We start from the raw sequence: 115343 nt of genomic DNA on the forward strand, positions 1-115343 counted from the left end.
CGTACGGCCGACGGGCCGCCCGCGTTCAGTCCGGGCGGGCAGACCGCTGACGGCGGGCTGACGGCTGACGGCGGGCTGACGGCGGGCGGAGGGCGGGTGGCGGGCGGACGGCGGCCGGACGTGGGCCCGGCCCGGCCGGGCCCACGACGTGGCGTCGTCGCCCGGAGGGCGGCCGGGCGGCGTTCGGTGCGTGCTCTCGTCGGGCTGCCCGGTGCCCTCGTAGGGCAGGCGTCACCCCGCGGGCCCGGCCTAGGCTCCGCCGACCGCCGTGAGCAGCGCCAACCGGGCGGCAGCGGACCGGGATTCCCGCTCGCACGCGTGCGGGTACGGCACCGGCTCCGGATGCGTGTCGCGGCCGTACCCGGCGAGGACCTCCGGCAGCCGGTGGCCCGACGCGGTCGCCGCGTCGACCAGGCCGCGCGCGACCGCGCGGGCCTCGTCGTGCAGGCCGTAGCGGGCCAGGCCCAGCGCGATCAGCGCGTTGTCGTGCGGCCACACCGAGCCGCGGTGGTACGACAGCGGGTGGTACGCCGGCTGCCCGGCCGCCAGCGTCCGCACGCCCCAGCCGGAGAAGAAGTCCGGCTCCAGCAGCCGCCGGCCGACCAGCTCGCCGTACTCCTTGTCCAGCAGCCCCGACCACAGCAGGTGCCCCGCGTCGGAGGCCAGCGCGTCCACGTGGTCGCCCCGCCCGTCCAGCGCGAGCGCCGGGAAGCCGTGGTCCGGCATCCAGAAGTCCCGCTGGAAACGGTCCCGGAGGTCGCCCGCCGCCTGCTGCAGCAGCGCCGCGTAGCCCGCGTCGCCCCACACCGTGCGCGCCAGCCACGCCGTGCGGCGCAGCGCGTCGTACGCGTAGCCCTGGGCGCCCGCGGCCGTCACCGGCCCCGTGGGACGACCGCCGTCGGCGGAGCAGATGGAGCCGGGGGAGTCCTTCCAGTTCTGGTTGGCGAGGCCGCCCCGGTCGGCGCGGTAGACGAGGTAGCCGCGCGAGGTGAGCCCGCCGTGGTCCAGCATCCAGCCGACCGCGGCCCGGGCGTGCGGCTCCAGCCGGCGGGCGAGGCCGGTGTCGCCGGTCTGCTCGACGTAGGCGCCGAGCAGCACCAGGAACAGCGGCGTGGCGTCCACCGAGCCGTAGTACCGGCCGTACGGCACCTGCCCGAAGTGGGCGAGTTCGCCCTGCCGGACCTCGTGCACGATCTTGCCCGGCTGGGCGACGGCGTGGGCGCCGGTCTCCGTGGCCTGCGCCGCGGCGAGCGCCAGGAGCGTGGCCGCAGCCGGCTGCGGGCGGTAGGGCAGCGCGAACAGGGAGGTGAGCAGCGCGTCGCGGCCCAGCAGGGTGAGGAACCAGGGCGCGCCGCCGGCCGGGACCCGCAGCTCCTCTCCGTCCGGTCCGGTCGCCGGGACCTGGAGCGCGGCGAGGTCGGACAGGCCCCGGGCGCAGGCTTCGGCGAGCTCCGGCCAGCCGGTCGGGAAGGCCACGCCCCGCACGAACTCCTCCTCGCCCGCGCGGATCCGCTCGCGCACGGCGGACGGCGAACGCGGCACCCACAGGGCCCGCTTCTCGCCGTGCGGCCGGGCGATGACGCGCAGGATGAGCTCGGCGGTGCCGTGCGGCTCCAGGTCGATCGCCCACACCAGGCGGCGTGCCCCGGTACCGGTCTCCTCCACGGCGTCCGGCGCGGGCTCGGACGTCACGGTCGTGCAGGACCGCCATGCGCCGCGCCGGTAGGTGAACTCCACGCCGCGGTCCAGCACTTGGCGGGTGCGGGTGGCGCCCGGCTTGGGGTAGGTGCGGTGGTCGGAGCGCAGCTCGAACTGGTCGGTGAAGTCCGCGTCGGCGGTGATCGCGAGGCGTACCGTCGTCGGCGCCGGCCGGTTGCTGGTCACGCGCAGCGACTCGGTGAACGAGCCGCCCGCGACCGCCTGTTCGCGGAACAGCGTGTACGCCGGCGGCTCCTGGCGCCCGCCGCGCGGCACCAGCACGCAGCGGGCGGTCTGCCCACCGGTCACGGGCGTCAGCGTCTCGGGCACCGCCCCGTCGACGGTGAGCTGCCACCGGCTCAGATGCCGCGCGTCACGCACGAACAGCCCGTCGGGCGAGCTGCCGTTGCGTACTCCGCTGATGTCGCCGCCGTCGCCCACGGCGGCGAACGTCCCGCCGTGCACGAGCAGATGATGCCGGTCCGTCATCCCCGGCCCCCTCCCTTGGCTGCTGTGGCGCTGATCCCGGACGCGTCGGGTCCGGGATGTTCCTGGTGGAGCAGGCGGGTCCGCCCGGACCCGGCCTCGTTGACCGGGCCGGGAGCGGGGTCCCCGCCCTGTTTCCGGCGGGGCCGCCGCAGGCCGGTCCGTCCTCGCCCCGGGGCCTGCCGGCGCGGGGGACACGGGTGCCGGGCGGCCGGGCGTGGCACCTGTGGACGGCACGGGCCGCGCGGGGGAACGGTGGACGCCCCCGTCCAGTTGTCATGGAGGACGCCGGCGGCCCTGACGTGCGTCGACTCCTCGGCGTCGGCGTCGGTGCCGTCGGGGACGGGGCGGCGGCCGGATCGTATCCAGTGCTCCTGGCGGTCGTCGTCGGGCCGGGGACGGGGCAGGGAGAAGAGGGAACGGTGGTGAGGGGATTCAAGGGCCCGGTTGCCTCGGGGAAGGAGTCGGGGCGTGCGATCCACTCAGGGCTCCCTGAAGACGTCTGGCCGACCTGTTCGGCAGTAGCTACCGTAGAGTTACGCCTATTTAACACGCAAAACCCAATATGTAATGCAAGGTTGGGAAACACAAGGGGGTGCGCATGAACGGATCCGGAACGAAGGTCAGGACCGGCAGATCGGGCGGCCAGGCGAGCGCCGGCGACCTGCTGGAACTGGTGCGCACCGGCCGCGCCACCACACGCGGCGCGCTCCAGCAGGTGACGGGGCTGTCCCGCGCCACCGTCGGCCAGCGCCTCGACCGGCTGTTCCGCGCGGGCTGGCTGCGCGAGGGCGCCGGGGGTCCGGTGGAGTCGCCGCTGGGCGGGCGCCCCTCGATCACGCTGGAGTTCGACGACGGGCACGCCGTCGTCCTCGCCGCCGACCTCGACACCCGGCACGCCCGCGCGGCCGTGCTGTCACTGGGCGGCGAACTGCTCGCGGAGCACTCCGGCGCGCTGGCCATCCAGGACGGCCCCGAGGTCGTCCTCGGCGAGCTCGGCCGCTGGTTCGCCGAGCTGCTGGGGAAGGCGGGCCGCGCCCCCGGCGAGGTGTGCGGCATCGGCCTCGCGGTGCCGGGCCCGGTCGACATCGACACCGGCCGCGTCGTGCAGCCGCCGATCATGCCCGGCTGGGACGGCTACGACATACGCGGCCGTCTGGCCAGGGCCTTCACGGAGCACACCGGCGCCGGGCCGGTGCCGGTGCTGGTGGACAACGACGCCAACCTCATGGCGTACGGCGAACAGCGCACCGGTCACCCGGACTGCTCGGCGTTCGTGCTGGTGAAGGTCTCCACCGGCATCGGCGCGGGGGTCGTCGTGGGCGGCACCGTCTACCGGGGCATCGACGGCGGCGCCGGGGACATCGGGCACATCCGCGTCCCCGAGGGGGCCGGGGCGCTGTGCCGGTGCGGCTCCTACGGCTGTCTGGCCGCCCTCGCGAGCGGTGGTGCCGTGGCGCGGCGGCTGGCCGAGGCCGGGGTGCCTGCGGCGTCCGGCTCGGACGTGCGGGACCTGCTGGCGTCCGGCCACCCGGAGGCGGTCGGGCTGGCCCGGGAGGCGGGGCGGCAGGTCGGGGACGTGCTGGCGACGGTCGTGACGCTGCTCAACCCCGGGGTGCTGATGATCGCGGGGGATTTGGCCGGAACACCGTTCGTGACGGGCGTGCGCGAGCTGCTGTACCAGCGGGCGCTGCCGCGCTCCACCGCCCATCTGGAGGTCGTCACCTCGCGGCTCGGGGAGCGGGCGGGCCTGGTGGGCGCCGGGGCGCTGGTCGTGGAGCATCTGTACGCGCCGGAGCGGGTGGAGGAGCGCCTGCTGGAACTCGGGGTGTGACGGGCGGGTTTCCGTCCCGCAACCGCGTCCGGATGGTGAAATTCCGGCGGCTGTGGCAGCGTGATTCTCGCCACCCTTGATAAGGGAGGCGCTCAGATGAGCGGATCTTGAGCGACTGCACTTCTCCAAGGGGTGGCACTCAGTGCCACCCCTTGATCGTTCATCGATCGAAATCATGCGTGCTGAGAGCCGCTCGTTTGAGCGTCAACTCCCGTCTACGGGGGTTGATGAGTTCAAGAAGTGAAAACATCCGTCGGCGACGGCTTGCCAAGCTTTGACTTTCGATCCGCTGGCGGCCGAGTGGTTACAGGCTCATGACGCGCAAGTGGACGTACCCACATGCCTTCGATCTGGGTACATTCCCCGACGTCAGGGCAGCCACCGCGTCCTCGAGGGAGTCGAGACCCGTGTCGGAAAACAAAGATCCCCACGTAACTCAGCCGGGCCAGAGCGTTGAGGGCGTGAAGTTCGTTTACGACTTCACCGAGGGCAACAAGGACCTCAAGGACCTCCTCGGCGGCAAGGGCGCCAACCTTGCCGAGATGACCAACCTCGGCTTTCCGGTCCCGCCCGGCTTCACCATCACCACCGAGGCCTGCAAGACCTACCTCGACAGTGGCGAGGAACCGGCGGCACTGCGTGACGAGGTGAGTGCGCACCTCGACGCCCTCGAAGCGAAGATGGGCAAGAAGCTCGGCCAGGCCGACAACCCTCTGCTGGTCTCCGTGCGCTCGGGCGCGAAGTTCTCCATGCCCGGCATGATGGACACCGTCCTCAACATCGGCCTCTCCGACAAGTCGGTGCAGGGCCTCGCCCGGCAGGCCGGCGACGACCGCTTCGCGTGGGACTCCTACCGCCGCCTCATCCAGATGTTCGGCAAGACCGTCCTCGGCGTCGACGGCGACCTCTTCGAGGAGGCGCTGGAGAAGGCCAAGGAGGCCAAGAAGGTCACGGTCGACACCGAACTGGAGGCGGCCGACCTCAAGAAGCTGGTCACCCGCTTCAAGAAGATCGTCAAGACCGAGACGGGCCGCGACTTCCCGCAGGACCCCCGTGAGCAGATGGACCTCGCCATCCGCGCGGTCTTCGACTCCTGGAACGGCGACCGCGCCAAGCTCTACCGCCGCCAGGAGCGCATCCCGCACGACCTCGGCACCGCCGTCAACGTGTGCTCCATGGTCTTCGGCAACCTCGGCCCGGACTCCGGCACCGGCGTCGCCTTCACCCGCGACCCCGCCTCCGGCCACCAGGGCGTCTACGGCGACTACCTCCAGAACGCCCAGGGCGAGGACGTCGTGGCGGGCATCCGCAACACCGTCCCGCTCGCCGATCTGGAGAAGATCGACAAGAGGTCGTACGACCAGCTCATGCAGATCATGGAGACCCTGGAGAACCACTACAAGGATCTCTGCGACATCGAGTTCACCATCGAGCGCGGCCAGCTCTGGATGCTCCAGACCCGCGTCGGCAAGCGCACGGCGGGCGCGGCCTTCCGCATCGCCACGCAGCTCGTGGACCAGGGCCTGATCGACGAGGCCGAGGCCCTCACCCGCGTCAACGGCGCCCAGCTCGCGCAGCTGATGTTCCCGCGCTTCGACGAGAACACCAAGGTCGCGCAGGTCGGCCGGGGCATCGCGGCGTCGCCGGGCGCGGCCGTCGGCAAGGCCGTCTTCGACTCGTACACGGCCGTCAAGTGGTCGCGTTCCGGCGAGAAGGTCATCCTGATCCGCCGCGAGACCAACCCCGACGACCTGGACGGCATGATCGCCGCCGAGGGCATCCTGACCTCGCGCGGCGGCAAGACCTCCCACGCGGCCGTCGTCGCGCGCGGCATGGGCAAGACCTGTGTCTGCGGCGCCGAGGAGCTGGAGGTCGACACCAAGCGCCGCCGCATGACCGTCCCCGGCGGGCACGTCGTCGAGGAGGGCGACGTCATCTCCATCGACGGCTCGTCGGGCAAGGTCTACCTGGGCGAGGTCCCGGTCGTGCCCTCCCCGGTCGTGGAGTACTTCGAGGGCCGGATGCACCCGGGTGCCGACGACGCCGACGAACTGGTCGAGGCGGTGCACCGGATGATGTCCTTCGCCGACCGCAAGCGCCGCCTGCGGGTGCGCGCCAACGCGGACAACGCCGAGGACGCGCTGCGAGCGCGGCGCTTCGGCGCCCAGGGCATCGGCCTGTGCCGCACGGAGCACATGTTCCTCGGCGACCGGCGTGAGCTGGTCGAGCGCCTGATCCTGGCGGACACGGAGGCCGAGCGCGAGGAGTCCCTGAAGGAACTGCTCCCCCTCCAGAAGCAGGACTTCGTCGAACTCTTCGAGGCGATGGACGGCCTCCCGGTGACGGTCCGGCTGCTGGACCCGCCGCTGCACGAGTTCCTGCCCGACATCACGGAGTTGTCCGTCCGGGTCGCGCTGGCCGAGTCCCGCCAGGAGCCGCACGAGAACGAACTGCGCCTGCTCCAGGCCGTCCACCGGCTCCACGAGCAGAACCCGATGCTGGGTCTGCGCGGCGTGCGCCTCGGCCTGGTCATCCCCGGCCTGTTCACCATGCAGGTACGGGCGATCGCCGAGGCCGCGGCCGAGCGCAAGGGGGCGAAGGGCGACCCGCGCGCGGAGATCATGATCCCGCTCGTCGGCACCGTCCAGGAGCTGGAGATCGTCCGCGACGAGGCCGACAAGGTCATCGCCGAGGTCCAGGAGGCCACGGGCACCGAGCTGAAGCTGTCGATCGGCACGATGATCGAGCTGCCGCGCGCCGCCCTGACGGCCGGCCAGATCGCCGAGGCCGCGGAGTTCTTCTCGTTCGGCACGAACGACCTCACCCAGACGGTGTGGGGCTTCAGCCGGGACGACGTGGAGGCGAGCTTCTTCACGGCGTACCTGGAGAAGGGCATCTTCGGCGTCAGCCCCTTCGAGACGATCGACAAGGACGGCGTGGGCTCCCTGGTGAAGTCGGCGGCGAAGGCGGGCCGCGAGACGCGTCCCGACCTGAAGCTCGGCGTCTGCGGCGAGCACGGCGGCGACCCGGAGTCGGTCCACTTCTTCCACGAGGTCGGCCTCGACTACGTCTCCTGCTCCCCGTTCCGCATCCCGGTCGCCCGCCTGGAGGCCGGCCGCGCGGCGGTCACGTCGAAGGGCAGCGACCACCGGTAGGCGCTGCCGCTCGGATCGACCTGGCCCGCCCGGCCCGGCACACCGCCAGGGCCCGGCCAGTCCGGCCCGCAGAACGCCGGAACCGCCGCCCGTCACCCTGACACCCTCACCGACGGGGCGGCGGGTTCCGGACCACGGAAAGGAGGACGGCACCCTGTGCGGGGGTGCCGTCCTCTCCGTCGTCGCGGACTGGAAGAATTCGGGCCGTCAGGACGACGCACACGGGGGAGCACACATGCCACTGGGCATACGCGGAAGCAGCATCAGGCCGTTGAGCAGCATGGGCGGCCACGCCGTCGACCCCTGGAGGTCGGCGCGGCGGACCCTCGCCGTCCTGCTCTTCGGGTGGTTCGCCGCGGCCGGTACCGCCGGAGTCTCCTACCTCGCCCTTCGCTGGGTGGCCGTTCCCATCGGTGTCGGGATCCTGCTCTGCCTGACGTTCGCCGTACTGCTGGCGCTCCTCCACCGGGCCGCGTGGATCGCGCTGCTGTCCCTGGTGCCCGCCGTGTTCATCCTGGTCGGTGCCGTGCAGTACGCGCCCGAGGCGGCGCTGGAGGCGCGGGGCGTGCGCGAGCGGGTGGTGATCGTGGCCGACAGCGCCGAGGTGACCGGCGGCAAGAACCACCGGTACACGCTGCGCACGTCCGACGGCGAGGAACTGGACGAGCGGCTCACCTACAAGGGGGATGCCTGGGCGCCCGAGGTGGGAGACCGGCTCGACGTCGTCCTCGACCCGGAGGGCGTCGTGCCGATGGAGAAGGCCGACGAGATCGACCCCGCCGGTCGGCTGAACAGCCTGATCGCCGGGGTCGTGGCCTGGACGCTCATGACGCTGCTCGCGGGCCGGCGGGGATACGTCCGTCGCCGGGCGGGCAAGGGGGAGTCGTTGCTGCTGTCGCTGTGACGGGGCGCGACCGGTGTCCAGAGATCAAGTTCGGCGGCGGCGACGTGGTGTCCTCGGCCACTGGACGACACCGGCCCGAGAGCCGGCGGCGGGATTCGAACCCGCGTTTCCCTCTTGGCAGGAGAAGTAGCCGCAACCTGCGCACCTGGACGCCGTCAGCGTAGTGGGCGGACGGCGTCCAGGCATCCGAATTGCCGGTCAGCCCTCCGCCCGACGCCTGCGCGTCGCCGTCATCAGGCCCGCCCCCGCCAACAGGACGACGACGCTGCCGGCCGCGAGGTACGGCGTCGCGCCGCTGCCGCCCGTCTCGGCCAGGTCCGTCCCCTCACCCGAGGACTCGGAGCCGCCCGTCGAGCCGGTCTCGTCCGCCGCGCCCCCGTCGTCCGCCGTGTCCTCGTCGTCGGCCGGGACGAAGTCCGCCGGAGGCTTGTCGCAGCCGATGCCGTCGGCGTCGCGGTCGAGGTGAGTGCCGTAGTGCTCGTCGCCCTCGCGGATGTTGGCGTAGCCGTTCTCGTACGCCTCGGCGCAGTTCTTGAACGGGTGGCTGCCCTCGTGCGCCGCGGCGACGGACGGCAGGGCGGCCAGGGCGAGCGCGGTGACGGCCACGGCGGCCGGTCTACGGATCATGTTCAGCTTCAGGTTCACGAAACCCCCCAGGTTTCCCGGTACTTCGTCATTCCGCCGAACCGACGCGCATGATCACAAATGCGCGGTCGGCGGGATGTGAGGTGCCGAAGGTATGGGGAACGCCGCTGCGGCTGCGGCGAGTTGGGGGGCCTGTGATGTGAACGTGACGTGACCGGGCGGTAGCTCTGTGTCGGTCTACACCTCGTGCCCGGGGTGCCGGGGCGGCGTCAGACGCCGGAATGCCGCTCCACCGGAGGACCGGGGTTCGGCGACTCCCGCGGAGCCGGTCGCGGGGTACCGTTCTGGTGCCGAAGCAGGACAGGAGTAAGCATGAACGCTCTGCCCGAAGACAACATCGGTAGGCGGATCGCACGCCTGCGTCGAGAACGACACCTCACCCAGCGGGCTCTGGCTGACCTTGCTGGGATTCCGTACAGCACCCTCACGAAGGTCGAGGTCGGGGTCAGGCCTCCCACCCCGTACGTCGTTGCCACGTGTGCCCGCGCCATGGGCGTCGAGGTGGCGACGATCGAAGGGCGGCCCTACGCGAGCGAACTGCGCGCCGACCAGCTCGACATACTCATCCGACCCATCCGTGAGGCTCTGGACGTCTACGACCTGGGCCCCGACCCCGACATCCGGCCACGACGCCTCGAAGTGCTGGCCGATGAGGCGGAAGCGCTGTGCGCGGCGGTCCGTGCCGGTGAGATCAAGCAGGCGGCCGGCACCGTTGCGGGCCTCATCGAGGAGGCGACGACCGCAGCGCACGCGGCCGGCACCACTGACGGCTGGCTGACGCTCGCTTCCCTCTACCGGACCGCTTACGACGTGGCGGCCAAGTTGGGTTACGGGGATCTCGCGCAGCTCTCCCTCGCCCGGATGGACTGGGCGGCACAGCGCGGCTCTGACGCCGTCCTCGGCGGCATGTACCAGTACATGCGTGCGCTCACGTACCTGCGGGAAGGCAAGTACCGCACTGGGCAACGTCTGGTCACCCTGGGACTGTCCACGATCCACCAGGCGGACGATTCGCGGCAACGGCAGGTCGTCACAGGACAGATGCACCTCGGTGGCGCCGTCATGGCCGGCCGGGCGCACAACGAACATGAGGCTTTCGAGCACCTCCGTGAGGCCGAGCGGATCGCCGCAGCGACAGGTGAGTCCGTCAAGGTGCACTGGCTCGCCTTCGGTCCCACGAACGTGCAGGCTCACCGTGTTTCTGTGCTGGCAGAACTCGACCAGTACGGCGAGGCGGTTGAGGCGACGGAGGGCCTGGTCATCCCGAACGACTGGCCGAAGTCCCGGGCCAGCCACCACTTCGCCGAGGTCGCTCGCGCGCAGATGTGGACCGGGAAGCTCGAGGCGTCCTTCCGGAGTCTGGTCCTTGCCCGGAAGGCAGCCCCGCAGCAGGCCAAGTACCACCCGACTGTGCGGGAGACGTACGCCGGTCTTGAAGCCGCTCACCGACGACTTCCGGAGAGTTTCCTGTCGTACGGCTCGTGGCTGGGATCCGGCCACGTGGCATAACGATCAGTAAAGCCTCGGCCCCAACCTTTCCGAATTCGGGGAAAGTTGGGGCCTTGTCGTGCGCCCACCATGTCGTCACTGGCCCTTTCGACATGGAGCCGACCATGACGATGCATCACTGCGCGACCCATGCGCGCGCCTGTCGACGCGTACATGCTGACGCCGTCTTTGATCTCCCGCCCCGCGTCCTGTCCGAGGACGATGTCCGGTCGGCACCACGCTCCGCCAAGAGGACGTGATGACGACGACAGCCGTACAGACGCCTCGCGCGGCCACGGGCCGTGCCGGGGACGTGATGAGCGAGTGCTTCAAGGTCACCCGCCGCCCCCGTGGGACAAAGCCCCCGGCCGACGACACGTACCGCGTCGCGGCCATGCGCCGGATCGCCGCCGCGCGGCTTCGGTACTGCGGCCTCGGCGCGATGGCCGACGACGTCACGCTGATCGTCTCCGAGTTGCTCACCAACGCGCTGATCCACAGCGGCGCCACGGAGGTCAGCCTGCGCATCACCGTCGATGGCGACACTCTGCGCATCGCGGTCCGCGACGGTATGCCGGGCAGGGCACAGCCCGGCACGGCGGACGCGGAGGCCGAGTCCGGTCGAGGGCTGACCCTCGTCGACGCGCTGGCCCGGGAAAACGGCGGTGCCTGGGGAACCAGCGACGCCGGTGCCGAGACCTGGTGCAGCCTCACCGTCCCGTGCGGGGAACAACAGTGAGCGCGTCGACCCTCGTGAGCGAGTGGGCTCCCGTCAACGAGGAGACCCTGACGACGCTGTTACTGGCGTTGCGGCGATGGGAGCCCTTCGACGGCTGCGCGCTGCTCGGGGACATCGGCGATGTGCTGGACGACGTCACGCCGAGCGAGGGCGAAGCCGAGGTACTCGCGGAGCGCCTGCGCGGCCGGTTGACGCACCTTGTCGATCTCGCGCTGAAGGCCCGGGCGGCCGAGGACGACGAAGCGAGCCATCTCATTCTGCGTGCTCGCACCGTCCTCAACGAGCACGCCCCGATGGACCACCGGCGAGCCGTAGGGCACCTGCGCCGGATGGCGTGGGCCGCCAATGAGCTGTTGGAACGACTGGGCGCCCTGCGGCGCCTGAAGGAGTACGCGTGATCCGGTTCCCCCCGCCCCTCACCTTCCCGAACGAACAGAGCCTGGTCCCTTTCGTCACCCTGCGCAGGGGCGAGGAAGCGGCGCCCGCGAATCTGCACATCCTGCGGCAGCGCGACGGTTCGCGCCTACGCCTGTTCTACGGCGACGAGGACCCCAGAGACCGGCCGGTGCGCGGCATCCTCTGGGCGCGGTGCGGCTTCAGCCGCGACGGGGACGGCATGCCGGCCGGTGAGCCGCTGTGGAAGTTCATGCACCCGTACCGGCAGATGGCGACGATGCTCGCCGGGCGCTGCCAGGTGTGCACGCGGCCCGCCCGGACACCCCTCGGGTACCTCTTCCTGACCGGCCCGAAGGACAGGCATCCGGCGCAGCCACTCCTGACCGGCCAGCCTCCCGTCTGCGTGCGGCACGTCCACACGACGGCGAAGCTGTGCCCGCACATGGCAGGCGACCCGGTCGTGTGCCTGGCCGACAGGGCCCCGCTGCACGGGGTGATCGGCAGTGTCTACGGCCGCGGCCCGGACGGCGCCGTCACGCCCGTCTCCGCACCTCCCGAACCGGTCACGTTCAACGACCCGCGCGCTCCGCTGCTCCTCGGCTCCCAGCTCGTACGACGGCTGTCGTCATTCCGCGTACTCGACCTGGACGGACTGCGGCAGCTCCTCGCCACCGGGCACGACGGTGCGACGCGGATCCCCGCTCCGCACGGGACGTGAGCCCGCAGCGGGCGACGTGCCGCCCATGACCTCCGCACACCCGTCCACCAACCCTGGAAGGGGCCTTGATGAGCGAGTTGCTCCGTGTGCTTGCCCCCGACGACGCGCCCGTCGCGTGAAACGGCCGTCCGGCGATCCCGCCCGCCACGCCACGCCACGGGATCGCCGGACGGCTCCCCGCCCTCACCATTTCTCCGAAGGATCGTCAGTGTCCCGGTTCACCGTCCTGGACGACACCCGTCGTCACCCCGACCTGGCCGAGCGGATCACCGCCCTCCTGCACACCGTGGCCCCTCTGGTGGAGGAGACGACCGGCCTCCCCCTCCCGCCGGAGGTCCGCTTCCGCCTGCTCACCCCGAGGGCCTGGCGGCGGGCCGAGATCGCGTACAAGCTGCGCGTCCTCACCCGGGACATCGCCGACCCCGGCCTGAGCGTGCCGCCCGAACACGTCTCGGCGGTGCGCCTCGCCCTCAAAGCCACCGGGTTCATTCCCGCCCTGGTCTGGCCGCTGGTCGTCGGGTCCACCGTGATCGCCGCCGACGGGCGCGACGAGACCCTCGTCATGCCCAGGGCGCTGCGGCACAGTGGCCTGCTGGCCCATGAACCGTCCCTGTGCCAGATGCTCAGCCACGAGCTGACCCACCATGCGCAGGACGCCGCCTGCGGCGACAGCACGGAGTGGAGGAGCTTCTTCCCCCAGTTGAGGAAGATCGATCCCGGCAGCATCCCGGCCGTCGTGGAAGGGCATGCCCGCTGGGCCGACCAGCAGGTCACGACAGCCCTGTACGGCGCACCGGTCGACCACGTGCGCCAGGCGCGGCGCTCGCCGCGTGCCCGCCTTCTCGTCCGCGCACCGGGCCTTCGCCGACTCGGCCCGAGCGGGGACGCCTACGCGCAGGGCACGCGCCTCATCGGCCACGCCGTCACCGTGCACGGCACCGATCTCGTCAACCGGGTCTGGAAAGACACCTCACTGCTGCCCACCAGGAGCGAGATCGCGGAGCCCGATGCGTGGATCGCCCGCATCGCATAGACCCCTGCCCGGTGGCCCGGTGGCCCGGTGGCCCGGTGGCCCGGTGGCCCGGTGGCCCGGTGGCCCGGTGGCCCGGTGGCCCGGCGAACCCGGCGGGCCGCCGGGCAGGCACCGGCCCCGGCGCGGGACGAGCACCCGGCTCGTGGTCCCCACGGCCAGGTCCCGCCCCGCCCCGCGCCGGGCCCGGCTCGTCGGCCGGCACGCAGAGGAGAACCCGGCCGGCGACGGGCGGGCCCGCGGGAGCCGCCCCGGCTCGACCTCTGCAGCGGGTCCGCCGACTTGTCCGCAACTACGACACACAGGAGACGCATGTTCGTCCACTCCGACCGCCTGCCCACGAGCACGGCGGTCCCGAAGGGCATCACCACTCCGATTCCGTGGGGCGTCCGGCGCATGGCGCCGTATCCGACGATGGCCCCCGCCCACGCCAGGGTCGAGCTGGACCCGGCCACTCAGACCGCCGTGTTCTTCAACGACGCCGACGAGGTGATGGAGATGCCCGGCCACGGCACCAGCACCGGTACCTCTCCGGCCACCGGAACCAGCCCTGACGGCAACGGGTCCACCCAGGACTCCGACCAAGGGAGCGACAGCGACCAGTGAATGACCCGCGTCCGGTATTGGTCGTCACCAGCCTGTACGACCCCACCGCCGACGTGGTGATCAGCGAGCTGCACGGCCGGGGTGTCCCGGTCGTGCGGTTCGACTCGGGTGACTTTCCCGCATCACTGTCGGTGGAGGCAGAGATCACCGAGGACGGCATCCAGGGGCGCATTGACACTCCGTCGCGCTCCGCCGACCTGCTCCGGGTTCGCTCGCTCTACTACCGCCGCCCGACAGGCTTCGCGTTCCCTCATCTCGCTGAGCAGGACGCACGGTTCGCCATCACCCAGGCACGATACGGCCTCGGGGGCGTGATCGCGTCGCTGCCCGGCTGCCTGTACGTGAACGGTGATCTACAAGCCTCTGCACAACCCCGTGTACCGAGTCGACGATGCCTCCTCCGTCGTCAGGATCGCCGAGGTGGCCGCCGAGGACATCGACTCCACAGTGGCCGGCACCGCCCACCTGTTCCAGAAGCGTGTGCCGAAGGCAGCGGACGTCCGCGTGACCGTCATCGGGCGCCGAACGTTCTGCGTCCGGATCGACTCCGGCCTCCTGGACTGGCGGACCGACTACAGCCGCCTGAGCTACACCCCCGTGAAGCCGCCCCCGGAGACCGAGTTGGCCCTTCATGCGTACATGGACCATTTCGGGCTTCTCTTCGGCGCTTTCGACTTCGCCCTGGAAGCGGGCGGGCAATGGTGGTTCCTGGAATGCAATCCCTCCGGCCAGTGGTACTGGCTGGAGGCCGAGACCGGTCTGCCGCTGTGTGCGGCCATGGCCGACCTCCTGGAAAGGAAGCCGTGAGCGACCACGAACAGCTCCACCGGCGGCTCATCGACAAAATGGCGGCCGGCGGCAGCCTGCGCACCGAGCCCTGGAAGCGCGCCGCCGGGGCAGTGCCCAGGCACGAGTTCCTCCGGGGTGGGTTCTTCCGCGCGGTACCCGGGGCGTCGCCTACCGCATGGGCCCCGGTCCTGGAGGGCGACGACGGATGGCTTCCGGGCTGCTACGCCGACGAATCGCTGGTGACCCAGATCGCGGGCACGATCAGGCCGACGGACATCCGGGGCGAGATCATGCGGGAGCCGACCAGTTCGAGCACGCTGCCCTCGCTCGTTCTGCGCATGGTCGAGGACCTGCGCGTGGAACCGGGGATGAACGTGCTGGAGATCGGCACCGGCACCGGCTACTCGACCGCGGTGCTCTGCGCACGCCTGGGCGACGACCACGTCACCTCGGTCGAGTACGACGAAGAGGTGGCACAGCGGGCCCGGGCAGCTCTTGGCCGACTCGGTGCCTTCCCCCGGCTGCTGACCGGTGACGGCCTCCTGGGCCATGACGGCGGCGCCCCGTACGACCGGATCATCGCCACCTGCGCCGTACGCACTGTGCCCGCGGCCTGGCTCGAACAGACCCGGCCCGCAGGACAGATCCTGACGACCGTCGGCGGCTGGCTCGGTGCGTCGGAGCTGGTGCGCCTGTCCGTCCATGAGGACGGCACGGCGTCCGGGCCGTTGCTGGGCGGACAGGTGAGCTTCATGCTTGCCCGGCCGCAACTGCCGCCCCCGCTCGGCCTGCTTCCGGACCTCGGCGCGGGCACGGAGCGCCGAGCCGTCGTCGGCGCCGACGTCCTGACCGACTGGACGGCCCGCTTCGTCACGCAGTTCGCCGTGCCGCGTGCGCAGCACGTGAACCTGCGACAGGGCCGGTACGACGAGGACGTGCTGATCGACGTCGAGACCGGCTCATGGGCCGCGCTCCGCGAAGAGGACGGCCGCTGGATCGTCCGGCAGGACGGTCCAGCGGCCGTCTGGGATGTCGTCGAGGAGCACCTCGGGCGCTGGCGTGCCGTCGGCGCACCGGGGGTGGAGAAGGCCACGGTGCGCGTCACCGCGGACGGGCAGAGCATCCACTGGTAGGACCGGCGGCCGGTCCCGCTCGTCGGCCTGTCCCGCGGCGGACGGACCGGGGGCGACCTCCGCCGTGCTCTCCGGCTCTCCGGCGACCCGGTGCGCCTCACGCGTGCCGGGTCGCCGGTGCGTCACCCCTCCGACGCGGTGAGCGGGCGCGTCAGGCCCGGAACGGGCCCTTCACCTCGTACGTGATGCCGCCGGACGACGAGCCCGTCGTGCCGCGCTGGCTGGAGAAGTACAGGCGTGTGCCGTCCGGGGAGAACGCCGGGCCCGTGATCTCCGAGGAGGACTGATTGTCGATGCGGAGGAACGGCGCCACCACGTCGTCCGGCGTGATCACACAGATCTCCATGTTGCCGCCGTCCTCCGCGACGAACAGGTCGCCCGAGGCGGAGCCCGTGACGTTGTCCACGCCGGTCAGCGGGGCCGTGCCGGACACCAGGGAGTCGTCGTAGGCGAGTTCCACGGTCTGGGCCGCCGCGTTGTACTGCCAGACCCGGCCGTCGCCCTTGGTGGTGAACCAGCAGGTGTCGTTCGCGTAGTAGCAGCCCTCGCCGCCGTTGAAGCGCTTGGCGCCGGAGACCTGGTTGCGGGTGGCGGTGGCGCCGGTCGGGTCGGGGACGCGCGCCCAGGTCACGGGGCCGCTCGTGCCGGTGCCCGCCACCATGACCTCCAGGGTGCCGGAGGACAGGTCGCCCCAGGTGGTCGGCCGGAAGCGGTAGAAGCAGCCGTCCGAGACGTCCTCCGTCATGTAGACGACGCGGCGCACCGGGTCGGCCGCCGCCGCCTCGTGCTTGAAGCGGCCCATCGCGTCGCGCCGGGTGGCCGCCTTCACGCCCCACGGGTCCGTCTCGTAGACGTAGCCGCGGTCGACCTCCTCGCAGGACAGCCAGGTGTTCCACGGGGTCTTGCCGCCCGCGCAGTTCTGCCGCGTGCCCGACAGGACGCGGTACGCCGCCGTGATCGTGCCGGTCGCGGAGAACTTCAGCGCGCTCGCGCCGCCGGACGGGTTGATCTCGGAGTTGGACACGTAGATCCAGCCGCTGCCGTCGGCGTAACAGGCGCCGCCGTCGGGCGCGTTGTGCCAGGTGTACGACGTGCCGCTGACCGTCCGGCCGGACCGGGCGACGACCCGGCTGGTGAAGCCGCTGGGGAGCCGGATGCCGTTGGCGTCGGGCGCGCCGAGCGGGCCGTACGGGCCGGCGCCGGGCTGGGCCGGCGCGGCGTACGCGGCGCCGCGCCACAGCGTCCCGCCGAGGGCGGCGGACGAGCCGCCGAGGACTGCTGCCCGCAGGAGGGTACGACGTTCCACTGCTGCTCCAAGGTGCCGTTACCGCCCCGCCGCCGGTCGGCGGCGGGGTCGTGCGCTGACGGACCCTAGGGGCGCGGGATGGACGTGTCATGTACGGGTCGTGACGGGTGTGTACGGCCGGGTGACGAGCCGTCCACCGCACCCCGGAGACGGGCGGCCGGTGTCCGGCCCTCGTAGGCTGGGACGCGCAACGCACGGTGCGCATGAGCGCGACCGCAGGTGAGGAGCCCGCCATGCCCGGCTGGACCGCGCACGACATCCCCGACCAGAGCGGCCGCGTCGCCGTCGTCACCGGCGCCAACGGCGGGCTCGGGTACGTCACGGCGCTGGAGCTGGCCCGCAAGGGCGCCACGGTCGTGCTGGCCTGCCGGAGCGAGACACGCGGGCGCGACGCGCTGGACCGCCTCGCCGCCGAAGTCCCCAGCGCTCGAGCCGAGTTGCGGCCGCTCGACCTCGGCGACCTGCGCTCCGTACGGGACTTCGCGAGTGGGCTGCCGTACGGGCGGGTCGACCTGCTCGTCAACAACGCCGGGGTGATGGCGCTGCCGTACGGCACGACGGCGGACGGCTTCGAGACGCAGTTCGGCGTCAACCACCTGGGCCACTTCGCCCTGACCGGGCTGCTGCTGCCCGCCCTGCTGGCCGCGCCCGGCGCCCGGGTCGTCACCGTGTCGAGCATGCTGCACGCGCTGGCCAACATCGACATCGGCGACCTCAACAGCGAACGCGCCTACCGGCCGTGGGTCGCCTACGCCCGGGCCAAGACCGCCAACCTGCTGTTCACGCACGAACTCGCCCGCCGGGCCGCGGCGCACGGCGTCGACCTGCTGGCCGCCGCCGCCCACCCCGGGTACGCGGCGACCGGACTGCAGACCGCCGGGCCCCGGGCGTCGGGACGCCGGCTCGCGGAGCGGCTCATGACCCTCGGCAACCGCGTCGTCGCCCAGTCGGCCGAGGCGGGCGCGGCGCCCGTGCTGTACGCGGCGACCGCGCCCGGGGTCCGCCCGGACTCCTTCACCGGCCCGTCGTTCGCCCTGTGGCGCGGGGCGCCCGCACCGTCCTGGCGGGCGCCCTGGACCCGGCACGACACGGCCGGGCGACGCCTGTGGACCGCGTCCGAGGAACTGACGGGCGTGACGTACGACGCCCTGGACGGCTGAGGGAAGGGCCGCACCGAGGACCCACCGGATGCCCGTGGCCGCGCCGACCGCACCGGTTCCCACCGGTCGCGGCCCGCGATTAGGAGGCCCGCACCTCGTACGTCGCCACCCGCACCCCGTCCTCGTCCAGGCACTGCCCGGTCTCCAGGTCGAAGCGCTGCTTCAGCAGGGGCGAGGCGACGAACGGGCGGCCCCGGTGGGTGCCGGTCAGGCCGCGGGACAGGACGGCCGCGCCGGTGAACGGGTCGCGGTTGTCGATCGCGTAGAGCTTGCCGGCCCGGTCGGCGAAGAGGGCCACCTGGCGGCCGTCGGGGAGCAGGGCGGCCACGCCGCGGCCCGGGATCAGCGTGCTCAGGTCGCAGACCGTGAACCAGTCGCCGGTCCCGTCCGCCGGTCGCAGCCGTACCTTCAGATCGGTCGTCTCGATAGCGAGGGTCATCGCTGGGCGCTTCCTTCCAGGGCGGATTCCGTGGATTCCTGGGATCGCATGCCGATGGTCAGCAGCGGCAGGTCGGGCTTGATCTGGTCGCGCTCGGGGACGAACGCGACGACCGGGTCGGGGGTGTCCGGCGCGTTCACGAAGGACACGAACCGGGCCAGCTTCTCGGGGTCGTTGATGGTCTCGGCCCACTCGTCGCGGTAGTGCGCGATGTGGGCCCGCATCAGGGACTCCAGCTCGTCGCAGATGCCGAGCGAGTCGTGCACGACCACGTCGCGCACGTGGTCCAGGCCGCCCGGGATGCGCTCCAGCCAGGCCGACGTGCGCTCCAGGCGGTCCGCGGTGCGGATGTAGAACATCAGGAACCGGTCGATGAGGCGGACCAGTTCGGCGTCGGAGAGGTCCTGCGCGAGGAGGTCCGCGTGGCGCGGGGTGGCGCCGCCGTTGCCGCCGACGTACAGGTTCCAGCCGTTGGCCGTGGCGATCACGCCGAAGTCCTTCGACTGGGCCTCCGCACACTCGCGCTGGCAGCCGGAGACCGCCGACTTCAGCTTGTGCGGGGACCTGAGCCCCCGGTAGCGCAGCTCCAGGTCGATCGCCATGCGGGCCGAGTCCTGGACGCCGTAGCGGCACCAGGTCTGCCCCACACAGGACTTCACCGTCCGCAGCGACTTGCCGTACGCGTGCCCGGACTCGAAGCCGGCGTCCACCAGCCGGGCCCAGATCAGCGGGAGCTGCTCCACCCGCGCGCCGAACATGTCGATGCGCTGACCGCCGGTGATCTTCGTGTAGAGCCCGAAGTCGCGGGCGATCTCGCCGATCACGATCAGCTTCTCCGGGGCGATCTCACCGCCGGGGATGCGCGGCACGACCGAGTACGAGCCGTTCTTCTGCAGGTTGGCCAGGAAGTGGTCGTTGGTGTCCTGCAGGGCGGCCTGCTCGCCGTCCAGGACGTAGCCGCTCGCGCCGATCGCCGGGGCGAGGGAGGCGATGATCGAGCCGACGGCCGGCTTGCAGACCTCGCAGCCGTCGCCGCCCCGGGCGTCCTCGCGGCCGTGCCGGTCCAGCAGCTCCTGGTAGGAGCCGATGCGCAGGGCGAGGACGATCTCGTACAACTCCTCGCGGGTCTGCGAGAAGCAGCCGCACAGGCCCTTGTCGACCTCGACGCCGCTCGCCTCCAGCTCCGCGGTGACGAGCTGGCCGAGCACCTTGACGCAGGAGCCGCAGCCCGTGCCGGCCTTGGTGCACTTCTTCACCTCGGGCACCGTGGTGCACTGGTGGTCGGTGACCGCGCCGCGGATCGTGCCCTTGCTGACGTTGTGGCAGGAGCAGACCACCGCGTCGTCCGGCAGCGCGGACGGGCCGAGCTGCGCCGGGGCACCGGCACCGGCCGGCAGCACCAGCGACTCCGGCGAGACCGGCGGGACCGAGCCGGTGAAGGCGCGCAGCGTGCCGTACGCCTCCGCGTCGCCGACCAGGATGCCGCCGAGCAGCGTGCCGTCCCGGCCGACGACCAGCTTCTTGTACAGGCCCGCGCGGGAGTCCGAGTAGACGACGTCCAGGCAGTCCTCGGTGGTGCCGTGCGCGTCGCCGAAGGACGCCACGTCCACGCCGAGCAGCTTCAGCTTGGTGGACATGTCCGCGCCGGTGAACGTCAGCCGGTCGGTGTCGTCGTCGGCGATGGCCGCCGCCGCCGTCTCGGCCTGCTCGTAGCCGGGGGCGACCAGCCCGTACACCCGGCCGTCGGCGGCCAGCGCGCACTCGCCGATCGCGAACACGTGCGGGTCCGAGACGGTGCGGCACTGCTCGTCCACCGCGATGCCGCCGCGCTCGCCGACCGTCAGACCGCAGTCGCGGGCCAGCTGGTCGCGGGGGCGGACGCCGGCGGAGAACACCACCAGGTCGGTGGCGAGTTCGGAGCCGTCGGACAGCTTCATGCCGGTGACCGAGCCGTCCTCGCCGACCACGATCTCCTGCGTGCCGACGCCGGTGTGGACCGACAGGCCCATGTCCTCGATGGTGCGCAGCAGCGCCGCGCCGCCGCCCTCGTCGACCTGCACGGGCATCAGCCGGGGCGCGAACTCCACGATGTGCGAGGTCAGTCCGAGGCCCTTGAGCGCGCCCGCCGCCTCCAGGCCGAGCAGTCCGCCGCCCACCACGGCGCCGGTCGTCGCCGTCCTGGCGTACTCCTCGATGGCCAGGAGGTCCTCGATGGTGCGGTAGACGAAGCAGCCGGTGGCGTCCTTGTTCGGGACGGGCGGCACGAACGGGTAGGAGCCGGTGGCCAGCACCAGGACGTCGTAGTCCACGGCGAACCCGGAGCGCGCCGTCACCTTCCTCGCCTCGCGGTCCACGGTCTCGGCCGGGTCGCCGACGCGCAGTTCGATGCCGTGGCCCTCGATGAACTCCCTGTCCGTCATCGACAGGTCCTCGGGCGTCTTGCCCGAGAAGTACGAGGTGAGCTGCACGCGGTCGTACGCCGGACGCGGCTCCTCGCACAGCACGACCACACGGTGGGTGGCGGTCAGGCCGCGCTCGGCGAGCGCTTCGAGGAAGCGCTGGCCGACCATGCCGTGGCCGACGAGCACGATCGTGGGGCGGGGCCGGGCGCCAAGAGCCGTCGTGGTCATCAGGAGCCTCCATCGTTGGTGAGCAGGTGGAGCAGTGGGGCGCCGTCCGCGGGGAGCGGCTCTGCTCCCTCCCAGGCGCGCGCGAGCGCGCCGACGGTGCCGAGTTCGCCGACGAGGACCCCGCCGACCAGGCGGTCGTCACGGACGACGACCTTGCGGTAGGTGCCGCGGGTGGCGTCGGCGAGCTGCACGACGTCGTCGCCGGGGCGGGGCTCCGTCTCGCCGAACGCGGCGAGGTCGAAGGCGGTCCCCCCGGCGAGCGTGAGCCGGGTCAGGGAACGGGTGCCGGTGTAGCGGGCGGTGCCGTCGCCGGCGAGCACCTCGGCCAGGGCGTCGGCCTGTTCCAGGGCCGGGGCGGCGAGCCCGTACACCGTGCCGGCGTGCTGGGCGCAGTCGCCGACGGCGTGGATGTGCGGGTCGGAGGTGCGCAGTTCGTCGTCCACGAGCACGCCCTTGTGGACGGCGAGGCCCGCGTCGCGGGCGAGGCCGGCGCGCGGGTGGACGCCGCAGGCCAGCACGACGAGATCGGCGTCGAGGGCGTAGCCGTCGGCCATCTCCACGGAGCGGACGGCGCCGCCGACGCAGCGCACGTCGCGCACCCGGCACTCGGTGTGGACCTCGACGCCGAGGTCCAGCAGGTGCCGGTGGACGAGCCGGGAGGCGTTCGGGTCGAGCTGGCGCTCCATGAGCCGCTCGGCCTGCTGGGCCAGCACGACCTGCGCGCCGCGCACGGCGAGGGCGCGGGCCGCGGAGACCCCGAGGAGTCCGCCGCCGATGACGACGGCGCGGACGCCGGGGCGGACGGCCTTCGACAGGCCGAGGCAGTCGTCCATGGTGCGGAACGCGTGCACGCCCTCGGGCAGTTCGTGGTCGTCGGTGAACAGCCCGCGCAGCGGCGGCAGCTTCGGGTTGGAGCCGGTGGCCAGCACGAGCTTGTCGTACGCGATCACCGAGCCGTCGGCGCAGCTCAGGGTCCGCGCCGCGCGGTCGATGCCGGTGACCCGGGCGCGGGTCAGCTCCGCGGGCGCGGGCAGCGCGATCACCTCGGGGCTGTACCGCCCGGCCAGCACCTCGGCGAGCAGCACCCGGTTGTACGGCCGGTGCTCCTCCTCGCCGATCAGCAGCGCGGGCGTGCCGAGCTCACCGAGCCGCCGGGCGAGCCGTACGCCCGCGAGCCCGGCGCCGATCACCACCACACGCGTATTCGAGGTCATGTCCAGGAGCGTGCGGTGCGGGTGTTACCCGGCGGCATCGCGACTGTTTCCCGCGCGGAACGCTGCCCTCAGTGGCGGCGGCGCGGGGGTGTGAGGGTTCGGCGGCGGGCTCCGGGCCCGTTGTGAGGCGCGGCCAGGCCGGGACGGTGGCCCGGGAGCCGGTCCGGGCGGGCGGGATCGTCCACGACCCGACCGGATAAGGTCGCGATCATGCCCGACATATCCCTGACCCTGGTCGTCGTCCTGTGTACAGCCGCGCTCGCGGCCGGGTGGATCGACGCCGTGGTGGGCGGCGGCGGGCTGCTGCTGTTGCCGGCGCTGCTGCTCGGGCTGCCCGCGAACACGCCGGCCGCGTACGCGCTCGGCACCAACAAGGCGGTCGCCATCGTCGGCACGACGGGCGCGGCGGTGACGTACGCCCGCAAGGCGCCGGTGGACGTGCGCACCGCCGTGCGGATCGGGCTGGCCGCCCTGGCCGGGTCGTCGGCGGGCGCCTTCTTCGCGGCCGGGATGAGCACCGACGTCCTCAAGCCGGTGATCATGGTGGTGCTGCTGGGTGTCGCCGCCTTCGTGATCCTCAAGCCCGCCTTCGGCACCGCGCCCGCCGCCGGCCCGGCCGGCCCCCGCCGCATCCTCGCCGCGATCGGCCTGGCGGGCCTCGGCATCGGCTTCTACGACGGCCTGGTCGGGCCGGGCACGGGAACGTTCCTGGTACTGGCGCTCACCGCGGTGCTGCACCTCGACCTCGTCGCCGCCTCCGCCACCGCCAAGATCGTCAACTGCTGCACCAACGCCGGGGCGCTGGCGACGTTCGCCTGGCAGGGCACCGTGCTGTGGCAGCTGGCCGCGCTGATGGCCGTCTTCAACCTGGCGGGCGGCACCCTGGGCGCCCACACCGCCCTGAAGCAGGGCAGCCGCTTCGTCCGCGTCGTCCTGCTGACGGTCGTCTTCGCCCTGGTGGCGAACCTGGCGTACGAGCAGTGGCTGGCCTAGTCGGGTCCGCGAAGTGGCGTCGTCGCCCGGAGGTCGGCCGGCCCCCCGGGGCCGGGTCGCGACCCCCCGGGGGTCCGGTCGCGCGACCGGACTGCCGGGGCGCCCGTCGCGCGACCGGACTGCCGGGGGCCGGTCGTGCGAGCGAGCTCCCGGGTCGCCCGGTCGTGCGACGGGCGCCCCCGGGCGGGAGCGGCCGTCGGGCTCAGCCGCCGATCAGGGACCGCCAGGTCTCCGGTCCGACGATGCCGTCCACGGTGAGGCCCTTGGCCTGCTGGAAGCCGCGCACCGCGGAGGCGGTGGCCGAGCCGAACACGCCGTCGGCGGCGAGGCTGTTGCCCTGGGAGTTGAGCTGGAGCTGCGCGGCGCGGACCGCGTCCCCGGAGGAGCCCTCCTTGACCGTGCTGATCAGCGCGGACCAGGTCCGGGGCCCGATGACGCCGTCCACGGCGAGGCCCTTGGCCTGCTGGAAGGCCCGGACCTTGGCGTCGGTGTCGGGCCCGAAGGCGCCGTCCGCGGCGAGGCGGTAACCGCGGCCGCTGAGCAGGTACTGGGCGGTCTTGACGTCCGTACCGCTCGCGCCCCTGGCGAGGGTCGGCCAGCTGCCGGTGGACGGCGGCGGGGTGGTGCTGTCGGAGATGTTCACCGGGCGGTACGGCTTGTACTCGCTGCCCGAGCTCAGGCCGTAGCTCAGCGTGCGGTGGGTGGTGCCGTAGGTGCCGCGCTGCTCGTAGGCCCAGTAGGAGCTGCGCGAGGAGTCCGTCCACTTCTCGAAGATGACGACGTGCCGGGTGGTGTTGCTGCCGTCGGCGTCGATGAGCAGGTCACCGGGCTGCAGGCTGCCCAGGCTGATCGGGGTGGTCAGGCTGCGGTCGCCCGCCAGGCCGACGGTGTTGGGGCCCGGCTTCCACAGGCCGAGCGTCATCGAGACGTAGCCCGAGCAGTCCTGCCGGTAGCCGTCGGACCACACCTTGGTCTGGCTGTACGGCACGGGGCCGCCGTTGTTGGCCGTGAGCCACGTCGCCGCGCGGCGCAGGACCTCGGCCCGGGTGACGGGCGCCGCGGCGGCGGTGGTGACCTGGTCCGGCCGGCTGACGGTCTGGGTCACGCCGGCGTTCTGGGTGGCGGGCGCGGCGGTCGCCGACTGGCCGACCAGCAGGCCGCCGAACCCGAGGGCCGCGGCCGAAGCCACGGCCACGGCGACGGTGGCCTTGCGTGTGGTGCGGGAGTGCCTGGACATCGGTCCTCCTGGTGGGGGGCTGGGAGTGGAGTCCTGACGGGCCCATCATGTCCTGGACATGACATTCCGTCGGGTGATCCGCCCACGACGGTTGCCGTACATCCTCGCCCTCCACCGAACCTTCATCGCGAGCCGGACCGAATCCGTGCCGGAAGCGGCAAATCCGCGAACGGTCTCGCGGCGCGGGGACGGTTCGGACGAAGGCCCCGGGGCTCAGCCGCCGCCCGGGCCCGTCAGGTGGGCGAAGACGACCACGTTGCCCTGGTAGCCGGTGCCGCGCGAGTAGCCGCCGCCGCAGGTGATGACCCGCAGCTCGGGGCGGTTCGCCGGGCCGTACACCTTCTCGTCCGGGAAGTTCCGCGCGGCGTACACCTCGACCGCGTCCACGGTGAACACGGCGACGCCGCCGTCGCGCCGGTCGACCTCGATCCTGCTGCCCTTCTTCAGGGCGCCGAGCCGGTAGAACACGGCGGGGCCGTCGGCGTTGTCGACGTGACCCGCGACGATCGCGGTGCCCGTCTCGCCGGGCGTCGTGCCGGCCTCGTACCAGCCGGCGAGGTTGCGCTGCTCGGCCGGCGGCACGTCGAGGCTGCCGGACGGGGTGAGGCCGAGGCCGGTCAGGGGGGCGTCCACCCGGATCGCGGGGATGCGGATGCGGTCGGGCGGGGAGGGCGGCAGCGCGGGCGCCGCGGGCCGCTCGCCGTCCTGCCCGGAGCGGGCCTGCGCGGGGGACGGCTGGGGCGGGGCGTGCGAGGCGGTGCCGTTGCTCAGCAGCCAGGCGCCGGAACAGAGGGCGACCGCGGTGACGGCCCCGGTGACCGTGTTGCCGAGCCTGCGCATGACGAACCTCTCTGGGCCTGGCGGCCCACACGGGGGAGCGGGGCCGGTGATGGGCGACGCACCCGGTCGGGCGCCGGACGGGACATCGGTGGGGGTCGGGCTTGCGGGCGGGCGCTGGACGGGGCGTTGGTGGGTGGGCCGGCTTGTGGCCGGGTGCCGGACCGGGGCGTTGGTGGGCGGGCCCGCTTGTGGCCGGGCGCCGCACGGGGGATCGGTGGGGGTCGGGCTTGTGGCCGGGTGCCGCACGGGGGGTTGGTGGGTGGGCCGGCTTGTGGCCGGGTGCCGGACCGGGGCGTTGGTGGGCGGGCCCGCTTGTGGCCGGGCGCCGCACGGGGGACCGGCGGGTGTCCCGTTCGCGGCAGGTGGCCGCACGGGGCATCGGCGGGTGTCCGGCTCCCGCCGGGCGCCGCACGGGATGCCAACGGCGTGCCGGACCCGCGGCCCTGCCCGTCACCGCGCGGACCGCCCCGTGCCCCCTCCGGGCCGCGAGGGGCGTCGGACCCGGAGGGGGAGGGGAGTTCGCGGTACCGGCGGACGGGCAGCGGAGGGTGCCCGTCAGATCCCGTCGCCTCTCGCCCGGCGATGCAGGAGCCAGGTACCGCCCGCGGCGGCGACGGCGAGAGCCGCCACGCCGGCCGCGGTCTGTACGGGATCGGGGCCCAGAGCGCCGCCGACCCCCGTCTTCACACTTCCGCGGGGATGCGTCTGCTGCCGGTGCGACGCCAGCGTGACCACCAGATCGCCGGTCACCCGCCGCCCGCCCTCCGCACAGGTCGCGACGATCTCGTACGTCCCCGGCTGCGCGCTCGGCGGCACCCGGAACTGCCCGAACGCGTCCCGCTCGTGGGCGCTCGGCGCCAGCGTGAAGGACCCGGCGCCCACCGCGGCCGCGTCGCCCTGCGCGGTGCCGCTGTCGCCGCACGCGTCGGTGTTCACCGTGACCTGGCCGCCCGGCACCGCCGAGGACGGGTACACGTCGAGGCCGCCGGCGCCGTACGCGGGCGCGGCGACGAGTCCCGCGGCGGCGACGGCGAGGGCGCCCCCGGTCAGCAGACGGGCGGTACGTCGCATCCGTGCTCCTCCGAGCTGTTCGGCGGGTCACGGCCCGCGACACCCCCATGTGCCGCTGCGTCGGTCGTGCCCCTGCCCTACCGAGGTAAGGGGCAGCGGGCCCGGCACGCTTCCTGAGGAGGCGTCAGAAATGTGGTGAACGGGTGTCGCGCCGCCGCCCGGGTGGCCCCGCGCCGCCCCCGTTTCGGCAGGTCACCGACGTGTGGCGGGCAACGCGGGGGAAAGATCCCGACGGGTTGCGCGGCGCGCGTGTGAACGGGTGACCGGGCCGCGTCCGCCGGGGCTTGACCTCAAGCAAGGTTGAGGTCGGAGGCTACTCGCATGAACTCAGCGGAACCCCTAGAGGTCACTCTCGTCATCGGCAGCAACCGTCACGGCCGCTTCGGCCCCGTCGTCGCCGACTGGCTCCTCGCCCATCTGCGCGACCACCCGGACCTGGTCCCGTCGGTCGTCGACGTCGCCGCGACGGACCTGCCCATGTCCCTGGCCCGCGGCCCCCGGGCGGCGACCGCGCTGGCGGACGTGACGCCGAAACTCGCCCGCGCGGACGCGTTCGTCGTCCTCACGCCCGAGTACAACCACTCCTTCCCCGCGGGCCTGAAGAACCTCATCGACTGGCACTACTCGGAGTGGCGCGCCAAGCCCGTCGCGCTGGCCTCCTACGGCGGGCTGTCCGGCGGCCTGCGCGCCGTCGAACACCTGCGGCAAATCTTCGCCGAACTCCACGCCGTCACGGTCCGCGACACCGTCTCCTTCCACAACGCGGGCGCGGCCTTCGACGACGAGGGTACGCTGAAGGACCCCTCGGGCCCGGACGCGGCGGCCAAGCTGATGCTGGACCAACTGGCCTGGTGGGCAAGGGCCCTGCGGGAGGCCAGGCGGACCGCCCCGTACGCGGGCTGACCCCGCGCGGGCCCGTGCCCGGACGACGGAGGGCCGCCCGGGGCACGCGCCCGGCGGCCCTCCGTCGTCCGGTCCGCCGTCAGACCACGCTCACCGCGCGCCACGCCGCGGCCACCGCCGCCTGCTCCGCGCTGCCGTCGCCGTACAGGTCCCTCGCCGCGTTCAGGGTCGCCGTGCGGGCGGTCGCGTACGTCGTCGAGGACGTCATGTAGACCGTCAGCGCCCGGTACCAGATCGCGCCCAGCTTGTCCCGGCCGATGCCGGTGACCGTGGAGCCGTCGCAGGTGGGGGAGTCGTGCGCGACGCCGTTCACGGTCTTCGCGCCGCTGCCCTCGGCGAGGAGGTACGCGAAGTGGTTCGCGACGCCCGCGAGTAGTGGACGTCCAGCGTGGCCACGGTGGGGCTCCAGCAGTCCACCGAGCTGCCGTCCTTGGAGGGCTCGTCCATGTACCGCAGGGCCCGCTGACCGAAGTCCGGGCGGACGATCTTCTCGCCGATCAGCCAGTCGCCCCGGTCGGAGGCGTTGTCCGCGTGGAACTCCACGAGCGTGCCGAAGATGTCCGACGTCGCCTCGTTCAGACCGCCGGACTCGCCCGAGTACACCAGCGCCGCCGTCTTCGACGTCACGCCGTGCGTCATCTCGTGCCCGGCGACGTCCAGCGACACCAGCGGACCGAAGGTCTTGCCGTCGCCGTCGCCGTACGTCATGCAGAAGCAGCTGTCGTCCCAGAAGGCGTTGTTGTAGGCGTTGCCGTAGTGCACGCGGTTGTACGAGCCCTTGCCGTCGCCGGCGATGCCGTTGCGGCCGTGGACGTTCTTGAAGTAGTCCCACGTCACGTCCGTGCCGTACTGCGCGTCGACGGCGGCCGTGGCCCGGTCGGACGTGGTGCCCGAACCCCAGTGGTTGTCGGAGTCGGTGAACACCGTGGCGGGCGCCCGCGTCAGGCAGACGACCGGCAGGCACAGGTCGGTCCGGTTCGCCGCGTCACCGGTGTAGGTGTCCCCGCGCGTCGGGTCCTTCAGCTGGTACGACGACCCCGACGGCGTCGTCTCCAGCGGCACCGTGCCGCCGTACAGGGACTTGCCGTCGCCCGACGCCGACTCCAGGCTGTCCCAGGCGTCGATCCGCGCGCCCGTCGTCGCGTCGGTGAGCACGGTGCGGGCGACCGGGTTGCCCCGCGCGTCCTGCGCCACGGCGTCGGTGCGCCAGGCCAGCTTCGGCGCGCCGTGCAGGGCGTCGACGACCAGCTGCGGTTTGGCGGTCAGCTTGCGCAGGGTCTCGCCCGCGTGGGCGGCGCGCAGCACGTCCGCCGCCAGGTCGGCGGCCTTCGGGGCCGGCAGCCGGGGCGTGGTGGCGGGCGGGGACAGGGTGCTCCGGGTGGCGCGGTTCGCGCCCCGGTAGCTGCCGTCGGGCGCGAGGTGGACGACGAAGTCGCCGCCCAGGACGGGCAGTCCGCGGTAGGTGCGGTCGTAGCGGACGTGCTGGGTGCCGTCCCGGTCCACGATCACGTCGCGGACCTTCGTCTGCTGGGCGGAGGTGAGACCGAGGCTCGCGGCCCGCTCGGCGAGGACCGCCGCGGCGTTCGCGACGGCGGTGGCCCGGGTCGGACGTTCGGCGGCGCCGGCGGAGGAGGGGGAGAGGGTCGCCGCGAGCAGCGCGGCGGCGGTGGCGGCTGTGCCTGCCAGGGCGAGACGGGAACCTCGGACGTGCCGTATTCGGCTCATCGGTCTCCTTGGTACGGCGCCCGTGGGCGCGTGGGGGCAGCGCCGGTCGCGAGCGGAGGCGAGGGCGGTGGAAAACCGTGGGGGGAACGGGGATGTTGACCGACATTCAAGATGCCTGGTCACGTCATGTCCATAGCCGTCCTGTGCCGGTGTGTGAGGGGTGAGAATCGTTCCTGCGGGGCTTCGGTAGAGGCCCCGCGCACCGGCCGGGAAACCGTCGACCCGCGACCCGCGACCCGCGACGCGACGACGGACGACAGACGACAGACGACAGAGGAAAACACCGCATGACCGTGCCCGCCGGGCCCGCCCCCCGACGCCCCGAACGGCTCCCGTTCTTCGTCTACGGCACCCTGCGCCCCGGCGAGCCCCACCACGACGCCCTCCTGCGCGGCCGCACCGGCGCCGAGGAACCCGCCCGCCTCACCGGCGCGGTCCTGTACGCCGGCCCCGGCTACCCGTACGCGGTGGAGGAGCCCGGCGGCACGGTCCACGGCGACCTCGTCACCGCCCGCCCCGAGGCCTACGACGAACTGCTCCGCGCCCTCGACCGCCTGGAGGAGTACACGCCGGGCGACCCGCGCAGCCTCTACGAACGCGTCGCCCGCGACGTCGTCCGCACCGGCGACGGCGCCACCGTACGGGCCTGGGTGTACGTCGCCGCCCCACCCGTCACGGCCCGCCTGCGGGCCCGCGGCAGGCTGATCGAGGGCGGCGACTGGCGGACGCGGTGAGGCGTCGGCGACACGGGAGGTGACCGGACGTCAGGGCGGGCCTACGGCTCGACCGTCTCCAGTCGCACCGCGCACGCCTTGAACTCCGGCATGCGGGACGTCGGGTCGAGCGCCGGGTTGGTGAGGGTGTTGGCGCGGCCCTCGCCCGGCCAGTGGAACGGCATGAAGACGGTGTCCGGGCGGATGTCCGTCGTGATGCGGGCCGGGGCGACCGCGCGCCCGCGCCGGGACACCACGGCGACGGGGTCGCCCTCCGCCGCGCCGAGGCGGGCCGCGAGCCGCGGGTGCAGCTGGACGAACGGGCCCGGCGCGGCGGCGTTCAGCTCGTCGACGCGGCGGGTCTGCGCGCCGGACTGGTACTGGGCGACGACCCGGCCGGTGGTCAGCAGCACCGGGTACTCCTCGTCGGGCTCCTCGGCGATCGCCCGGTGCGAGACGGGCACGAACCGGGCCCGCCCGTCCTGCGTGGCGAACCGGTCGAGGAACAGCCGGGGCGTGCCCGGGTGCACGCCGGCCGGGCCCGTCTCCCGCTCCGCGTCGCCGTCCCGCGCCGGATCGTCCGGCAGCACGTCGAACGCGGCGTCCTCGGCGTCGGCGCCCGCCTCGCAGGCGTCGGTTTCCGGCGCGCGGGCGGCGTCGGCCTCGCAGGTGTCGGCGTCCGGCTCGGCCGCCGGGGCCGGGCAAGGCCAGAAGACGCCGTTCTCCTCGGCGAGCCTCCGGTAGGTGATCCCGGAGTAGTCCGCGGGGCCGCCCGCGCTCGCGCGGCGCAGTTCCTCGAAGACCTCCTCCGGGTCGGTCGAGAAGCCCTTCTCCACGCCCAGCAGGGCGGCGAGTTCGTGCAGCACCTCAAGGTCGCTGCGGACGCCCTCGGGCGGCGTGATCGCCTGCCGGCGCAGCAGCACCCTGCCCTCCAGGTTGGTCGTGGTGCCGGTCTCCTCGGCCCACTGCGTCACCGGCAGGACGACGTCCGCGAGCGCCGCCGTCTCCGACAACACCACGTCGCACACCGCGAGGAAGTCCAGCGAGCGGATGCGCTCCTCGACGTGGGCCGCGCGCGGCGCCGACACCACCGGGTTGGAGCCCATCAGCAGCAGCGCGCGGATGTCGGTGCCCCGCGCGTCGAGGAGTTCGTAGGCGCTGCGGCCGGGGCCCGGCAGCGAGTCGGGGTCGACGCCCCACACCTCGGCGACGTGCCGCCGCGCCGCCGGGTCGGTCAGCTTGCGGTAACCGGGCAGCTGGTCGGCCTTCTGGCCGTGCTCGCGCCCGCCCTGCCCGTTGCCCTGCCCGGTCAGACAGCCGTAGCCGGAGTACGGGCGTCCGGCGCGGCCGGTCGCCAGGCACAGGTTGATCCAGGCGCCGACCGTGTCGGTGCCCTTGGACTGCTGCTCGGGTCCGCGCGCGGTGAGCACCATCGCCGTCTCCGGCTCGCAGAACATCCGTACCGCATCCCGGAGTTCGGGCACGGACACCCCCGTGATCCGCTCCACGTACTCCGGCCAGTGCGCCATCGCCGCCGCCCGGGCGTCCTCCCAGCCGCTCGTGCGGTCCCGGACGTACGCCTCGTCGGTGCGGCCCTCGGCGACCACGAGGTGCAGCAGGCCGAGCGCGAGCGCCAGGTCGGTGCCGGGCCGGGGCGCCAGGTGCAGGTCGGCCTGCTCGGCGGTCCTCGTGCGGCGCGGATCGACGACGATCAGTGTGCCGCCGTTCGCCTTCAGCTCGGTCAGGTAGCGCAGCGCGGGCGGCATCGTCTCGGCGAGGTTGGAGCCGACCAGGATCACGCAGCCCGTCCTCGGGATGTCCTCCAGCGGGAACGGCAGCCCCCGGTCGAGACCGAACGCCTTCATACCGGCCGCGGCGGCGGACGACATGCAGAACCGGCCGTTGTAGTCGATCTGGGAGGTGCCGAGCACCACCCGGGCGAACTTGCCGAGCGTGTACGCCTTCTCGTTGGTCAGCCCGCCGCCGCCGAACACGCCGAGCGCGTCCGCGCCGTACGCCGAGCGCACCGACGTCAGCTCCCCGGCGATCCGGTCCAGTGCCCGCTCCCACGAGGCGGGTTCCAGCTCGCCCGCGGCGGATCGCACCAGCGGCGACGTCAGCCGCACCCGGGACGACAGCACCTCGGGCGCCGTCCGCCCCTTGCCGCACAGCGCTCCCCGGTTGACCGGGAAGTCCGCGCGTTCGCTCACCTCGACGGTCCCGCCGGGCACGGGCGTCAGATTCATCCCGCACTGCAGGGCGCAGTACGGGCAGTGCGTGGGCGTGGCGGTGTTCTGCATGCCGTTCAGCGTGCTTCGCCCGTGTTACGTGCCGTGACGGCCCTTTGTTACGCGGCCGGGACGGCGACCTCCCCGCCCCCGGCCGGGCCGCGTGAGGCGCTGGTCAGCGGCCGCTCGCCAGCGCCCGGCCCACGCCGGGCTCCCTCGGCCCGAGGAAGCGCGGGCCGGGTTCGACGACCGCGTCCCAGGCGGCCTTGCCCGCCGCGACGACCTCCCGGACACCGCCGTAGTACCAGGTGCTGTCGCGCGGCTCGGCGACCCCGACGCCGTACGACGTGACGCCGGCCGCCCGGCACAGCGCGACCGCCCGCCGGACGTGGAAGTCCTGGCTGATCAGCACCGCCCGGTCCACGCCGAAGATCTTCCTGGCGCGCACACAGGAGTCCCAGGTGTCGAAGCCGGCGTAGTCGCTGACGATCCGCGCGTCCGGGACGCCCTGCCGGGTCAGGTAGGCGCGCATGGCGTCCGGCTCGTCGTAGTCCTCCCGGCTGTTGTCGCCGGTGACGAGGACCACCTCGATGCGGCCCGCGCGGTACAGCCCGGCCGCCGCGTCCAGCCGGTGCGCCAGGTACGGCGACGGCTCGCCGTCCCACAGCCCGGCGCCGAAGACCACGGCGACGTCCGTGCGCGGCACGTCGGCGGCGGCGCGCAGCCGGTCGTCCGTCGTCAGCCGCAGCCAGGTCGCCGGGAGCAGCGCCAGCAGGCACCCGGCCATCACCGCCCGCACGAGTCGGCGCCGTCCGGCGCGGGTGCGGGGCAGAAGGGTGCGGGGCAGGCGGGGGCGGGGGAGTGTCGGCCGGCGCATCGGACGTCCCTTCCTGGTCGTCTCTCGCCCCTCAGGGACGCCGTACCGGGCCCACCGGTTCGCCCCTCGGCACGTGACCGGGGTCACTCCGGTCGCTGAAACCGCAGCTCACGGCGCCTCACACACCCCTGGCGCCGCACCGTGAACCGCTGGAAAACACCCGTCATTCCCGCGCAACGGGGCGGCAACGTCCCGCGTTCACCATCGGTTCATGACGGCGACGCGCAAGACGAGCACGACGAGCGAGTCCGGCAGGACCGGCAGGACCGGCGAGCCGGCCGCTCCGCGCGACGAGTCCACCGCCCACCTCGACAGTTCGGCGCACCTCATGAACCGGATCAGCAGTCGGCTCGCCCACCAACTCCGCCTCGTCCAGCCCGACGGCCGCCTCCGCACCCACCGGCCCGCCCTCGTGGCCGTGGCGCACGGCAGCCGCGACCCGCGCGCCCTGGAGACGGTCCGGGCCCTCCTGGACCGGGTCCGCGAGCTGCGCCCCGGCCTGCCGGTGAGCCTCGGGCACATCGAGCTGAACGCCCCCCTGCTGCCCGACACGCTCGCGGAACTCGACGCCCGCGGCACCGGCTCGGCCGTCCTCGTACCGCTGCTGCTCAGCCGCGGTTACCACGTCAAGCGGGACATCCCGGAGATGGCGGCGACGGCCCGGGTCCGCACCCGCGTGGCCGCCCCGCTCGGCCCGCACCCGCTGCTGGTGGACACCCTGTACGAGCGCCTGGTCGAGGCCGGCTGGGACCCGCACGCCACCGCCGCCGAGCGCCGCGCGTCGGCGGTCGTCCTCGCCGCCGCGGGCTCCCGCGACCCCGAGTCCCGGCTCGACACGGGCCGCACGGCCGCCCTCCTCGCCCACCGCCTCGGCGTGCCGGTGCTCCCGGCCTACGCCTCGTCGGCGACCCCCACGGTCCCGGAGGCGATCCGCACCCTGACGTCCCGGGGCCGCACCCGGGTGGCGCTCGCGTCCTGCTTCACGGCCCCGGGCCGCTTCGCGACGGAGTGCGCGGCAGCCGCCCCGTGGATCGCGGCGTCCCCCCTGGGAGCCCACGACAAGATGGCCCACCTCCTCCTCCACCGCTACGACGAGGCCCTGACGGCGGTACCGAAGCCAGCCGCATCCCGAAAACTGACGCCGGCATAAAACGCCCCGAAAGGGTCGCGGGGACCGGCGAGAGCAACCACAACGCACCCGCACCCGCAATCACACCCGCACCCGCAATCAAACGGGGCGGGGACCTGCGCGACAAGACAAAGGGGCGCGGGGAACCGCGCGAAAAGCGACAACACACCCGCACCGCACCCCCACCCGCACCGCACCCCCACCTCACCCGGACAACCCCGCCACCCCACCCCGCACCGTACTGTCGACACATGGCAGGCACCCGACCCCGAACCGAACCCGGAACCGAACCCGGCCCAGAACCCCCGGGCTACGACCCGGCGTCAGCCACCCGCTGGGCCCCGGAGCCCGACAAACGCCCCGGCCGCACCGCCTTCCAGCGCGACCGCGCCCGCGTCCTGCACTCCGCCGCCCTGCGCCGCCTCGCCGGCAAGACCCAGGTCGTCGCCCCCGGCACCATGGGCCAGGCGTGGGACGCCAGCCCCCGCACCCGGCTCACCCATTCGCTGGAGTGCGCCCAGGTCGGCCGCGAACTCGGCGCCGCCCTCGGCTGCGACCCCGACCTGGTGGAGGCCGCCTGCCTCTCCCACGACCTCGGCCACCCGCCCTTCGGCCACAACGGCGAACAGGCCCTGAACGAGTTCGCGGCCGACTGCGGCGGCTTCGAGGGCAACGCCCAGTCGCTGCGCCTGCTCACCCGCATCGAGCCCAAACGGTTCGTCACCGACCCCGCCACCGGCGACACCGTCAGCGTCGGCCTCAACCTCACCCGCGCCGCCCTGGACGCCGCCACCAAGTACCCGTGGCCGCGCGGCGCCCACCCCACCGACCCGGCCTCCCCGAAGTTCGGCGTCTACGAGGACGACCGGCCCGTCTTCGACTGGGTCCGCGAGGGCGCCCCCGGCACCCGCACCTGCTTCGAGGCGCAGGTCATGGACTGGTCGGACGACGTGGCGTACTCGGTGCACGACGTCGAGGACGGCCTGCACGCCGGGCACATCGACCCCAACTGCCTGCACGCCGAGCCCGAGCGGCAGGAGGTCTTCGCGGTCGCCGTCGGCCGCTACGTCCCCGCGGACACCGACCCCGCCGAACTCGCCGCGGCCCTCGACCGGCTCCAGGACCAGCCGTGGTGGCCGCACGGCTACGACGGCACGGCCGTCGCCCAGGCCCGCCTCAAGGACGCCACCAGCCAGCTCATCGGCCGCTTCTGCCTGGCCGCGGAGGGCGCGACGCGCGCCGCGTACGGCAGCGGACGGCTCACCCGGTACACGGCCGAACTCGTCGTGCCGCGCGAGACCCGCATGGAGTGCGCCGTGCTGAAGGCGGTCGCCGACCGGTACGTCATGCAGCGCGCCGAGCAGGAACGGCTGCGCGCCGACCAGCGGATCGTCGTCGCCGAGCTGGCCGAGGCCCTCACCGCCCGCGCCCCGGACGGCCTGGACCCGCAGTTCCGCGCCCTGTTCGACCGGGCGCCCGACGACCGGGCCCGCAAACGCGTGATCGTCGACCACATCGCCTCCCTCACCGACGTCTCGGCCCGCTCGCTGCACGCCCGGCTGACGGGCCCGTCCGGACACCGGTGGGGGACGGGTGACCCCGATCGGGTCCGAATGTGACCCTGCGTGGCCTGATCGGGCCACTCCCTCTTCCCGCATCACGCTCCGTGCGGGACGCTCGCATGTGGCGGCACCATCACGAGGAGGCATCAAGTGGTCGACGCGGATCAGACGTTCGTCATCGTCGGCGGAGGACTCGCCGGCGCCAAGGCGGCCGAGACGCTCCGGGCGGAGGGCTTCACCGGGCGGGTGATACTGATCTGCGACGAGCGCGACCACCCGTACGAACGGCCGCCGCTGTCGAAGGGCTACCTGCTCGGCAAGGAGGAACGCGACAGCGTCTTCGTGCAGGAGCCCGCCTGGTACGCGCGGCACGACGTCGAGCTGCACCTCGGCCAGACCGTCGACGCCGTCGACCGCGCCGCGAAGACGGTCCGCTTCGGCGAGGACGGCACGGTCGTCCACTACGACAAGCTGCTGCTGGCCACGGGCGCCGAACCCCGCCGCCTGGACATCCCCGGCACCGACCTCGCCGGAGTCCACCACCTGCGCCGCCTCGCCCACGCCGAGCGCCTCAGGCGGGTCCTGGCCGCCCTCGGCCGGGACAACGGGCACCTCGTCGTCGCGGGGGGCGGCTGGATCGGCCTCGAGGTCGCCGCCGCGGCCCGCGAGTACGGCGCCGAGGTCACCGTCGTGGAGCCGTCCCCGACCCCGCTGTACGGCGTGCTCGGACCGGAACTCGGCCAGGTCTTCGCCGAACTGCACCGCGAGCACGGCGTCCGCTTCCACTTCGGGGCGCGGCTCACGGAGATCGTCGGCCAGGACGGCATGGTCCTCGCGGCCCGCACCGACGACGGCGAGGAGCACCCGGCGCACGACGTGCTGGCCGCGATCGGCGCCGCCCCCCGGACCGCGCTGGCCGAGGCCGCGGGCCTGGAGATCGCCGACCCGGCGCACGGCGGCGGCGTCGTGGTGGACGAGCGGCTGCGCACCTCCGACCCCGACATCCACGCCGCGGGCGACGTGGCGTCCTTCCCGCACGGCCTGTTCGGCACCCGGCTGCGCGTGGAGCACTGGGCCAACGCCCTCAACGGCGGCCCGGCGGCGGCCCGCGCCATGCTCGGCAAGGAGGTCCGTTACGACCGGCTGCCCTACTTCTTCTCCGACCAGTACGACCTGGGCATGGAGTACTCGGGCTGGGCGCCGCCGGGCTCGTACGACGAGGTCGTGATCCGCGGGGACGCCGGGAAGCGGGAGTTCATCGCCTTCTGGGTGAAGGAGGGCCGCGTGCTGGCCGGGATGAACGTGAACGTGTGGGATGTCACAGAACCCGTCCAGCGCCTGATCCGCAGCGGTGCCCGGGTGGACACCGAGGCGCTGTCCGCACCCCACGTCCCGCTGGAGAGCCTCGTCGGCTAGCCGTCCGCCGGTCCGCTCGTCCGGGGAGTGTCGGTCCGGCCCCGTAGAATTCCCGCGTGGCAGGACGGATCAACGACGAGGACGTGAAGGCGGTACGGGACGCGGTCCCGATCGACGCCGTGGTGTCCGAGTACCTCCAGCTGCGCAACGCGGGCGGCGGCAACCTCAAGGGCCTGTGCCCGTTCCACGACGAGAAGTCGCCGTCCTTCCAGGTCAGCCCGAGCAAGGGACTCTTCCACTGCTTCGGCTGCCAGGAGGGCGGCGACACCATCACGTTCGTGATGAAGATCGACCACCTCACCTTCTCGGAGGCGGTCGAGCGCCTGGCCGGCCAGGCCGGCATCACCCTGCGCTACGAGGAGGGCGGCTACAACCCGTCCCACCAGCGCGGCGAACGCATCCGCCTGGTCGAGGCCCACAAGATCGCCGCCGAGTGGTACGCGGAACAGCTCGCGACCAGCCCCGAGGCCGAGACCGGCCGGGTCTTCCTCGCCGAGCGCGGCTTCGACCAGGCCGCCGCCCAGCACTTCTCCGTCGGCTACAGCCCCCAGGGCTGGGACCACCTCACCCGCTACCTGCGCGGCAAGGGCTTCAGCGACAAGGAGCTGATCCTCTCCGGCCTCGCCCAGGAGGGCCGCCGCGGCCCCATCGACCGGTTCCGCGGCCGGCTGATGTGGCCCATCCGCGACATCGGCGGCGACGTCGTCGGCTTCGGCGCCCGCAAGCTCTACGAGGCGGACAACGGACCGAAGTACCTCAACACGCCCGACACGGCGATCTACCGCAAGTCCCAGGTGCTCTACGGCATCGACCTCGCGAAGAAGGACATCGCCAAGGCCTCCCGCGCGGTCGTCGTCGAGGGCTACACCGACGTCATGGCCTGTCACCTCGCCGGCGTCACCACCGCCATCGCGACCTGCGGCACGGCCTTCGGCGGCGACCACATCAAGATCCTGCGCCGGCTGCTGATGGACAACGGCAGCGCGCGCGTCATCTTCACCTTCGACGGCGACTCCGCGGGCCAGAAGGCCGCGCTGCGCGCCTTCGAGGACGACCAGAAGTTCGCCGCCGAGACGTACATTGCGATCGCCCCGGACGGCATGGACCCCTGCGAGCTGCGCCTGGCCAAGGGCGACGACGCGGTCGCCGACCTGGTCGAACCCCGCACGCCCCTCTTCGAGTTCGCGCTCCGCCAGATCGTGGCCCGCTACGACCTGGACACCCCGGCGGGCCGTGCGGCGGCGCTGGACGAGGCCGCCCCGGTCGTCGCCCGCATCAAGAACAGCGGCGCCCAGCACGAGGTCGCCGTGCAGCTCGCCGGCATGCTCGGCATCCTCGACACGCAGTTCGTCGTCAAGCGCGTGGCGCAACTGGCCCGCTGGGCCCGCGACCGCGGCGGCAAGGGCCCGGCCCCGGACCGCCGGCGCCCCTCCCCGGCGTACGACGCCGCCCCCCGCGCCACCGCCTCAGGACCGGCCCTCAACCTCCGCAACCCCGTCTACGCCACCGAGCGCGAGCTGCTCAAACTCGCCCTCCAGCGCCCCGAGTTGGTGTCCCCGGCGTTCGACGCGTACGGCGTGGACGAGTTCACCGCCCCGCCCTACGCGGCCGTGCGCCAGGCCGTCCTGGACGCGGGCGGCGCCGAACTCGGCGTACGCGACCCGCAGGACTACCTGGTCCGGGTCCGCGAGGCCGCCCCCGACGACACCGTCCGCGCCATGGTGACCGAACTCGCCGTCGAGGCGATCATGCTGCACCGCGGCGTGAAGGAGGTCGACGAGGTGTACGCGGGCGCCCAGTTGGTCACCGTCCGCCGCCGGGCCGTCGAGCGCCGCATCCGTGACATCACGGGCCGGCTCACCCGCCTCGGCAGCCACGGCGACCCGGCCGAACTCGCCGCCGTGCAGAACGAACTGTGGGTCCTCCAGCAGTACGACCAGGCCCTGCGGGAGCACGGCGCCGCCGCGCTGTGAACCGGGGCCGCCCGCTGCGCGGGTAACCGCGCGGTCACGCACCGGACTCAAAAAGTGCTCGCACGCCCCTCGTGGCAGCTGTGTGTCGTACTCCACACTGGGTCCGGTGCCTGAGTCCTCGGAGCGCGGCCGGTCCGTCCCCCACGGGTCCGACAACCCCGCGGTTCCGCTCATCGCGTACGGGACGGACAGCGGCGAGGCCGCCGACCCCGCTCCCGAAGTACCGCTGCCGCCCTCCCCGGCAGCGATCATCCTGGAGGTCGCCCCCGTGCAGACCCAGACCCAGACCCTGCCCCCGTCCCAGACCGACCCCACCGGCGTCCTCGGCACGGTCGAGCCCGACGCGGAGCCGGACGTCCTCGCGGCGGTGCCCGCGCAGACCCGTGCCGCGCTCCACCCCGAGACGGTCGAACGGCCGCCCACCCGGCCCGAGACCGGCGGCCCCTCGTCGGACCTGTTCCGCCAGTACCTCCGCGAGATCGGCCGCATCCCGCTGCTCACCGCGGCCGAGGAGGTCGAACTCGCCCGCCGCGTGGAGGCCGGCCTGTTCGCCGAGGAGCGGCTGCGGCTCGCCCCCGACCTGGACAGCCGGCTCGCGGTCGACCTGGACAGGCTGGTCGTCATGGGCCGCATGGCCAAACGCCGCCTCATCGAGGCCAACCTCCGCCTGGTGGTCTCCGTCGCCAAGCGCTACGTCGGCCGCGGCCTGACCATGCTGGACCTGGTCCAGGAGGGCAACCTGGGTTTGATCAGGGCCGTCGAGAAGTTCGACTACGCGCGCGGCTACAAGTTCTCGACGTACGCGACCTGGTGGATCCGCCAGGCCATGTCCCGCGCGCTGGCCGACCAGGCCCGCACCATCCGCGTCCCGGTCCACGTCGTCGAACTGATCAACCGGGTCGTCCGCGTCCAGCGCCGCATGCTCCAGGAACGCGGCTGTGAACCCACCGCCGAGGAGGTCGCGGCCCACCTCGACCTGCCGCCGGAGCGGGTCGGCGAGGTCCTCCGCCTCGCCCAGGAACCGGTCTCGCTGCACGCCCCGGTCGGCGAGGAGGAGGACGTGGCGCTCGGCGACCTCATCGAGGACGGCGACGCCGCGAGCCCCGTCGAGTCGGCCGCGTTCCTGCTGCTGCGCGAACACCTGGAGGCGGTGCTGTCCACGCTGGGCGAGCGGGAACGCAAGGTGGTCCAGCTCCGCTACGGCCTGGCCGACGGCCGCCCCCGCACCCTGGAGGAAATAGGCCGCCTCTTCGGAGTCACGAGGGAACGCATCCGCCAGATCGAGTCGAAAACCCTCAACAAGCTCCGCGACCACGCCTACGCCGACCAACTGCGCGGCTACCTCGACTGAACCCGCAACACCGCCCGGCCGCTGCGGGCCGTCGTGCCGCAGGGGCGGCACGGGCGGGCGCAGCGGCACCCCGACGCCGGGCACCGCTTCAGTCCACCTCGGCCACAGCCTCGGCGAACTGCGCCTTGTAGAGCCGGGAGTAGGCCCCCTCCGCCGACAGCAACTCGGCATGCGAGCCCTGCTCCACGATTGCCCCGTTCTCCATCACGAGGATCGTGTCCGCGTCCCGGATCGTCGACAGCCGGTGCGCGATCACGAACGACGTCCGCCCGTGCGCGAGCTTCGCCATCGCCTTCTGGATCAGCACCTCGGTCCGCGTGTCCACGGAACTCGTCGCCTCGTCCAGCACCAGGATCACCGGGTCGGACAGGAACGCCCGCGCGATGGTGATGAGCTGCTTCTCGCCCGCGCTGACCCCCGACCCCTCGTCGTCGATCACCGTGTCGTACCCCTCGGGCAGCGTCCGGACGAACCGGTCGGCGTGCGCGGCCCGCGCCGCCTCCTCGATCTCCCCGCGCGTGACCTCGCGCGCGGCCCCGTACGCGATGTTCTCCGCGATCGTGCCGCCGAACAGCCAGGTGTCCTGGAGCACCATGCCGATCCCGGCGCGCAGTTCGTCCCGGGACATCCGCGCGATGTCGACGCCGTCGAGGGTGATGCGCCCGCCGGACACCTCGTAGAACCGCATGAGCAGATTGACCAGCGTGGTCTTGCCCGCGCCGGTCGGTCCGACGATGGCGACAGTCTGCCCCGGCTCGACGGTCAGCGTCAGGTCCTCGATGAGCGGCTTCTCGGGGTCGTAGCTGAACGACACGTGCTCCAGCGCCACCCGCCCGCGCAGCTCGGCCGGCTTCTCGGCCGGCACCGGGTCCGCCGACTGCTCCTCGGCGTCGAGGAGTTCGAAGATCCGCTCGGCGGACGCGACACCCGACTGCACGAGGTTCGCCATCGACGCGACCTGCGTCAGCGGCATCGAGAACTGCCGCGAGTACTGGATGAAGGCCTGCACGTCACCGATGGACAGCGCGCCGGAGGCGACCCGCAGACCGCCGACGACCGCGACCAGCACGTAGTTGATGTTCGACACGAACATCATCAGCGGCTGCATGACACCGCTGTTGAACTGCGCCTTGAACCCGGCCTCGTACAGCGCCTCGTTCTGCTCGGCGAACTGCCGCGCCGACTCGTCCTGCCGGCCGAACACCTTCACCAGCGTGTGCCCGGTGTACATCTCCTCGATGTGCGCGTTCAGCGTGCCGGTGGAGCGCCACTGCTGCACGAAGTGCGGCTGCGACCGCTTGCCGACGCGCGTGGCGACGACGAACGACAGCGGCACGGTCACCAGCGCGACCAGCGCCAGGATCCAGGAGACGTAGAACATCATGGCGAGCACGCCGATGATGGTCAGCACCGAGTTGATGAGCTGGCCCATCGACTGCTGGAGCGTCTGCCCGATGTTGTCGATGTCGTTGGTGGCCCGGCTCAGCACCTCGCCGCGCTGCCGCTTGTCGAAGTACGACAGCGGCAGCCGCGACAGCTTCGTCTGCACGTCCTCGCGCAGCCGGAACATCGTGCGGTTCACGGTGCGGTTCACCAGCCGTGTCGCCACCGCCATCAGCAGGCCGGCGGCGAGGAACACGCCCAGCGCGGTCAGCAGGACGTGCCCGACGGCCGTGAAGTCGATGCCCTCGCCCGGTGTGAAGTCGGTGCTGCGGAGCATGTCCGCGATCTTGCCGTCGCCGCGCTCCCGCATGGCGTCGAGGATCTGCTCCTTGCTCGCCCCGGCCGGCATGTCCCGGCCGACGATCCCCGCGAACACCAGGTCGGTGGCCCGGCCCAGGATCTTCGGCCCGACCACGTTGAGGCCGACGCTGACGACCACGCACACCAGCAGCAGCCAGATCGTCGCCCGCTCGGGCCGGAAGTGCCCGACGAGCCGTCTGCCGGACTCCTTGAAGTTCAGCGAGCGCTGATCGGGACCGCCCCCGGCCATCATCCGCCCCATCGGCCCGGCCATCAGGCAGCCTCCGCTTCCGTCAGCTGGGAGAGCACGATCTCCCGGTAGGTCTCGTTGTCCGCCATCAGCTCGTGGTGCCGGCCCGTGCCGACGACCCGGCCCTCGTCCAGTACGACGATCCGGTCGGCGTCCCGGATGGTCGCGACGCGCTGGGCGACGATGACGACGGTCGCCTCCGCCGTCTCCCGGGCCAGCGCCGCGCGCAGGGCCGCGTCGGTGGCGTAGTCGAGTGCGGAGAAGGAGTCGTCGAAGAGGTAGATCTCCGGGCGCTGCACCAGCGTCCGGGCGATGGCGAGCCGCTGGCGCTGGCCGCCGGAGACGTTCGTGCCGCCCTGCGCGATCGGCGCGTCCAGGCCGCCCTCCAGGCGCTCCACGAAGTCCTTGGCCTGCGCCACCTCCAGCGCGTGCCACAGCTCCTCGTCGGTCGCGTCCGGATTGCCGTACCGCAGATTGGTCGCGACGGTGCCCGCGAACAGGTACGGCTTCTGCGGCACCAGGCCCACCGTCCGCGCCAGCAGCCGCGGTTCGATCGTCGCCACGTCCACCCCGTCGACCAGCACCGCGCCGTCGGTCGCGTCGAACAGCCGGGGCACCAGGCCGAGCAGCGTCGACTTGCCGCTGCCGGTCGAGCCGATGACGGCGGTCGTCTCGCCGGGGAGGGCCACCAGGTCGATGTTCCTGAGCACCGGCTCCTCGGCACCCGGGTAGCGGAAGCCGGCCCCGCGGATCTCCAGATGGCCGTGCCGGCGCAGCTCCGTGACGGGCGCCTTCGGCGGCACCACGCTCGACGCGGTGTCCAGCACCTCCTGCACGCGCTCGGCGCACACCTCGGCCCGCGGCACCATCATGAACATGAAGGTGGCCATCATCACGGACATCACGATCTGCATCAGATAGGCGAGAAACGCGGTCAGGTCGCCGATCTGCATCCCGCCGCTGTCGATGCGGTGCGCGCCGAACCACACCACGGCGATCGACGACAGGTTCACCACCGTCATCACCATCGGGAACATCAGCGCCAGCAGGTTCCCGGTGCCCAGCGACATCTCGGTCAGCTCGGCGTTCGCCCGCCGGAAGCGCTGCTCCTCGTAGCCGTCGCGGACGAAGGCGCGGATCACGCGGTTGCCGGTGATCTGCTCGCGCAGCACCCGGTTCACCGTGTCCAGCCGCACCTGCATGGCCCGGAACAGCGGGCGCAGCCGCCGCACGATCAGCGTCACGCAGACGCCCAGCACCGGCACCACCGCCACCAGCACGCCGGACAGCGGCACGTCCAGCCCCAGCGCCAGCACGATGCCGCCGACGCACATGATCGGCGCCGACACCATCAGCGTGAACGTCATCAGCGCCAGCATCTGGATCTGCTGCACGTCGTTCGTCGTACGGGTGATCAGCGAGGGCGCCCCGAAGTGACCGACCTCACGCGCGGAGAACGACTGCACCCGGTCGAAGACGGCCGCCCGCACGTCCCGGCCGATCGCGGCGGCGGTACGGGCGCCGTAGTACACGGCCCCGATGTTGCACACGACCTGGACCAGCGAGATGCCGATCATCAGGGCGCCGTAGCCGACGATGTAGCCGGTGTCGCCGGTCACGACACCGTTGTCGATGATGTCCGCGTTCAGCGTGGGCAGGTAGAGGGTGGCGCAGGTCTGCAGGAACTGCAGCGCCACCAGTACGGCGATGTGTTGTCGGTACGGCCTGAGGTAGGTCCGCAGAAGTCGTATGAGCACGCGTATACGTCTCTCGGGGTCGGCGAAGGGGCCGGATGGTTGCCCCTGGCCCCTATCGTCGGACACTCCCCCCGTGTTACCTCAACCGATTAACCCAACAGGCGGGTCACTCGCCGTGACGGGGCGGCCGCACACCTACCCGAACGCGCCCGGGTGCGTCTGCTCCCGCACCGACACGAACTGCTGGCGGACCGCCTGACCCACCGCCAGTTCCTCGCCCGGCTCCAGCACCTGCGCGACCGCGCCCTGCCAGGCCGGCGGGGTCCGCGGGTCGAGGGTGCCCTGCGAGACGCCGAGCGCCCAGGCCGCCTGCCGGGCCGCGCCGATCGCGGCGTAGTCGGCGGGCTGCGGCACCAGGACCTGCGCCCCGAACAGCGACGGCGCCGCCGCCTGCACCGCGGGCAGCTCGGCCGCCGCGCCCAGCAGGAACACCCGGCGCACCTCCACGCCCCGGCCGCGCAGCACGTCCAGCGCGTCCGCCAGCCCGCACAGCATCCCCTCGAACGCGGCCCGCGCCAGATGCTCCGGCCGCATCGACTCGCGCCTGAGGCCGGTCAGCGTGCCGGCGGTGTGCGGCAGATGCGGGGTCCGCTCGCCCTCCAGGTAGGGCAGCAGCACGAGCCCGTGCGCGCCCGGCGTCGACTTCGTCGCCAGCTCGGACAGGCTCTCCAGATCGGGCACCCCGAGCAGCTCGGCGGTGCCCCGCAGGGTCCGTACGGCGTTCAGGGTGGTGACGACCGGCAGGTGCATGCCGGTCGCGTCCGCGAGGGAGGTGATCATCCCGTGCTGGTCGACGAGGGCCTCCGGATGCACGGCCATCACGGACCCGGACGCCCCGAGCGACACCACCGCGTCGCCCAGCCCTATCCCCAGCCCGAACGCGGCGGCCTGCGTCTCCCCGGTCCCGGCGGAGATCAACAGCCCTTCCGGCGTCGTCCCGGCGGCGTCGGCGGGCCCGATCACCTCGGGCAGCACGGCCTGGTGCCCCAGTGCCAGCTCCACCAGCTCGGGTCGGTAGGCGCCGGTGGCCGCGGACCAGTAACCGGTCCCGGAGGCGCCGCCCCGGTCGGTGGTCCGCCGCGCCGGCCGCCCCAGCAACTGCCACACCAGCCAGTCGTGCGCCTGGAGCAGCCCGGCCGTACGGCCGGCGTTGTCGGGTTCGGTACGGGCCAGCCAGCGCAGCTTGGTCACCGCCTGCGGGGCCTGCGGCACACAGCCCACCGCCTGGGCCCACGCCTCGCGCCCACCGAGCGCGTCGACCAGATCGGCCGCCGCGACCTGCGTCCGCTTGTCACCGCCGACCATCGCCGGCCGCACGGTGTTGCCCTGCGCGTCCAGCGGCACGACGGCGTTCGACTGCGCCGACACCCCGATCGCCTGCACGCCCTCCAGCAGCCCGCCGCCCGCCGCCTCGCCCAGGGACAGCAGCCAGGCCTGCGGATCGACGTCGGAGGGCCGGCCGCCGTCCGGGCTCTCCAGCGGATGCGGGGCATACCCCTGCCGGAGCACGGCCCCGGTGTCCGAGTCACAGACCACGATGCGAGTGAAATCGGGCGCACTGTCCAGCCCGGCGACTATCCCCATGTCCGAAATTCTGCCGTACGCCGGACCGGGCCCGTGGGGCGCCCGGGTGACCGGGGAGTGAACCGCGCTCGGAGGCTCAGGTGTTGCTGGTGCCCCAGTCGTCCTCGCCGGTGCCGTTCACGCTGCGCTCGCGCAGGGTCCGCACCCGCTGGGCGACGGAGTCCGGCACGCGGTCGCCGACCTTGTCGCTGACCACGTGGTACGCCTTGCCCGCGAACTGACGGCCCTGCTGGGCGGCGGACTCCGCGGTGTTGCGGACGGCGGGGTTCTGCGCGACCTGGCGCGCTGACTTCACGAGCTGTTCGTAACGCTCTCGCCCGGCCCTCGTGCCCAGCACATATCCCAGAGCGAGTCCGGCGATGAACGTGAGCCGGTAACGCATGGCGGCCACCCTTCCCTTGCACAGGTCTCCGGTACGGCGTCGGCGCCGGGGAGTACCGATTGGCGGAGCACCCCCCTGCTTGCGCTAATGTATGTGTCGCAGCGAGCGCGCGCCCCCTGGCGAATACCCAGGTAGGTACGTTCGATGCAGAACGAGGCATTCCTCCGTAGCTCAATTGGCAGAGCAGCCGGCTGTTAACCGGCAGGTTACTGGTTCGAGTCCAGTCGGGGGAGCTCGGTCCTCCGTAGCTCAATTGGCAGAGCAGCCGGCTGTTAACCGGCAGGTTACTGGTTCGAGTCCAGTCGGGGGAGCATGCTGAACGAGGACCCCGCCGGGGTCCTTTTTCATGCCCGATTTCCTGTCCGGCGGAACCGCGCGGGCCTGCGGCGCAGTCCTCATGACCGTGCGACTCCGGCCCCGCGCGGCCAACCGAGGCCATTCGAGGCAGGAGATCGTATGAGCGGCTATGCTGCGGCAGACGGCGCGCACACGTGTACGCGACACGCCGCTATGGGGCGGTAGCTCAGCCGGTTAGAGCAGCGGACTCATAATCCGTCGGCCGTGGGTTCGAGTCCCACCCGCCCCACTCAGTAACCCCAGGCAGAATCGTTCTGACTTGGGGAAACGTGTTTTCGGGGCCTTGTCGGACGGTCGTCCGTCAGCCGGCGCCGGGCGGGGCGTCCTCGTCCTGCCGGGTCAGCTCGGCGAGCTTGAAGGCCTCCTCGATGAGCGTCTCCACGATCTTGGACTCGGGGACGGTCCTGACGACCTCGCCCTTGACGAAGATCTGCCCCTTGCCGTTGCCGGAGGCGACGCCGAGGTCGGCCTCGCGGGCCTCGCCGGGGCCGTTGACGACGCAGCCCATGACGGCCACGCGCAGCGGGATGTCCATGCCCTCCAGTCCGGCCGTGACCTCTTCGGCCAGCTTGTAGACGTCGACCTGGGCGCGTCCGCAGGACGGGCAGGAGACGATCTCCAGGCCGCGCTGCTTGAGGTTGAGGGACTCCAGGATCTGGTTGCCGACCTTGACCTCCTCCACGGGGGGCGCGGACAGCGAGACGCGGATGGTGTCGCCGATGCCCTGGGAGAGCAGCGCGCCGAACGCGACGGCCGACTTGATGGTGCCCTGGAAGGCGGGGCCGGCCTCGGTCACGCCGAGGTGCAGCGGGTAGTCGCACTGGGCGGCGAGCTGCCGGTAGGCCTCGATCATGACGACGGGGTCGTTGTGCTTGACGGAGATCTTGATGTCCCGGAAGTCGTGCTCCTCGAACAGCGACGCCTCCCACAGCGCCGACTCGACGAGGGCCTCCGGGGTGGCCTTGCCGTACTTCTGGAGGAGCCGCCGGTCCAGCGAGCCCGCGTTCACGCCGATGCGGATCGGCGTGCCGTGGTCGTTGGCCGCCTTGGCGATCTCCTTGACCTTGTCGTCGAACTGCTTGATGTTGCCGGGGTTGACGCGCACGGCCGCGCAGCCGGCCTCGATGGCGGCGAAGACGTACTTCGGCTGGAAGTGGATGTCGGCGGTCACCGGGATCTGCGACTTGCGGGCGATCGTCGCCAGCGCGTCGGCGTCGTCCTGCGTGGGGCAGGCGACGCGCACGATCTGGCAGCCGGACGCGGTGAGTTCGGCGATCTGCTGGAGGGTCGCGCCGATGTCGGACGTGCGGGTCGTGGTCATGGACTGGACCGAGACCGGGGCGTCGCCGCCCACCGGCACGCTCCCCACGTGGATCCGGCGGCTGGTCCGTCGTCGGACCGGCTCCGGCGGCACCGTCGGCACTCCGAGAGCGACAGGCATGACAGGTCCCCAAAGTGGTCGGCCGGTCCGGGCGGACCGGGTCTGCGGCTGATGACTGTGTGCCGTTGCGAGCGGTGGACGTGCGGGAGACAGGCGCGGCGCCCGTCGGGGTGCCCGGTGTCAGCCGACGGTGAGGGAGGCGGTGGCTCCCTGCCGGGCCTGCCGTCCGGAGGGCAGGGCCTCCAGCAGCGCGTGGGTGAGGTGGCGGGGGGTGAGGCCGCAGGCCTCCAGGACGTCGGCCCGTGAGCCGTGGTCGAGGAAGCGCTGCGGGAGACCGAAGACGCGTACCGGCAGGCCCGGCTCGGTGTCGCTCAGCTCCTGGGCGATCCGCGCCCCGACGCCGCCGACCCGGCCGCTGTCCTCGACCGTGGCGACCAGCAGGTGATCGAGGGCGAGCCCGGTCAGCGCCGGCGGCACGGGCTTGACCCAGCGGGGGTCCACGACGGTGACGCCGACGCCGTGCCCGGCCAGCCGTTCGGCGACGTCGAGGCAGGTGGCGGCCATGGCGCCGACGGAGACCAGGAGGACGTCGGGACGCTCGCCGCGGTACAGGACGTCCAGGTCGGCGCAGACGTCCACGGCCGGGATGTCCGCTCCGGCGGAGCCCTTGGGAAAGCGCAGGGCGGTGGGGCCGTCGTCGCAGGCCACGGCCTCCCGCAGGGCGCGGCGCAGGGTGGCGGCGTCGCGGGGGGCGGCCAGCCGCAGGCCGGGCACCAGGTTCAGCAGCGACAGGTCCCACATGCCGTTGTGCGAGGGGCCGTCGTCCCCGGTCACGCCGGCCCGGTCCAGCACGAAGGTGACCGGGGCGCGGTGCAGGGCCACGTCCATCAGGAGCTGGTCGAAGGCCCGGTTGAGGAAGGTGGCGTACAACGCGACGACCGGGTGCATCCCGCCGAGGGCCAGCCCGGCGGCGGCGGTCACGGCGTGCTGCTCGGCGATGCCGACGTCGATGACGCGCTCGGGGTGGCGGCGGGCTAACTCGCCGAGCCCGGTCGGGTCGAGCATGGCCGCGGTGACGGCGACCACGTCCGGCCGGTCGGCGGCGAGGTCGGCGAGCTCACCGCCGAACACGGACGTCCAGCTGGGCGCGCCCCCCGGTTCGCGGGCGGAGGCGGCGCGCACGGCGTGGAAGCGGTCCGTGTCGTCCTGCTCGGCCGGGAGGTGGCCGCGGCCCTTCTCGGTGACGCAGTGCACCACCACGGGCCTGCGCAGGGCGACGGCCGCGCGCAGCGCCGTCTCCACGGCCTCGATGTCATGGCCGTCCACCGGGCCGACGTAGGCCAGCCCCAGGTTCTCGAACAGGGCTTGCGGGGCGTCGCCCGCGCGCAGGTCGGCGAGGTGTCCGGCGACGGCGCCGACGGTGGGGGCGTAGGAGCGGCCGTTGTCGTTGAGGACCACGACGACGGGGCGTTCGGGGGCCGCCGCGATGTTGTTGAGGGCTTCCCAGGCCATGCCCCCGGTGAGCGCGCCGTCGCCGAGCACGGCCACCACGGCATGGTCGCTCCGCCCGAGCAGGGCGTTGGCGCGGGCGAGGCCGTCCGCCCAGGACAGGGAGGTCGAGGCGTGCGAGTTCTCGATGACGTCGTGCTCGGACTCGGCGCGGCAGGGGTAGCCCGACAGGCCGCCGGTGCGGCGGAGCGTGGCGAGGGCTCCGGCGCGGCCGGTGAGGATCTTGTGGACGTAGGCCTGGTGGCCGGTGTCCCACAGGATCTTGTCGCGGGGGGAGTCGAAGACGCGGTGCAGGGCGATGGACAGCTCCACGACGCCGAGGTTGGGGCCGAGGTGGCCGCCGTTGGCGGTGCAGGTGTCCACCAGCAACCGCCGTATCCGCGGCGCCAGTTCGCGTGCCGCGTGCGGGGACAGGGCGCGCAGGTCCTGCGGCCCCCGGATCTCCTCCAGGCGTGGCAGGGCGCGACTCTCCTTCTCCGGTGGTGGATTCATCGCACCCCGCCCGGGGGGACCTCGTCGGCCGGCGGTGTCCGCGGGACGCGGCCGGTGACCGGGTCGGCCAGCCGGCCCGGCATGGAGAACACGACGTCCTCGGCGATGCCCCGCTGCAACTCGACCCGGCCGAAGCCGAGTCCGGCCAGCCGGGCGACGAGCCCCTCGACGAGGATCCCCGGGGCGCCGGCCCCGGCGCTGACGCCGACCGACGACACGCCCTCCAGCCGGGCCGCGTCGAGGTGCCGCGCGTCGGGCACCAGAGGGGCGGCGGCACCGTGGGCGCGGGCCACCTCGACCATGCGCGGCGAGTTGCTGGAGCCGTACGAGACGATGTCCATGGCGCGCCGTACGCCCGCGCAGAAGCCGCGTGGCTGGGTCAGGACGACGTTGCCTTCGCTCACGTCGCGTCACCCCCGGCCGGTGCGGGGACGGCGGCGGTCGTCCGGCGCGGGGTGCGTGCCTCCAGCCTCAGGCGCAGCCGGCGCGGGTGGTAGACGGTGGCCAGCGGGACCGGCCGGACGTCCATGCCGGGTTCGCAGGTGACCCGCCAGCGGCCGAGGATGGTGGCGAGCCCCAGGGTGGCCTCGGTACGCGCGTAGAGGTCGCCGATGCACTTGCGGGCGCCGGTGCCGAACGGCACGTAGGCGTGGCGGGCGGCCGGCGCGATGCGGTCCGGGAGCCAGCGGTCGGGGTCGAACTTCCCGGGGTTGTCGAAGGCGTCCTCGTAGCGGGCGACCGCGGCGGGGCTGAAGACGACGGTGGTGCCGGTGGGCAGCGGGCGGCCCGCGAGCTCGGTCGGGGAGGCGGTGAGGCGGGTGAACAGCCAGGCCGGCGGGTGCAGTCGCAGCGTCTCGGAGATGATCCGGTCGGCCAGGGAGAGCTTCGGCAGGTCGTCCCACTCCGGGGCGCGGCCGTCGAGGACGGTGTCGATCTCGTCGTAGAGCGCGGCCTCGATCTCCGGGTGCTGGGAGAGCAGGTAGAAGACCCAGGTGAGGGTGCCGGCGACGGTCTCGGTGCCGGCCGCCATGACGGTGATGACCTGGTCGTGGATCTCCGTGTCGCCGAGCCGGCCGCCGTCGTCGTCGCGGGAGGCGAGCAGGGCGGCGAGCAGGTCGTCGTGCTCGGTGTCGGAGCTGCGGTAGTCGTCGATGAGCCGCTGGGTGGTCTCGTGCAGGAAGTTCAGGTTGCTCTTGTAGCGGCGCTGGGACGGCAGGGGCAGCCGGCGGATCGAGGCCGGCAGGAACATCTGCCGGAACAGGCCGTTGAGCACGATGTCGAAGGAGCGTTCCACCTGCGCCGCCAGCTCGGGGCTGACGGGTGTGGAGTACAGGGTGCGGCCGACCGTGCGCAGGGCCATGCCGTACATCTCCTGGAAGGCGTCGACGACCATGCCGTCCTGCCAGCGCGACGCCGTGTCCTCGATCTCGGCCCGCATGGCCTCGGCGTACCGCTTGAGCCGGCCGCGGGTGAACGCCGACTGCATCAGCCGGCGCTGGCGGCGGTGGTCGGCGAACGGGCAGGTGACCAGGCCGTTGCCGGCGATGTCACGGGCGCGGTCGTAGAAGACGCCGCCCTTGTCGAAGATGCGGTCGTTGGTCAGGACGTGCCGCAGCAGGTCGGGATGGGTCGGGACGTAGGCCGTGGTGGGGCCGATCCTGATCTCGACCAGATCGCCGTGGGCCGACAGCGAGGTCATGAAGTTCACGGGGTGGCGCATCATCTGGAGGGCGTGTCCCACGACGGGCAGCGCCCCGGGCGCCGCTCCCGCCGAGAAAGTGGTCTGCTCGGTCATGCGATTCTCAACTTCCCGTCTCTACTGCTCGGTTGACAGCCGTGCCGCCGCGACGGCCGGGCGCGGGTGGTGCCGGTGGCGGTGCAGCTAGTGGGCGGTGCTGCCGAGCTCCTCCAGGTAGCCCTGGGCGCCGGCGGCGAGCGCGAACTCGGCGTCGTAGCGGCCCGAGGAGCGGTGCCAGTCGTAGGAACCGCGGATCACGGTGCGCACGGCGTCGTTGCGGTAGCGCTCCAGGGCCTCGCGCTCGGCCTCGTCGAGCCGGTAGATGTCACCGACCTGCCGCAGGCAGGACTCCAGCAGGAGGTACTGCTCCAGCCGTACGCGCACCTCGCTCTGCATGTGGGCCACGCTGCGGTCCTTGGACCAGCCGTGCTCCCGGCGCAGGATCATGACCATGTTGTTCTGCTCGCCGCGCGCCTCCTCCTTCTCCAGCGAGGCGATGTCGTTGAGCAGCAGATTGACGTCGACGGCGATCTGGAGCATCGCGGAGACCACGGCGCTGTCGAAGACCCGGTGCGGCACCTCGAAGCGGCCCACGCGCTCGGCGAGGTCGACCGTCGGCTGCACCCCGATGGTCTGGCGGCGCACGGCCAGGTACTGGGCGGCCGAGTTGTACGGCCTGTCCCAGAAGCGGCTCTCCGCCTCGTCGACGTAGCCGTCGAAGTAGCCGCGCCAGTGCCGGGCGCTGCGCGCGCACCAGGCGGGTGTCATGCCCTCGCAGGTGCGCCGCCAGATGTCGGCGAAGCCGTGGGCGATGGGGGGCGCGCTGTCGGGGAGGGGGCCGTCCAGGGCCGCCGCGACCGCGTCGGTGAGCCGTTTGGTCTCCTCCGGGTTCTCGCCGCGCGGCCCGTCGAAGAGGTCGTCGAAGAGGAAGAACCACGACATCAGGTCGACGCCCAGGTCCAGGTCGGCGCCGGTGGCGTGCGGGTAGAAGCGGGAGGCCAGGTCGGCGTAGCCGCCGCGCAGATGACGCGTCGCCGCCGCCTCGGACCTGATCAGCCCGAGCGAGCGCGGCCAGTGGAGCTGCTCGGCGTCGGCCCGCGCGTGGTCCGGGCTCTGCCGGCTCGGCAGGGGTATGTGGAAGTCGACGTCCTGGGGCATGGGGCAATCCTTGGGGGGTGGGTCGGAGGGGCAGCGGGCGCGGCGCGGCCCGGTGGGGGAGGTGCGCCGGTCGGAGGGTCGGGAGTCGGGAACGGGCGTACGGGTACGGGGCCGGAGCGGTCTCAGCCCTCGCGGGCGACGACGAACCGCCCGAGCGCGAGGAGTTCCTCCCGCGCGGCGGCGTCCAGCTCGACACCGCGCAGCGCGTCCTCGGCCAGCGCCATCCGCCGGGCGGCCTCGGCCAGCGCCCAGTCCCGGCCGCCGGCGCCCTCGATCAGGCCGGCCACGCGCCGCAGTTCGTCCTCGTCGGGTTCGCCGGGGGTGGTGAGCCAGGCGGCCAGCTCGGCGCTGAGCGGGCCGTCCTGGTTCAGGGCGTGGCTCACCGGCAGGGACTTCTTGCGGGAGCGCAGATCGGAGTGGACCGGCTTGCCGGTGACGGCCGGGTCGCCCCAGATGCCGAGAAAGTCGTCGACGAGCTGGAAGGCGACGCCGACCTGGTCGCCGTAGAGCGCCAGCGCGTCCACCGTCGCCTCCGGGGCCCCGGCCAGGACGGCGCCGATCGCGGCGCTCGCCGACAGCAGCGCGCCGGTCTTGCCGGCGGCCATGTCGACGCACTCCTCGACCGTGACGTGCGAGCGCTGCGCGAACGACAGGTCCTGGACCTGGCCGCGGATCAGGTGCCGGGTGGTGCGCGCCAGCAGCCGGGCGGCGGGCGCCGCCGTCGGCAGCCCGGTGTCCAGCAGCACCTCCTGGGCGAGCGCCAGCAGCGCGTCACCGGTCAGGACGGCGCTGGAGGGACCCCACAGCTTCCACACCGTGCGCCGGTGGCGGCGCTCCTCGTCGCCGTCCATCCAGTCGTCCTGCACCAGCGAGAAGTTGTGCACGAGCTCCACGGCGACGGCGCCGGGCAGGGCGACCTCCGGCGGCGCGCCGACCGCCTCGGCCGACAGCAGCGCGAGCGCCGGCCGTACGGCCTTGCCGGCGTCGGCGCTGGTGGGCGCGCCCCCGGCGGTGATCCAGCCGAAGTGGTAGGCCGCCTGGTGACGTGAGCGGTGGTCGAGCCGGTCGACGGCGGCCCGCAGCGCCGGGGTGATCGCGACCCGGCTGTGGCTCAGGCAGGCGGGGGCGGCGCTCATGCGGCGACCTCCGCTCGCCAGGGGGCGGTCGGGTCGTCGAAGATGGTGACGACCTGGCGCATGACGCGCCGTTCGGCCGGGTCGAAGGCCCGCTTGGCGTGGACGGTGCCGAGCTGGTCCCACATGACGATGTCCCCGGGCCGCCAGGTGTGGGCGTAGGTGTGCCGGGGCCTGCCCGCGTGCGACAGCAGTTCGTCGAGCAGCTTGCGGCTGTCGTCGGGGGCGAGGTCCACGATCCGCTTGGTGTTCAGGGTGCTGACGTAGACCGACTGGCGGCCGGTGCGCGGATTGCGGGCGATGAGCGGGTGGACGGTGGAGGTGCCGTCCTCGGGCTGGATCTGTCCGGGGCTCTCGCCGAGGGACACCTCGCGCTGGAGTTCCTCCTCGATGGTCTCCTCGTACCCGGTGCGCAGGGCGTGGCGGACCCGGTAGGAGTGCAGGCGCCGGCGCTCCTCGGGCGACAGCGACTCGTACAGGGCGTACATGTCGGTGAAGAGGGTCTCGCCGCCGCCGGAGGACGGCACTTCCACGGCCTCCAGGAAGCCGACCTGGGAGACGCGGGGGCGGAAGGAGTAGTCGGTGTGCCAGCCCATCCACTCGGCGTCGCCGACGCCGATCTTGCGGCCGTCCTCCACCAGGTTGGAGACGATCAGGATCTCGTTGTGGTCGGGGTGGGCGCCGCTGGTCAGACCGGTCTTCGGGATGTGCCCGAAGCGGCGGCCGAAGGCCAGGAACTCCTCGTCGGAGGGGGGCTCGTGGCCGCGGAAGACGAGTACGAGATGGGTGTCGAGCGCCGCCCAGATCTCCTCGACCCGGGCCTTGTCCATGTCGCCGGTGACAGGGGCGCCGTGCACGACGGCGCCGAGCGGGGCGCCGGGTATCGGCGTTACGTCCATGGGCATGCCGCCTTTCGCGGAAGGGTGGGCAGGTCAGCGCAGGTCGAGGCCGGCGAGGTCGCCCGCCTCGCGCCAGCGCCTGAGGATGTTCACGAACTCCACCGAGCCGCCGCCGTAGCTGGAGTTGAGCAGGGGCAGTCCGCTCGGGTCGCCCTCGTTGTTGTAGAGGCCGGGCGTGCAGTTCTCCAGGAAGTCCAGGTCGTTGCTGGCGAGCCGGAGGATCTCCTCGACCCATTCCTTCTCGCCGGCCTCGGAGGCCTCCACGACCCGGTGGCCGCGCTCCTCGACGCACTTGACGATGTGCGCGAGGTGGCGGGTCTGCTCGCCCAGCATGTAGGCGATGTTGACGTGCCGGCCGGCCTGGACCTTGGACAGGATGAAGCAGTTGGGGAAGCCGTGCACCTGAAGTCCGTGCAGGGTGCGCGCCCCGTCCGCCCACTTCTCCGACAGCTTCACGCCGTCCCGGCCGACGATGTCGTAGCCCGCGCGGTCGGTGTACGGGACGGCGAACTCGTGCTCGTAGCCGGTGGCGAAGATCAGGCAGTCGACCGGGTACTCCCGGCCGTTCGCGACCACCCCGGCCGGGGTGAGCCGTTCCACGCCCCGGCCCTGGGTGTCGACCAGGGTCACGTTGGGCCGGTTGAAGGTCTGGAGGTAACCGTCGTGGAAGCACGGCCGCTTGCAGTACACGCGGTAGTACGGCTTGAGGGCGGCGGCGGTCGCGGGGTCGGTGACGACGTTGTCGATGCGGGCGCGCAGCTCCTCCATCTTGAGGAAGTCCGCCCGTTCGGCCGCGAGCGCCCGCTCCTTCGGGTCGCCCCCGGTGTCGCCGGTGGGCAGGATCGCGGCGGCCAGCTTGGCCGTGGTCTGGGTCCAGCGGTCCTGGACCAGGTCCTCGTCCTGCGGGACGCCGGAGGTCAGCGCGTGGAAGTTCTCCATCCGGTGCTGCTGCCAGCCCGGTTCGAGGCTGTCCGCCCAGCCGGGCGGGGTGGGCCGGTTGCCGCGGACGTCGACCGCGGCCGGGGTGCGCTGGAACAGGACGAGCCGCTCGGCCCACTCGGCGAGGTGCGGGGCGAGCTGGACGGTCGTCGAGCCCGTGCCGATGACGCCGACCGTCTTGCCCCTCAGCCCGGTCAGGCCGCCGGTGCTGTCGCCGCCGGTGTAGTCGAAGTCCCAGCGGCTGGTGTGGAAGGAGTGCCCGGCGAACGTCTCCAGGCCCGGCAGCGCCGGGAGTTTGGGGCGGTGCATCAGACCGATCGACATGGCCACGTACCGGGCCCGGAACAGATCCCCGCGGTCGGTGCTCACCAGCCACGTCCCGGCGGCCTCGTCCCAGCGCAGCTCGGTGACGGCGGTCTGGAAGAGGGCGTCGCGGTAGAGGTCGTACGTGCGGGCGATCTTCTGCAGGTGGGCGAAGATCTCGGGGCCGGTGGCGTACTTCTCGGTGGGTATCGTGCCGGTCTCTTCGAGCAGCGGCATGTAGATGTAGCTCTCGACGTCGCACCGGACGCCGGGGAAGCGGTTCCAGTACCAGGTGCCGCCCACGTCGCCGGCCTCGTCGATCAGCCGGATGCGCTCCAGGCCGGTCTCCTGGCGCAGATGGGCGCCGGTCAGCAGGCCGCCGATGCCGGCGCCGACGACGGCGACGTCCACCCAGTCGGTGAGCGGCTCGCGTTCCCGCCGCTCGGTGTAGGGGTCGCGCGCGTAGTGGCTGAAGTCGCCGCGCGCGAACTGGTAGGTGCGGCCGACGTTGCGCTTGTCGCGTTCCTGCCGGTACTTCTCCCGCACCGCCTCCAGGTCGATGGTCACTGTCGCGTCGCTACGGTCGTCGCCTGCTGCGCGGGCCACGGCTCCTCCTCGGGGGAAGTGGGCGAACGGGAAACATGACGCCATACGTCGTCGAACTGATCGCGCAGCCGCAGCGCGGCGTCGGAGTTGCTGAAGAGGTAGAAGCGGTCGGTGCCGAGCGCCTCCCACACCAGTTCGGCGACGTCCTCGGCGCTCACCGTGGTGTCGCCGCCCGCGCCGCGCGGGGCCGTCAGACCCCGGACCATGGGCGTGTCGACCCGGCCGGGACACAGCACCGACACCCGGACCGGGGTGTCCCGCAGATCGGCGCGCAGACTGCGGGCGACCGCGAGGTCGGCGTGCTTGGAGGCCGCGTAGGCGGCGCTGCCGGCACCGACGGCGAAGGCCGACATCGAGGCGGTGTGGATCAGATGGGCGGGCCTGCCGCGCGCCAGCAGCCGGGGGACGAAGGCGCGGGCCACCAGGACGTGCGCCCAGTGGTTCACCTCGAAGACCTGCCGCATCCGCTCCAGCGGCACCTCCCACAGGGGCTGTCCCACGGGGCCGAGGACCCCGGCGTTGTTGCACACCACGTCGACGTCGCCGAGCACGTCGAACGCCGTGTCCGCGAGCCGTTCGACGGCGTCCGGGTCGGTCAGGTCGGCGGTCACCGCGGTGACCCGGGCGCCGCGCGCGGTGAGTTCGGCGGCCCGGCGGTGCAGGGCGTCACCCTGGATGTCCGCCATGACCACGCCGACGCCGGCCCGCGCGAAGCGGGCGCTGAGGGCGAGGCCGATGCCGCCGGCCGCGCCGGTCACCACGGCTGTCCTTGTCCGTAACTGCACTTGGCTGTCTCCGCTTCTGCGCGCGGGCACGCCGAAGGACGGCGCGCCGTTGCCCACGAGAAGGTCTGGATCAGATCGCGCCGTTCAGAGGGGCGGGTGTCAGCGGGGGTCGGGGAGCTTCAGACTGATCACGAGCACGGTCACCGAGAAACACCCCAGCAGGGCGAGAACGAGCACGGCCGCCGACGGCGTCGACAGCCAGTCGGCCAGGGACAGATAGAGGCTGCCGCCGACGGTCGCGCCCAGCGCGGTCGCCATCTGCTGGCTGGTCACCAGCACACCGCTGCCCATGCCGGCCTGCGCGGACGGCACGTCGGCGAGGATCGTCCGGAACAGCGTCGGACCGATCAGCGCCGCGCCCACGCCGAACAGGCCGATCCCGACGAGCACGAGCGTCAGGGAGGGATGCGGCCAGCCCAGCCGGATCACCAGCGCCAGCAGCAGCACCCCCGTGCCCTGCACGAGAGCGCCCAGGGTGACGATCCGGCCGCCCAGGGCCGCCGCGATCCTCGGGGTGAACAGCGTCACCACGAAGAACGCCGCGGCGAACGGCGTCAGCACCGCGCCGGAGGCGAGCCCGTCGAAACCGAAGTGGCCCTGCGCGACGAGCGCGTAGACGAACAGGAAGGCGCCGAAGCCGGCCGAGAACGGCACCATCGCCGCCAGCCCTCTGCGCATCCCCGGATGGGACAGCACCGACGGGGACAGCAGCGGTGAGCCGCCCCGCGCCTCCAGCCCGCGTTCGGCCCGCGCCAGCGCCACCGCCCCCACCGCGGCGACCGCGAGCAGCGACCACAGCCACGGCGGCCAGCCCAGCTCGGGGCCCGCCACGACCAGGGTCAGGACACAGACCATGGTCACACCGAACAGCCCGGTGCCCACCGGGTCGAAGCCCGGCTTCGCGTCGGCCCGGGTCGCGGGGACGCGCCGGACGGCCAGCAGCGCGGCCACGCCGATCGGCACATTGATCGCGAAGACCGACCGCCAGCCCATCCCGGCGACGTCCAGCGAGACCAGCAGCCCGCCCAGGATCTGCCCGGTGACCATGCCCAGAGCCGCGGTCGCGCCGTACATGCCGATCGCCCGGGCCCGCGCCCGGCCCGCGGTCGCCGCCTGAATCGTCGCCAGCACCTGCGGTACGAGCATGGCGGCGGCGGCGCCCTGCAGCAGCCGGGCCGCGACGAGGAACTCGATGGTCGGGGCGAGTCCGCACAGCGCCGAGGTGACGGTGAACGCCGCGAGCCCGTAGGCGTACAGGCGCCGTCTGCCGAAGGCGTCGCCCAGCCGTCCGCCCAGCACCAGGCCGAGGGCGTAGGTGAGTCCGTAGCCGGACACCACCAGCTCCAGTGCGGCGGGGCCGCCGTGGAGGTCGTCACTGATCGAGGTCAGCGCCACATTGACGATGGAGGCGTCCACGATGGACAGGGCGTATCCGGTGAGCACCACCACGAGGGCGATGCCGGTGAGCCCTCCGGCGGCCGGTTGGGTGCCGGCCGGGGGCTCCGGTGTCGCGGTGGGCCCCTTCAGAGGGGGGAGGCCCTCGCGTTTCGTCATGCGCTGCCTACCCGGGCGTTGGTGGGGGACGGTTGGGGCGGGTGCGGGGGGAACAACGTCACTCGACGGTGGTCGGGGTGCCGGTGATCTTCGACAGGATTCCCTTGGAGGGGTCCTTCGCGGACTCCGGCCAGGGGGTCAGGGCGTTGAACCCGCGGTGCGAGGCGGCGGGCTGGATGCGGGTGTCCATCGACATCCGCATGCCGGCCGGGTTCACCGAGACGTTCGGGATGGACTTGTGGCACGTGAAGGCGTGGAAGAGGATCACGTCGCCCGGTTCCATGGGCGAGAACAGCAGCTGCTCGTCCGCGCCGAACTCCTCCGCCGGGATGCCGCGCACGGGGTGGCCGAAGCGGCGGAAGTTCTCGGTGACGACGTGCTCGCGCGGGCCCTTCTTGTGGCTGCCGTCGGCGACCGCGACGCCGCCGATGTCGCGGGTCGTCGGCAGCAGCGGAATCCAGGCGGTGCGGAAGTCCTTGTTCGGGCCTATGTAGAAGCCGTCCTGGTGCAGCGGCGTCAGGAAGCTCGGCTCCGCGGAGCCCGCGGCGGAGGGGTAGTAGCGGATCGTCGTCGACTTGAAGACGAAGACGGGCTCGCCGAACACCTGCTCCCAGACCTTGAGGGTCGAGGGGTGGTTCCACAGGTCGTCGTACTTGACGTGGTCGTGCATCGCCACCTCGTCGACCGCCTCGAAGGAGTCGATGGTGAGGGTGTCGAGCGTGGTGCCGGGGGCGGCGTGGCCGAGGGCGACCAGGCCTTCGAGCATCTGCTCGGCGGCGGTCCGCACGAGGTCACGGTCCAGGACGCCGCGCAGATAGAGGTAGCCGTGCTCGTCGTAGAACCGGTCGAGGGCCTCACGGTCGTCGAGCAGGGGCGTGCAGTCGACGTAGTCGCTGAAAGTGTCCGTCATGGGTTCCTTGTCCTCGTGACGTCTGTGCGTGGGGGAAGGAGCGTCAAACATCCGGGCGGGCCGACGGCTTCGATCTCGCGGTGTGTGCCCCCTGACATCGTGGAAGGTTCAGAAGGTGACGGGGAGTTCGTCGTACCCGCCGGTGATCCGGTGCTCCTGCCAGCGCAGCGACTCCTCGGGCACCGCGAGCCGCAGGTCGGGCAGTCTGCGGAACAGCCGCTCGAACACCGCGGTCAGCTCGATCCGGGCCAGCGTGCGGCCGATGCAGTACCGGGCGCCGTGCCCGAACGCCAGATGTGACTTGGGCTTGTCCCGGGTCAGGTCGAACAGGCCGCCGTCCGGGTACGCCCGGTCGTCGTAGTTGGCCGCGCCGATGGCCAGCAGCACCGCGTCCCCGGTCCGGATCACCGTCTCGCCGACGGTGATGTCGCCGTGCGCGTAGCGGGGGATGAGCGCGTTGGACCCCTTGCCGCCGACGCCGAGGCGCAGGATCTCCTCGACCGCGGCCGGGGCGAGTTCGGGTTTCTCGGCCAGCAGGGCACGCTGGGCCGGGTTGCGCAGCAGCAGCAGGGTGCCCAGATCGATGCGCACGATGGTGGTCTCGTAGCCGAACAGCAGCACGGCGTTGCCCAGGTGGGCGATCTCCGCGTCGGACAGCGAGCCGTCCGCCTCGGTGATCAGCTCGGACAGGATGTCGTCGCCCGGCTCGGTCCGCTTGCGCGCCACGAGTTCCGTCATGTAGTCGACGACCTGCTGGAAGGTGTTCGCCGAGTGCTGGTTGTCGCTCTGGTCGAACGTGCCTCTCGCCCACTGTCCGAACGTCTCCCGGTCGGCCAGCGGCACGCCGAGCAGATCGCAGATCACCATGGTCGGCAACGGGAACGACAGCGCGCGGTGCAGGTCGACCGGCGGCGTGCCGACGGCCAACTCGTCGAGCAGCTCGTCCACGTGGTGCTCGATCCGGGTCTTCATCAGGCGCATCCGGCGCGGGGAGAACCGGGGCACGAGCAGCGCGCGCATCTGCGCGTGCCGGGCGGGCTCGGTCTCGTGGTCGTCCCCGGCCATCAGCGCGATCATGAAGGCCCTGGCCGCGCTCTTGGGCGTCGGCTCCGGCTTGGGGTCGCTGAGGCGGAGCCGGCGGTCGGCGAGGAGTGTCCTCACCTCGTCGTAGCGGGTGACCAGCCAGGCGTCCTCGTCACCGGGGGTGCGCACCCTGGCGATCGGCCCCTCCTTCTGGAGGGCGAGCATCTGGGGCGCCATGCCGAGCACGGCCGGGTTGTCGAACGGTAACCGCGGAAGTTCCCTCATTCAGTCTGTCCTCGCTGGCGTCGTGCAGGGATTCGTCGGGCATCGGGCACGCCGACGGCAACGGTGGCGTCGGGTGCGCTGCGCGCCGTGTCACGGGCGCGCCGAAGCGACGGCCGCCGCTCGGGCGGCCGACGTTGCTGACGTGCGGGTGGTGCAGACGCCGGGTCGGCGACGGACTACAGGGACGACCCGATGAGAAGTGCCAGATCGATGAGGCGGTTCGAGTAGCCCCACTCGTTGTCGTACCAGCCGACGACCTTGACCTGCGGGCCGGACACCCGGGTGAGCCCGGCGTCGAAGACGCAGGAGGCCGGGTCGCCCACGATGTCGGTGCTGACCAGCGGCGCGTCCACGTAGGACAGCAGGCCCTTGTACGGGCCCGAGGCCGCCGCCGCGTACGCCTCCTTCACCTCGTCCACGGTGGTGCCGCGGCGGGTGGTGACCGTGAGGTCGGTGACCGAGCCGGTGGGGACGGGCACCCGCAGGGCGAAGGCGTCGAGCTTGCCGGACAGTTCCGGCAGGACGAGGCCGATGGCCTTGGCGGCGCCACTGGAGGTCGGCACGATGTTCAGGCCCGCGGCCCGGGCCCGGCGCAGGTCCTTGTGCGGGGCGTCCTGGAGGTTCTGGTCCTGCGTGTAGGCGTGGACCGTGGTCATCATGCCGCTGTCGATGCCGACGGCGTCGTGCAGCACCTTGGCCAGTACGGCGAGACAGTTGGTGGTGCAGGAGGCGTTGGAGATGATGGTGTGGCGCTCGGGGTCGTACTCGCCGTCGTTGACGCCCAGCACCAGCGTGATGTCCTCGCCGCTGGCCGGAGCGGCGATGATGACCTTCTTCGCCCCGCCGTCGACGTGTGAGCGGGCCTTCGCGGCGTCGGTGAAGATGCCGGTGGACTCGATCACGATGTCCACTCCCAGGTCGCCCCAGGGCAGGGCGCCGGGGTCGCGCTCGGCGAGGACCTTGATCGTCCGGTCGCCGACGCGGATCGCGCCCGGCTCGGCGGTGATCTCCTCGGGGAAGCGCCCGAGAATCGAGTCGTAGGCGAGCAGGTGGGCCATCGTGGGCACGTCGCCCAGGTCGTTGACGGCGACGATCTCCAGCTCCGAATTCCGCGCGGCCGCCGCGCGGAAGACGTTGCGACCGATGCGCCCGAAGCCGTTGATACCGATTCGCACAGTCATTGGTGTGTTCCTCACCTAGCGCTCTACCAGTCCATTGACGCGCCGTTGCGCCGAGGTGCCAATGCACACCGAACGCCTGGACAAGGCGCCGGCACGCGATCGATCAGGAGCTTATATAAGTCTGCGATACATTTCCAGGGTGACTTTCACTCAGCGTGCCGATACCGACACCGACTTGGACGTCGGTGACCTCACCAGAGCGATCGAGAACTTCAATCGCTACTACATCCGGCTTCCCGCGGTGCAGAAGCTGTCATTCACGACCCTGTCCGTGCTGGACACCCTGGCCGTCAGCGGTCCGAAGCGGCTGACCGAGCTCGCCAGGACCGAGCAGATCAGCCAGCCGGGGCTCACTCAGCTGGTCACCCGGCTGGAGCGCGACGGTCTCGTGGAGCGCCGCCGCGACCCGGCGGACGGACGCGCCGTCCTCGTCCACATCACCGACAGCGGCCGAAGGATCGGCCAGACCCGCCGCGAGGACCGGGGCCGTCACCTGGTCCCGCTGATCGCCCGGCTGACGCCCGCGGAACGGCAGGCGATCGCCGCGGCGCTGCCCGCCCTGACCCGCCTGGCGGAACTCGGCGCCGAGGCCCGACGGTAGGGCCCGTCCCCTTCTTGAACGGCCTGTGCCCCTGAGCCGGTTGTGCGTCAAGCGCCCCGGCGCTCCGGCCGCCGAGGGTGACGCCGCCCCTCGTTCCGCCCGCCCCCTCCGCGTCGGCGGGCTCCGGCGACCCGACCGGATCGCGGACACCCGATGCGCCCGATGGGAACGTGCCCATAGAGTGAGGCGCCGGGTGACCGTGCCGGGCAGGAGCAGTGGGAGCAGGGACGTGAGCGAACAGACCGTACGCTGGGGCATTCTGGCGACCGGCGGCATGGCCGCCGCCTTCACCGAGGACCTGCTGCGCGAGCCGGAGGCACGCGTCACCGCGGTCGGGTCCCGTTCCGTCGCCGGTGCGCAGCGGTTCGCGGAACGGTTCGGCATCCCCCGGGCCCACGGCACCTGGCAGGAGCTGGCCGCCGACCCGGAGGTCGACGTCGTCTACGTCGCCACCCCGCACGCCCACCACCTCGCCGCCGCGACGGCCTGCCTGGAGGCGGGCAAGCCGGTGCTGTGCGAGAAGCCCTTCGCCCTCAGCGGCCGGCAGACCCGCGCCCTGGTCGAACTCGCCGACGAGCGGCGGCTGTTCCTCATGGAAGCGATGTGGACGTACGTCAACCCGACCGTGCGCCGCGTCGCGGAACTCGTGGCCGGCGGCGCCGTCGGTGAGGTGCGCGCGCTGCACGCCTCCTTCGGCGGGCGCGTCACCGCACCGCCCGAGCACCGGCTGTGGGACCCGGCGGCCGGGGGCGGCGCCCTGCTCGACCTGGGCACCTACCCGGTGTCCTTCGCGCACCTGCTGCTCGGCGCGCCCGACAGCGTCACCGCCCACGCCCGGCTGTCCCCGCGCGGCGTCGACGAGCAGACCGGTGTCCTGCTCGGGTATGACGGCGGGGCGATGGCCGTACTGACGTGCTCGCTGCTCGCCGACGACGAGCGCCGGGCGGTCGTGTACGGCACGGCGGGGCGCATCGAGATACCGGCGGACTTCTACAACCCCGGCTCCTTCGTGCTGCACCGCGACGGCCACGAGCCGCAGACGGTGACCGCCCCGCCGCAGCGGGGCAACGGCTACGGCCACCAGGCCCGGGAAGTGATGCGCTGCCTGCGGGCGGGACTGACCGAGTCGCCGCTGGTGCCGCTGGCGGGCTCCCTCGCCGTGATGGACACCCTGGACAAGGTGCGGGAACGCGTGGGGGTGCGCTATCCCGGGGAGTGACCGGGGCGGCAGAACAGCAGGGCAGCAGGGCAAAAGGGCAAACAGGGCAACAGGGCAGTAGGACAGCAGGACGGTGGAGGCGGGTGGCGCGCGGGCAGCGTGGCGCCCGCCCCTTTTGCGTGCGGGCCCCGGCCCCGGGCGGCGATGCCGTACGACCACGGCGCGTTGTACAAACCTGCCGCCTGCCGCCTGCCGTCCAACAGGGACGAGCCCGCCCCCGGCCCGGGTGTGCCGGGACTCGGGGGCGGGCTCGCGGTGCGGCGCCGGGCGGGGCGGCGTCGGTGCCGCACCGGGTCTGTCAGGCGCCGGGCAGGACGCCGGTGCGGGCCACCTCGGCGTACCAGCGGGCGCTGGCCTTCGGGATGCGCGTGCCGGTGGGGTAGTCCACGTAGACGGCGCCGAAGCGCTTGCTGTAGCCGTGCGCCCACTCGAAGTTGTCCAGCAGCGACCACAGGAAGTAGCCGCGGACATCCGCGCCGTCCTTGATGGCCCGGTGGACGGCGGCCAGGTGGTCGCGCACGTAGGCGATCCGCTCGGGGTCGTTGACGTTGCCCTCGGGGTCCGCGTAGTCGTGGAAGGCGGCGCCGTTCTCGGTGATGACCAGCGGGAGGGCGGGGAAGTCGGCGGACAGGCGGCGCAGCAGGTCGTACAGGCCCGACGCGTCGACGGCCCAGCCCATGGCCGTGGTCTCGCCGGGCGGCTGGTGGAACGCGACGCGGTCGGCGGCCGGCCAGGGGCTGTGGGCGCTCCTGCCGTGGCCGTCCGAGGTGTGGGTGCCGCTGCCGTCGGTCTCGGAGACGACGGTGGGCGTGTAGTAGTTGACGCCGAGGAAGTCCAGCGGCTGGTGGGCGAGTTCCAGGTCGCCGTCGCGGACGAAGGACCAGTCGGTCAGACCGGCGGTGTCCTTGAAGAGGTCCTCCGGGTAGGCGCCCTGGAGCATCGGGCCGGTGAAGACCCGGTTGGCCAGCGCGTCGATCCGGCGGACCGCGTCGGCGTCGGCGGCGCTGCCGGTGAGCGGCCGTACGTGGTGGACGTTGAGCGTGACCGAGCACTGGGCGTCGGCGGGGACGCGGTCGCGCAGCGCCTGGACGGCCAGGCCGTGGGCCAGGTTGAGGTGGTGGGCGGCGCGCAGGGCGGCGACCGGGTCGGTGCGGCCGGGGGCGTGCACGCCGGAGCCGTAACCGAGGAAGGCGCTGCACCAGGGCTCGTTGAGGGTGGTCCAGGTCTTCACGCGGTCGCCCAGGGCGTCCGCGGCGAGGGCCGCGTACTCGGCGAACCGCTCGGCGGTGGCGCGCTCGGGCCAGCCGCCCGCGTCCTCCAGCTCCTGCGGCAGGTCCCAGTGGTAGAGCGTGGCGACGGGCTGGATGCCCTTCTCCAGCAGTTCGTCGGCCAGGCGCCGGTAGAAGTCCAGGCCCTTCTGCACGGCGGGGCCCCGGCCGGTGGGCTGGATGCGGGGCCAGGCGAGGGAGAAGCGGTAGGCGCCCAGGCCGAGTTCGGCCATCAGGGCGACGTCCTCGCGCCAGCGGTGGTAGTGGTCGGTGGCGATGTCGCCGGTGTCGCCGTTGCGGACCCGCCCCGGGGTGCGGGCGTAGGTGTCCCAGATGGAGGGTGTCCGGCCGTCCTCGGCGGCGGCCCCCTCGATCTGGTACGAGGCCGTCGCCGAGCCCCAGAGGAAACCCTCCGGGAAGGTGCGGGCGGCGTCCGGGGCGGATGCGGTCTGCTGTGCTGCGGGGACCACGTGGTTCCTTTCGGGAAGGCGGCACGGGGAGGGAGTGCCAAGGGTGTTGTGCGGGGGAGGAGGCGGCGGCCGGGCCGGGTGGGTTCGCCGGGTCAGCCCTTGACGGCGCCGGCCATGATGCCGCTGACGATCTGGCGGCCGAAGACGATGAACATCGCCAGCAGCGGCAGCGTGCCGAGGAGCGCGCCCGCCATGATCAGGGACTGGTCGCGGACGTAGCCGGCGCTGAGCTGGGTGAGGGCGACGGGGACCGTCGGGTTGGTCATGTCGAGCACCACGAAGGGCCAGAAGAAGTCGTTCCAGGCGTGCACGAACGTGATCATGAACAGGACGGCCATCGCGGGCCGCGCGACGGGCAGCACGATGCTCCAGAAGATGCGCAGCGAGTGCGCGCCGTCCACGCGTGCGGCCTCGACCAGTTCGTCCGGCAGCGCCTCCGACAGGTACTGCCGCATGAAGAAGACGCCGACCGCGCTCACCAGCGTCGGGAAGATGACGGCGGGCAGCTGCTGCGACCAGCCGAGCTCGGACATCATCATGAACAGCGGTACGACACCGAGCTGCGGCGGCACCATCATCGTGCCGATCACCAGCATCAGCAGCGCGTTGCGGCCCTTGAACCGCAGCTTGGCGAAGGCGAATCCGGCCAGCGTCGCGAACAGCACCGTGGACAGGGCGATGACACCGGCCACGATCGTGCTGTTGATCATGGCCTTGCCCATCGCCGCCTCGTCCCAGGCGCGGGCCAGGTTGCTGAAGAGGTTGGGGCCGGGCAGGAACGGCGGGGGCGTCTGGCTGACGCGGGTGTTGTCCGTCGAGGCCGCCACCATCGTCCAGTACAGCGGGAAGATCGACAGGATCGCCGTGATCCCGAGCAGGACGTAGGCGAGCGGCCCGGCGTGGTGCTGGCGTCCGGCGCGCGGGGCGAACAGCCGGAGGCGGCCGGGGGCCGCGTGCCGCTTCGGGGAGGTCCGGGCCGGCGCGTCCGTCCGGACCGGGAGGCTTTCTGTGGTCATTGCGGACTCCTGGTCAGGACGTACGGGCGCGCAGGCGCTTGATCAGGCGCTGGGCCACGAAGACGAGGACGAGCAGCAGGAACATCGCCCAGGCGACCGTCGCCGAGCGGCCCATCTGGTAGTTCTTCCAGCCCTCCTCGTACAGCAGCAGGCCCAGCGTCTGGTACTGGTTGTCCGCGCCGCCCGTCACACCGTTGGGGCCCTGGCCGAAGATCAGCGGCTCACCGAACAGCTGGGTCGCGCCGATCGTGGAGAGCACGATGGTGAAGACGATCGTGGAGCGGATCCCCGGCACGGTGACGTGCGTGAACTGCTTCCAGCGGGACGCGCCGTCGATGGCGGCGGCCTCGTACCGGTCGGCGGGGATGGCCTGCATGGCGGCCAGGTAGAGCAGCGCGTTGTAGCCGGTCCAGCGCCAGATGACGATGGTGGAGATCGCGGCCTGGGCGGGCCACTTGTCGGCCTCCCAGTTCACCGGGTCCAGGCCGACCGTCCCGAGCGCCCAGTTGATCATGCCGAAGTCGCGCTCGAAGAGCATCGTGAACACCAGGGCGGCGGCACCCACCGAGGTGGCGTACGGCACGAGCGAGGCGACGCGGAAGAACAGCGAGCCGCGCATCCGGTAGTTGAGCAGGTGCGCCAGGCCGAGCGCCATCAGCAGCTGGGGCACCGTGGACAGCACGCCGATCGTGATGGTGTTGAGCAGCGCGTTCCAGAACCGGGAGTCGTTCCACAGCTCGACGTAGTTGTCGAGCGCCACCCACTCCATGATGTCGAGAGTGGCCAGTTCCACCCGGTGCAGGGAAATCCAGGACGTGTAGACGAGGGGGTAGAAGCTGAACGCGGCGAACACGACGAAGAACGGTGCGACGAACGCGTAGGGAGCGCCCTTGACGTCCAGCCGGTGCAGCAGCGCGCCGCGCCGCCGGCCGGCGCCGTCGTCGCCCGGCCTCGGGGACGGGCGTTCACGCCCCCGGCCGGCCTGGGCCTTGGTGGTGGAGGTGGCCACCGGACTTCCTTCCTGAGAGCGGATGCGTGAGCCGGACCCCCGGGCCCGCCGGCGGATGCGGGCGGGCCCGGGAGGCCCGAGGGCCGAAAGAACCTGAGGCCGCGAGGGGCCTTGGGCCGAGGGGCCGAGGTCAGCCGACGGCCTTCTCGATGCGCTCGGCGGTGGTCTTCCACGCCTCGTCGCGCGAGGCACCCTGCTGCTCGATCAGCGTCAGGCCCTGGGAGAAGGTGTCCTTGATCGTGCCGTCCTTGCGGCCGAGGACCTGCTTGTCCGGTATGTCCTGTGCGGCCGCGCCGAAGATCTGGCCGATCGGGGCGCCGTTGAAGTACTCCGAGGTGACGTTCTTGACGTCGGGGCTCTCCAGCGCCTTCTGCGAGGACGGGACGCTGCCCTGCTTCTGGAAGATGTGGGCCTGCTGCTCCGGCGCGGTCAGCCACGCGACGAGCTTCTTCGCCTCTTCCTTCACCGGGCTGTTCTCGACCACGCCGAGGAAGGAGCCGCCCCAGTTGGCGCCCTTGGGGGCCTTGGCGACGTCCCACTTGCCCTTGTTCTTCTCGCCGGCCTTCTCGCCGATGTGGCCGAGCATCCAGGCCGGGCAGACGGCGGTGGCGAACGTACCGTTGGCCAGTCCGGGGTCCCAACCCGGCTGGAACTGGCGGAGCTTGGCGCTCAGGCCGTCCTCGGCGGCGTCGGCGGCGAGGTTCCAGGCCTCCTTGACGGCCGGGTTCTTGTCGTAGATCAGGTCGCCGTTCTCGTTGTAGTACTGCTCGGGGTAGCCGTAGACCATGGCGTTGAACAGGCCGCTGGCCGCGTCCATGTAGGCCACCTCGCCGCCCTTGAAGTCCTTCTTGAAGGTGCGGCCGACCTCGACGTACTTCTTCCAGTCGCCCTCCCACAGCTTGGCGACCTCGTCGCGGTCGGTGGGCAGGCCGGCCTTCTCGAAGTAGTCCTTGCGGTAGCAGACGGCCATCGGGCCGATGTCGGTGCCGAGGCCCAGCACCTTGCCGTCCTGCGTGGTGATCTGGGACTGCTTCCACGGCAGGAAGTGGTCGGTGCCCGCCACGTCGGAGAAGTCCGCGAACCTGGCCGCCTGGGTGTCGACGATCTCCTTGGCCCGGCCGATCTCGATGCCCTGGATGTCCTTCAGGCCCTTGCCCGCGGCGAGCCGGGTCTGCAGGGCGGTGTAGTACGTCTGCTCGTCACCGGCGACCTCGGCCTTGATCTCGACGCCGGGGTTCTCCTTCTCGTACTGCTCCAGCAGGCCCGTCTCCTTGAAGCCCATCACCCCGTACATGCCCATGGTGATGGTGACCTTGCCGTCCTTCTTGCCACCGCCGGTCGCCGAGTCGTCGCTGCCGCCGCAGCCGACGACGAGCGTGAGCGCGCCGACGGCCGCGACCGCCGCCACCGCCTTCCTGTGCAGCGATCTGTGAGTGCTCATGGATCTCCTCCTAGCGACGGCGCTGACACATCGGAGTGACGAGTTCTGCGATGACAGCGGCTCTGATGGGGGTGGGAACGTGCCCAACTCTGGGTGGGCACGTTCCCACCGCGGATGGAAGACTCCTGGTAGCGAGCGGATCTGTCAATGACTTGAACACAAATAGCCCGCGGTGCCCCGCGCCGACTTTTGTTCCGAGGGCTCCGGGGGGTGCTTCGCACACGGCGGCGTCTGTCAGAATTGCCGCTGGTCACGTCCGCGGCCGACGCCGTCGCGGTGAATCGCAGCGGAGGAGCGCATGGCCGGGAACCGCCGCCCCACGATCAAGACGGTCGCCGCCCGTGCCGGTGTCGGCCGGACGACGGTGTCCCGTGTCGTCAACGGCTCGGACCTGGTCAGCGCCGACGCGCGGGCCCGGGTCCTCGCCGCGATCAAGGAACTCAACTACGTCCCGAACTCGGTCGCCCGCGGCCTGGTGACCAACCGCACCAACGCGGTGGCACTGGTGATCCCCGAGTCCGAGAGCCGGCTCGGCTCGGAACCGTTCTTCGCGGCGATGATCAGGGGCGTCAGCGGCGCCCTGGCCGAGACCCGGACCCAGCTTCAGCTCATGCTCGTCCGCGACCAGGCCGAGCGCGACCAGCTGACCGAGTCGGTGGCGACCCGCCGCGTGGACGGCGTACTGCTGGTCTCGGTGCACGCCGACGACCGGCTGCCGGGCATCCTGGAGGAGATGGGGCTGCCCACGGTCCTGGCCGGCCGCCGCGACGAGCGGGAGCGGCTGAGCTACGTGGACTCCGACAACGCCGGGGGCGCCACCGAGGCCGTCCGGCACCTGCTGCGCAGCGGCAGGACCCGCGTCGCCACCATCACCGGCCCGCTCGACATGGACGTCGGCCGCAGCCGGCTCGCCGGCTGGCGCGCGGCACATGCGGAAGCCGGAGTCCCAGCGCCCGAAGTCCTGGTGGAGAACGGGGACTTCACCGAGGAGGGCGGCTGCCGCGCGGTGCGTTCGCTTCTTGAACGCGCCCCGGATCTGGACGCCGTCTTCGCCGCCTCCGACCTCATGGCCGTCGGCGCGCTCGCCGAACTGCGCCGGCAGGGACGCCGGGTGCCCGACGACATCGCCGTCGTCGGCTTCGAGGACTCCGTCCTCGCCCGCCACACCAACCCGCCGCTGACGACGGTCCGCCAGCCGGTGGAGGAACTGGGCCGGACGATGGCCCGCATCCTCCTCACCGAGATCGCCGAGCCGGGCGCGTCCCGGCAGCAGACGACGCTGCCCACGGAGCTGGTGGTGCGCGAGTCCTCTTGAGGCGCGTCGTGCGTCGTCCTTGCGGGACCCGGGACGGCCTTCCCGTGGGGTCTGGGGCGCGCCGCCCTCCCGGCGCCCGCTACGGCCGTCGCGCCCGAGGTACGTCGTCTCCCTGGCGGCCGCGGGCGTCGTGCGGGGCCGTGCGACCCCCGTGTCGCGTCCGCGTCCCGCGGGTGGTCAGTGGCGGCGGCTGAGGGCCGTGCGCAGGGCGCGGCGCAGGTCCGGGGGCAGCGCCGGGCCGTCCGGCTCGGCACCGGCGGTGAGGGCCTCGGCGACCGTGCGCAGCTTGGTGTTGGACAGCTGGGACGTCTCCCGCAGGATGTGCCACGCCTCGTCCGACGTGCAGGCGTGGGTGGCCATGAGGATGCCGCGCGCCTGGTCGATCACCGGGCGCGACGCGATCGCCTGACGGAGCTGGTCCACCTCCTCCTGGAGCACGTGCAGCTGCTCGGCGCGTTCCCTGGCCACCGCGGACGTGGCGGACCGGGGCGCGGACTCCGGGGCGGGGCAGGTGGCGCCGTGCAGCGGGTCGGTGGTGTCCAGCCCGGCGAGTTCCAGGATGCGACGCGGCTGGCCCCGCCAGTTCCTGGTGGTCACGGTCGTGCCGTACCGGTGCCGGTGGTCGTTGAGCACGTCCAGGAACTGCAGCCCGGCCGTGTCCATGAAGACCACACCGCTCATGTCCAGGTCGATGCGGTGGACGGTGTCCGGCAGCGCGGCGAGTTCCCCGGCGAGGGAGTCCGCGCATCCGTGGACGAGCTCGCCCCGAGGGCTGAGCGTCGCCCGCCCGTCCGGGTCCACGCGGCAGTCGATCGACGGCGTGTTCAGCCGCCCCGCCAGAGGTGAAAGTGCCGCAGAGGTCATGTCACCGCCTTGTCGTACTGTTGAGTGCCTTGTCCGAGGGCCGGAGCCCCGCACGTTCCGTCCCCTCGGTGCGCGGTTGCGGGAAACAGGGCCCGCGGTCCGCGTGTGGAGGGGCTTCGGACGTTCGCCTGCCCGCCGGATGGCGTAGTACACCCGGGACGGGGAATGACCCGTTCCCGGTCGGGTACGCGCGGCCCAGCCCGGAAGAGGTGAGCGGGAAGGAAGGAAGCCGGCGTTCCGGTGCCCTGTCTGTCGGCGATCGAGGTGTCTGTGTCATGAGTGCAGTGGCCGACCCCAGCGACCCGTTGGGGGTCCTGGGGCCACGTGGCCCGGGAGGCCCGGAAGGACCGGCGGCGGCCCTGGCGCCGTTCGTCCACCCCGCCCTGTTCTACGGGGACGAGGCCGAGTACCTCGCGGGCACGGTCTCCTTCGTGCGCGACGGACTCGACGCCGGTGACCCGGTGGCCGTGGCGGTGCCCGGCGACAACCTGCGGCTCGTGCAGGACGCCCTCGGCGACCGGGGCCGGGCGGTGCGGTTCCTGGACATGCGGGAGGCGGGCCGCAACCCGGGCCGGATCATCCCCGGCGTGCTGCGCGCCTTCGCCGACGCGACGCCGCCCGGCCGCCGGGCGTGGATCATCGGCGAGCCGATCTGGGCCGGCCGCTCGGCCACCGAATACCCCGCCTGCGTCCAGCACGAGGCGCTGATCAACGCCGCCTTCCGGGGCCGCGCCGTGAGCATCCTGTGCCCCTACGACGTCCGCCGCCTCGACGCGCGCGTCCTCGCCGACGCCCACGCCACGCACCCCACCGTCATCCCCGCCGGCGAGGGGCGGGAGCGGCCCAGCGCCGCCTACGACCCGATGGGCGTCGTCGCCCGCTGGAACCGCCCGCTGCCCCCGGCGCCGAGCACGGCCCTGACGTACGCCTTCGACGCGGACAGCCTCACCCGGGCGCGGCACGTCGCCGTCGGTGAGGGCGAGCGGCTCGGGCTGGTGGGCCTGCGGCTGGAGGACGTGGCGATCGTCTCGGCGGAGCTGACCACCAACAGCGTCGTGCACGGCGGGGGTTCCGGCGTGCTGCGGATGTGGGAGGAGCGGGACGCCGTGGTGTGCGAGGTCGGCGACCGGGGGCGGCTCACCGACCCGCTGGCCGGCCGTCTGCCCGCGCCCCGCGACCAGCGCGGCGGCCGGGGCCTGCTGCTGGTCAATCTGGTCTCCGACCTGGTCCGCGTGCACACCACGGACGAGGGCACGACGATCCGCTGCTGGTTCCACCGCTGACCGGTCCCCGCGCGGCGGACGCGGGCCTCGGCGCCGGGACGTCACGGGGACCCGGCCCCGACCGACTGCTGGGCTCGGCCCGCTGCGGGCCCCGGCGAGCATGCCGCCCCGCTCCCGTGCGCCGGACTCCCGCGCGGCAGCGGGACCGACTGCTGGGCCCGGCCCCCTGCGGGCCCGCTCCCGTACGCCGGACTCCCGTGCCCGGGACTCCCGCGCGGCAGCGGCCTGCTCGCGGCGCCGACCTGTGCGCGGCGCCGACCCGCGCGCCGGGGTACGTGGCCCCACCCCGGGGCCGACCCGGGCGTCGGCTCACAGCGGCCACTGCCGCGTCACCGTCGTCCCCGCTCCGGTCCCTCCGGTCGCCCCGGTAGCACCGTCAGCCCCAGCCGCCCCGGCCCCGTCGTCGTGGACCGTCAGCCGTACCGCGTCGCGGCCGTCCGGGAGTGTCGTCGTCGCGTCGACGGTGACCTCGACGCGGGTGACGTCGCCGCGCCGGGACGCGGTGGCCAGGGCGCGGCGCAGCGCGGTCAGCAGCCGGGCCGCGGTCTCGTCCGGTACGCGGTTGTCGACGGGCCCCGTGAAGTGCGTGGACGGCGGGAAGCCCAGCAGGGCCGCCGCGCTCGCCGTCTCCCGCAGTACCCGGGCGCGCAGGGAGGCGGGCGCGTCGGCCGGTGGCTGCTGGAGCGCGAAGATCGCCGTACGGACCTCCTGGACCGTCGACTGCAACTCGTCCACCGCCCGTCCGAGGATGTCGTGGACGGCGCCCGGCGGGCTGCGGCGCTGCGTGGACTCCAGCATCATCCCGGTGGCGAACAGCCGTTGCACCACGAGGTCGTGCAGGTCGCGGGCGATGCGGTCGCGGTCCTCGTAGACCGCCAGGCGCTGCCTGCGGCGGCGGGCGTCGGCGAGGACCAGGGCGAGGGCCGCCTGGGAGGCGAACTGCGTCGCCAGGTGCCGTTCCACCGCCGTGTAGGGGCGGGTGCCGCGCGCGCGGCACAGGGCGAGGGTGCCGATCAGCCGCCCGCCGGCCTGGAGCGGCAGCAGCATGCTCGGCCCGAAGCGGTGCCGCACCCGGGTCGTCATACGGGGGTCGGTCGCCGCGTCGTCGGTGAACACCGGCTCCCCGCCGAGGAGTTGGTCGAGCACGGCGGTGCCCGGCGCGATGGTCGTCCCGAGGATGTCGTCGGGGGCGTCCGGCACGGCCGCCGTCACGATCTCCATGCCGCCCTCGGCGGTCGGTTGCAGGATGACGCCCGCGGCGGCGTCGGCCAGGACGCGGGCGCGTTCCGCGACCGTCGTCAGCGCGTCGTCGGCGGCCTCGCCGGACAGCAGCGCGGTGGTGACGGCGGCGGCCCCCTCGACCCAGCGTTCCCGCCGCCGGGCCGCCTCGTACAGGCGGGCGTTGCCGATGGCGGCGCCGGCCTGCTCGGCGAGCAGCCGCACCAGCCGTTCGTCCTCGGCGGCGAACGGGCCGCCGTCCCGCTTGTCGGCCAGGCTCAGTTCGCCGAACTCCTCGTCGCGCACCCGGACCGGCACGCGCAGCGAGCACGGCGCGGGCGGCACGTCCGGCGGGCCTTGCGCGCGGATGTCGGTGAGACCGTCGCGGTGCGGGTCCCGGGCGACGAGCACGGCCTGCCGGGCGCCGGTCAGTTCGGCGGCGCCGTCCACGATGTGCCGCAGCGTGGTGCGCAGCTCCAGGTCGGTGCCGACGCCGAGGACCGCGTCGAGGAGCGGCGGCAGCTCGTCGGCCATGCGCGGTCCGCCCCGCCGTCCGCAGGCCCGGGAGCCGCTCAGCCGGCCAGCGGGTCGAGCACCATCGGCTCGATCTTGCCCTCCAGCATGGCGCCCAGGCCCAGCACGGCGCACACGTCCGGCCGCTCCGCGATGTGCACCGGCATGCCGGTCGCCTGCCGCAGCATCGTGTCCAGGCCGGGCAGCAGCGCGCTGCCGCCGACCATCATGATCCCGCGGTCGGCGAGGTCGGCGACCAGATCGGGCGGGCAGTCCCGCAGCACCTTGCCGATGCCGTCGAGGACCGCGGTCAGCGGGGTCTGGATGGCGTCCCGGACGGCGGCGGTGTCCACGTGCACGGACCGCGCGAGGCCGGTGGCGACGTCCCGCCCGTGGATCTCCGTGGAGGCCGGGCCCTGCGGGGTGAGCCCGTTGCCGGACAGGGCGAGCTGGAGCGGGCGTACGGACTGGCTCGGCAGCACCAGTTCGTGCCGCTGGCGCAGGTGCTGGACGATCGCGTGGTCCACCGCCTCGCCGCCGACGGGGATGCGCTCGGCGGTCACGATGGAGCCCAGGGACAGCACCGCGACCTGGGTGGCGGCGGCACCGCACACCATGATCATGCTGGCCTCGGGCCGCTCCACGGGCAGTCCGCAGCCGACGGCGGCGGCGATGAGGGTGTCGACCAGTTCGACGCGGCGCGCCCCCAGACCGACGAGCGTCTCGATGGCGGCCCGCTGGGCGAGCGGATCGGCGTCGTGCGGGGTGCAGGCCGCGGCGCGCAGCCGGGGCTTGCGGCGCAGGGCGCGGCGCATCTTGTCGCCGAGCAGGTGCCGCAGCATGCGCTGCGCCATCTCGATGTCGACGACCGAGCCGCCGGAGACCGGGCGGACGACGCGGATGTAGCCGGGGGTGCGGCCCGTCATCTTCTCCGCGAACTCGCCGACCGCGATGAGCGCGCCGGTCCTGGTGTTGACGGCGGCGGCGGACGGCTGGTCCACGACGAGCCCGGCGCCCTTGACGTACACCCGCGTCCGCGCCGCTCCGAGGTCGACGGCGAAGTGGCAGCGGCGCAGCTGCTCCAGACTGGCGGTCATGGCGGTTCCTCCCGAGAGCACAGACCGTGGGCCCCCGGGCGGGGGACCTCCTACGCATCGTCAGGGGACGCGGGCGGACGCGCCTTTCGGAGGGGGCCGGGCGGGGGGCCGCTGAATGGGGGGTCCTGCGGACGGGCGGATCACCTGCCGTACGACACCGCGTCGACCAGGTCCGACAGGAGGCGCACGGCCGCCTGACAGCCCCGCTCGCGCAGCCGGTCCTCGTCGGGGAGGTTGTCCGTCACGGCGAGGAACGGCAGGTCCAGGGCCTGGGCGGCGGCCAGTTCGGCGGGGGAGGAGCCGATCACCACGGGGTTGCGGGGCGCGCTGCGGAACGAACCGAGCGCCCGCCGCAGACAGTCCGGGTCCGGCATGAGCAGGGCGGTGTCCCGGCTCCGGCCGTGGACGTTGCGCACCGAACCGCTCAGCGAGTGCACCTGCAGGTGGCGGAGCACCGCGCGCCGCGACACGTCGGTGACCACCGCGAAGTCCTGCGCGAAACGGGACGCGGCCAGGGCGACCACGAGGGAGGTGGCGTTGTGGTTCTGCGCGGAGTGCTCCGCGGCGCGCAGTTCCAGCCGGTCGAGGCGGTCGCGCAGGCGTGGGGCGAGCCGGGGGTCGTGGGCGTAGGCGCGCAGCACGTCGAGCGGGGGGGGGGTGTTGTCCGGGGACGGGGTCAGGGGGCGGCCGTCGAGGGCGTCGGCCGGGTCGCGGTTCTCGGTCACCAGGGACAGCAGTTCGAGGGCGGCGCTGCGGGCGGCGGACCGTGAGAACAGCCGGGTCAGCGGCCCGTCGAAGCCGAGCAGCACCGCGTCCGCGTCCTTGAGCAGGTCGGCCGGGGTGGGCGCGCGGGGCGGTGCCGGGCGGGGCGGGCCCTCCGGGGCGTCCCGGGGGGCGAGCCGTACGGAGCAGGACACGGCCAGCCCCGGCACCGGCCAGTCGCGCAGTCCGTCCTGGACGGCCCGCTGGGCGGCGCCGACTCGCCGGACGGTGTGGCGGCGGGTCAGGCGGGACGCCACCTGGGTCAGGTGGTTGAGCAGGAGGGTCAGGACGTCGGCCGTGTCGCTCCGGACGAACGCCACGGGGTCGTCCACGTGCCAGGACAGCTTGACGGAGGCCGCGAAGAAGCCGTGGCGGAAGGCGGGCAGGGACACGGTGCGGGTGGCGTGCCGCGGGGTGAGGTCCACCTCGTAGTAGTGCGTCGGCCGGCCGTCCGGCCGGAGAAGTGAATGCCGGCCGTCGGCGGTGGCCGGCACGATGGCCGTGCGGCCGGGCACCGGCCCGGGCAGCGCGGTGGTGGGCCGGAGCGGGAGCGGGCCGCGCACCAGGTCCCGTGCGGGCTCCGCGGCCGGGTGCGGGATGTCGAGGGTGTGGTACCAGGCGGACGGCGACGCGTCCGGCCCGGTCCTCAGCGGCTCGAAGGCGCCCGCGTACTCGGGCCGTCGAGCGGTGAACTCCTCGTGCAGCGGCGGCGCGATCACCACGGCGTCCGACTCGATCCGGTCCAGGGCCGACCGCAAGCCGGGGGGTTCGGCCTGTTGGCCGTCACTTGCGAACCACGCGGTGTCCCAGAACGTCGTCCGCACCCGGGGCCGGGGCTCCAGCCCGGAGACGAAGAAGCGCAACGAGGGCAGGGTTTCCGCGAGGACGCTGTGCACGTCGGTCCCCGGCTCGGTGAGGACGACGTGGCCGTTGGCGCGGGTGAGCATCTCGTACTGGTGCGGGGCGAGGCCACCGCGTGCGAGCAGCCCGCTCAGGTACGAGCCGAGTTGGTCACGGGTCGTGTCGGTGAGGTGGTCGGCCTCCAGGACGATCGTGGGGCGGGCCGCTCGTGAGGCGTGCGGTGCGTCGCTCCCGCGCCGCGCCCGTGCGTGCAGGCGGCGGAACTCCTCGTGGTCCGGGTGGTCCCGCAGCAGGGCCGTCAGGTCCTCCGTGGCGCGCCCGAAGTCGCCGAGGGCGATGTCGAGTTCGGCGCGCGTCGCGCACAGCGTGAGGCGCAGGGCGCGCAGCCGGGCCCGGGCGGTCGCGGCGGCGGGGCCGGGGACGCCGTCGAGGGGGTCGCCGTGGAAGAGGTCCAGGGCCTGCTGGATCCGGGCGCGCCGGGCGGGCGGTTCCGGTTCCCGGCCGCGGGCGGGCAGGAGGTCCTCGCAGTGGATCACGTCGATGAAGGCGTCGGGTACGTGCAGGGCGAGGCCGTAGGACGGGGTGGCGAGGACGCCGGGGCCGAGGAGGCGGCGCAGTTCCGCCACCAGGCCGGAGACGCGGGCGGCGGCCTCGGCGGGCGGGGGCGGCGTCGGCCACAGGCCGCGTACCAGCTCGGCGTGGAGGACGGGGCGGCCGTGCCGGAGCAGCAGCATGCACAGCAGGGCCTGGGCCTCCGGGGACGGAAGTTCCAGGGGCTCCTGGTACCGGCTGACGCGGAGCGGACCGAGCAGGGTGAACCGCAGCCGGTCGCGGTCCGGGGTGCGGGCGGGCTCGGGAAGCCGGCCGTCGGCGAGCAGTTCCAGCAGGCGCCGGTGCGGGGCCGCGTGGTCTCCCAACTCGTGCAGCAGCGAGCGGAATGCGTCGGCGTCGCTCCTGTCCGGGCGGTCGCCCAGCGCGAACCGGCTGATCATCGCGGTGCCGTCCGGGCACAGCAGCAGTCCGGCCCGGTCCCGCTGTCCCCATGCCAGCCCGTGGGCGTGCAGGGTGCGCAGCCCGGCGGTGACGTGGTGCACGAGGCGCTCGAACACCGGGTACGGCAGCGGGCCGTTGCCCTGCCACAGTTCCGTCAGGGTCACGCCGTCCACGAACCGGGCGACCAGATACGGCGTTTCGCCGTCGACGCCGTAGTCCAGTACCGGCACCAGGTGCGGATCCCGGATGCCGGCCAGCACCTCGGCCTCCCGCAGGAAGCCCTCGCGCGGCGCCGCCCGCTCCGGGTAGCGGTGCACCACGACGGTACGGCCGGTCTCCTCGTCCACGGCCCTCCAGACCCGCCGCCCCTGCCCGCGCTGCCCGACCAGCCGGTACCGTCCGCCGACCAGCCGGCCCGGCTCGTCCGCGCCCAGTCGCCGTACCGTCTCCTCGCTGACCGTCGCGATGGCCGCGTCCCCGCCGTCGGACGGGCGCCGGCGGGCCTCCGCGCGGAAGTCGCCCGCGGCGAGGCCCGCCCGCTCGTCGATCAGGCCGCCGACGCGGGCCAGGAACTCACGGGTGCGGCCGCGTGCCGTGCGCGGCAGGGAGCGGTGCAGCAGGTCGCGTACGCCGGGGCGGAAGGCGTAACTGCCGGGCGGGCCGGGGACGGCCGTGAGCATGCCGCTGAGGATGATCTCGGCCAGGTGCTGCGGGCGCGGGTCGCGCAGCAGGACGTGCTGGACCAGGCGCATCACGGGCAGCGCCGGAACGGCCAGGGACAGATGACCGGCGAGCCGGAACGCCTCCGGGGACGCCGTCCCCCGGAACCGCAGCACCAGTTCCTCGGGGCCCAGCGCGGCGATGTCGCGGGCGGTCTCGGCCGGCGGCACCGGAGCGGGCGGCAGCCAGGCCGCCGCGCCGGGGGTGCGGCCGCCGCCGGGGTCGCCGAGCAGCGCCGCCCAGTGGGCCAGCCAGGACGGCCCCGGTGCCAGCACCGGCACCGGTACGGCGGACGGCGGCGGGGGCGCGGCGTCCGGGTCGTACGGGGCGAAGGCGAGCGCGGCCGAGGGGGCCGCCGCGGCCGGGGGCGTGAGCAGGCCGGGCTCGGCGGGCAGGGCCGTGGTGTGCCACAGGTGTTCCGGCAGGGGCTGCACGACGGCCACCGGCATACGGGCGGACCAGCGGCGCAGGGTGCGGTACCAGCGGTCGCCCGCCGGGCCCGGCCGCCACTGCGGGCCCATGCAGTCGCTGACGACGAGCGTGACCGTCCGCCCGTCGGCCGGGTCGGGGACCTGCCGGACCCGGCCGTCGGGGCCGGCGGGGTGCAGGGTGATCGTGCGGAAGATGCCCGACTGGGCGAGGACGGTGTGCAGTTCGCGGACCAGCGGGCGCCAGACGGGCATGGTGGGGCCGGTGTCGTGGACCAGGTTCAGGCGCAGCCAGCGGTCCGGGGCCGGGCGCAGCACCGGCAGCCAGGCGTCGGGGTGCGCGCCGAGGCGGGCGATCCGGTCGGCGGTGGCGTGCTCGTCGAGGACCCGGGCGTGCGGGGAGGGCACCTTGCGTTTGAGCGGACGCAGGGCCCGTTGCAGGGCGAGCGGGTGGTGCAGCATCGGCGGCGCGGGCGCGAGCAGCGGCGTGCCGTCGCCGCCGGCGGCCTGGCCGGGCCGGGGCGCGGGCAGGTGCAGCGGGACCCGGCCGTCGGACGGCGGTTCCGGGCGGGGCGGTCGAGGGCCCCGAGGTACGTCGGCGGGGGCGGCCGGGGGAGGGCCGCCGTGCGGAGTGGACGCGGGCGGGGCGGCGGGGCGACCGGGTCCGGCGTCGCTGTCGCCGTCCCCCTCGGCCCCCAACTGGCCTGCCAGCCACAGCACTTCGGCCAGCTCGCGCGGTGTGGGCCCGGCGTCCCCGGCCGCGTCCCCGCGCACGGCGCCCAGCACGGCCCGCAACCGGCCGACGGCATCCGCCGCACTGGCGCCGGGCTCCCGGGCCTTGCCTCGGCTGTTGTCCCGGGGCTCGCCCTGGCTGTCGTGCCGTGCTTCGTCGCGGGCCTTGCCCTGGCCGTCGTCGCGGGCCTTGCCCTGGCCGTCGTCGCGGGCCTTGCCCTGGGCGACGGCATCCGCCTCACCGGCCCCGGGCTCCCGGCCCTCGCCCCGGCTGTCGTCCCGGGTCTCGTCCCGGGCCTTGCCGCGAACCTTGCCCTGGGCGACGGCGCCCGCCGCACCGGCCCCGGGCTCCCGGCCCTCGCCCCGGCCGTCGTTGCCGCCCTCGCCCCGGCCGTCGTCGCGGGCCCCGTCACCGCCCTCCGCGGCGCCCGGCGACGCCCCGCCGGTCCGGGGCTCGTCCGTCGGGTCGTGGTCTCGTGGTTGCCGACCCGCAGGGTCAGAAGCCATCGTCGTCCGCCCCCGCGCTGAGGTACGGCATCAGCTGTTCGGCCAGTTCGTCCTGGGACGTGGCGTCCAGCCCGGCGACGCCCGTGAGGTAGATGGCGTTGAGGAGTTGGTCGGTGGCGAGTTCGCCGCTGGTCGCGCGGGTGAGGAAGCCGTTGATCAGGGACTCGGCCCGCGCGTCGGCGCCGCCGAAGTGGGCGCGGACGATGTCGGTGAGCTGCGCCCGGTCCGGCCGGCGCAGCTTGAGGCGGACGCAACGGCGCAGGAAGGCGGGCGGGAACTCGCGTTCGCCGTTGCTGGTGAGGACGACGAAGGGGAAGGCGCGGCAGCGCACCCGGCCCCGGTGCACGGTGACCGGGGCGTCGGTGCCGTCGGCGAGCACCTGGGCCGCGCCGTCGGCCGAGTGGCGGGCGGCACGCACCAGTTCGGGGATCTCGTACTGGCCCTCCTCCAGGATGTTCAGCAGGTCGTTCGGCAGGTCCAGGTCGCTCTTGTCGATCTCGTCGACGAGCAGCGCGCGGGGCCGCTCGTACGGCAGGAGCGCCGTGCCGAGCGGGCCCAGCCGCAGATGGTCCTCGACGCCGCCGCCGGGCGGGCGGTGCCCGTCGCCCGCGTCGGCGGGGCCGGTCTTGCGGGCCGCGTAGAGGCGGGACAGCGGGTCGTACTGGTAGAGGCCGTCGGCCAGGGTGCTGCGGCTGGTGATGTTCCAGCGCAGCACCGGCCCGAGCCGCAGCTCGCGCGCGACCGCGTACGCCAGTGAGGACTTGCCCGTGCCGGGCGGGCCGGTCACCAGCAGCGGGCGGCGCAGGCACAGCGCCGCGTTGACCAGCCGCACGCTCTCCGGGGTGGCCACGTAGCTCTGCGCGCGGTGCACCCGGTCCGGGGAGACGGCCGACTCGTCGTCCGTGTCGTCGGGGTGGCGCAGCGCGGGGCCGCCGTCGAACGCCCGCCACGGCGGCGGCGCGGGCAGCTCGGCGATGCCGTCGTGCGGCTCGCTCGTGCCGGTGTAGACGGACCAGTTCGGCATGGACGGGTTCTCCGGTCTGCGTGGGGCGGGGCGGGGGCGGGGGCGGGTCAGGCGACGGGTGACTGGGCGTGGACGGCTCGCTCGTGCCGGTCGGTGAAGCAGCGCGGGTCGTCCCACAGCAGCTGGATGTCCCGCGCCCAGTGGCCGTCCTCCGCGTCGGCCTCCTCCCGCAGGGCGAGGACGGCGCGCGGGAGTTCGGCGGGCGGCACCGCGCCGACGTGCGCGTCGAGGGCGTCCAGGAACGCGGTGCCGGTGCAGTCGTGGTCGCCGCCCTGCGGACCGTCCCCGGCGCCGCACCCGGCGCGGGACCACAGGATGACCGGCGCGGGCGCGGTGACCAGCGCGTCGAAGTGCGGGCGGGCCCGCGCGGTGTGCGGGGCCGCCGCGAAGCCGGCGAGGCCGTCCGAGCGGCGCAGCATCAGCCGCAGCTTCTTGGGGTCCTCGGGACAGCCGCACTCGACGCGGTGCACACGCGCGCCGGTACGGGCGTCGAGCCGCTGCCACGCCCGGGTCAGCACATGCCGGGCACCGCCCTTGCGGCGGGCGTGGTCGGTGACGACGACCGGATACGCGCAGCCGAGCGGGGTGGGGTCGTCGGGGGCGCTCTCCCAGCGGTCGACGGGCCAGTCGAGCCAGTCGCGGGGCAGCGCGAACGTCACCAACTCGTCGGTGCCGGGCGTGAGATACCGGGCCGCGGCGTCGATGCGGTCCTGCACGTGGGCGCGCAGCCGGGCCTGCGGGACGGTGTCCGCGCCGACCGGGTACCGGCGCCCGCCGCTGTACGCCGACACCTCGACGCGCACCAGGTCCTGCCCGGCGCCGCTCGGCCCCAGCTCCACGAGGATCGGCGACCAGTCGGGCGCGGCGGACGGCGCGGGCGCGCACAGCAGTGCCTCCAGCCGGTCGGCGAACCGGGCGACGGTGGCGGCGCCGCGCGGGCCGTCCAGCTCGCTCAGCACGAACAGGGCGGCCGACCGGAGCGAGTCGAAGCCGTCCTCGGGCGCCGGCGGGTCGAACGGGTCGGCGGCGGCGGTGTAGAGGGCCTCCGGTTCGCAGTCCAGTCCGGCCCGCACCGCCTTCTCGACGAGGTCCCGCAGCCTGGCCCGGTCGGCGGGCCCGGGGCCGGGGGCGAGGCCGGTGCCGGGGGCGAGGCTCTCCGGGCCGGGTCGGCGGGGGGCAGTGGCGGGCACGAGGCTCTCCAGGCCCGGCCAGTAGCGGGCCATGATCTCGGTGGGCATCATCCGCCCGTTGCGCACGCCCTTGGCGCCGGCCGCCGCCGTGACCATGCCGACGACCTCGCCGGTGTCCGTCAGGGTGACGGCGGCGCCGCTGAAGCCGCGCGCCAGCGGCTGGCCCTCGGCCCGCCACGCCTCCAGCTGGATCCACTCGCCCTTGATCAGCTGGGGCCCGGTGGTGCGGTACTCGGCGAGCGTGCCCTCGTCGAAGCCGGACGGGAAGCCGTAGACGACGAGCTTGCGGGGCGGTTCGCCGTGCGCCGCGCGGGCGGGCGCCAGCGCGGCCGGGGTGATGGCGACCTCGCGTTCCAGCTCCAGTACGGCGAGATCGCCGAGGTCGGTGGTGCCGCCGGACCAGCCGCCGTGCACGGCGACCCGCGCGGCGACCGGGGGCAGACCGGGGCGCTCCGTGAACGTCACGGTCAGCGGCGCGCGTTCACCGTCCTGGACGACATGCGCGCAGGTCAGCACCTTGGTGGGGGTGACGAGGAAGCCTGCCCCGGCCACCCTGCCCCCGCACTCGATCCGGGCGTGCCAGGCAGCACTGCTCATGAGTGCCCGGCGGTCTCCGGACCCGGCTCGGGCCGCGCGGATGGCGCGGGTGGCGCGGTGTCGGCGACGGGACCGGGCTGCGCCTGCCGCGCCTGTCCCGGCAGGTCCGGCACGGCACCGCGCTGCCCCGGTACGGCCGCGGCGTCGGCCTGTTGCTGTCCCGCTGACCGGTCGGCCTGTTGCTGTCCCGGCGTCCGGTCGGCCTGTTGCTGTCCGGGCGTCCAGGACAGCCGGACCACGAGGTGACCCTCCGCCGTCCCCTTCGCGATGACCGCGCCGGCCTCCGTGGCCATCTTCACGCCGAACTCGATCTCCACACCGTCGGGCCGCAGCGTCCCGTCGCGGAACACCCGCAGCGCCGACTCGGCCGCCGCGCGGACGCCGTCCAGAGCGCGTTCGAAGGTGCGGGTCGCCTGGACCGGTCCGTCGCCGCGGGCGACGAGGCGGGCGCCGGCGTCCCCGTCGGCGGCCTCCACGACCACCACGGCGCCGTCCTCCGTCTTGAACTCGACCAACCCGTCCACCGCGCCGCTCGCTCCCCGTCGTCCCCGGTCACCGACCGCCCCATTGTGCGGGACACGCCTCGGCCGTGTCCCGGATTCGGACGGCGAACGGCGAGAACGGACACCCGCCGCCCGTCCCGGTCAGGGCAGGCGCCGGATCACGCCCAGTTCCGTCAGGTCCTGGGGACGGAGGCGGAGTTCGTCGGCGGTGGCGGGTGCCTCCTCCGGCGGGCGCTTCAGGATCGCCGCCGCCGGCTCGGGTGCGATGACCGAGAAGTAGCTGTCCGGCGTGGCCCACGTGCGGCCGGGCGCGGCCAGTGCCAGCGCGCCGCCCGAGCCGCCCTCGCCGATCACCAGCGTGGTGACCGGCGTCCGCGCGGCGGCCACCGCGCCGAACAGGTCCGCGATCGCGGGGCCCACGCCCTGCCGCTCGGCGTCCGCGTCGTTGGCGGCGCCCGGTGTGTCCACCAGCGTCAGCACCGGGATGCCGAGCCGGTCCGCGAGCCGGATCAGCCGGGCCGCCGTGCGGTATCCGGCCGGGCGGGTCGCCGTCCCGGTCTGCGCGGCGTACGCGACCGTACGGCCCTCGTGCTCGCCGAAGCCGCACAGCATCCCGTCGGGATCGGTGCCGCCGCAGCGGTCGCCGCTGATCGCGACGCGGCGCGTGAAGTAGGCGTCCAGGTAGGCCCCCGCGCGCGGCCGGTGCGGGGAGCGGGCCCGCCGTACGGCGTCCCAGCCGGTGGCCGGCAGGTCGGTCGCGCCGAGCGGCCGGGGCGGCGGCGCGGGGTCGGCGGACGGCGAGGTCAGCAGCCGCAGCCACAGCGCCAGCGTCTCCCGCAGCTTTCCGGGTGCCACGACCGCGTCCGCCGAACCCGCCGCGACCTGCGCCTCGGCCGTGTACGCCGCCGGGTCCGCGTCCGGCGGCCGGACCCGCGAGCCCGCGAAGCCGACCTGGGCGCCGGGCAGCGCGAGGGTCACGTCCGCGCCCGCGCCCAGCGTGGCCCAGCCGCCCCCGGTCGTCGGGTCCCGCACCACCGCGAGCTGCGCCAGGCCCGCCTCCCTGGTCAGCGCGGACTGGCGGGCGGCGCGCTGGAGTTGGGTCAGCGCGAGCATGCCCTCCTGCATGCGGCTGCCGCCGGTGGCGACGAGCGGCACGACGGGCAGCCGGTGCTCGCGCGCGTGCGTGTACGCCGCCTCCAGGCGGTCGCCGGTGCGTTCGCCGAGCGAGCCGCCGAGGAAGCCGAACTCGAACGCGATCAGCACGGCCCGGGTGCCGCCGACGTGCCCGGTGCCGCACACCACGGACTCCTCCTCGCCGGTGCGTTCGGCGGCGCGGGCGCGGGCGGCGTCGTAGCCCTGCCAGCCGAGCGGGCCGCCGGGCGGCGACTCCCGCGCGGGGTGGGGGAGTTCGGTGAAGTCGTCGGTGAGAAGGGCGAGCGTGGCGCGGGCGGAGGGCCGGTCAGCCATGGCCGAGCGCCCGCTTCATGATCTTCCCCATGTCGTTGCGGGGCAGCACGTCGACGTGGTGGAGGACCCGGGGCCGCTTGTGCGGTGCGAGCCGCCGCGCCACGTGCTCCGCCAACTCCCGCAGCTGCGGCGGGGACTGGGGGTCGGCCGGCACGATCCACGCGACGATGCGCTCGCCCAGGTCCGGGTCGGGCTCCCCGGTGACGGCCGCCTCCCGCACGCCCGGGTGCTCCAGCAGCGCGTTCTCGATCTCCCCGGCGCCGATCTTGTAACCGCCGCTCTTGATCAGGTCGGTGGCCTTCCGGCCGACGATGCGGACGTAGCCGTCGGGGTCGCGCACCGCCATGTCGCCGGTGCGGAACCAGCCGTCCGCCGTGAACGCCGCGGCCGTCGCGTCCGGCCGGTTCAGGTACTCCGTGAACAGGTTCGGGCCGCGCACCTGGATCTCGCCGACGGTCTCCCCGTCGTACGCCGCGATCTCCGTGCCGTTCTCCTCCACGAGCCGCAGCTCGACGCCCGGCAGCGGCACGCCGACCGTGCCGGCCCGCGGTTCGCCGTCCGCGCGGACGCTGGTGTTCATCAGCGTCTCCGTCATGCCGTACCGCTCGATCACCCGGCGGCCCGTCGCCGCCGTGATCCGCTCGTGGTCGTGCACGGGCAGCGCGGCCGAACCGGACACCAGCAGCCGGGCCCCGCCCAGCGCCTCGGCCAGCTCCGGGTCGTCCGGCAGGGTCTGCGCGATGCGGTGGTACATCGTCGGCACCCCGAACAGCATGGTGGCGCCGGACCCCAGCTCCTCGGCGACCCCGGCCGTGCTGAACCGCCCGAGGTGCCGCACCGTGCCGCCGCGCCGCAGCGGCCCGAGGACGCCCAGCACCAGCCCGTGCACGTGGAACAGCGGCAGCCCGTGCACCAGCACGTCGTCCCCGGTCCACTGCCAGGCGTCGGCGAGCGCGTCCAGGGTGGCCGCGATCGCCCGGCGCGGGATGACGGCGCCCTTGGGCGGGCCGGTCGTGCCGGACGTGTAGACCACGAGCGCCGGGTCGCTCCCGGCGGCGCGCTCCTCGGGCACCGCGCCGGCGGCCCGCCCGTCGGCATCGACGTCCACGCGCTCCAGGCCGCCCAGCGCGGCGGGCAGTTCGTCGCCCGGGGCGGCCAGCACCAGGGAGGGGGCGCTGTCGGACAGGATGTGACCGAGCTCCTTCCCGCCCGACTTCGGGTTGAGCGGCACGGCGGGCACCCCGGCGAGCAGCGCCGCGACCACCGCGACGCCGGTCTCCAGCACGGGGGTCGCCCACACCGCGACCCGCCCCGCCCCGCCGATCCGCCCGGTGAGCGCACCGGCGGCGGCGCCGAGCTCCCCGTACGTCAGGGACCGCTGTCCGAACCGGAGGGCGGTCCGGTCGGGCGGGCCGTCGGTCAGGGCCGGGAAGAGAGTGGACACGCGTCGGACTCCTTGGCTGCCGTGGACCGGTTGTCGCCGGGCCGGGTGCGGGCCTCGTCCGCGGGCCTGCCCGGCGTCGGGCTCGACCATAGATCAGGCGGGGCGCCCCGGGCGGGGTTGTTAGCCTGCCGTTCGGTCGCCCGTTCGCCCGCCGAGGAGGAGCCCGTCGTGCCCCGCATCGCTCTCGCCACCTGCCGTCCCGGACCCGAGGTGAGCGCCGACCCGGACCTTCCGGTGCTGGTGGAGGCCCTGCGGGAGGCCGGGGCGCGGGCGTCGGCCGAGGTGTGGGACGACCCCGGTGTGGACTGGGGCGCCTTCGATCTCGTCGTCATACGGTCCACCTGGGACTACAGCTGGCGCGCCGCCGAGTTCACGGCGTGGGCCGACGCCTGCGGGAAGGCCACCCGGCTGCGGAACCCGGCCGACGTGGTCCGCTGGAACACCGACAAGCGCTACCTCGGGGAGCTGGCCGCGGCCGGGGTGCCCGTCGTGCCCACCCGGTACGTCGCGCCCGGCGACCCGCTCGACCTGCCCCGCGACCACGAGTACGTCGTCAAGCCCACCTCCGGGGCCGGCGCCCGGTTCGCCGCGCGGTACGGGCCCGGGGACCACGACACGGCCGCCGCGCACGTCGCGCGGATGCACGCCGAGGGCTTCACGGCGATGGTCCAGCCGTACGTGACGAGCATCGACACCGACGGCGAGCGTGCCCTGCAGTTCCTCGACGGACGGCTGCTGCACGCCGGCCGCAAGGGCGCCGTCCTCGCGCCCGGCACGCCTTACGACCGGAAGAAGACCGCCCACCCGGGCCTTGAGGTGTGGACCCCGACCCCGGCCGAACTCGCGGTCGCCGAGCGCGCCCTGGCCGCCGTACCGGGCCGGCCCGAGCTGCTGTACGCCCGCGTCGACCTCGTGACCGGCCGGGACGGCGCGCCGGTCGTGATGGAGCTGGAGCTCGTGGAGCCGAACCTCTTCCTGTCGCTGCACACCGCGTCCCTGCCGCGCGTGGTGGCGGCGGTGCTCACGGCCGCTCGCCGCTGACCGCCGTCCGCTGCAGCAGACCCCAGGTGAACTCGGCGGCCACCTCGTGCCGCACGCCCCGGCGGTCCGGCGCCGCGAAGGCCAGGCCCCAGCGGGTGGGCGCCGAGCCCTGCAGGGGGCGGGCCGGGGAGAAGGCGCGGGCCGCCTCGTCGATCGTGCACGACCAGGGCGTGAGGTCCTCCAGGGTGCGCAGCTCGGGCGGCTCGGCGCCGGGCGCGCGGACCAGCCACTCGTTCCAGACCACGCCGTTCGGGGCGAGCAGCACCTCGAAACGCAGGTCCGGCCAGAGCGGCAGCCGCCACAGCCGGGCCTCGCAGTCCAGGTCACCGACCCGGCGCCGCTCCACCGCCCCGGGCTCGCCCAGCACCGAGCGGTACCGGCTCGCGGCCGAGCGGGAACGCGGGGAGCGGACCATGGCCTGCCACCGCCGGTTGGCCTCCCGCAGGTCCGTGATCGAGGCGCCCAGCGCGTGCCGGGCGTCCTCCACCAGATCCGGGTTGTGGTCGGCCATGCGGCGCAGCAGCACCAGCTGGAAGTCGAGCGGCGTGAACGGACCGGCGGAGCCGGCGGGACGCTTTCCGGAGGACATACGCCCCATCGTCGCCCACCGGGCCGCCGGGGCGTCGGCCGTCCGGCGGGAACATTGCCGGGGTTGACGTCCCCGCCGCCCGACAGCTGAGCCGGCTGACGCCCGCCCGGCCTCACCCCGCCCCGGCGGGCTCCTTGGCCGAGACCCGGCGGGGCGCCGGGCGGTCGAGGTGGACCACCACCGTGGTGTAGAAGCGCTGCACGGCGTCGTCGACGCTGCGGATGAAGCCGGACTCGGCGTTGCCTCGGCTGCTGCCCATGCCCTTGAAGAGGGACAGACGGAAGCCGGTGATCCGTACGCTGCCGTCCTTCGGCAGCAGGTCCGCCGGTTCCGGTCGGAGCCGTTCCAGGGTGCCCCGCGGGCCGCCCGTCTCGGCGTCGACCAGCGTTTCGACGTGCAGGTCGGCCGGAGCCTCGGCGAGCCGTCGCACCAGGCGTTTGGCCCAGGTCAGGGGGTAGCCCTGGTCCGGTGCCGGAATCTCCACGGAAGTCCGCAGCTTGCCGGTGCGCAGGTCGGCGGTGATGGCGAGCAGACCGGGCGCGTCGTCGATGCGCAGCTCGGCGTGCAGCCTGCCGTCGAGGCACAGCTGGTCGGCCAGCCCGGCCCGGCGGGCGTCCGGATCGGTGCCGCGCCGGGTGCGCTGGACCGGCAGCACCTTCTGTCCCAGCTCGCCGCCCAGCCGCAGGCACACCTGCCGGACCAGGCGCTCCCAGCTCTCGACCACCTGGAGGGCCCGGGGGTCGCCCTGGCAGAGCGTCTCGTCGTCGATGCCGTTGCGGACCGGCACCCAGGCCGGGCCCATGTTCTGGAAGCCGTGGCAGCCGGAGTTCTCGTGCTGGAGGTAGTGCAGCAGCTCCTGGAGCAGCCACGCGTGTGCCGCGTTGCCCACGCCCTCGTGACGGATCAACAGCTGTGCCTGATGGGTGACTTCGGCCCACGACAGGTGCCACAGGGCCACTTTGTGCTTGCGCCTGCCGTCGACTTTGACGTCGACGAGCGGACTGCCCTCCAGCTCGACGTCGTTGGAGAGCGTGATCACCGCCTCGTAGCCGCGCCGGGCGGCGATGTCCATGTACGCCTGGACCTGCTCGGACTTGAGGGAGTTGCCGTTGGTCTTGGTCTCCACCAGCGCCGTCCACAGCTTGCCCGCCCGCTCCACCCGGATCACGCCGTCGGGACGCCGCGGGGAGTCGCCGTGCGGCAGGGTGACCTCGGTGAACGTCTCCATGCGGCCGGCCGGTGCGCCGAACGGCGCCGTCAGCCTGCGGCCGAACTCGGGCACCTGCGCCATCACCGACAGCAGCACCGACGTGGCACGTGTCTCGCGGTCACGGTCGCTCTTGAGCACGGTGACCGGGAACAGCCGGGCGTCGCGCCACGACTCGTTCTCCGCCAGGGACTTCCTGGTGACCTTCGGCAGGGTCACCTTCTTCTTCGCGGTGCGCGGTCGCGCGGCCGGCTTCCTGGCCGGCGCCTCCTCGGCGGGCGGCCGGGGCGAGGGCACGGCTCCCAGCGTCGCCGGGGGCTGCGCGGCCTCGCCCGTACCGGCGGGCGTGACGTCCGCAGGTGCCCGGCCGTCCGTGGGGCCCTCGGCCTCCGTGCCGTCTGTGGTCGCCGCGTCGTCGTCGATGTCGACACCGAAGTCCGTGGCCAGACCGGCCAGCCCTGTGCCGTAGCCCTGGCCGACGGCGCGGAACTTCCATTCCTCCCCGCGCCGGTACAGCTCGCCGAAGATGATCGCGCTCACCGAGTCGGCGTCGTCGATGACGAACCGGAGGAGGGCCTCTCCCGCCGCGTCCGCCAGGGTGGCCCGCACGTTCTCCAGCTCGCCGAAGTGGCCGTCGTACCGGCTGGCGGCCACCACGATCCGGTCGACCTCAGCAGGCACCGCGGTCAGGTCGAAGCTGATCTGGTCCTCGCTGCCGTCCGCCGTGGGCTTCTTGCCGAGCAGTTGCACGCTGCCGTCGGCGGCGACCGGATTGTTGTAGAAGAAGAAGTCCCTGTCGCTGCGCACCTTGCCGTCGGCGTCCAGCAGGAGCACCGACACGTCCGCGTCGCCCTCACCGGTCTGGCTGGCCCACTCCAGACTGACGATCACCGAACCCGTGCTCTCGCTCAGCGACGACAGCGCGACGTTCGCTCCCTTGACCATTTCCTGCACAAAGCCCCCCAAAAAACAACCAGCTCAAGGCATACGGATGCCCGCCCCGGATCGTCTGCCGTGCGACGGATGTGACGTGTCACACGTGGAGGACTGTAATGCTCGACGCGTGCCGGTGTACGCCATGTCCGGAATCGGTGAACATCCGGTGTGGGCCCGTTGGCCGGGGTGCTCGGGGAGTCTCGTGGCGGGCGGTGATGTGGGTCTGCCCATTGCCCGGCAAAACGCGGTATGACTAGCCTGTGTTCGTCATGCCGATCGCCTGTTGAAATTTCGAACGCAGGCGCCTGAGACTAAGTAGGGAGGGGCCGGTCGTGGGACGACTCGTACCAGCCGTGACCCGGGCTCTCGACATACTCGAGCTCTTCCTCGACGGGGACGGGACGCTGTCCGCACCCGACATCGTGCGCAGGCTCCAGTTGCCCCGCACCACCGTGCACGAGCTGGTCACCACGCTCGCCGCCCGGAAGTACATCGTCCCGGTCCAGGGACAGCCCGGACGGTACCGGCTCGGCGTACGCCCGTACCAGCTCGGCGCCCGCTACTCCGAGCAGCTCGACCTCGCCGCCGAGGGGCAGCAGGTCGCCCGGACCGTCGCCGAGACCTGCGACGAGACCGTGCACGTGGCGATCCTGGAGGACACCGACGTCATCTACATCGCCAAGGTCGACTCCACGCACGCCGTGCGCATGGTGTCCGCGGCCGGGCGCAGGCTGCCCGCCCACTGCACCTCCGTCGGCAAGATGCTGCTGGCCTCCCTTCCCGAGCGGGAGCTCGCCGCGCGCATCCCGGACGATGCCGAACTCGCCGGGATGACGCCCAACAGCATCACCGATCCGGCCGTGCTGCGCGAGACCCTCGCGGAGATCCGGGAGCGCGGCGTCGCGGTGGAGAGCCGGGAGTCCAACCCGGACGTCTCCTGCGTCGCCGCGCCCGTGCGCGACCGCACCGGGCAGGTCGTCGCCGCGCTGTCCATCTCGGTGCCGATGATCCGCTGGAGCGAGGACCGCCTCGCCGAGCTGGAGGAGCTCGCCGTCAAGGGCGCCGCCGACCTGTCGGAGCGGCTCGGCCACCGGAGCGTGGCATGAGCGGCTACGAGGTGGCGGTGCGGGCCGAGGCCGCGCTCGGCGAGGGGCCCACGTGGGACGCGGCGGCCGGGCGGCTGCTGTGGATCGACATCCTCGGCTCCCGCGTGCACGGCTACGACCCGGTCTCCGGGCGGCGCACGGTCCGTACGACGGAACAGCACGTCGGTGCCGTCAAGCCCCGCGCGGGCGGCGGGCTGGTGCTCAACCTCCGGGACGGCATCGGGCTCCTGGACCCCGACGACTCCTTCCGCTGGCTGCACCGCGAGGTCGTCCCCGGCCGCCGCGCCAACGACGCCGCCGTGGCGCCCGACGGGGCGCTGTGGGCCGGGACCATGCGGTACGACGAGGCGCCGGGCGGCGGCACGCTGTCCCGTGTCACCGGTGACGGCACGGTCGAGGTCGTCCTGCCCGACGTGGCCGTCAGCAACGGCACCGGGTGGAGCCCCGACGGGCGGCGGATGTACTACATCGACTCGCCCACGCGGCGCGTCGACGTCTTCGACCACGACGCGGGGCGGGTGACCGGCCGGCGTCCGCTCGCCGTGATCGAGGACGGCGCCGGCTTCCCCGACGGGCTCACCGTCGATGCCGACGGATGTGTGTGGGTCGCCCTGTGGGACGGCGGAGCGGTACGCCGCTACACGCCGGACGGTGTGCTGGACCGGGTGATCGAGCTGCCGGTGCCGCGCGTGACCGCCTGCGCCTTCGGCGGCGCCGGCCTGACCGACCTGTACATCACGACGGCCCGCGTCGGCCTGGACTCACCCCCGCCGCTGGCGGGCTCGCTGCTGGTGGTGCCGGGCGCCGGGCAGGGGCTGCCGCAACCGGCGTTCGCCGGCTGAGCCGGTCGTCCCGCCTACGTCAGGCCCGCCGCCTTGCGCTCCTCCGCCGTCAGCGGGGGTCCCGTCAGCCGGGGCTTCAGGGGGCCCACCGCCGCCGCCAGCAGCGTGCCCGGGGTCAGCAGCGTCTCCGCCCGGCGCTCCAGCGACGTCACGTCGGTGACGCGCCGGGCGATGCGGCCGTTGCCGGTGGCCGTGAGCATGAGGCGGTCGACGTAGGCGGCGACGCGGCGGTCGCGCAGGGTGGGGCCGTTCTCCGTCGCGCCGGGATAGAACACGTCCTGGCCGATGGCGAGGTCCCAAGCCGCGGCGACCGGGCGGGCCACCGCCTTCTGGACGCGCCGGGCCAGACCCGGGGCGGCCCGGCCGTGCCGGCGTGTCACGTCGCGCAGGGCCAGCGCGCACTGGGCGGCGACCGCGAGTCCGTGGCCGTAGACCGGGTTGAACGCGGCGAGCGCGTCGCCGAGGACGGTGAAGTTCTCCGGCCAGGCCGGCATGCGCTCGTAGAAGGTGCGCCGGTTCACCGTGGAGCGGGTGAAGGAGACGCCGGAGAGGGGTTCGGCGCGCTCCAGCAGGTCGCCGATGACCGGGTGCCGCAGCCGGTCGCGGGCGAAGGGGAGGAACTCGTCGTCGCGGCCGGAGGGTTCGCCGCCGCGCGTGCCGGAGAGGGTGACGATCCAGCGGCCGTCCTCGATGGGCAGCAGGAAGCCCGCCCGGCCGGGGCCGCCCCCGCGCGGGTCGGGCTGCACGTTGACGACCGGGAACCCGTCCCGGGCGTTCTCCGGCGCGAGGTACAGGCGGCTGGCGTAGGCGAGCCCCGAGTCGACCACACGGTGCCTCGGCTCGGGCAGTCCGAGACGGGTGAGCCACCGCGACGCCTGTGAGCCGCGCCCCGACGCGTCGACGACCAGGCCGGCCGCGAGCGTGTGCTCGGTGCCGCCGCTGTCGCGGACGCGAACGCCCGTGACGGCGGCGGCCGTTCCCGTCAGGCCCAGCGCCTCCGTGCCGGACAGCAGCTCCACCCGGTCGTCGGCGAGGACCCGCGCGCGGATCGTGGCGTCCAGCAGGTCGCGTCCGGCCAGGATCACGTGGTGCGACTCGGGCCAGCGCCGGAACCAGCCCCGCGCCGACAGGGCGACCACGTCCGTGGTGACCGGCAGCCGGCGCGCCCCGGCGTCCCGCAGCTCGGCCGTGACGCCCGGCAGCAGCGCCTCGACGGCGCGGGCGCCGCCCGACCACAGCATGTGGGCGTGCCGCGCCTGGGGCAGTCCCTTGCGGGGGCCGGGCACGGCGGGCAGCACGTCGCGCTCGACGATCACGACGCGGTCGGCGAACCCGGCCAGCGCGCTCGCGGCGAGCATGCCGGTGTGGGACCCGCCCAGGACGACCGCGGTTCTGACGGGGTCGGGACGGTCGCTGCGGGGACGTTCACTCATGCGCGCGCACGCTCTCTGCCGGTGCGGTCGCGCGGGTGCGTACCGCCTCGATGTCGTCGGGATGGCGAAGGGCCCGGGACACGTCCTGGATCTCCCGCAGCAGGTACGTCGTGTCCGGGCCGGACGGGGAGCCCGCGGCGTCGGTGTCCGGGGCCCGCTCCCGGGCGGCGGCGGCGTCCAGGATGGTCACCGCGGCGGCGAGGGCGCGGGCCCGTGCCGGGTCGTGGCCGAGGGCGAGGGCGGCCTCGTGGGCCCGGTCGCGCAGGTCCTCGTCGAGGTACCGGGACAGCTGGAGGAGCCCGTCGCGGATGAACGTCTCGCGGCGGATCAGGCGGAGCTGGGCGGTGGCGCGCAGGGCGTACGGTTCGCGCCGGCCGGTGACGGTCCGCATCAGCCGGTACAGCGGCCGCAGTTGCCGGTGCCCGAGCCGGACCCGCCAGTGCTCCTGGAGGTACTGGCCGGCGTGCGGGATGATGAAGCCGATCGCGACGAGGGTGGCGGAGACGCAGGCGGCCGACGGTGCCACGTAGGTGCTCAGCCAGTCCAGGTCCCGGCCGGCCCACCGGGCGACGACGGCGGTGAGCTTGGACGCGTCGAAGATCAGGTTCGAGGCGTAGCCGACGCCCAGGAACCGCAGGCCCGCGCGCAGCCAGGCGTCGAGCCCGTCGGTGCGGATCCAGTTCCAGATGAGCCGGGCGGTGATGGCGCAGGCCACGGTGTGCGCGGTCAGGTAGAGCAGGATCTGCTCGCGCATGAACGGCGTGGTGGCGTAGTAGGTGTCCAGGTCGCGGAGCCGTTCGACGGGCGCGTCGGCGAGCCAGAACAGGACCCACAGGGTGACGACCACCCCGGCGTAGACGGACACCACCCAGCGGGTCGCGCGCTGCGTCTGGTCCGAGCGGTCGTCGAGGCCGTTGCGCCAGGCGATGATCAGCAGCAGCCAGGACGCGCTGAGCACGGTCAGCAGGGAGTACACCCAGGGCGCCGAGATGTTGGGCACGCCGGTGACGCGGTTGGTCCAGGCGATGGTGCCGGGCGCGGCGAAGACGAACACGGCGCAGCCGAACAGCAGCAGGCCGCCGACGGCGCGCAGCAGCGGGTCGCGCCACATCTTGACGATGCTGGGCAGTTTGAGCGCCAGGGCGGCGCCGAGCACGAGGGTCGGGAGCCAGAAGGAGATCGACAACCCGCTGAGCCACTCGGCGGGGCCCGCAGCCAGCCGCGCCGCGTCGGCGCCGAGTCGGGCCGGTTGCGCGACCAACTCCGCGGCAAGGGACGGGAGTTGAACCGGTTCCGCCGCCAGGCGCGCCGTGTCCGCCGCCGGGCCGACCGTGGCGCCCGCCGGTTCGAGGACGTCCGTCACCGCGCCGTACCTCCGCGTCCGCGGTAGCCGAGGGACCGCTGGACCGGGCCGAGGGCCGGGCCGCCGCCCTCGCCCGGCAGGAACGGCCGCAGTGCCGCCGCCAGCCGGTGCCCGAAGTCGTCGGCCTCCGCCTCGTCCGTCTCGCGCGAGCCGTTGCGCGCCGCGACGGTCAGGGCGCGGTCGTGCCAGTCGGGGGCGCCGGCGAGGGCGCGGGCGGCGGCCGTGCCGACGGCGTGGTGGTGGCCGTGGCCGGCGTGCAGGTGCCACAGCTCGTGGCCGAGGATGACCAGCTGCTGGAGGGCCTCGGCGCGTTCCTCCACGATGACCAGGTCGAAGTCCTGGAACTCCACCCAGAGCCCGGTCACCTCGATCTCGTCCGGGAAGCGTTCGAACCGCAGCTCCACGCGCCGCCCGCCGCGCCGCGCGCTCATCTCCTCGCACAGCGCCAGGCACAGGTCCCGTACGCCCGCCGGGGCCCGGGGTCCGGAGCGGATCGCGTCGGCCAGGTCGGACGCCAGGTCGCGCATGGCGGAGCCGCGTTTCGGGCGCCGCGGCGCCGAGACGACCCGGGACGCCCTCCGCAGCGCGCCCGCGAACACCATCGCACTCCCTTCTCGCCGCCCGGCGGCAGCCTGTTCGGAGACTACGCGGACGGAACTGTCCGCGTCATGTCATCCGACAGGCGGTGCACTGCGTGCCACCGGCCGTGCCGTCGTCCCTGGCCCGCGGGCTTTCTGAAAGTTTTGCCGGACCCATTGACGCGCCCGCCCAACGAACCTACGGTCCCGTTCGAAGTTACGAGCGTCATTCGAAATACCGAACAACGTACCTCCGTGGCACATTCGAACAGTAAGGGCAGGGCATGGGACGACCTGGCCTGAGTCGCAGGCACCTTCTCGCCGGAACAGCCGGGCTGACCGTCGCCGGAAGCTTCGGCTTCGCGGCGGTCGGCACCGGGGCGGACGCGCTCGCCTCCGGTGCGGACACCCGGGTGCGCTACTGGAACCTCTTCAGTGGCGGCGACGGCTACAACATGATCGCGATGCTGGACGCCTTCCGTAAGGAAAACCCCGGCATCGACGTGAAGGACTCCACCCTCCAGTGGGGCAACCCCTTCTACACCAAGCTCGCCATGGCGGCCGCGGGCAACCGCGCACCCGATCTCGGCGTCATGCACCTGGGCCGGGTCACCGGCTTCTCGCCCGGCCGGCTCCTGGACCCCTGGGACGTCGGCCTGCTCGCCAAGTACGGCGTACGGGAGGCCGACTTCAACCCGGAGCTGTGGAAGCGCGCCGTCATCGACGGCAAGCTCTACGCCCTGCCGCTCGACATCCACGTACAGCTCTGCTTCTACCGCAAGGACGTGCTGGGGAAGGCCGGGCTGCTCGGCGACGACGGCAGAATGGTCCAAGTCACCTCCACCAATGAGTGGTTCGACGTCCTGAAGAAGGCGAAGAAGGCCACGAAGCGGGGCCTGCAGACCATCGGCCTGTGGACCAACGACCAGAACTTCCAGTGGTGGTTCTTCGTCGCCTTCTACACCCAGCTCGGCGGCACCTGGTTCAACGCCGCCAACACGGAGGTCACCTTCGACACCGACAAGGCGACACAGGTGCTGGAGTTCCTGCGGCAGCACGTCACCGACGGGTACACCATCCCGGGCGCGCCCACCGGCGAGCAGTTCGTCAACGGCGCCCCCTTCACCTGGGAGGGCAACTGGTCGGTGCCGGTCTTCTCCGGCGCGAAACTCGACTACGGCGCCACCCCGCTGCCGCCCGTCTTCGGCGAACAGGCCACCCACGCCGAGTCGCACGCCTTCGTCCTGCCCCACCAGGCCGACCGCGGCGGCCCCGCCAACGAGGGCGCCCACCGGCTCGCGGCCTACGTCGTGCAGAACGCCCGCGCCTGGGCCGCCGGCGGACACATCCCCGCCCACACGCCCACCCTGACCACGCCCGAGTACCGGGAGCTCGCCCCGCAGAACGAGTACGTGAGCGCCATGGACCACCAGGCCAACGAGCCCAAGGTGTGGTTCGCGGGCTCCACCGGTGTCCTCGCCCAGGACCTCGGACCGGTCGTCGTCTCCTCGACGACGGGCTCCGCCCGGCCGGCCGCCGTCGCGCAGCGCATGAAGGCCCGGCTGACCGCGCTCCTCGCCTCGAAGAACCCGATGGACGGCAGAACAGCCGCGCAGGGAGGTACCGTCGCATGACGACCAGTGCCGAGACCGTCGTCGCCCCGGCCAGTACCCGGACCGCCACGGCCACCGCGACCGTCCGCCGCAAGCAGGGCTTCCAGCACGGGGGCTGGTTCGTCGCCCCGTTCCTCGCGATCTTCGCGCTGTTCGTGATCTGGCCGCTGCTGCGCGGCGTCTACCTCAGCTTCACGAACGCCAACGTCTCCGGCGACGGCACCGCCTTCGTCGGCCTCGACAACTACCGCGAGGCGTTCAACGACACCGCGATGTGGGACGCGCTCGGACACAGCGCGTACTTCACCGTCCTCGTCGTCCCCTGCATCACCGTCCTCGCCTTCCTCCTCGCGATGCTCGCGCACAACATCGAGCGCGGGAAGTGGCTGTGGCGGCTGTGCTTCTTCGCACCGTTCCTGCTGCCGTCGACCGTCGCGGCCAACATGTGGCAGTGGCTGTTCACCCAGGGCATCGGCCTGTTCAACGAGACCCTCGGGATCGAGACGCCCTGGCTGACCGACAAGTCGTACGCGATGCTCGCCATCGTCATCACCACCCTGTGGTGGACGGTCGGCTTCAGCTTCCTGCTCTACCTCGCCGCCCTCCAGGGCATCCCCGCCCACCTGTACGAGGCCGCGAAGCTGGACGGCGCCAACGCCTGGCACCGCATGGTGCACATCACCCTGCCGATGCTGCGCAACATCACCGGCCTCGTGATCGCGCTCCAGATCCTCGCCTCGCTCCAGCTGTTCGACCAGGCCGTCGTGATGATGGACTTCGGCCCCGGGCCGGAGCTGAGCACCCGCTCCTTCGTCCAGTACACCCTCGAACAGGGCTTCACCAGCTACCGCGTGGGCTACGCCTCCGCGATGTCCATCATCTTCTTCGTGATCATCGCAGTCGTCGCCCTGGCGCGGATGTGGCTGCTGCGCACCCGTGAGGAGGGCACCCGATGAGCACTGCCCACATCCGGCTCAAGCCCCGCCGTGCCTGGACGCCCGGCCAGATCGTCCTGACGGCGCTCGGCGTCCTCGTCTCCGCCGTCTTCGTGGCGCCGATGGCCGCGGCCCTGCTGACCTCGTTCAAGTCCGAGGCCGAAGCGGCCCAGATCCCGCCGCACTGGCTGCCCGAGGTCTGGACGGGCCAGGCCTGGAAGGCGCTGTTCGAGACCGGCAACATCACCAACTGGTTCGTGAACTCCCTGGTCGTCTCGGTGTGCGTGACGACCGTCGTGCTGGCGGTCAGCGCGCTCGCCGGATACGGCTTCGCCCGCACCGAGTTCCGCGGCAAGAACGTCCTGCTCGGCCTCGTCATGGCCGGCCTGATGGTGTCGCCCGCCGTGCTCGGCGTGCCGCTGTTCACGACCGTCCAGCAGATGGGGATGGTCGACACCTACTGGGGCATGATCCTGCCGCAGTGCGCGCCCGCCGCGATGGTCTACATCCTCTACAAGTTCTTCCAGGGCATCCCGCGCGAACTGGAGGAGGCCGCCTTCATCGACGGCGCGGGCCGCTGGCGGGTCTTCTTCACCATCGTGCTCCCGCTGTCCCGCCCCTCCCTCGCCGCGGTCGGCATCTTCACCTTCATCGCCTCGTGGAACAACTTCCTGTGGCCGTACATGGTGACCAACAACCCCGACCTGATGACCATGCCGAACGGCATCGCGACCGTCATGAACTCCTACGGCATCCAGTGGGCCCAGCTGATGGCCGGCGGCCTGATGGCCGGGCTGCCGCTGATCGTCGTCTTCGTCTTCTTCCAGCGGCAGATCGTGGCGGGCGTCGCCCACACGGGATTGGCGGGACAGTGACCGTGCGCAGAACCCTGACCGCGGTGGCCGCGGCCACCGTCCTGGCCCTGCTGCCGCACACGGCCCAGGCCGCGGAGTCCTACCCCGCCCCCCGCCCGATCACCGGCCAGCAGATCATCCACGACCCGACCGTCATCCGCCTCAAGTCCGGCGGCTACGCGGCCTATTCGACCGGCGGTGTCATCGGCGCCCGCCTGTCGAAGGACGGCAAGCACTGGGACGACGCGGGCAACGCCTTCGCCGAGCCGCCGACGTGGTGGTACGAGTACAACGACACCGGCGACCCGTGGGCGCCCGACCTCTCCTACCGGGACGGCCGCTACTGGCTCTACTACGCCGTCTCCTCCTGGGGCACCAACCACTCCGCGATCGGCGTCGCCACCTCCGCGACCGGCCTGCCCGGCACCTGGACCGACCACGGCAAGGTCTTCTCCTCGCAGACCACGGACCACTGGAACGCCATCGACCCGGCGATCGTCAAGGCCGACGGCAAGCTGTGGATGTCGTTCGGCTCGTACTGGACCGGCATCCGCATGGTCGAACTCGACCCCGCCACCGGCAAGGCCGTCCCCGGCGCCACCGTCCACCACCTGGCCACCCGCCCGGACGCCCCGTACGCCGTCGAGGGCCCGGCGATCGTCAAGCACGGCCGCCACTACTACCTCTTCGCCTCCTACGACGCCTGCTGCTCGGGCGTGAACTCCACGTACAAGATCCGCGTCGGCCGCTCGGCCTCGGTCACGGGCCCGTACGTCGACAGCACCGGCAAGCCGATGCTGGAGGGCGGCGGCGACCTGCTCCTGGAGGGCCACGGCCGCTTCATCGGCACGGGCGGCCAGTCCGTCTTCAGGGACCGGGGCGAGGACTGGCTGGCGTACCACTACTACGACGCGGCGGACGACGGCACACCGAAGCTCGGCCTGAACAGGCTGAGCTGGACAGCAGACGGCCGGCCGAGCGTGCGCTAGGGGCGCGGGGAACCGCGCGACCGGCCACAGAAAACCCGCAGACGAAAGGACACCATGCGTACCGCCCGCTTCACCCTCGACCCGGCCTTCACTGTCGCCGAGGTGAACCCCCGCCTCTTCGGCAGCTTCGTGGAACACCTCGGCCGCTGCGTCTACACCGGCATCTACGAGCCCGGCCACCCCACCGCCGACGAGGCCGGCCTGCGCCAGGACGTCCTGGACCTCGTCCGCGAACTCGGCGTCACCGCCATCCGCTACCCCGGCGGCAACTTCGTCTCCGGCTACAAGTGGGAGGACTCGGTGGGTCCCGTCGAGGAGCGGCCCCGCCGCCTCGACCTGGCCTGGCGCACGACGGAGTCCAACCGCTTCGGCCTCTCCGAGTTCATCGCCTTCCTGAAGAAGGTCGGCCCGCAGGCCGAGCCCATGATGGCCGTCAACCTCGGCACCCGGGGCGTCGCGGAGGCGATCGAGCTCCAGGAGTACGCCAACCACCCCTTCGGCACCGAACTCTCCGAGCGGCGCATCGCCCACGGCGACAAGGACCCCTTCGGCATCAAGCTGTGGTGCCTGGGCAACGAGATGGACGGCCCCTGGCAGACCGGCCACAAGACCGCCGAGGAGTACGGCCGGCTCGCCGCCGAGACCGCCCGCGCCATGCGGCAGATCGACCCGGGCGTCGAACTCGTCGCGTGCGGGTCCTCCGGGCAGTCCATGCCGACCTTCGCCGAGTGGGAGGCGACGGTCCTCAAGGAGACGTACGACCTGGTCGACTACATCTCCCTGCACGCCTACTACGAGCCGCTGGACGGCGACGTCGACTCCTTCCTGGCCTCCGCCGTGGACATGGAGTCCTTCATCGACAACGTCGTGGCGACCTGCGACCACATCGGCGCCCGCCTGAAGTCGAAGAAGAAGATCAACCTCTCCTTCGACGAGTGGAACGTCTGGTACCTGTCCCGCACCGAGGCCGAGGTCAGCGCCCTGGACTGGCCCGAGGCGCCGCGCCTGCTGGAGGACAACTACAGCGTCACCGACGCCGTCGTCTTCGGCTCGCTCCTCATCGCCCTGCTGCGGCACGCCGACCGCGTCACCGTCGCCTGCCTCGCCCAGCTCGTCAACGTGATCGCCCCGATCATGACCGAGCCGGGCGGCCCGGCCTGGCGGCAGACGACGTTCTTCCCGTTCGCGCAGGCCGCGAAGTACGGGCGCGGCGAGGTCCTCGACGTGCGCGTGGACTCGCCGACGTACGAGACGAAGAAGTACGGCGAGGCCGACCTGCTGCACGCCACCGCCGTGCGCGCCGAGGACGGCACGGTCACCGTCTTCGCCGTCAACCGCGACCGCACCGAGGCGCTGCCCCTCGAAGTCGCCCTGAGCGGCCTCGACCTGACGCGGGTCGTGGAGCACAGCGCGCTCGCGGACGCCGACCCGGAGGCCCGCAACACCCTCGCGGAGCCCGAGCGGGTCATCCCGCACCCGGTCGACGGCACGACCCTGACGGACGGCACGCTCACGGCGACGCTGGAGCCGCTGTCCTGGAACGTGATCCGGCTGGCCTGACCCGCCGCCCCTTGGGGGCAACCCCCGAGCCCCGGGCCGCGGCGGCTCCGCCGCCCGGCCGCCGGTGCCCGGAACGGGGACCGCCCGGCCGCCGGTCCCTGCGTCAGCGGCCGGGGGAGTCCACCGGCGCCACCGGTACTCCTCCGGCCGCGCAGCCCAGCAGCGTCAGCCGGACGTCACCCGGGCCCGACGGGGTGGTGCCGTCGGACAGCACCGCGAGGGCGAGGGTGTTGTCGCCCCGGGTGCGCAGGATGCCGTTCGGCAGTACGAAGGAGTGCTGCGGGCCCACGTCGTTGACGTACTGGCCCAGGTTCCAGCCGTTGAGGAAGATCTGGGCGCGGTAGGCGCGGGCCGCGTCGTCGGTGAGGGTGAGCCCGACCGACGCGTCCACACCCGCCGGGACGTCCAGCCGGAAGCGCGTCCGGTACCAGGTCACGCCCTGCCGCCGGTCCTCGCGCGGCAGTTCGGTCTCCTCCCAGTCGCCGTCGTCGTGGCCGGGCAGGTGCCAGCCGTGCCGTTCGCCGTATAGGCCGCCGGTGTTCAGCGGCCCGCGCACCCGGTCGAGTGCGGCCGTGCCCTGGATGCGCCAGCTCACCTCGGGGGCGGCGCCCTCGAAGGTGACGCCGGTCAGTCCGCGTGCCGCCGTGCCGTCCCGGTCGTGCTGCATGGGCCGCACGAGGACGGACAGCACGTGCGGGCCCGCGGTGCGGGACGCCGCCGGCACCTCGAAGCGGGCCGTGGCCGCCCAGGTGCCGGGCGAGTCCCGGTCAGACACCGGCATGCGGTGGGTGCCCAGCGGCCGGCCGTCCAGCCACGCCATCAACAGGCCCTGTGTGCCGGTGCGGTAGGCCAGCGACACCGACTCCGCGCCCTCGCCGCCCGAGAAGCGCCCCCGGTACCAGACGTCGCCGTACGGGAAGCCGTAGTCGTCGGCGAACAGCACCGGCTGCCCGTCGGGCACGGGCGTCGTGCTGCCCGACGTCTTCTTGTCGGCGACCCGCCAGCCCTTGTCGTCGAAACCGGGATCGGACTCGGAGTTCTCCGCGCGGCGCCGCCAGCCGTCGAGCGCGGGCAGCGCGGGCCGGACCGGGCCCGGCAGGAGGCTCTCCGCCACCAGGCATGCGGCGCCGTTGACCATGGTCCGCACCGGGCGGCCGTTCCAGCGGACCTCACTGATCCCGCTCGGGCCCCACACCTCCAGGCCCGTCTGGACCGTCGTGTCCCCGGTGAGCCGCAGCACCCCGTCCCGCACGGACGCCTTCCGCAGCAGCGCCGGGCCGTACACCAGGACCGGACCCGACGGCGTCTCGTACGGCCACAGGCGCAGCGACGCCGCGTCGTCGGCGAAGACCAGCAGCAGCGGCCGGTCGAAGCCGCCGCCGTCCACCCGCACCCGGCTCAGGCCGCCCACCCCGAGCGGCACCGTCACGTGCAGCCGGCCGCCGCTGAACGCCCAGGCCGCCTCCGCGTCCAGCCGGGTCGGCACCGGCTCCTCCGGGTACTCCACGACGACCTGCGCCATCTCGCGGTGCCTGCCGACGAACACCGCGATGTCCATGCCGCCGTAGGTGCCGGCCAGCATGGGCTGCGCCGTGCAGTACGTGATCTTCCGCCCCGCCAGTTCCAGCCCGGCGGCGATCAGCTTGGCGTCCCGGGCCGGGACGGTGACCGGCACGTCGACAGGGGTGCGGGGCAGGTTCGTGGCGACCGGCTCGGCGGAGTCGTTGCGCAGGACGTAGAAGTGGGCGCCCGTCTCCGGGTTGCGCAGGTGGGACACGGCCACCCGGTCGTCGGAGGCGCGCACCCGGGGCGCCCGGTCCAGCCGGGCCAGATCGGGCACCGTCCGCAGCAGCTGACCGAGCTGGTGCGTCGCGGCGAGCTTGGGCGTGGCGTTGCGGGCCTCGTCGAAGGGCGCCGCGCAGTCGTACGACGTGTAGAGGTCCGACGACGGCAGCCAGCCCCACGACGTGCCGCCGAACGCGGGCCGGGCGTCGTACAGGGCGGGCCCGCCGCCCAGCCCGGCGAGCAGCGCGCGCCGCTCGTGGGCGGCGTCGTGCGACCGCCGCAGCGCCGCGTACCCGGGCCCGCCCCACGCGTCGGGCAGGCCGCTGCGGGTCTCGCGCACCACGTCGGTGATCCAGTACGGCAGGACCGTCCCGCGCCCCTTGGCGTACTGGTGCGGGGCGGCGACGCGGTCCACGGCCGCCAGCCAGTCGTCCACGTGCCGCCGGTACTCCGGGTCGTCGTCGCGCGTCCGCCCGGTCAGCCAGCCGGGCAGCCCGCCGGCGTCGACGTCGGCGCCGATCGAGGCGCCGCGCCGCAGCAGCACGTACAGCCGGGCCTCGGTGGCCAGGCGCAGGAACAGGTCCAGGTCGCGGGGCCCGGTGAAGTCGTACCGGCCGGGGCCGAAGGCGTGGACGTTCCACGGGACCCGCACGCTCACCGCGTTGTACCCGTGGGCGCGCATCTTCTGCAGGAGGTCGCGCCACAGGGACGGGCTCGGCAGCCGGAACGGGTCCAGCTCGCCGGACCACAGCACGAGGCGTCTGCCGTCGATCACGAGCGAGTACCGGTCGACGTCTATGTCGTGCCGCCTGCCGTCCGCCGAGGGCGGTTCCGGTGCGGGCCCCGTGGCCACGCGTCCCCTGCGCGTGCCGGGCACCTCCATGGCGCTGCCGCTCAGTGCCAGGCCGAGCACCGCCGTGCCGGCCAGCGCACTGAATGTCCGTCTGCTGAGCTCCAAGGGAGCGCCCTCCTGCGGTACTGGGTCGTGCGGGTGGCGCCGGACCGCCCCGTGAACGGCCGTGCGTGCCGGTCATTCTCTACGCAGGACCCGCGCAGTGCTCAAATGGGGCGGGCGGACAACGGCCCCGGGAGACGGCGGGGGCGGCGCCGGACGTGATCGCGGCGCCGCCCCCGGATGACGCGGTGTTACGCGAACCGTCCGGTCCGGTGGCCGCCGCGTCCTTGCTGTGCGGAGGAGCGCGCGGAGATGTGACCGACGAAGTCGTGCCACGTGACCGGAGACACAGAAAGCTGCGGGCCGCGCGTGTTCTTGGAGTCCCGGACGTGGATGGCGTCGGGGGCGGTGGCTATTTCCAGGCAGTCGCCGGAACCTCCGCTGCTGTAGCTGGACTTGCGCCAGGAGAGGGCCACCTCGACGCAGTCACCGGAACCGCTGCTGCTGTAGCTCGATTTGAACCAGGACAGTTCGTTGCTCATAGCGCTCCTCGGATCCGCTCCAACAGACCCACTGAGTCTTCAAGGGTGAGAGCCTGCGAACGCATCCTGGCATAGCGTTGCTGGAGGCTGCTCACCACCTTTGGGTCAGCGAGCAACTGGCCGGTCTCCGGAGCCTCGATGTAGGCGAACCACTGGTTGCCCGGTGTTTCCAGCAGTTGCATGGCGCCGTGCAGTCCGGCATGCGACTCGCGAACCAGCGGCATGATCTGTATTTCGACGTTCCGAAGGGTCGCGATCTCCAGCAAATGACTGATGAGCTCCCGCGTCACCTCGACCCCGCCCGTCCGGCGTAGGAAAAGCTGCTCCTCCAGCAGGAAGCTAAACGCGGTGTTCGGCCGCCCCCGCAGCAATTGCTGACGCTCCTGCCGAGCCGCCCACTGCGCGTCGATCTGCTCGTCGCTCAGCGGGGGAAGCTCATCAATGAACAACTGGCGAGCGTACGCCTCTGTCTGCAACAACCCCGGAATCAACCGGCATTCGTACGTGTACAGCGCGACGGCGGTCGCCTCCAACCGCGCCCACCGCCGGAACCACGCCGCCAGCCCCGGCTTCCGCACCAGACAGCCCGCCGCACGGCGTAACGCCCCCGTGTTGCCGAAGACCTCCTCCGCGCGTTCCACGAACGTCGGGTCCGGCATGCGGCGGCCCAACTCGACGGACGCCACCGTGTGCTTGGAGAACCGCACCAGTTCGCCGAAGGCCTCCCGGCTCAAACCGGCGTGTTCGCGCAGCCCTTGTACGACGGCGCCGAACGTGCGCATGCTGTCGGACGTCTCCGGCTCACCCAGATCGACCACTCTCGGTCACCTCCCGGAGCCATGGTCACGGGCGGTGACACGTACCGTCCAGTCCGTGACCACGTACAGATCCGCGGAGTACACGGCTCCGGCCTGGTGAACGCGGCGTCGGGGCCGCCAGATTGGGCGCATGACTGCACCTCCCCGCCACCGGCTCCCGGTCACCGTACGTACGTTCACCCAGCGACTCAGCGCGACCCCGCGAGGGGCCCGGCTCGCCCGGCGTCTCGCGCTGGGGCAGCTGGAGGCCTGGGGCATCCCGTACGGCACGGACACCTCCGACGCCGTCGCCGTGATCGTCGCCGAGCTGGCGGCGAACGCCGTGACCCACGGCCGGGTGCCGGGGCGGGACTTCCAGCTGCGGCTCTCGCTCGTGCCCGGCAGCGTCCGGATCGAGGTGCGGGACACGCACAGCGGGCCGCCCCGGCCGCCCGGCCCCGCCGACGTGACGGCCCCGCATCCGCTGGCCGAGTCCGGGCGCGGGCTGCTGCTGGTGGCCGCGGTCGCCGACCGCTGGGAGGTGGTGGACCGGGAGCCGCCCGGCAAGACCGTGCGGGCCGAGGTCGACCTGCCCGGAGGGTCGAAGAGGATCAAGTGAGCCCGGTGCTGCGGAAGTTGTTGCTGCGCGAACCATTGACGCGCAAGGGGTTCGATTCTACGGTCCCGTCCGACGTCACGTCCGAAAACGCGACCGACGTTCGAAATCGCGAACACAGACGTTCTCGATCTCCCCACAGGAGGTTCCAAGTGAGCCGCACCCCCCGCACCTTCCGGCGCAGAGCCGCACTCCTCGCCGTCCCCGCCGCCGCCCTGCTGGCGCTGATCCCCTCCACCGCCTCGGCGTATCCGAACCCGGGCGTGGTCACCGGCGCGACCGTCGTCCACGACCCGACGATGATCCGCGCCTCCGACGGCCGCTACCTGCTGTACGCCACCGGCGGCGGCCTGTCCCACCGCACCTCCACCGACCGCACCGCGTTCAGCGCGGGCGGCGACGCCTTCGGGACGCGGCCGAGCTGGTGGTCCTCGTACGGCAACACCGAGGCGTGGGCGCCGGACATCTCGTACCACGGCGGCAAGTACCTGATGTACTACTCCGTCTCGACCTTCGGGTCGAACAAGTCGGCCATCGGGCTGGCCGGTTCGAGCACCGGCCTGCCCGGCTCCTGGACCGACTACGGCGTGGTCTACAGCTCGTCCACGTCCAGCGACTACAACGCCATCGACCCGAACCTCTTCGTCGACGGCGACGGCAAGTGGTGGCTGTCCTTCGGCAGCTGGTGGACCGGGATCAAGATGATCCAGATCAACCCGTCCACCGGGAAGCAGCTCTCCACCAACACCCCCCGGTACTCGCTCGCGTCCCGCCCCACCGGCACGAAGGCCGTCGAGGCGCCGTACATCGTCAAGAAGGGCAGCTACTACTACCTCTTCGCGTCGTACGACACCTGCTGCGCCGGCACCAGCTCGACGTACAAGGTCAAGGTCGGCCGCGCCACCAGCGTCACCGGGCCGTACTACGACAAGAACGGCGTCAGCATGATGAACAACGGCGGCACTCCGGTGCTGGAGTCGCACGGCCGCGTCATCGGCCCCGGCGGCCAGTCGATCATGAGCGACACCGACGGCGACCTGATCGTCTACCACTACTACGACGGCAACGACAACGGCACGCCCAAGCTCGGCATCAACCTCCTGAACTGGAGCAGCGGATGGCCCGTCGCCTACTGACCCTGCTGGCCGCGCTGCTGCTGGCCCTGGCCGTCGGGCAGCCGTCCGCGAGCGCGGCCTCGTTCGCCAACCCGGTCAAGGCGCAGAAGGGCGCCGACCCGTGGATCTCGTACCACGACGGCAACTACTACCTGGTGTCGACGAGCTGGACCGACGTCATCACCGTCCGCAGGTCCGCCACGCTGGCCGGGCTCGCCACCGCGCCGAGCGTCCAGGTCTGGCAGGGCGACGCGGCCTCCCGGTGCTGCAACATCTGGGCACCCGAGATGCACTACCTGAACGGCCGCTGGTACCTGTACTACGTCGCCGGGCAGAACGTCGCCGACTACAACCCGACGCAGCGCAGCCACGTCCTGGAGAGCGCCGGCTCCGACCCCCTGGGGCCGTACACGTACAAGGGACAGCTCAACTCCGCCTGGATGCTGGACCCGACGGTGGCCACCATCAACGGCCGGCTGTACCTGTTCGGCAGCACCAGCAGTGGCGGCACGCAGAACATCGTCGCCGCGCCGATGTCCAACCCGTACACGGTGAGCGGCGCCTTCTCGACGGTCTCCACGCCGACCTACGCGTGGGAGAAGTCGGGCCACCCGGTCAACGAGGGCCCGGAGATCCTCCAGCGGGGCGGGAAGACCTTCCTGTCCTACTCGGCCAGCGGCTGCTGGACGCCCGACTACAAGCTGGGCCGGCTGACCCTGACCGGCTCCGACCCCCTCTCCGCGTCGTCCTGGACGAAGAAGTCCACGCCGGACTTCCAGCGCAACGACGCGGCCGGGGTGTACGGACCGGGCCACCACGGCTTCTTCACCTCGCCGGACGGCACCGAGAGCTGGATCGTCTACCACGCCAACGACTCGGCGTCCGACGGCTGCGACAACGGCCGTACGGCACGGGCGCAGAAGTTCACCTGGAACGCGGACGGCACGCCGAACCTGGGCACGCCGGTCGCGCTCGGGGCGTCGCTGGCCGGTCCGTCGGGCGAACCGTCCGGGGTGCAGCGGACCTACACCCTCACCAACCGCAACAGCGGCAAGTGCCTTGAGGTGGCGGGCGGTTCGACCGCCGACGGTGCCAACGTCCAGCAGTACACCTGCAACGGAGGCAGTCACCAGCGCTGGCGCCTGGAGGACCAGGGCGACGACACCAGTCGCCTGCTGAACGTCGCCACGGGCAAGGTCCTGGACACCGCCGACTGCTCGGCGTCCGACGGCGCGAGCCTGCGCCAGTGGCCCTGGCTGAACAACACCTGCCAGCGCTTCCGCTTCGTGGCCACCGACGGCGGCCACGTCCGCATCGTCAACCAGGCCTCCGGCAAGGTGGCCGACGTGGCCAACTGCTCCACGGCCGACGCGGCGGACATACGCCAGTGGACCTGGCTGAACAACCCCTGCCAGCAATGGAAGCTGAACCCGACATAGCCACGGCGCCCAACTGCGGGTAGTCGTACCGCGCCAACTGCGGGCAGTCGTGCCGCTGGGGCGATGGGGGTCTCCCCTGCTCGAGCGAAGTCGAGAGCTTGGGGGAGGGTGGGCGCAGGCGGCACCTCGTCGGCGCCGAGCAGCGCACCCCACCCGACGGCGCGCTACCCGGCGGCGACGGGCCAACCGGGCGCACCGGGCCAACCGGCCGCGGGCGCGGTACCGACCCCGTCCGTCCCCCGCACCTGCGCGGCGGTGAGCCCACCCCGCGCAGGCACCCCGGGCGGCGTAACCCCCACGGAAGCAACAACCGGCGCGGGCGCGGACGCCGGCACAGACACCGCCCCCGGCACAGAAACCCCCCGCACCCCCGCCCCGTTCGTCTCACTCACCAACCGGTCCACCGCCGCCGTCCCCGAGCTGTACCCGTTCCCGACGGCCCGCTCGGGCACGGCGGCCTCCCTCCTGGCGGCCCCGTAGAGCACCTGCTCCAGACCGGACACCAGGCGACGCACGTCCACCTGGGGGCGCACCACGAGACGCAGGAAGCGGCTGGACGAACCGATCTTGTTGCCGCACTCGCGGACCAGCACCCGGTGCTCGGTGAGCAGCCGGTCCCGGACCACGGTGCCCTCGGCGCCCACGGGGAGGCGTACGAAGAGGAAGTTGCCCTGCGAGGGGTAGACGGTCAGACCGGGCAGCGCCGAGAGCCGGTCGCCCATCTCCAGCCGGTCCCGGCGGACCTGAAGCAGGCTCCGCGCGTACTCGGCGCCGTGCTCCCGCAGCATGAACACCACGTACTCCGCGAGGGAGTTGAGGTTCCACTTGGGCAGCATCGCGCGGACCCGGCCCGCGAGCGCCGGGTTCGCGACGAGGTAACCGAACCGGATGCCGTGCAGGCCGAAGTTCTTGCCGAGGCTGCGCAGCACGATCACGTTGGGCCGCAGCATCGCCTCCCGCACCACGGACGGTTCCGCCTCCGCGTCCGCGAACTCCAGGAACGACTCGTCGACGACCACCAGATCGAGGTCGGCCATCGCGTCCAGGAACCGCACCACGGCGTGCCGGTGCAGATAGCCGCCGTCGGGATTGTTCGGGTTGCAGACCACGGCCACCCGGCTGCCCCTGGCCCGGAGGAACTCGGCGTACTGGGCGAGGTCCAGGGCGAAGCCGCCGGACTCCTGGAGCGGGAACATGTCGACCCGCTTGCCGGTCTCCATGGGCTGGTCGGTCCAGCGGCCGAAGGTGGGCACCGGGACGGCGAGGGACTCGCGGACCAGCAGATGGTCGATCCAGGTGATCAGCTCCGTGGAGCCGTTGCCCATCGCCACGCACTGCGGCGGCAACTGGAGCAGCCCGCACAGCTCGGCCGTGATGGTGTCCGCGCCGCTCGGGTAGTACGTGACGATCTCCCGCAGCCGGGCCGCCATCTCCTCGAACATCGCCGGGGTGGGGAAGTAGGGGTTGCAGGGGATGCAGAAGTCCACCGGACCGGCCCCGTCGCCGCCGCCCTCCCGCGTCAGCGCCGCCATCGACGGGCTGTGCGCCGCCGTGCCGCGGAACAGCGAGGTGACGTTGCCGGTCAAGAGGGCCTCCGCGGAAAAGAAGAAGGAGCGGCCCGCGCGGGGGACGCGGGCCGCCCCTTCATACGGAGCGGGTCTGCCGGGCGTTCAACCGGCGTGAGGAACCTGTGTGCTCACGCGCCGAACGAGTGCACCGTCGTCGTCCGGTAGGTCTGCCCGGGGCGCAGCACCGTCGACGGGAACGACGGCTGGTTCGGCGAGTCCGGGAAGTGCTGCGTCTCCAGGCACAGCGCGTCGCCCTGCCGGTAGACCGAGCCGCCGGTGCCGACGAGCGTGCCGTCGAGGAAGTTGCCCGAGTAGAACTGCAGGCCCGGCTCGGTCGTCGCGATCTTCAGGGTGCGGCCCGAGGACGGGTCGCGGAGCGTGGCGACGTGCTCGGGCGTCGACGTGATGCCCTTGTCCAGCGCCCAGTTGTGGTCGATGCCCTTGCCGTACAGCAGCTGCTGGTGGGCGACGCGGATGTCCCGGCCGATCGCCTTGGACCGGCGGAAGTCGAAGGGGGTGCCCGCGACCTTCGCCAGTTCGCCCGTGGGGATCAGGCCCGAGTCGACCGGCGTGTAGCGGGACGCGGCGATGGACAGCTCGTGGTCGTAGATCGAGCCGCTGCCCTCGCCGGCCAGGTTCCAGTACACGTGGCTGGTGAGGTTGACGACCGTGGCCTTGTCGGTGGTGGCCTCGTAGTCGATGCGCCAGTCGCCGTCCCGGGTGAGCGTGTACGTCACCTTCGAGCGGAGCGTGCCCGGGTAGCCCATCTCCCCGTCGACGCCGGTGTAGTACAGCCGCAGGCCGACGTCGGAGCCCTGGCTGAACGGCTCGACGTCCCACACGCGCTTGTCGAAGCCCTGCGCGCCGCCGTGCAGGCTGTTGTCGCCGTCGTTGACGGACAGCTGGTGATCCTTGCCGTCCAGGGTGAAGCGGCCCTTGGCGATGCGGTTGCCGTAGCGGCCGATGAGGGCGCCGAAGTACGGGCTGGAGGCGACGTAGTCGTCCAGGTTGTCGAAGCCGAGGGAGACGTTCCGGTAGCGGCCCCGGCTGTCGGGGATCTCCAGGGCCTGCACGATGCCGCCGTAGGAGAGGACCTTCATCCGCGTGCCGCCGTTCTCCAGCGACCAGCGGTACACCTTCGTCCCGTCGGCGAGCTTCCCGAAGAGTTCCTTCACCGGTTTCCTGCCTCCCGTGGCGTGCGCGGTGCCGCCGAACGCGGTGGCGGCCATGCCTGCCGCGGCGGCTCCGGCGATGACTGTGCGTCTGTTCAGTTCCATGTGCGGCTCCTGCGATGGAGAGTCGAAGGGCCCCGCCTCCGGCGGGGCCCTCGCTGACTTACGAACCGACCTTGCGCTTGTTCCACACGTCGAAGCCGACCGCCGCCAGCAGCACCAGGCCCTTGATGACCTGCTGCCAGTCGGTGCCGATGCCGACGAGGTTCATGCCGTTGTTCAGCACGCCCAGGACCAGACCGCCGATGATCGCGCCGAGCACGGTGCCGACACCGCCGCTCATCGACGCCCCGCCGATGAACGAGGCCGCGATCGCCTCCAGTTCGAAGTTCAGGCCCGCCTTGGGCGAGGCCGCGTTGAAGCGGGCGGCGAACACCAGACCCGCCAGGGCCGCGAGCATGCCCATGTTCAGGAAGACCAGGAAGGTGACCTTCTTGTCCTTCACGCCCGACAGCTTCGCCGCGGGCAGGTTGCCGCCGACCGCGTAGATGTGCCGGCCGATGATCGCGTTGCGCATGACGTAGCCGAAGCCGACGAGCAGCGCGCCCAGGATCAGCAGGACGATCGGGGTGCCCTTGTAGCTGGCGAGCAGCAGCGTGACGACGAGGACGGCCGACGACAGCGCGACCAGCTTCAGCGCGAACAGCTTGGCCGGCAGCACCTCAAGGGCGAACTCCTGCTGCCGCTTGCGGTCCCGGACCTCCTGGAACACCACGAACGCGATCAGACCAAAGCCCAGCAACAACGTCAGGTTGTGATAGTTGGTCTCCGGGCCGACCTCGGGCAGGAAGCCGTTGGCGACCTTCTGCAGGCTCTCCGGGAACGGGCCGAGGGTCTGGCCCTCCAGGAAGATCTCCGTCAGACCGCGGAAGATCAGCATGCCCGCGAGGGTCACGATGAAGGACGGTATCCCGCCGTACGCGATGAAGAAGCCCTGCACGGCACCCGCGACCGCGCCCATCGCCAGACACAGCACCACGGCGACCGGCCACGGCAGATCGTTCTTCACCATGAACACGGCGGCCATCGATCCGATGAACGCCGTCAGCGAGCCGACCGACAGGTCGATGTGGCCCGAGATGATGACGAGCATCATGCCGATCGCCAGGATCAGGATGTAGCTGTTCTGCAGCACCAGGTTGGAGACGTTGCGCGGCAGCAGCAGGTCGCCGTCCGTCCACACGGCGAACAGCGCGACGATCAGACCGAGCGCGAACAGCATGCCGTACTGCCGCATGTTGCGGCGCATGCCGTCGAGCATCAGCCGGAGCAGCCCGTCGCCGCCGGCCGGTCCTCCCTTGCCGGCCGGCGCGGGCGCCGGGGTCTTGGCGGAGACATCCGTGCTCATCGGGTTACCTCTTTGTCCTTCGTCATCTGACGCATCAGCGATTCCTGCGAGGCCTCGGCCCGCGAGAACTCGCCCGTCAGCCGTCCCGCGGCCATCGTGTAGATGCGGTCGCACATGCCGAGCAGCTCGGGCAGCTCGGAGGAGATGAAGACGACCGCCTTGCCCTCGGCGGCCAACTGGTCGATGACCGTGTAGATCTCGTACTTGGCGCCGACGTCGATGCCGCGCGTGGGCTCGTCCAGGATCAGCACGTCCGGACCCGCGAAGATCCACTTGCTGAGGACGACCTTCTGCTGGTTGCCGCCGGACAGCTTGCCGACCGGCTCGAACACGGTCGGCGCCTTGATGTTCATGGACGTGCGGAAGCGCTCGGCGACCTGCCGCTCGGCGTGCTCGTCCACCACGCCCCGCTTCGCGACCTTGTTCAGCGCGGTCAGCGAGATGTTCCGGTTGATGGTGTCGATGAGGTTCAGGCCGTAGTGCTTGCGGTCCTCGGTGACGTACGCGATGCCGTGCTTGACCGCCTCCGCGACGGACTTCGTACGGATCTCCTTGCCGTCCTTGAGGACCGTGCCGCCCGCGTACCGGCCGTAGGTGCGCCCGAACACGCTCATCGCGAGCTCGGTGCGGCCGGCGCCCATCAGGCCCGCGATGCCGACGATCTCGCCGCGGCGCACCGTCAGCGACACGTCGTCGACGACCTTGCGCTGCTGGTCGATGGGGTGGTGCACGGTCCAGCCGCGGATCTCCAGGGCGGGCGCGGTGCCCTCCTCCGGCTGGTGCGGGGTGCGCTCCGGGAAGCGGTGCTCCAGGTCGCGGCCCACCATGCCGCTGATGATCCGGTCCTCGGTGGTCTCCGGGGCCTTCACGTCGAGCGTCTCGATGGTCTGCCCGTCGCGCAGGATCGTCACCGAGTCGGCGACCCTGCGGATCTCGTTCAGCTTGTGGGAGATGATGATCGAGGTGATGCCCTGCTTCTTCAGCTCCAGGATGAGGTCCAGGAGCTTGCCGCTGTCCTCGTCGTTCAGCGCGGCGGTCGGCTCATCCAGGATGAGCAGCTTCACCTTCTTCGACAGCGCCTTCGCGATCTCCACCAACTGCTGCTTGCCCACGCCGATGTCGGCGACGCGGGTGTCGGGGTGCTCGCTGAGCCCGACCCGCCGCAGCAGTTCGGTGGCGTGCCGGAGCGTCTCGGTCCAGTCGATGACGCCGCGCTTCGCGTGCTCGTTGCCGAGGAAGATGTTCTCGGCGACGGAGAGGTACGGCACCAGCGCCAGTTCCTGGTGGATGATCACGATGCCGCGTTCCTCGCTGGCCCGGATGTCCTTGAACCGGCAGACCTCTGACTCGAAGAGGATCTCGCCCTCGTAGGTGCCGTGCGGGTGGACGCCGGAGAGGACCTTCATCAGGGTCGACTTGCCGGCGCCGTTCTCCCCGCAGATGGCGTGGACCTCGCCCTGGCCGACGGTCAGCGTGACGTCCGACAGCGCCTTGACACCGGGAAAGGTCTTGACGATCGAGCGCATTTCCAGGACGGGTCCCGCCATGGTCGTGCCTTCCAATCTTCTCGTGGGGGGCTCCGTCGGCTACTTGAGGTCGGCCTCGGCGTAGTAGCCGCTGTCGACGAGGATCTCCTTGTAGTTGGACTTGTCGACGCTCACCGGGTCGAGCAGGTACGACGGGACGACCTTGGCACCGTTGTCATACGTCTTGGTGTCGTTGACCTCGGGCTTCTTGTCGTTCAGGACCGCGTCGACCATGTTGGCCGAGACCTCGGCCAGCTTGCGGGTGTCCTTGTAGACGGTCTGCGTCTGCTGGCCCGCGACGATCGACTTCACGGACGCGACCTCGGCGTCCTGGCCGGTGACGACCGGCAGCGGCTTGCTCTTGGAGCCGTAGTCGTCCGACTTCAGCGCCGACAGGATGCCGATCGAGATGCCGTCGTACGGCGAGAGCACCGCGTCGACCCGCTCCCGCTTGTAGGCGGAGGTCAGGATGTCGTCCATGCGCTTCTGGGCGGTGCCGCCGTCCCAGCGCAGCGTGGTGACCTGGTTGAGCGCG

At 72.8% G+C, this 115343-nt stretch carries 88 protein-coding genes, 4 tRNA genes and 2 pseudogenes (1 of these 94 running past the window's edge); 38 read left to right on the forward strand and 56 right to left on the reverse strand.

Features of this window, described 5'->3' with window-relative positions:
* Nucleotides 1-249: 249 nt before the first annotated feature.
* A complete protein-coding gene (locus QC282_RS10480) occupies nt 250-2187 on the reverse strand; it encodes a glycogen debranching N-terminal domain-containing protein (RefSeq protein WP_279548980.1) in 1938 nt (645 codons plus the stop codon).
* A gap of 598 nt (nt 2188-2785) precedes the next feature.
* On the opposite strand from QC282_RS10480, the gene QC282_RS10485 reads away from it, so the two are divergent.
* The 3 genes from QC282_RS10485 to QC282_RS10495 all read left to right on the forward strand — a co-directional run bounded on the left by QC282_RS10485 (nt 2786) and on the right by QC282_RS10495 (nt 8077).
* Entirely contained in the window at nt 2786-4018 is a 1233-nt protein-coding gene (locus QC282_RS10485) for an ROK family protein (RefSeq protein ID WP_279548981.1), read from the forward strand.
* A gap of 461 nt (nt 4019-4479) precedes the next feature.
* The gene (gene ppdK, locus QC282_RS10490) at nt 4480-7173 is read left to right on the forward strand and encodes a pyruvate, phosphate dikinase (RefSeq protein WP_279548982.1); all 2694 of its coding nucleotides are present in this window, start codon (nt 4480-4482) and stop codon (nt 7171-7173) included.
* A gap of 280 nt (nt 7174-7453) precedes the next feature.
* Nucleotides 7454-8077, forward strand: a complete 624-nt coding sequence (locus QC282_RS10495; protein ID WP_279549121.1) for a hypothetical protein — start codon at nt 7454-7456, stop codon at nt 8075-8077.
* Between the two features lie 80 nt (nt 8078-8157).
* Here the strand turns inward: QC282_RS10495 and QC282_RS10500 are convergent.
* A tRNA-Gly gene (locus tag QC282_RS10500) sits at nt 8158-8237 on the reverse strand.
* Between the two features lie 38 nt (nt 8238-8275).
* Nucleotides 8276-8710: an LAETG motif-containing sortase-dependent surface protein gene (locus QC282_RS10505; RefSeq protein ID WP_279549122.1), complete on the reverse strand. Its 435-nt coding sequence runs from the start codon at nt 8708-8710 to the stop codon at nt 8276-8278.
* Between the two features lie 324 nt (nt 8711-9034).
* Between QC282_RS10505 and QC282_RS10510 the strand changes: the two genes are divergently transcribed.
* The 8 genes and pseudogenes from QC282_RS10510 (at nt 9035) to tgmC (ending at nt 15621) form a co-directional block, all read left to right on the forward strand.
* Nucleotides 9035-10231: a helix-turn-helix transcriptional regulator gene (locus tag QC282_RS10510; RefSeq protein ID WP_279548983.1), complete on the forward strand. Its 1197-nt coding sequence runs from the start codon at nt 9035-9037 to the stop codon at nt 10229-10231.
* Between the two features lie 238 nt (nt 10232-10469).
* Nucleotides 10470-10949: an ATP-binding protein gene (locus tag QC282_RS10515; protein ID WP_279548984.1), complete on the forward strand. Its 480-nt coding sequence runs from the start codon at nt 10470-10472 to the stop codon at nt 10947-10949.
* Nucleotides 10946-11347, forward strand: coding sequence for a DUF6415 family natural product biosynthesis protein (locus QC282_RS10520; protein ID WP_279548985.1), 402 nt, complete (start codon nt 10946-10948; stop codon nt 11345-11347). The genes QC282_RS10515 and QC282_RS10520 overlap by 4 nt, the downstream gene beginning before the upstream one ends.
* A complete protein-coding gene (locus QC282_RS10525; protein WP_279548986.1) occupies nt 11344-12063 on the forward strand; it encodes a hypothetical protein in 720 nt (239 codons plus the stop codon). The genes QC282_RS10520 and QC282_RS10525 overlap by 4 nt, the downstream gene beginning before the upstream one ends.
* Nucleotides 12064-12271: 208 nt before the next feature.
* A complete protein-coding gene (locus tag QC282_RS10530) occupies nt 12272-13096 on the forward strand; it encodes a zinc-dependent metalloprotease (RefSeq protein WP_279548987.1) in 825 nt (274 codons plus the stop codon).
* Between the two features lie 309 nt (nt 13097-13405).
* On the forward strand, nt 13406-13699 hold the full coding sequence (tgmA, locus tag QC282_RS10535) for a putative ATP-grasp-modified RiPP (RefSeq protein ID WP_279548988.1): 294 nt from the start codon (nt 13406-13408) through the stop codon (nt 13697-13699).
* Nucleotides 13696-14506 (forward strand): annotated as a pseudogene (locus QC282_RS10540) (MvdC/MvdD family ATP grasp protein). The gene tgmA and the pseudogene QC282_RS10540 overlap by 4 nt, the downstream one beginning before the upstream one ends.
* Nucleotides 14503-15621: an ATP-grasp peptide maturase system methyltransferase gene (gene tgmC, locus QC282_RS10545; RefSeq protein ID WP_279548989.1), complete on the forward strand. Its 1119-nt coding sequence runs from the start codon at nt 14503-14505 to the stop codon at nt 15619-15621. The pseudogene QC282_RS10540 and the gene tgmC overlap by 4 nt, the downstream one beginning before the upstream one ends.
* A 151-nt stretch (nt 15622-15772) precedes the next feature.
* Here the strand turns inward: tgmC and QC282_RS10550 are convergent, their stop codons facing one another.
* Complete coding sequence (locus QC282_RS10550; protein WP_279548990.1) at nt 15773-16927, reverse strand: alkaline phosphatase PhoX; 1155 nt, start codon at nt 16925-16927, stop codon at nt 15773-15775.
* A 233-nt stretch (nt 16928-17160) separates the two neighbouring features.
* Here QC282_RS10550 and QC282_RS10555 point away from each other — a divergent pair, with 233 nt between their 5' ends.
* Nucleotides 17161-18087 carry an oxidoreductase gene (locus QC282_RS10555; RefSeq protein ID WP_279549123.1) on the forward strand — a complete coding sequence of 309 codons (927 nt, stop codon included), beginning with the start codon at nt 17161-17163 and terminating at the stop codon, nt 18085-18087.
* 79 nt (nt 18088-18166) lie between these two features.
* Here the strand turns inward: QC282_RS10555 and nirD are convergent, their stop codons facing one another.
* Genes nirD through QC282_RS10570 form a run of 3 tightly spaced genes read right to left on the reverse strand, consistent with a single transcriptional unit; the run spans nt 18167 to nt 22370 of the window.
* Nucleotides 18167-18526 carry a nitrite reductase small subunit NirD gene (gene nirD / locus QC282_RS10560; protein WP_279548991.1) on the reverse strand — a complete coding sequence of 120 codons (360 nt, stop codon included), beginning with the start codon at nt 18524-18526 and terminating at the stop codon, nt 18167-18169.
* The gene (gene nirB / locus QC282_RS10565; protein WP_279548992.1) at nt 18523-21156 is read right to left on the reverse strand and encodes a nitrite reductase large subunit NirB; all 2634 of its coding nucleotides are present in this window, start codon (nt 21154-21156) and stop codon (nt 18523-18525) included. Before nirB ends, nirD begins: the two co-directional genes overlap by 4 nt.
* Nucleotides 21156-22370 (reverse strand): NAD(P)/FAD-dependent oxidoreductase, encoded by a 1215-nt coding sequence (locus tag QC282_RS10570; RefSeq protein WP_279548993.1) that lies wholly within the window; start codon nt 22368-22370, stop codon nt 21156-21158. Before QC282_RS10570 ends, nirB begins: the two co-directional genes overlap by 1 nt.
* Nucleotides 22371-22580: 210 nt before the next feature.
* On the opposite strand from QC282_RS10570, the gene QC282_RS10575 reads away from it, so the two are divergent.
* The gene (locus tag QC282_RS10575; protein WP_279548994.1) at nt 22581-23363 is read left to right on the forward strand and encodes a TSUP family transporter; all 783 of its coding nucleotides are present in this window, start codon (nt 22581-22583) and stop codon (nt 23361-23363) included.
* Nucleotides 23364-23565: 202 nt separating this feature from the next.
* On the opposite strand, the gene QC282_RS10580 is transcribed toward QC282_RS10575, so the two are convergent.
* The 3 genes from QC282_RS10580 to QC282_RS10590 form a co-directional block, all read right to left on the reverse strand.
* Entirely contained in the window at nt 23566-24600 is a 1035-nt protein-coding gene (locus QC282_RS10580; RefSeq protein ID WP_279548995.1) for a peptidoglycan-binding protein, read from the reverse strand.
* Between the two features lie 213 nt (nt 24601-24813).
* A complete protein-coding gene (locus tag QC282_RS10585) occupies nt 24814-25440 on the reverse strand; it encodes a class F sortase (RefSeq protein WP_279548996.1) in 627 nt (208 codons plus the stop codon).
* Between the two features lie 555 nt (nt 25441-25995).
* Nucleotides 25996-26511, reverse strand: coding sequence for a hypothetical protein (locus QC282_RS10590; RefSeq protein WP_279548997.1), 516 nt, complete (start codon nt 26509-26511; stop codon nt 25996-25998).
* Between the two features lie 321 nt (nt 26512-26832).
* Between QC282_RS10590 and QC282_RS10595 the strand changes: the two genes are divergently transcribed.
* On the forward strand, nt 26833-27414 hold the full coding sequence (locus QC282_RS10595) for an NAD(P)H-dependent oxidoreductase (protein WP_279548998.1): 582 nt from the start codon (nt 26833-26835) through the stop codon (nt 27412-27414).
* A gap of 79 nt (nt 27415-27493) precedes the next feature.
* Here the strand turns inward: QC282_RS10595 and QC282_RS10600 are convergent.
* Nucleotides 27494-29139 (reverse strand): annotated as a pseudogene (locus tag QC282_RS10600) (M4 family metallopeptidase).
* A gap of 287 nt (nt 29140-29426) precedes the next feature.
* Between QC282_RS10600 and QC282_RS10605 the strand changes: the two are divergent.
* Complete coding sequence (locus QC282_RS10605; protein ID WP_279548999.1) at nt 29427-29873, forward strand: gamma-glutamylcyclotransferase; 447 nt, start codon at nt 29427-29429, stop codon at nt 29871-29873.
* A 41-nt stretch (nt 29874-29914) separates the two neighbouring features.
* Here QC282_RS10605 and QC282_RS10610 read toward each other — a convergent pair whose 3' ends face one another.
* Nucleotides 29915-32152 carry a molybdopterin oxidoreductase family protein gene (locus QC282_RS10610; RefSeq protein WP_279549000.1) on the reverse strand — a complete coding sequence of 746 codons (2238 nt, stop codon included), beginning with the start codon at nt 32150-32152 and terminating at the stop codon, nt 29915-29917.
* Between the two features lie 103 nt (nt 32153-32255).
* Nucleotides 32256-32957, reverse strand: a complete 702-nt coding sequence (locus tag QC282_RS10615; protein ID WP_279549001.1) for a vancomycin high temperature exclusion protein — start codon at nt 32955-32957, stop codon at nt 32256-32258.
* 328 nt (nt 32958-33285) lie between these two features.
* Between QC282_RS10615 and QC282_RS10620 the strand changes: the two genes are divergently transcribed.
* The 5 genes from QC282_RS10620 to QC282_RS10640 all read left to right on the forward strand — a co-directional run bounded on the left by QC282_RS10620 (nt 33286) and on the right by QC282_RS10640 (nt 40388).
* Entirely contained in the window at nt 33286-34107 is an 822-nt protein-coding gene (locus tag QC282_RS10620; protein ID WP_279549124.1) for a sirohydrochlorin chelatase, read from the forward strand.
* A gap of 230 nt (nt 34108-34337) precedes the next feature.
* The gene (locus QC282_RS10625) at nt 34338-35705 is read left to right on the forward strand and encodes a deoxyguanosinetriphosphate triphosphohydrolase (protein ID WP_279549002.1); all 1368 of its coding nucleotides are present in this window, start codon (nt 34338-34340) and stop codon (nt 35703-35705) included.
* A 93-nt stretch (nt 35706-35798) separates the two neighbouring features.
* Nucleotides 35799-37064, forward strand: coding sequence for an NAD(P)/FAD-dependent oxidoreductase (locus QC282_RS10630; protein WP_279549003.1), 1266 nt, complete (start codon nt 35799-35801; stop codon nt 37062-37064).
* A 56-nt stretch (nt 37065-37120) separates the two neighbouring features.
* A complete protein-coding gene (dnaG, locus tag QC282_RS10635; RefSeq protein WP_279549004.1) occupies nt 37121-39037 on the forward strand; it encodes a DNA primase in 1917 nt (638 codons plus the stop codon).
* Nucleotides 39038-39143: 106 nt separating this feature from the next.
* Entirely contained in the window at nt 39144-40388 is a 1245-nt protein-coding gene (locus QC282_RS10640; protein WP_279549005.1) for a sigma-70 family RNA polymerase sigma factor, read from the forward strand.
* Nucleotides 40389-40476: 88 nt separating this feature from the next.
* On the opposite strand, the gene QC282_RS10645 is transcribed toward QC282_RS10640, so the two are convergent.
* From QC282_RS10645 to QC282_RS10660, 4 genes are all read right to left on the reverse strand, one after another.
* Complete coding sequence (locus QC282_RS10645) at nt 40477-42405, reverse strand: ABC transporter ATP-binding protein (RefSeq protein WP_279549006.1); 1929 nt, start codon at nt 42403-42405, stop codon at nt 40477-40479.
* Complete coding sequence (locus QC282_RS10650) at nt 42405-44138, reverse strand: ABC transporter ATP-binding protein (RefSeq protein ID WP_279549007.1); 1734 nt, start codon at nt 44136-44138, stop codon at nt 42405-42407. The genes QC282_RS10645 and QC282_RS10650 overlap by 1 nt, the downstream gene beginning before the upstream one ends.
* Nucleotides 44139-44273: 135 nt before the next feature.
* Nucleotides 44274-45722, reverse strand: coding sequence for an FGGY-family carbohydrate kinase (locus QC282_RS10655; RefSeq protein WP_279549008.1), 1449 nt, complete (start codon nt 45720-45722; stop codon nt 44274-44276).
* A gap of 76 nt (nt 45723-45798) precedes the next feature.
* Complete coding sequence (locus QC282_RS10660; protein ID WP_279549009.1) at nt 45799-46104, reverse strand: YtxH domain-containing protein; 306 nt, start codon at nt 46102-46104, stop codon at nt 45799-45801.
* Nucleotides 46105-46264: 160 nt separating this feature from the next.
* Here QC282_RS10660 and QC282_RS10665 point away from each other — a divergent pair.
* The 3 genes from QC282_RS10665 (at nt 46265) to QC282_RS10675 (ending at nt 46690) form a co-directional block, all read left to right on the forward strand.
* Nucleotides 46265-46337: transfer RNA gene (locus QC282_RS10665), tRNA-Asn, on the forward strand.
* Between the two features lie 5 nt (nt 46338-46342).
* Nucleotides 46343-46415 (forward strand) — tRNA-Asn (locus tag QC282_RS10670).
* A 201-nt stretch (nt 46416-46616) separates the two neighbouring features.
* Nucleotides 46617-46690, forward strand: a tRNA-Ile gene (locus QC282_RS10675).
* Between the two features lie 72 nt (nt 46691-46762).
* Here the strand turns inward: QC282_RS10675 and ispG are convergent.
* The 13 genes from ispG to gap all read right to left on the reverse strand — a co-directional run bounded on the left by ispG (nt 46763) and on the right by gap (nt 62357).
* Nucleotides 46763-47902: a flavodoxin-dependent (E)-4-hydroxy-3-methylbut-2-enyl-diphosphate synthase gene (gene ispG, locus QC282_RS10680; RefSeq protein ID WP_279549010.1), complete on the reverse strand. Its 1140-nt coding sequence runs from the start codon at nt 47900-47902 to the stop codon at nt 46763-46765.
* A gap of 120 nt (nt 47903-48022) precedes the next feature.
* On the reverse strand, nt 48023-49810 hold the full coding sequence (locus QC282_RS10685; RefSeq protein ID WP_279549125.1) for a 1-deoxy-D-xylulose-5-phosphate synthase: 1788 nt from the start codon (nt 49808-49810) through the stop codon (nt 48023-48025).
* A 29-nt stretch (nt 49811-49839) separates the two neighbouring features.
* Nucleotides 49840-50247 (reverse strand): hypothetical protein, encoded by a 408-nt coding sequence (locus QC282_RS10690; RefSeq protein ID WP_279549011.1) that lies wholly within the window; start codon nt 50245-50247, stop codon nt 49840-49842.
* Complete coding sequence (gene ptlI / locus QC282_RS10695) at nt 50244-51638, reverse strand: pentalenene oxygenase (RefSeq protein WP_279549012.1); 1395 nt, start codon at nt 51636-51638, stop codon at nt 50244-50246. The genes QC282_RS10690 and ptlI overlap by 4 nt, the downstream gene beginning before the upstream one ends.
* Nucleotides 51639-51725: 87 nt before the next feature.
* Nucleotides 51726-52739: a pentalenene synthase gene (gene ptlA, locus QC282_RS10700; protein ID WP_279549013.1), complete on the reverse strand. Its 1014-nt coding sequence runs from the start codon at nt 52737-52739 to the stop codon at nt 51726-51728.
* A gap of 122 nt (nt 52740-52861) precedes the next feature.
* Nucleotides 52862-53875, reverse strand: coding sequence for a polyprenyl synthetase family protein (locus QC282_RS10705; RefSeq protein WP_279549014.1), 1014 nt, complete (start codon nt 53873-53875; stop codon nt 52862-52864).
* A complete protein-coding gene (gene ptlD, locus QC282_RS10710; RefSeq protein ID WP_279549015.1) occupies nt 53872-54777 on the reverse strand; it encodes a neopentalenolactone/pentalenolactone F synthase in 906 nt (301 codons plus the stop codon). Before ptlD ends, QC282_RS10705 begins: the two co-directional genes overlap by 4 nt.
* A gap of 27 nt (nt 54778-54804) precedes the next feature.
* A complete protein-coding gene (gene ptlE, locus QC282_RS10715; RefSeq protein WP_279549016.1) occupies nt 54805-56619 on the reverse strand; it encodes a neopentalenolactone/pentalenolactone D synthase in 1815 nt (604 codons plus the stop codon).
* Nucleotides 56577-57377: a 1-deoxy-11-beta-hydroxypentalenate dehydrogenase gene (gene ptlF / locus QC282_RS10720; RefSeq protein ID WP_279549017.1), complete on the reverse strand. Its 801-nt coding sequence runs from the start codon at nt 57375-57377 to the stop codon at nt 56577-56579. The genes ptlE and ptlF overlap by 43 nt, the downstream gene beginning before the upstream one ends.
* 126 nt (nt 57378-57503) lie before the next feature.
* Nucleotides 57504-58958: an MFS transporter gene (locus QC282_RS10725; RefSeq protein ID WP_279549018.1), complete on the reverse strand. Its 1455-nt coding sequence runs from the start codon at nt 58956-58958 to the stop codon at nt 57504-57506.
* A gap of 58 nt (nt 58959-59016) precedes the next feature.
* Complete coding sequence (ptlH, locus tag QC282_RS10730) at nt 59017-59868, reverse strand: 1-deoxypentalenic acid 11-beta-hydroxylase (RefSeq protein WP_279549019.1); 852 nt, start codon at nt 59866-59868, stop codon at nt 59017-59019.
* Between the two features lie 108 nt (nt 59869-59976).
* Nucleotides 59977-61176, reverse strand: a complete 1200-nt coding sequence (penM, locus tag QC282_RS10735) for a pentalenolactone synthase (RefSeq protein WP_279549020.1) — start codon at nt 61174-61176, stop codon at nt 59977-59979.
* Nucleotides 61177-61352: 176 nt separating this feature from the next.
* A complete protein-coding gene (gene gap, locus QC282_RS10740; RefSeq protein ID WP_279549021.1) occupies nt 61353-62357 on the reverse strand; it encodes a type I glyceraldehyde-3-phosphate dehydrogenase in 1005 nt (334 codons plus the stop codon).
* Between the two features lie 139 nt (nt 62358-62496).
* Between gap and QC282_RS10745 the strand changes: the two genes are divergently transcribed.
* Together QC282_RS10745 and QC282_RS10750 are read left to right on the forward strand one after the other, a co-directional pair.
* On the forward strand, nt 62497-62958 hold the full coding sequence (locus QC282_RS10745; protein ID WP_279549022.1) for a MarR family transcriptional regulator: 462 nt from the start codon (nt 62497-62499) through the stop codon (nt 62956-62958).
* A gap of 229 nt (nt 62959-63187) precedes the next feature.
* A complete protein-coding gene (locus tag QC282_RS10750; protein WP_279549023.1) occupies nt 63188-64177 on the forward strand; it encodes a Gfo/Idh/MocA family oxidoreductase in 990 nt (329 codons plus the stop codon).
* A 298-nt stretch (nt 64178-64475) separates the two neighbouring features.
* Here the strand turns inward: QC282_RS10750 and QC282_RS10755 are convergent, their stop codons facing one another.
* The 4 genes from QC282_RS10755 to QC282_RS10770 all read right to left on the reverse strand — a co-directional run bounded on the left by QC282_RS10755 (nt 64476) and on the right by QC282_RS10770 (nt 69381).
* Complete coding sequence (locus QC282_RS10755) at nt 64476-65915, reverse strand: GH1 family beta-glucosidase (protein WP_279549024.1); 1440 nt, start codon at nt 65913-65915, stop codon at nt 64476-64478.
* Between the two features lie 92 nt (nt 65916-66007).
* Nucleotides 66008-66931: a carbohydrate ABC transporter permease gene (locus tag QC282_RS10760; RefSeq protein WP_279549025.1), complete on the reverse strand. Its 924-nt coding sequence runs from the start codon at nt 66929-66931 to the stop codon at nt 66008-66010.
* A 13-nt stretch (nt 66932-66944) separates the two neighbouring features.
* A complete protein-coding gene (locus QC282_RS10765; protein ID WP_279549026.1) occupies nt 66945-67940 on the reverse strand; it encodes a sugar ABC transporter permease in 996 nt (331 codons plus the stop codon).
* Nucleotides 67941-68070: 130 nt separating this feature from the next.
* Complete coding sequence (locus tag QC282_RS10770; RefSeq protein ID WP_279549027.1) at nt 68071-69381, reverse strand: ABC transporter substrate-binding protein; 1311 nt, start codon at nt 69379-69381, stop codon at nt 68071-68073.
* Nucleotides 69382-69679: 298 nt separating this feature from the next.
* On the opposite strand from QC282_RS10770, the gene QC282_RS10775 reads away from it, so the two are divergent.
* Nucleotides 69680-70696, forward strand: a complete 1017-nt coding sequence (locus QC282_RS10775) for a LacI family DNA-binding transcriptional regulator (RefSeq protein WP_279549028.1) — start codon at nt 69680-69682, stop codon at nt 70694-70696.
* 177 nt (nt 70697-70873) lie between these two features.
* On the opposite strand, the gene QC282_RS10780 is transcribed toward QC282_RS10775, so the two are convergent.
* Nucleotides 70874-71560, reverse strand: coding sequence for an ANTAR domain-containing protein (locus QC282_RS10780; RefSeq protein WP_279549029.1), 687 nt, complete (start codon nt 71558-71560; stop codon nt 70874-70876).
* Nucleotides 71561-71835: 275 nt separating this feature from the next.
* Here QC282_RS10780 and QC282_RS10785 point away from each other — a divergent pair, with 275 nt between their 5' ends.
* On the forward strand, nt 71836-72843 hold the full coding sequence (locus QC282_RS10785; protein ID WP_279549030.1) for an anti-sigma factor RsbA family regulatory protein: 1008 nt from the start codon (nt 71836-71838) through the stop codon (nt 72841-72843).
* A gap of 309 nt (nt 72844-73152) precedes the next feature.
* Here QC282_RS10785 and QC282_RS10790 read toward each other — a convergent pair whose 3' ends face one another.
* The 8 genes from QC282_RS10790 to QC282_RS10825 form a co-directional block, all read right to left on the reverse strand.
* Nucleotides 73153-74595, reverse strand: a complete 1443-nt coding sequence (locus QC282_RS10790) for a GAF domain-containing sensor histidine kinase (RefSeq protein ID WP_279549031.1) — start codon at nt 74593-74595, stop codon at nt 73153-73155.
* 38 nt (nt 74596-74633) lie between these two features.
* Nucleotides 74634-75671 carry a rod shape-determining protein gene (locus tag QC282_RS10795; protein ID WP_279549032.1) on the reverse strand — a complete coding sequence of 346 codons (1038 nt, stop codon included), beginning with the start codon at nt 75669-75671 and terminating at the stop codon, nt 74634-74636.
* 140 nt (nt 75672-75811) lie between these two features.
* On the reverse strand, nt 75812-80674 hold the full coding sequence (locus tag QC282_RS10800) for an SAV_2336 N-terminal domain-related protein (RefSeq protein WP_279549033.1): 4863 nt from the start codon (nt 80672-80674) through the stop codon (nt 75812-75814).
* On the reverse strand, nt 80664-81698 hold the full coding sequence (locus tag QC282_RS10805) for a MoxR family ATPase (RefSeq protein WP_279549034.1): 1035 nt from the start codon (nt 81696-81698) through the stop codon (nt 80664-80666). Before QC282_RS10805 ends, QC282_RS10800 begins: the two co-directional genes overlap by 11 nt.
* A gap of 47 nt (nt 81699-81745) precedes the next feature.
* The gene (locus QC282_RS10810; protein ID WP_279549035.1) at nt 81746-83485 is read right to left on the reverse strand and encodes a trypsin-like peptidase domain-containing protein; all 1740 of its coding nucleotides are present in this window, start codon (nt 83483-83485) and stop codon (nt 81746-81748) included.
* A complete protein-coding gene (locus QC282_RS10815) occupies nt 83482-84009 on the reverse strand; it encodes a CU044_2847 family protein (RefSeq protein ID WP_279549036.1) in 528 nt (175 codons plus the stop codon). Before QC282_RS10815 ends, QC282_RS10810 begins: the two co-directional genes overlap by 4 nt.
* A 120-nt stretch (nt 84010-84129) precedes the next feature.
* On the reverse strand, nt 84130-85455 hold the full coding sequence (locus QC282_RS10820) for a carboxyl transferase domain-containing protein (protein ID WP_279549037.1): 1326 nt from the start codon (nt 85453-85455) through the stop codon (nt 84130-84132).
* The gene (locus tag QC282_RS10825; protein WP_279549038.1) at nt 85448-86899 is read right to left on the reverse strand and encodes an acyl-CoA synthetase; all 1452 of its coding nucleotides are present in this window, start codon (nt 86897-86899) and stop codon (nt 85448-85450) included. The genes QC282_RS10820 and QC282_RS10825 overlap by 8 nt, the downstream gene beginning before the upstream one ends.
* Before the next feature lie 168 nt (nt 86900-87067).
* Here QC282_RS10825 and QC282_RS10830 point away from each other — a divergent pair, with 168 nt between their 5' ends.
* Nucleotides 87068-87940, forward strand: coding sequence for a hypothetical protein (locus tag QC282_RS10830; RefSeq protein WP_279549039.1), 873 nt, complete (start codon nt 87068-87070; stop codon nt 87938-87940).
* On the opposite strand, the gene QC282_RS10835 is transcribed toward QC282_RS10830, so the two are convergent.
* A complete protein-coding gene (locus QC282_RS10835) occupies nt 87921-88529 on the reverse strand; it encodes a hypothetical protein (RefSeq protein WP_279549040.1) in 609 nt (202 codons plus the stop codon). The two genes, QC282_RS10830 and QC282_RS10835, sit on opposite strands and share 20 nt — an antisense overlap.
* Before the next feature lie 112 nt (nt 88530-88641).
* On the reverse strand, nt 88642-90681 hold the full coding sequence (locus tag QC282_RS10840) for a TerD family protein (protein WP_279549041.1): 2040 nt from the start codon (nt 90679-90681) through the stop codon (nt 88642-88644).
* Nucleotides 90682-91004: 323 nt separating this feature from the next.
* Here QC282_RS10840 and QC282_RS10845 point away from each other — a divergent pair, with 323 nt between their 5' ends.
* Together QC282_RS10845 and QC282_RS10850 are read left to right on the forward strand one after the other, a co-directional pair.
* Entirely contained in the window at nt 91005-91778 is a 774-nt protein-coding gene (locus QC282_RS10845) for an IclR family transcriptional regulator (RefSeq protein ID WP_279549042.1), read from the forward strand.
* Entirely contained in the window at nt 91775-92620 is an 846-nt protein-coding gene (locus tag QC282_RS10850; protein WP_279549043.1) for an SMP-30/gluconolactonase/LRE family protein, read from the forward strand. Before QC282_RS10845 ends, QC282_RS10850 begins: the two co-directional genes overlap by 4 nt.
* Nucleotides 92621-92634: 14 nt before the next feature.
* Here QC282_RS10850 and QC282_RS10855 read toward each other — a convergent pair whose 3' ends face one another.
* The 3 genes from QC282_RS10855 to QC282_RS10865 all read right to left on the reverse strand — a co-directional run bounded on the left by QC282_RS10855 (nt 92635) and on the right by QC282_RS10865 (nt 96018).
* Entirely contained in the window at nt 92635-93978 is a 1344-nt protein-coding gene (locus QC282_RS10855) for a pyridine nucleotide-disulfide oxidoreductase (protein WP_279549126.1), read from the reverse strand.
* Nucleotides 93979-94045: 67 nt separating this feature from the next.
* Entirely contained in the window at nt 94046-95272 is a 1227-nt protein-coding gene (locus tag QC282_RS10860; RefSeq protein ID WP_279549127.1) for an MAB_1171c family putative transporter, read from the reverse strand.
* A gap of 140 nt (nt 95273-95412) precedes the next feature.
* Nucleotides 95413-96018 carry a toxin-antitoxin system, toxin component family protein gene (locus QC282_RS10865; protein WP_279549044.1) on the reverse strand — a complete coding sequence of 202 codons (606 nt, stop codon included), beginning with the start codon at nt 96016-96018 and terminating at the stop codon, nt 95413-95415.
* Nucleotides 96019-96278: 260 nt separating this feature from the next.
* Between QC282_RS10865 and QC282_RS10870 the strand changes: the two genes are divergently transcribed.
* From QC282_RS10870 to QC282_RS10890, 5 genes are read left to right on the forward strand one after another with little or no spacing between them, the layout of a single operon-like run.
* On the forward strand, nt 96279-97628 hold the full coding sequence (locus tag QC282_RS10870; RefSeq protein ID WP_279549045.1) for an extracellular solute-binding protein: 1350 nt from the start codon (nt 96279-96281) through the stop codon (nt 97626-97628).
* Nucleotides 97625-98563 carry a sugar ABC transporter permease gene (locus tag QC282_RS10875; RefSeq protein ID WP_279549046.1) on the forward strand — a complete coding sequence of 313 codons (939 nt, stop codon included), beginning with the start codon at nt 97625-97627 and terminating at the stop codon, nt 98561-98563. The genes QC282_RS10870 and QC282_RS10875 overlap by 4 nt, the downstream gene beginning before the upstream one ends.
* Nucleotides 98560-99417: a carbohydrate ABC transporter permease gene (locus QC282_RS10880; protein ID WP_279549047.1), complete on the forward strand. Its 858-nt coding sequence runs from the start codon at nt 98560-98562 to the stop codon at nt 99415-99417. Before QC282_RS10875 ends, QC282_RS10880 begins: the two co-directional genes overlap by 4 nt.
* Nucleotides 99414-100385: an arabinan endo-1,5-alpha-L-arabinosidase gene (locus QC282_RS10885; protein ID WP_279549048.1), complete on the forward strand. Its 972-nt coding sequence runs from the start codon at nt 99414-99416 to the stop codon at nt 100383-100385. The genes QC282_RS10880 and QC282_RS10885 overlap by 4 nt, the downstream gene beginning before the upstream one ends.
* 54 nt (nt 100386-100439) lie before the next feature.
* The gene (locus tag QC282_RS10890; RefSeq protein WP_279549049.1) at nt 100440-101945 is read left to right on the forward strand and encodes an alpha-N-arabinofuranosidase; all 1506 of its coding nucleotides are present in this window, start codon (nt 100440-100442) and stop codon (nt 101943-101945) included.
* A gap of 103 nt (nt 101946-102048) precedes the next feature.
* On the opposite strand, the gene QC282_RS10895 is transcribed toward QC282_RS10890, so the two are convergent.
* From QC282_RS10895 to QC282_RS10905, 3 genes are all read right to left on the reverse strand, one after another.
* Nucleotides 102049-104688 carry a beta-galactosidase gene (locus QC282_RS10895; protein ID WP_279549050.1) on the reverse strand — a complete coding sequence of 880 codons (2640 nt, stop codon included), beginning with the start codon at nt 104686-104688 and terminating at the stop codon, nt 102049-102051.
* 188 nt (nt 104689-104876) lie between these two features.
* Complete coding sequence (locus QC282_RS10900; RefSeq protein ID WP_279549051.1) at nt 104877-105167, reverse strand: DUF397 domain-containing protein; 291 nt, start codon at nt 105165-105167, stop codon at nt 104877-104879.
* On the reverse strand, nt 105164-105949 hold the full coding sequence (locus QC282_RS10905) for a helix-turn-helix transcriptional regulator (protein WP_279549128.1): 786 nt from the start codon (nt 105947-105949) through the stop codon (nt 105164-105166). The genes QC282_RS10900 and QC282_RS10905 overlap by 4 nt, the downstream gene beginning before the upstream one ends.
* A 166-nt stretch (nt 105950-106115) precedes the next feature.
* Here QC282_RS10905 and QC282_RS10910 point away from each other — a divergent pair, with 166 nt between their 5' ends.
* The 3 genes from QC282_RS10910 to QC282_RS10920 all read left to right on the forward strand — a co-directional run bounded on the left by QC282_RS10910 (nt 106116) and on the right by QC282_RS10920 (nt 109134).
* The gene (locus tag QC282_RS10910; RefSeq protein ID WP_279549052.1) at nt 106116-106583 is read left to right on the forward strand and encodes an ATP-binding protein; all 468 of its coding nucleotides are present in this window, start codon (nt 106116-106118) and stop codon (nt 106581-106583) included.
* A gap of 149 nt (nt 106584-106732) precedes the next feature.
* Complete coding sequence (locus tag QC282_RS10915; protein WP_279549053.1) at nt 106733-107716, forward strand: arabinan endo-1,5-alpha-L-arabinosidase; 984 nt, start codon at nt 106733-106735, stop codon at nt 107714-107716.
* Nucleotides 107698-109134 carry a family 43 glycosylhydrolase gene (locus QC282_RS10920; protein WP_279549054.1) on the forward strand — a complete coding sequence of 479 codons (1437 nt, stop codon included), beginning with the start codon at nt 107698-107700 and terminating at the stop codon, nt 109132-109134. Before QC282_RS10915 ends, QC282_RS10920 begins: the two co-directional genes overlap by 19 nt.
* A gap of 164 nt (nt 109135-109298) precedes the next feature.
* On the opposite strand, the gene QC282_RS10925 is transcribed toward QC282_RS10920, so the two are convergent.
* The 5 genes from QC282_RS10925 to chvE form a co-directional block, all read right to left on the reverse strand.
* Nucleotides 109299-110720, reverse strand: a complete 1422-nt coding sequence (locus tag QC282_RS10925; RefSeq protein WP_279549055.1) for a histidinol-phosphate transaminase — start codon at nt 110718-110720, stop codon at nt 109299-109301.
* Nucleotides 110721-110830: 110 nt separating this feature from the next.
* A complete protein-coding gene (locus QC282_RS10930; RefSeq protein ID WP_279549056.1) occupies nt 110831-111979 on the reverse strand; it encodes a galactose mutarotase in 1149 nt (382 codons plus the stop codon).
* Between the two features lie 58 nt (nt 111980-112037).
* Complete coding sequence (gene mmsB, locus QC282_RS10935) at nt 112038-113282, reverse strand: multiple monosaccharide ABC transporter permease (protein ID WP_279549057.1); 1245 nt, start codon at nt 113280-113282, stop codon at nt 112038-112040.
* On the reverse strand, nt 113279-114829 hold the full coding sequence (mmsA, locus tag QC282_RS10940; protein ID WP_279549058.1) for a multiple monosaccharide ABC transporter ATP-binding protein: 1551 nt from the start codon (nt 114827-114829) through the stop codon (nt 113279-113281). Before mmsA ends, mmsB begins: the two co-directional genes overlap by 4 nt.
* Before the next feature lie 39 nt (nt 114830-114868).
* Nucleotides 114869-115343: the end of a multiple monosaccharide ABC transporter substrate-binding protein gene (chvE, locus tag QC282_RS10945; protein ID WP_369293049.1), read on the reverse strand. It continues 638 nt past the right edge of the window; the window shows 475 of its 1113 coding nt (coding positions 639-1113); its start codon lies off the right edge, out of view; it ends in the stop codon at nt 114869-114871.

Source organism: Streptomyces sp. DH24 (assembly GCF_029813775.1).
GTDB lineage: Bacteria > Actinomycetota > Actinomycetes > Streptomycetales > Streptomycetaceae > Streptomyces.

Coding starts and splice junctions, on each gene's coding strand:
- QC282_RS10840 (WP_279549041.1), bottom strand. CDS start 90,681: ATGGTCAAGGGAGCGAACGTCGCGCTGTCGTCGCTGAGCGAGAGCACG.
- QC282_RS10780 (WP_279549029.1), bottom strand. CDS start 71,560: ATGACCTCTGCGGCACTTTCACCTCTGGCGGGGCGGCTGAACACGCCG.
- QC282_RS10495 (WP_279549121.1), top strand. CDS start 7,454: ATGGGCGGCCACGCCGTCGACCCCTGGAGGTCGGCGCGGCGGACCCTC.
- QC282_RS10620 (WP_279549124.1), top strand. CDS start 33,286: ATGAACCGGATCAGCAGTCGGCTCGCCCACCAACTCCGCCTCGTCCAG.
- ptlA (WP_279549013.1), bottom strand. CDS start 52,739: ATGCCCCAGGACGTCGACTTCCACATACCCCTGCCGAGCCGGCAGAGC.
- mmsB (WP_279549057.1), bottom strand. CDS start 113,282: ATGAGCACGGATGTCTCCGCCAAGACCCCGGCGCCCGCGCCGGCCGGC.
- ptlI (WP_279549012.1), bottom strand. CDS start 51,638: ATGACCGAGCAGACCACTTTCTCGGCGGGAGCGGCGCCCGGGGCGCTG.
- QC282_RS10585 (WP_279548996.1), bottom strand. CDS start 25,440: ATGCGCAGGCTCGGCAACACGGTCACCGGGGCCGTCACCGCGGTCGCC.
- QC282_RS10590 (WP_279548997.1), bottom strand. CDS start 26,511: ATGCGACGTACCGCCCGTCTGCTGACCGGGGGCGCCCTCGCCGTCGCC.
- tgmA (WP_279548988.1), top strand. CDS start 13,406: ATGTTCGTCCACTCCGACCGCCTGCCCACGAGCACGGCGGTCCCGAAG.
- QC282_RS10910 (WP_279549052.1), top strand. CDS start 106,116: ATGACTGCACCTCCCCGCCACCGGCTCCCGGTCACCGTACGTACGTTC.
- QC282_RS10930 (WP_279549056.1), bottom strand. CDS start 111,979: ATGGAACTGAACAGACGCACAGTCATCGCCGGAGCCGCCGCGGCAGGC.
- QC282_RS10770 (WP_279549027.1), bottom strand. CDS start 69,381: ATGAGCACTCACAGATCGCTGCACAGGAAGGCGGTGGCGGCGGTCGCG.
- QC282_RS10555 (WP_279549123.1), top strand. CDS start 17,161: ATGCCCGGCTGGACCGCGCACGACATCCCCGACCAGAGCGGCCGCGTC.
- QC282_RS10605 (WP_279548999.1), top strand. CDS start 29,427: ATGACCGTGCCCGCCGGGCCCGCCCCCCGACGCCCCGAACGGCTCCCG.
- nirB (WP_279548992.1), bottom strand. CDS start 21,156: ATGACCACGACGGCTCTTGGCGCCCGGCCCCGCCCCACGATCGTGCTC.
- ptlD (WP_279549015.1), bottom strand. CDS start 54,777: ATGCCCATGGACGTAACGCCGATACCCGGCGCCCCGCTCGGCGCCGTC.
- QC282_RS10610 (WP_279549000.1), bottom strand. CDS start 32,152: ATGCAGAACACCGCCACGCCCACGCACTGCCCGTACTGCGCCCTGCAG.
- QC282_RS10870 (WP_279549045.1), top strand. CDS start 96,279: ATGGGACGACCTGGCCTGAGTCGCAGGCACCTTCTCGCCGGAACAGCC.
- QC282_RS10875 (WP_279549046.1), top strand. CDS start 97,625: ATGACGACCAGTGCCGAGACCGTCGTCGCCCCGGCCAGTACCCGGACC.
- QC282_RS10820 (WP_279549037.1), bottom strand. CDS start 85,455: ATGGCTGACCGGCCCTCCGCCCGCGCCACGCTCGCCCTTCTCACCGAC.
- QC282_RS10890 (WP_279549049.1), top strand. CDS start 100,440: ATGCGTACCGCCCGCTTCACCCTCGACCCGGCCTTCACTGTCGCCGAG.
- QC282_RS10760 (WP_279549025.1), bottom strand. CDS start 66,931: ATGACCACAGAAAGCCTCCCGGTCCGGACGGACGCGCCGGCCCGGACC.
- QC282_RS10775 (WP_279549028.1), top strand. CDS start 69,680: ATGGCCGGGAACCGCCGCCCCACGATCAAGACGGTCGCCGCCCGTGCC.
- QC282_RS10835 (WP_279549040.1), bottom strand. CDS start 88,529: ATGTCCTCCGGAAAGCGTCCCGCCGGCTCCGCCGGTCCGTTCACGCCG.
- QC282_RS10480 (WP_279548980.1), bottom strand. CDS start 2,187: ATGACGGACCGGCATCATCTGCTCGTGCACGGCGGGACGTTCGCCGCC.
- QC282_RS10800 (WP_279549033.1), bottom strand. CDS start 80,674: ATGGCTTCTGACCCTGCGGGTCGGCAACCACGAGACCACGACCCGACG.
- QC282_RS10595 (WP_279548998.1), top strand. CDS start 26,833: ATGAACTCAGCGGAACCCCTAGAGGTCACTCTCGTCATCGGCAGCAAC.
- QC282_RS10485 (WP_279548981.1), top strand. CDS start 2,786: ATGAACGGATCCGGAACGAAGGTCAGGACCGGCAGATCGGGCGGCCAG.
- QC282_RS10705 (WP_279549014.1), bottom strand. CDS start 53,875: ATGAGCGCCGCCCCCGCCTGCCTGAGCCACAGCCGGGTCGCGATCACC.
- QC282_RS10725 (WP_279549018.1), bottom strand. CDS start 58,958: ATGACGAAACGCGAGGGCCTCCCCCCTCTGAAGGGGCCCACCGCGACA.
- QC282_RS10850 (WP_279549043.1), top strand. CDS start 91,775: ATGAGCGGCTACGAGGTGGCGGTGCGGGCCGAGGCCGCGCTCGGCGAG.
- QC282_RS10625 (WP_279549002.1), top strand. CDS start 34,338: ATGGCAGGCACCCGACCCCGAACCGAACCCGGAACCGAACCCGGCCCA.
- QC282_RS10660 (WP_279549009.1), bottom strand. CDS start 46,104: ATGCGTTACCGGCTCACGTTCATCGCCGGACTCGCTCTGGGATATGTG.
- gap (WP_279549021.1), bottom strand. CDS start 62,357: ATGACTGTGCGAATCGGTATCAACGGCTTCGGGCGCATCGGTCGCAAC.
- QC282_RS10920 (WP_279549054.1), top strand. CDS start 107,698: ATGGCCCGTCGCCTACTGACCCTGCTGGCCGCGCTGCTGCTGGCCCTG.
- QC282_RS10880 (WP_279549047.1), top strand. CDS start 98,560: ATGAGCACTGCCCACATCCGGCTCAAGCCCCGCCGTGCCTGGACGCCC.
- QC282_RS10785 (WP_279549030.1), top strand. CDS start 71,836: ATGAGTGCAGTGGCCGACCCCAGCGACCCGTTGGGGGTCCTGGGGCCA.
- QC282_RS10810 (WP_279549035.1), bottom strand. CDS start 83,485: ATGAGCAGTGCTGCCTGGCACGCCCGGATCGAGTGCGGGGGCAGGGTG.
- QC282_RS10510 (WP_279548983.1), top strand. CDS start 9,035: ATGAACGCTCTGCCCGAAGACAACATCGGTAGGCGGATCGCACGCCTG.
- QC282_RS10855 (WP_279549126.1), bottom strand. CDS start 93,978: ATGCTCGCCGCGAGCGCGCTGGCCGGGTTCGCCGACCGCGTCGTGATC.
- nirD (WP_279548991.1), bottom strand. CDS start 18,526: ATGACCCTCGCTATCGAGACGACCGATCTGAAGGTACGGCTGCGACCG.
- QC282_RS10795 (WP_279549032.1), bottom strand. CDS start 75,671: ATGACCGCCAGTCTGGAGCAGCTGCGCCGCTGCCACTTCGCCGTCGAC.
- QC282_RS10900 (WP_279549051.1), bottom strand. CDS start 105,167: ATGAGCAACGAACTGTCCTGGTTCAAATCGAGCTACAGCAGCAGCGGT.
- penM (WP_279549020.1), bottom strand. CDS start 61,176: ATGAGGGAACTTCCGCGGTTACCGTTCGACAACCCGGCCGTGCTCGGC.
- QC282_RS10790 (WP_279549031.1), bottom strand. CDS start 74,595: ATGGCCGACGAGCTGCCGCCGCTCCTCGACGCGGTCCTCGGCGTCGGC.
- QC282_RS10580 (WP_279548995.1), bottom strand. CDS start 24,600: ATGTCCAGGCACTCCCGCACCACACGCAAGGCCACCGTCGCCGTGGCC.
- QC282_RS10865 (WP_279549044.1), bottom strand. CDS start 96,018: ATGGTGTTCGCGGGCGCGCTGCGGAGGGCGTCCCGGGTCGTCTCGGCG.
- ptlH (WP_279549019.1), bottom strand. CDS start 59,868: ATGACGGACACTTTCAGCGACTACGTCGACTGCACGCCCCTGCTCGAC.
- QC282_RS10655 (WP_279549008.1), bottom strand. CDS start 45,722: ATGGGGATAGTCGCCGGGCTGGACAGTGCGCCCGATTTCACTCGCATC.
- QC282_RS10805 (WP_279549034.1), bottom strand. CDS start 81,698: ATGCCGAACTGGTCCGTCTACACCGGCACGAGCGAGCCGCACGACGGC.
- QC282_RS10615 (WP_279549001.1), bottom strand. CDS start 32,957: ATGCGCCGGCCGACACTCCCCCGCCCCCGCCTGCCCCGCACCCTTCTG.
- QC282_RS10515 (WP_279548984.1), top strand. CDS start 10,470: ATGACGACGACAGCCGTACAGACGCCTCGCGCGGCCACGGGCCGTGCC.
- QC282_RS10645 (WP_279549006.1), bottom strand. CDS start 42,405: ATGGCCGGGCCGATGGGGCGGATGATGGCCGGGGGCGGTCCCGATCAG.
- QC282_RS10905 (WP_279549128.1), bottom strand. CDS start 105,949: ATGCGCACGTTCGGCGCCGTCGTACAAGGGCTGCGCGAACACGCCGGT.
- mmsA (WP_279549058.1), bottom strand. CDS start 114,829: ATGGCGGGACCCGTCCTGGAAATGCGCTCGATCGTCAAGACCTTTCCC.
- QC282_RS10570 (WP_279548993.1), bottom strand. CDS start 22,370: ATGACCTCGAATACGCGTGTGGTGGTGATCGGCGCCGGGCTCGCGGGC.
- QC282_RS10575 (WP_279548994.1), top strand. CDS start 22,581: ATGCCCGACATATCCCTGACCCTGGTCGTCGTCCTGTGTACAGCCGCG.
- ispG (WP_279549010.1), bottom strand. CDS start 47,902: ATGCCTGTCGCTCTCGGAGTGCCGACGGTGCCGCCGGAGCCGGTCCGA.